Here is a 108,882-nt window from a genome sequence, read left to right as displayed (position 1 = left end):
GCCGGTATCGTCCGAACAGAGACAACAACAATGAAAACTCAGGTTGCAATTATTGGTGCAGGTCCGTCTGGCCTGCTGCTGGGCCAACTGCTGCACAAGGCGGGTATCGATAACGTCATCGTCGAACGCCAGACGCCCGAGTATGTGCTCGGCCGCATTCGCGCCGGGGTGCTGGAACAAGGCACGGTCGACCTGCTGCGCGAAGCGGGTGTGGCCGAGCGCATGGACCGTGAAGGCCTGGTGCACGAGGGTGTCGAATTGCTGGTTGGCGGGCGCCGCCAGCGTCTGGATCTCAAAGCCCTGACCGGCGGCAAGACGGTGATGGTCTACGGCCAGACCGAAGTCACCCGGGACCTGATGCAGGCCCGCGAAGCCAGTGGTGCGCCGATCATTTATTCAGCCGCCAATGTTCAGCCGCATGAACTCAAAGGCCAGAAGCCCTATTTGACCTTCGAAAAAGATGGCCGGGTGCAGCGGGTTGACTGCGACTATATCGCCGGCTGCGACGGCTTCCACGGCATCTCGCGGCAGAGCATCCCGGAGGGCGTGCTGAAGCAGTATGAGCGGGTTTACCCGTTTGGTTGGCTGGGTCTACTGTCGGATACACCCCCGGTCAATCACGAGCTGATCTACGCTCACCATGAGCGCGGTTTCGCGTTGTGTAGCCAACGCTCGCAAACACGCAGCCGCTACTACCTGCAGGTACCTTTGCAGGACCGGGTCGAGGAATGGTCTGACGAGCGTTTCTGGAACGAACTGAAAGCCCGTTTGCCCGCCGACGTAGCGGCGGACCTGGTCACAGGCCCCGCGTTGGAAAAAAGCATTGCGCCACTTCGTAGCCTGGTGGTCGAACCCATGCAGTATGGTCACCTGTTCCTCGTGGGGGACGCTGCGCACATTGTCCCCCCTACCGGTGCCAAAGGCCTGAACCTGGCGGCCTCGGACGTCAACTACCTGTACCGCATTCTGGTGAAGGTGTACCACGAAGGGCGCGTCGACCTGCTTGCGCAATACTCGCCGCTGGCACTGCGCCGCGTGTGGAAGGGCGAGCGCTTCAGCTGGTTCATGACCCAACTGCTGCATGACTTCGGTAGCCACAAGGATGCCTGGGACCAGAAGATGCAGGAAGCTGACCGCGAGTACTTCCTGACCTCGCCGGCGGGGCTGGCGAACATTGCCGAGAACTATGTGGGGCTGCCGTTCGAAGCAGTGAGCTGATCGGTCATTGCGCAAACCTGGCACTCACGCAGCGCAAAGGCTTATGGGCCAGCGAATGGCTTGTCGGTAGTTACACAAGGCTTGAAGTCGAGGCTTCCAATGACCGACAGTGCTTCGCTGAATAGGTGATGGCAGGATGCATGACGATGAAATATCCCACCCCGCTGATCGGCGCTCTGTGCCTGCTGGTTACCAGTAACTGGGCCGGTGCCGACCAGGTATTGCCCGCACCACCGGAACTGGCCTCTGGTTACCGCAGCGGTTTGCAGCCGGTGCAGGCCAGCCGGCACATGGTCGCCGCAGCCAACCCGCTGGCCAGTGAAGCGGGGCGGGCGATGTTGCGTGCCGGCGGCAGTGCGATTGACGCCGCCATCGCCATGCAGATGGTGCTGACACTGGTCGAGCCACAGTCCAGTGGGATCGGCGGCGGGGCGTTCATCCTGTACTGGGATGGCAAGCGCGTGCAGGCCTTCGACGGGCGTGAGGCAGCACCTGCGGCGGTGACGGAAAAGCTGTTCCTGCAAGCCGATGGCACCCCCATGCCGTTCCGGGTGGCGCAGATCGGTGGGCGCTCGGTGGGCGTGCCCGGGGTTCTGCGTGCCTTGAAACTGGCCCACGAGCAGCACGGCAAGTTGCCCTGGCACGCCCTGTTCGCCCCGGCCATCGCCTTGGCACGCAACGGCTTCGCGGTTTCCGAGCGCCTGCACACGCTACTGGCCGAGGACCCCCATATTGCCCGCTCACCGGCAATGGCCCGCTACTTCCTGGATGAGCAGGGCAGGCCGCTGGCAGTGGGTACGACCCTGCGCAACCCTGAGTTGGCCCATACCTTCGAGCAGATCGCCGCACAGGGGCCCGAGGTGTTCTACAGCGGTGAAATTGCCGAAGCCATCGTCGCCAAGGTGCATGGCCATGCCAATGCCGGGTATCTGTCGTTGCAGGACCTGCAGCAGTACCAGGCCAAGGAGCGCGAGCCGCTGTGCGGCCCCTACAAGGCCTGGCAAATATGCGGCATGCCACCACCCTCATCGGGTGGGGTGACCGTGCTACAGACCTTGGGCCTGCTCGAAGCTGTGCAGCGCACCGCGCCGCAACGCGACCTGGCAGCGCTGCGACCGCTGGCCACCTCATCCCCGGCCCGCCTGGAAGCCTCGCCCTTGGCCGTGCACCTGATCGCCGAGGCCGAGCGCCTGGCCTACGCCGACCGCGCTCAGTACCTGGCCGACAGCGACTACGTGCCCGTCCCGGTCAAGGCCCTGACCGATTCTACTTATCTGGAAAGCCGAGCGGCGCTGATCGGCGAGCACAGCATGAAGCGCGCCCGCCCAGGCCAGCCGCAAGGCGCGGACCTGGCGCTTGCGCCCGACCGCTCGCCACTGCGCATCTCCACCTCTCACCTCAGTGTGGTGGATGACAGCGGCCAGGCACTGGCCATGACCACCTCGGTGGAGGCCGCATTTGGCTCGCACCTGATGGTCAAGGGCTTCCTGCTCAACAATCAGCTGACCGACTTCTCGTTCATCCCCAACGAGCACGGCAAGCCTGTGGCCAACCGGGTGCAGCCGGGCAAACGGCCACTGTCGGCCATGGCGCCGACATTGGTGTTCTCGCGTGCCACTGGCGAGTTTGTCGCGAGCCTCGGTTCGCCGGGTGGTTCGCAGATCATCGGTTATGTGAACAAGGCACTGGTCGGCCTGCTGGATTGGCAACTCGACCCGCAGCAGGCCGCCGGCCTGCCCAATTTCGGCAGCCGCAATGCCGGCACCGAAGTGGAAGCGGGGCTGAGCAGCCCGGCGCTGATCCGCCAGTTGGCAGCCTGGGGTCATGAGGTGACACCAATGACCATGACCAGCGGCATGCAGATCATCCAGCGCAGTGGCGAGGGTTGGTCGGGTGGTGCCGATCCTCGGCGCGAAGGGGTGGCCCTCGGTGACTAGCCGTGATAGAACGCAGACTCGCCATTCAGTAGTTGAATACCCAAATGTCTATCAGCGTGAAATCGAATAGGGCTCTGTTCGACCTCGACCTGCTGCGCGCGATTGTCGTGGTGGCAGACTGCGGCAGCTTCACCACCGCTGCCGCGCGACTGCATTCGACCCAGTCGACGATCAGCCAGAAGGTGCGCCGCCTGGAAGACATGGTCGGCCACCGCCTGTTGGTGCGGGGCAACCGTGACGTACTGCCGACCGACGCCGGGCAGACCTTGCTCGGCTATGCCCGGCACATGCTAGCCCTGAACGATCAGATGCTTGAAGCCCTGGCCGGAGCGATGGTGGGCACCACGGTACGGCTTGGCGTGCCCGAGGATTTCGTTGGCGGGCGTACCACCAATGCGCTGTCGGCATTCAGCAGGCTGCACCCGCAGGTGAAGCTCGAGGTGACCAGTGGCTTGTGCCGTGACCTGAGCCAGGCCTACGACAATGGCGAACTTGACCTGGTGCTGCTCAAGCAGCGGCGCAACAGCCGTGAGGGCGTGGCCTGCTGGCCAGAGCGTCTGCAGTGGATCGACAGTGCGCGCACGCCCGCCTTCGAGCTGGACCCGATCCCGTTGGTCACCTTTCCGCCACGCGGCCTGTACCGCGAGGACATGATCAACGCCATTGAAGGCATGGGCCGGCGCTGGCGCATCAGCTTTACCAGTTCCAGCCTCAGTGGTATCCAGGCTGCGGTCGCCGATGGCATGGGTATCAGCCTGCTGCCACCCAGGGCGGCCACAGGCGAGCACAGCGTGCTGGGGGCCGGGCAAGGGCTGCCGGAGGTCGACAGCTATGAGATCGTCATCGTGCACCGGCCGACAGCGGATGTGATGGTCAAGGCGTTGGCTGAGGTGATGACGCAGTTGCTGGCGGGCGGTGGGATCTGACGATCTGTGGGCGATGCGCTTGCACAGGACCCAAAGCCCACACACACGTTCGACCAACCCGATTCAATGTCAGGCAACCCGTCGGATGCGACGTTTGCCAGCGCGGCCTCGGGTGTGGCTGAACAGGTCTTTCGGGTCGTCCTCAACCCACGGCACCAGGTCGATCTTGGTGCCCATCCCGCGCTTCTCCGCTTGCTGTAGTACGTACCGTAGTACGGTGTAGTCTTCGAGGGCGAAGCCCACTGAATCGAACACCGTGACCTGGCTGTCGCTTTGGCGGCCCTCGGCTTCACCGCGCAGCACGCGCCACAGGTCGACCACCGGAAAGTCCGCCGGCAGCTGCTGGATCTCACCCTCGATACGGGTTTGCGGTTCGTACTCGACGAACACCCGCGCGTTGCGCAGCACATCGGCGTGCAGCTCGGTTTTGCCTGGGCAGTCACCCCCCACGGCGTTCAGGTGCATACCGGGCTCCAGCATGTCGGGGGTAATGATGGTGGCGTAGGCCTTGTCGGCCGTCACCGTGGTGATGATGTCCACGCCTTTCACCGCCTCGGCGACCGAGCTGGCCCGGCTGACGGTCAGGCCGCTGTATTCCTTGAGGTTGGCGATAAGCTTGGCGGTGGCCCGCGGGTCGGTGTCGTAGGCGACGATTTCTTCGATGCCCAGGTGCTTATGGAAGGCCACGGCCTGGAATTCGCTTTGCGCGCCGTTGCCGATCAGCGCCATCTTGCGCGCGTTCGGGCGGGCCAGTGCCTGGGCTGCCATCAGTGAAGTCGCTGCGGTACGCAGGGCGGTGGCGATGGTCAGTTCGGACAGCAGCACCGGGTAACCGGAGTCGACATCGGCCAGCACACCGAAGGCCATCACTGTATGCAGGTTGCGTGCAGTATTGGCCGGGTGGCCGTTGACGTATTTGAAGGCATAGCGGCTCTTGTCGGCGACCGGCATCAGTTCGATCACACCCACTTCCGAGTGGCTGGCAACGCGCGCAGACTTGTCAAACGCCTGCCAGCGTTTGAAATCGTCCCGCAGGGCAGCAGCAAGCTCGCCAATAAACGGCGCTACGCCAATGTCATGCACCAAGTCCGACATGGTTGGAACATCAATGAAATACGTCATGCTCTTGCACCTTGTTATTGTGCGCTTGCCCAGCAGTGCGGGGGTCAGCGCTTGAGATTATCGAAGTGAAGCCGCATGAACATTTTGATGACAGGTTGCGTCAATCGGAAGCATGCAGGTTGTCAGTTTCATCAGGCTTCTGGACAATCTGCCAACTCAACGTAGCAATCTGATTATTTGGCAGGCTTATGGATACGATCGATCGGGAATTGATTGCACTGTTGCGGGACAACGCACGTACCCCTGTGCTGACCCTGGCGAAGAAGCTGAAGGTGGCCAGGGCAACGGTGCATAACCGCATCACCCGGCTTGAAGAGCAGGGAGTGATCATCGGTTACACGGTACGTTTGCGCTCCGATGCGCTGGACCAGGGGGTGCGGGCAATCACCAGCATCGGCATCAGCGGCCACCATGCCGCAGAGGTCAAGCACGCGCTGCGTGGGCATCCCAATGTAGTGGCCATCCACACCACCAATGGCCGCTGGGACCTGATGGCAGAGCTGCGCGCCGACACCCTCGAAGCGTTCGACCGGGCGCTGAACGCTATCCGCTCGATCCCGCATATCGAAAACACCGAGACCAGCATTCTGCTTTCCACTTACAAGATGTGACCCCTGAGCCAGGTCTTTTGCCAGGTGTATTGCACAAGAAGCTGCCGGCCCTGCTGCAGTCGGACTGCGCCTGCCGGTACTTCAAGGTTGGCGCTCAGCCACCGCTCGCAACGTACGCAACGTCACCACCGGCGTATCCACCACAAACCGGTTGGCCAGCCAGCCCGGTACATCCCCGGCAGGGGCAGCCTGCAACTGGTAGGTCACCTCGGTCACCCGGTCACCCAGCGGTTTCATCTGCCACACACCACTCAGATGCTCTACCCGGACCAGTCCGTCAACCCTGGGGATCCTGTCGGGATCGGCGCTCAGGTGGCGCACCAGGGTACCGTCGACCAGGCGTTCGCTGGTCACTTTCAGCACGATGTCGCGCGGCCTCGCCGGCCAGGGCAGCTGGGTGGTCAGGTACACCCAGGTGTTGTCACCTTCCACATCCAGCAACCGCATCTGGTCACAGGCGTACAGCCACTTGCAGGCCACCCGCAGGTTATCCTGCAGGTCAGTGAGCGTGCGCACGCTGGCTTTCATGGTGCTGACACCACGAAACTGCTGGTAGGACGAGTCGCCTGGGTCTTTGAGGTACACGCGAATGCCTTCGCGGTCGTAGGCCAGGTTCCAGTCATCGGCGGCCGGGGCAGAGGCGCACAGCAGCAAGGCCGCGAGCAGCAGGCAGCGGTTCATGGCCGGTACCCTGCAGGGGTGGGTATTTCAGTATGCGCGGCAAACAGAAAGCCCGCCAGGTTGGCGGGCTTGCGGGCATCAGCCTGGGCTTAGCGCTTAGGGTTCAGCGTCAGGTGGACGTGACGGTTCACGTCCTTGTACAGCAGGTAGCTGAAGTTGCCGGGGCCGCCGGCATAGCAGGCTTGCGGGCAGAAGGCGCGCAGCCACATGAAATCGCCAGCTTCCACTTCGACCCAGTCCTGGTTCAGGCGGTACACCGCCTTGCCTTCCAGCACGTACAGGCCGTGTTCCATCACGTGGGTTTCTGCGAACGGAATCACACCGCCCGGCTGGAAGGTGACGATGTTCACGTGCATGTCGTGGCGCATGTCGGCCATGTCGACAAAGCGGGTGGTTTTCCAGCGGCCTTCGGTGCCCGGCATCTCGATGACGGTGGCATTGTCGCGGTGGGTGACGAAGGATTCCGGAACGTCCAGGCCTTCAACCTTCTGATAGTGCTTGCGCAGCCAGTGGAAGGTGACGTTGGACTTGCTGTTGTTGCGCAGGCTCCACTCGGCGCCCGGGGCCAGGAAGGCGTAGCCGCCAGGTACCAGGGTGTGGTGTTTGCCTTCGACGGTGATGTCCAGTTCGCCTTCGACGATGAACACCACGGCTTCCGCATCGGCGTCCAGCTCAGGGCGCTCGCTGCCGCCCTCCGGCGCCAGTTCGACGATGTACTGGGAGAACGTTTCGGCGAAACCGGTCAGCGGGCGGGCGATGACCCACATGCGCATCTTGTCCCAAAAGGGCAGGTGGCTGGTGACGATGTCACGCATCACGCCTTTAGGGATGACGGCATAAGCTTCGGTGAACATGGCACGGTCAGTCAGCAGCTCGGTTTGAGCCGGGTGCCCACCGTGGGGGGCGAAGTACGAATGGTTCGACATGGACGATCTCGACTTGTTGTTCTCTCCCCATGCCTTGAACCGCACCGGCCGGTGCGGCGCAGGGGATGTGGCCACAGAATAGGGTCGAGTGCGTGCCATCCACAAATTAAATGTTGGAATACCCGGTATTTGGTCTCTGAATGTTTACCTGGCGCCCGGCATGCTGTTCCGACAGCTTGTCGCCTAGGCCGAACAGTTTGTGGCGCAGGGTGCCTTCGGTGTAGCTCGACGGGTAGCGGCCACGGCGTTGCAGCTCGGGCACCAGCAACTCGACCACGTTGGCCAGGTCGTCCGGCTGCACGGCGTAGGTCAGGTTGAAACCGTCGATGCCGGTCTGGTCCAGCCAGCTTTCCAGCTGGTCGGCCACCTCGTTGACAGCGCCGATCAGCACCGGGCCGCGACCGCCCAGGCCCACGAACTCGGCAGCTTCGCGTACGGTCCAGCGGCGAGTTGGGTCGGCGGCGGTAAAGGCTGCCAGGGCGGTACGGCCAGCATCGTTCTCGACGTACTCGATCGGTGCATGGGGGTCGAGGCCGGCAAAGTCGATACCGGTCCAGCCTGACAGCAGCGCCAGGGCAGCGTCCAGGTCGACATAGCGGCGATATTCGTTAAAGCGGGCCTCGGCCTCTTCCCGCGTGGGGGCGACGATCAACAAGGCCTGGGCGTAGATCAGCACTGCGTCACGGCCACGCCCGGCCGCTTCGCAGGCCTGGCGGATGCCGTCGGCGTAACGGCGCAGCACCGTCGGCGTCGGCCCGCTGATGAACACGCATTCGGCATGCCGTGCGGCAAACTGCTGGCCGCGTGCCGAAGCACCGGCCTGGAACAACACCGGGGTGCGTTGCGGCGACGGCTGGCACAGGTGCATACCGGGCACCTGGAAATGCTCGCCCACATGGTTGATCGGGTGTACCCGAGAGGGCTCTATATAGCGCCCGCTTTCACGCTCCAGCAGCACGGCGTCGTCGTCCCAGCTTTTCTCCCACAGTTTGTACAGCACCTGCAGGTATTCCTCGGCCAGGTCGTAGCGTTGGTCGTGGCCCAGTTGACGCTCCAGGCCGAGGTTGCGCGCAGCGCTGTCCAGATACCCGGTGACGATGTTCCAGCCGACCCGGCCATTGCTCAGGTGGTCGAGTGTGGACATGCGCCGGGCGAAGGGATAGGGGTGTTCGTAGGTCAGCGAAAAGGTGACACCGAAACCCAGGTGCTCGGTGACCCCGGCCATCGCCGGCACCAGCAGCAGCGGGTCATTGACCGGCACCTGCACGCCACCGCGCAGGGCGGCTTGTGGCCCGCCCTGGTAGACATCGTAGATACCCAGCACATCAGCGATGAACAGGGCGTCGAACAGGCCGCGTTCGAGCAGGCGGGCCAGGTCGGTCCAATAGCTCAGGCGGTTGAACGCCACACTAGTGTTGCGTGGATGGCGCCACAGCCCAGGGGACTGGTGGCTGGCAGCGTTCATGCTGAAGGCGTTGAAGCGGATCGGGCGAGGCATGGTCAGCGCGCTCCGTTCAAGGCAATACGGAAGCCGGGTAGACCGCTTCGGCCACCTGGAGCTTGCGTGGAATCAGGCCCAGGCCCTGGAAGGTGTCGGCCAGTTTCTGTTGTTCGGCGACGATCTGCGGGGTGATGGCTACGGCGTTGTAGTTACGGCGCTCGCTGGCCACTTCAAGCACGTTGGCGTTGATGCCCAGCTGCGGGGCCAGCAATGCGGCGACCTCTGCAGGCTTGGCGTTGGCCCACTGGCTGACTTTGCCCAGTTCGGTAAAGAAGGTTTTCAGCAGCGCACGGTGCTGGTCGGCATAGCTGGCGGTGGACAGGTAGAAGGTGCGGTTGTTGGACAGGCCGCTGCCGTCGCGCAGGTTCTTCAGCCCTGGCTGGCTTTCTGCGGCGGCGAGGAACGGGTCCCAAAGGGTCACGGCCTGCACACTGCCCGATTGCAGGGCGGCCACGGCATCGGCGGCATTGTTGACATAGGCGGGGGTAATGTCCTTGTAACTGAGGCCGGCCTGCTGCAGGGCTACGGCCAGCAGGTACTGGGCATTCCAGCCGCGGCCGGTGGCCACGCGCTTGCCTTTCAGGTCCTGCACCCCGGTCAGATGGTCCTGCTCGCGCACCACCAGGCCGATGCCGCGAGGGTAGGGTTGTTCGGCGGCCAGATAGACCACAGGCTTGCCTGCGGCCTGGGCGAACACTGAGGGGGCGTCGGCTGCGTGGCCGAGGTCGATGGCGCCGGTGCTCAGTGCCTCCAGTAGCTGTGGGCCTGCGGCGAACTCATGCCAGCTGACCTTCACGCCTTGCGGTGCCAGGGCTTTTTCCAGGGCGCCGCTGCCTTTGAGGATGTTGATGCTGTTGAATTTCTGGTAGCCGATGCGCAGTGTCTTCGCGTCGTCGGCAATGGCTTCGGACCAGGGCAGCAGGGCGCTGGCGACGCTGGCCAGCAAACCGCCGATCAGCAGGCGGCGTAGCGGAGAAAAGGCAAGTTTGGGCATGGGCGTTGCTCCTTGAGTCGGACGAGAGGCGATTGGCCCAGACTAAGGAGGTGGCGCTTGGCTTTCAATTTGTATATTCCGTCTCGTTAGATTGTTTAGTTATTTTTATATCATTTTGTTTTATGTGCGTGACGTCTATCGATGCGGGAGCGGTTGCGAAAGCCTTGTCGATGGCCAAGGCATCCTGGCTACCCGACCAACAGCGCGCTTCCCTGCATAGCTGCGCTAACGGATAATCCCCCGTATTCCAATAAACAGCTTGTGAGTGGGTATGAGTGATTCCGTAGTCGGCCTCGGCCAGCCTGAAACCGAAGGGGTGCGCAAAACGCGCAAGAACAACCCTGAGAAAACACGCGAGGACATCCTCCAGGCCGCCATCAACGAGTTCGTTCAGCAAGGGCTGGCCGGCGCCCGCGTCGACGCCATCGCCGAACGCACCGCCACTTCCAAGCGCATGATCTACTACTACTTCGGCAGCAAGGAGCAGCTTTATTGCGAGTGCCTGGTGAAGTTGTACGGGGATATCCGCAAGACCGAACAGAGCCTGGACCTGGAGTCGTTACCGGCTGAGCAGGCGATCCGCCGGCTGGTGGAGTTCACCTTCGATCACCATGACCGCAACGTCGATTTCGTGCGCATCATCTGCACCGAAAACATCCATTACGGCGAGTACGTCAAGCAGTCGCCGGCCATTCGCGAAATGAGCAGCCTGGTGCTGGAGGCCTTGGGCAACACCCTGCGCCGCGGCGTTCAGGAAGGCGTGTTCCGCGCCGGCATCGAGGTCATCGACCTGCACATGCTGATGAGCGCGTTCTGCTTCTACCGGGTGTCGAACCGCCATACCTTTGGCGAAATCTTCCAGATTGACCTGTCTGACGAGCAAATAAAACTGCGCCACAAAGCCATGATCTGTGATGCGGTGTTGCGGTATATCCAGCTCGAGCCGCGTGCCTGAGATTGCTCGAGCGCCTGGGCTGATTCGAAGCCCGGGTCACTCGCCCAGCCGTTGCTCGCGCGACGGCGGGTAGCCGAAATACGCCGCATAGCACTTGCTGAAGTGCGAGACCGAGACAAACCCGCAGGCCACTGCCACTTCCATCACCGAAAGGTCGGAATACTGCAATAGCCGGCGGCTCTTGGTGATGCGCAGCTCCATGTAATAGCGCCGGGGCGACGTGCCCAGCTGGGCCTGGAACAGGCGGTCGATCTGCCGCCGCGAGCGCCCGCTGTAGGCGGCCAGCTGGTCGAGGCTGAGGGTTTCCTCCAAATTGTTCTCCATCAGCTCGACAATGGTGCGCAGGTGCAGGCTCATGGACTTTTTCGCCCCAGGACCCACCTGGCGGTAGCGCGCACCGGAGAATGACAGGATTTCCTCGACGCCTTCGGCCAGGCCATCACCATACAGCCGGCGCACCAGGCCCAGCATCAGCTCCATGGCGCCATTGGGGCTGGCGGCGCTGAGGCGGTCACGGTCGAGGGTAAAGCTGGCCGGGGTGATGCGTGTTTGCGGGCTGCGCTCCGACAGGCTGGCACGTTGCTCAGGGTGGATGCTGCAACCGTAGTCGTCCAGCACCCCGGCACGGCCAAGGAACCAGGCGCCGTTCCACAAGCCGCCCAAGGCCATGCCGTGGGCAGCGCAATCGTCCAGCAGGCGATCGAGTTCCGGGTACTTCAGTGGTGTGCGCAAGCCGCCACAGACCACCAACAGGTCCAGCTCCTTCAGCGCCGCGGCGGACAGCTCGGTGGCCACCAGTTCCAGCCCCAGGTCGCTGAGCACCCGGTCGCCGCCCAGCGACAGCGGGGTGAACTGGAAGCTGTCGGCACGTAGCAGGTTGGCCGTGACCAGTACGTCCATGGCCACCGTGAAACTGGCCATCGAGAAGTGTTCGAGCAGGATAAAGTCGACCCGATAGGGCGCCTGGGCATTGGCGCTGCTTGTTTTGAGCCGTAGCATGTTGCTGGTGCTGGTCTTTTGGCTGAACTGGCGTGGCGTGGGCACTCTGGACTCCGCTTCCTGGCTGGCCCGCAGAGTGTGGACGGTGCCCGGAGGAAAGACAATCTCCCTGGTGGCCGTGTCGTATTACAGGTCGTGTTCAGGCAAACCTGCCTGTTCTGGTGCTTTACCGCTATGCTGGCCACCCGTCATTGAGGATGCCCTGATGAGATATGCCGCTGTCCTGTTGCTCAGCCTGTTGCCGTTGCTGGCCAACGCCCTGGCGCAGGGCGACAAGCTCGCCCCGTTCACGCTGCTCGACCAGTACGACCAGGCCTACAGCCTTGGTGCCGACACGCAGATACTGCTGGTGGCGCGCGATATGGACGGTGCCAAGCTGGTCAAGGCGGCCCTGGCCGATCAGCCCAAGGGCTACCTGGAAGCCCGCGCGGCTGTATTTGTGGCCGACATTCAGCGCATGCCTGCGCTGATCAGCAAACTGTTCGCTGTCCCGGCCATGCGCGATTACAGCTACCGGGTGCTGCTCGACCGTGATGGGCGAGTGGCCAGCCGTTACCCAGGGCAGGAGGGCCAAGTGCAGTGGTTGCAACTGCAGCAGGGCGTGCTGGTCAGCCAACGGGCGTTCACCGATGCAGCGGCGTTGAAGGCTGCACTGGAGAACGCACCACGGCAATGAGGCCATTTCGCCGCGCCTGCAAAGCGGCGCGGTGAGTCAAATCAATCTGAACCCTCAGCGCTTGCAGCAACCCAACCCAATACATGCCATTGGGAGAGCGCTCATGGAAATCGGTACGATCTGGATCATCATCGCGGCCTTGGTCATTATGCTGGAGATCTGGGCCATCTGGCACATCATCGGCAGTGAACGGCGCGCCGAGCGCAAAATGCTGTGGATCGTCTTCGTGGTCTACGCACCCTTCCCCGGTTTGCTGTTCTGGGCCTGGCGCGGGCCGCGGGCGGTGAAGGGCAGGGCGGTGTTGCAGGAAAAATGACGGTTTGCGGCCTCGGGCGCGGGGGCGCCTGAGACCGTCGAGGTTCACTTGGGCAGGATGTCGAAGTGCATGGCAGGGCCCAGCCCGTCCACCATCAGGCAGCCGTAGAACTTCACGGTAGACAGTACGCGCAGTTCCTTGAGCGCGTCATGGATGAAATCGCGCACCAGCTTTTCAGCTTCCCGCTTGCGGTCAGCGAGGGTGGCGCTGTTGAGCGTGATCATGCCAAGCAGCGTGGTTTCAATGTGCTCGACAGTGTCCAGGCCGAGCTTTTCCCGCAGGTGCAGACGCGCCTGTGCCGCATCGGTTTCATCGTATGCAGGGTTGTGCGGCTTGATGGTGTAGGCCAGCTGAAAATCAAATTTGCTCATCGGTTTTCCTTCTTGGTTAAAGGCCTCCATGCCGGGCTTTGCAATCTAAGGCCTGACAGCCGCTGCGCAAACACACGCGTGGTTCCAACATGACGATGCCTTGTACGAAATGTCCTACTTCAGGCTTGACCTCGAGTTAACTTAAGGTCCGATACTCCGACGCTCTTCCAACCGAGCGAGGGCTTGTCGTGACCCCATCAAACGCATTCCAGCTAAGCAACCCCGAAGGCCTCTACGACCCCAGTGGCAATGCCTACTCCCATGTCGCCGAAGTGCGTGTGGACAGCCGTCTGCTGTTCATCGCCGGTCAGGGCGGGGAGGATAGCAATGGCCAGTTGTCACCCGTGTTCGCCGAACAGGCCCGCCAGGCGCTGGCCAACCTGGAACGGGCGCTGGCGTCGAAAGGTGCCAGTCTGGCCCAGGTATTCAAGCTGACCCTGCTGATTGTCGATCACTCCGAAGCGCGGCTGCACCAATGGGTGGCCGAGGCCGACAGGGCCTGGGGGGCGCACATGAAACCGACCTGCACGCTGATACCGGTGCCCCGGCTGGCGCTGGACGGCATGCTGGTGGAGATCGAAGCAGTAGCCGCTGTCTTGCCCAAAACCTGAAAACCCCTCGCGGTGGCCCGTAGGAGCGGGTTCACCTGCGAACACCGGCGTAGCCGGTGCCGTCCTCCACGGTGGATTCTTCCTTGTATATCGGTGCCGGTCCTGACTAAATGCCGCTATAACAACAATCCCACTCAGAGGTGACCACACCATGAGTACAGGCACGACCACGCTTACTGACCGCAAGACCAGCGCCTGGCTTTGGCCAGCCCTTTTCAGTCTGGTGGCGTTTGCCGCCAACTCGGTGCTCTGCCGGCTGGCGCTGAAGGACGGGGCCATCGACCCGGTATCCTTCACCATGGTACGCCTGGCCAGTGGTGCGCTGTTTCTGCTGTTGCTGATTCGCCTGCGCAACCCGGTGCATACCATGGGCGGCAGTTGGTGGGGCGGCTTGGCCCTGTTCCTGTACGCGTTCCTGTTTTCTACGGCGTACCTGCAACTGGGTGCAGGGGTGGGGGCGTTGTTGCTGTTCGGTGCCGTGCAGATAACCATGTTCGGTTTTGCCTGGTACAGGGGCGAACACATCACTGTACGCATGCTTGTGGGCATGTTGATCGCCTTTGCCGGCCTGTTGGTGCTGCTGTTGCCCGGCGTTTCGGCGCCGCCGTTGGCCAGTGCCTTGCTGATGGCCCTGTCCGGTGTGGCCTGGGCGGTATACACGCTACTGGGCAAAGGCTCGCCCAGGCCGCTGGCCGACACTGCCGGCAACTTTGCCCGCAGCTTGCCTTGCCTGGTGCTGCTGCTACCGATGCTGTTGCTGGGTGCCGGCCCGCACCTCACACCGCTTGGCTTGTTGTATGCCCTGGGTTCTGGTGTGCTGGCTTCTGGCGCAGGCTATGCCGTTTGGTATGGCGTGGTCAGGCAGGTCAGTGCGCAACAGGCGGCGACCCTGCAGCTTAGCGTGCCGGTGATTGCCGCACTGGGCGGGGTTGCCCTTATCGGCGAACCGGTGTCGTTGCGTTTGTTGATCGCCTGTGTGGTGGTGTTGGGCGGTATTGCCCTGGCGCTGGCGCCGCGCCGTTAAAAAAAGCTGCGCTGGGCCTTGAGTGTGACCACGCTGTCGCAATAGGTATTGATGCCCGAATAGGCATCGCAGCTCGCGCCACTCAAGCTGGAGTTGCTGTAGATCAGGTTCAGGTCGATGCCCAGCCAGGGCCGCGACAACTCCAGCGACCAATCGGAAAAGGTATTCACCTGGCTGCCATCACCAATGGTGAACGGCGTGCCCAGGCGGTGATGGGCAAGCTTGACAGTGAAGTCGACGTCGAACATCGGCAGATGGCCGAAGTCGGCGAACAGCGTGCCCGTACGGTTGTCGGGGTTGTCGCGCAGCGCCCCGCCGAAGCGGCTGCCCAGCACCGAAATCCCCCCATACAGGGCGTAGCTGTCGGGGCCTGCGATGTTTGGCTGACTGTAATGGATCAGCCCTACCTCGTAGCCCAGGCTGCTGTCGAAATGGTGCTTGTAGCCCAGGTAGCTGTCCAGGCGCAGGGTCGAGTTGGGGGTGACGCCCATGCTTGGGGCGTACTGGCCCAGGTACCAGCCCTTGGGGTGGCTGAGGTCGAGCCCGCCATGGAATGCGCCAACGGCGCTGGGTGAGATAAGCCCTTGCGCCATGCTGCGTGAGGGTGTGGTGCCGAGTGTGAAGTCGAAATCGCCCAGTTGGCGTTTCATCTGCTGGGCGAGCGACGCGGGGCTGAAAAGCAGTGCAGCACTCAGCAACAGAAGGGGCCTGATCATGGTCTCCGTCCTGGAAGGCTTGCGGTTGAGCGGTAGAGGATACCTGTGCACGTGGAGGGAGGGAACCGCCGGCTGGCCCGTTCAGCCTTTGGTCGAACGTTCCGCGTCGGCGGCCTCGGTCACGACAGGCAGGTTACCGGCACGCAGGATTACCCGCCGTTGCTGCTCGTAATTGTCCAGTGACAGGCCGCGGCGCTGTAAGGCTTCCAGTTGCAACTGGCGGGTTTCCTCGGCGGTGTACGGGCGCAGTTCCGGGTGGCTGGCACAGCCGCTGATCACGGCGATGGCAAAAACGACAAGGGTGGCGGACAGCTGGCGGGCCAGGGCATTCATCGGTTAGCTCCAGGGCGGTCTAGTAGGCAGCGTGGGGATGACGCTAGGTTATGCGGCCACAGCGTTCGGTAGAAATTGCCCTGCTCGATAGTGACTATCGACGATTCCGGCGAAGCTCACCTATAGACTCGAACGCATCAACGCTCCCGCCTTTGAAGCGCGAAAAGTTTGCCTTCCCTCGTCTGGTCAAAAGCACTGCCATTGCTACCCTTAACCCACGCGGTCTGACCTCATGGGAATAAGCGATGCGCATGCCATTGTTTGCTGTCCTGTCGGCACTGCTTTGCCTGAGCGCTGCCCCTGGCCTGGTGCTGGCCGAAGACGTGTCCGCGCCGGACCCGGCGCCTTCCGCTGCCACGCCCGTAGCCAAGGACCCGGTGTTCTCCCAGGCGCAACTGGACCAGATGCTTGCCCCCATTGCCCTGTACCCTGATCAGTTGCTGGCTCAGGTGCTGATGGCGTCAACCTACCCGGGGCAGGTCAATGAGGCTGTGACCTGGTCCAAGGCCAACCCCAAGGCCACCGGCGACGATGCAGTCAGGCAAGTGGCTAAGCAGCCCTGGGACCCTAGCGTACAGGCACTGGTGGCCTTCCCGCAGGTGCTGGCAACGCTTGGCCAGGACCCAGTCTGGGTGCAGCGCCTTGGCGATGCTTTCCTCGCTCAGCCCGATGATGTCATGGGCAGCGTGCAGCGTTTGCGCCACCAGGCGCAGGCTGCCGGCAATCTGCAGAGCAGCCAGTACCAGCATGTAACCGTGCAGGCCGCATCTGCACCGGCGCCAGCCGCAAGCGGCAGCAGCCCGCCCACCACCATCGTCATCGAGCCGGCTGACCCGCAGGTGGTGTATGTGCCCAGCTATAACCCGACCACCACCTATGGCACCTGGGCCTACCCGGCCTCGCCGCCGGTGTATTACCCGCCACCACCCATGTATTACCCTGGTTCCGCGCTGGTGGCTGGCCTGGCCTTCGGTACCGGCGTGGCGATCGTCGCCTCGTTGTGGGGCGATTGCGACTGGGACAACAATGACATCGACATTGACGTCGACCGCTACAACAACATCAACGTCAACAACCGCATTACCAACAACCAGAACAAATGGCAGCACAATGCCGCCAACCGCGACGGTGTGCCATACCGCGATTCTCGCAGCCGTCAGCAGTACGGCCGCCAGTTGGACGGCGCCACTCAGCGCACCGCGTTCCGCGGCGACGACGCCCAACGGGCCCAGGCCCGTGACAACGCCAGGGCATCGATGGACCGCGCAGGCATCGAACGGCCGGCTACCAGTAACCGTCAGGCCCGCGAGCAAATGCGCGAGGACAAGGCAGGCAATCCTGATGGCAACCGCATGCCGTCCCGTGATGATGGCGCGCGGGCGACTGACCGTCGGCAGGAAACCCGCAATAACCAAGGCCGCCAGCAGAACGGCAACCTGGTCAATCAACGCCGGCAGGGCGACGGCCAGGCGCGGCAGGCGGCGCAGAACCGTCCTGCCAATACGGTAGGCCGTGCCCGCAACAATGCCTTTGACGGCGTGCGCTCACCGTCGCGTACCAGCGCGCAGGCCAGCCGAGGCCGTACCAGCCATTCGTTCGCTCAGCGGCCTGGTGCGTCTCGAGCCGCCGGGCACCCGATCTCCCGGCCCAGTGCGCCTGCGCGGCGCGGCGCAGGAGGCCGTCGATGAAGCGCCCAACACTCGCTGCATTGCTGCTGACGGCAGGTCTGGCCTGGTCGTTCATGGCCGCTGCCCAGCAAGCCTTCCCAACGCCGGAGAAGGCCGTGCAAGCCTTTGTCGCGGCGCTGGGCCAGGAAAAACCTGATGAAGCCCGCCTGGCCCAGTTGCTGGGTGATGACTGGCGCACCTACATCCCGCGCGGCGGTGTGCAACGCAGCGATGTGGATACCTTTCTTGAGCAGTATCGCGCACAGCACAGTATCGACATATCAGGCCAGAGCAAGGCCATCCTGGCGGTCGGCACCGGTCACTGGACATTGCCCATACCGCTGACCAGAAGCAGCCAGGGCTGGCGTTTCGACCTCAAGGCAGGCAGTGCCGAAATTCGCGCCCGTCGAATCGGGCGCAACGAGCTGGGTGTTCTGCAGTCGCTGCTGGCCTATCACGATGCGCAAATGGACTACGCCACCCAGGACCACAACGGCAATGGTGCACTGGAGTACGCACAGAAGATTTTCAGCGAGCCGGGCAAGCATGACGGGCTGTATTGGGACGACGATGGCGACGGTGACGTCAGCCCGTTGGGCCCGCTGTTCGGCCAGGATGTGGTTGGTGACGCCTGGTATGGTTACCACTTCCGCATCCTGGACGCACAGGGCCCCTCCGCCCCGGGCGGTGCCTACAGCTACCTGATCGGCAACCAGATGAGCCGTGGCTTCGCCATGGTCGCCTGGCCGGCCAGGTACGACGACACCGGGGTGATGAGCTTCATGATCAGCCATGACGGCCAAGTGTTCGAGAAAGACCTCGGGCCGCATGGCGACAGGCTGGCGAAGGAGATGAAACGCTTCGACCCGGACGACAGCTGGAAAGTGGTGGATGTGGTGGCGGGAGATTGAGACCGCCAAGCCAACGCGACCGTGCCCCTTGTGGAAGCGGGCACTTTTCCGTTGTAGTGATCAGTGCGCACGCGCAGCCCGCACCTCGCTTGCCGTGCACCCGTACTGTTGGCGAAACGCCCGGGTGAACTGCGCCTGATCGGCAAAGCCCCAGCGAAACGCCAGTTCGCCGATGGCCAAGTGGCAATGCGGATCGCGCAGTTGCCGGTGCACGGCCTCCAGGCGTTGAAGGCGTACCCACTCATTAAGGGTGTAGGGCGTGATCGCGAACAGCTTGTGCAGATAACGCAGCGACAGCCCACAGGCGCTGGCGATGGTTTGTGGCGACAGCTCGGGGTCACCCAGGTTTTGCTGCACGTACTGCTCGACCCGCGTCAGGTGCAGGGTGCTAAGGTTGCTGCCTTCGCTGCCCAGCACGCGCTCATCCTGTTGCAAGGCCAGCAGCAGAGTGGCGGAGGCCTGTTCCAGCAGTAGATGCCGGGCTGCCGCGGGACTGGTGTCGAAATGGCGGGCACACAGGTCGAGTTGCTCGACGAAGATGCGTCCCAGGCCGTGGCGGGCATCGAAGCAATGCCGGGTATAGCGCTTGTGCCCCAGCAGGTTGGCTTTGAGCGCACGCTCGGGCAGCTTGAGTACCCACAAGTCGTTCTGTGTGCCGTAGTGAAAGCGGTAGGGGGCATCGCCGCGCTCGACGATGAAACCGCCTGGGCTGCAACTGATCTGGTGGCCGTCCTGTTCAAAGTGCACCTCGCTGCCATGCGGCACGGTCACCAGGTAGAACGCTTCATGGTCCTGGCCGATATGCGCGTTGCTGCGCGAGTAACCCAGTTGGCTGGACCGCAGGCGCGACAGGCTTAGTGGCGTGCTCGGCGTACTCCAGCGCTGCAGGTGGCCATCGAACGGCTGTCCGGCAGCAAATTCAAGGCTCAATGGGAAATAGGTGTCACTGATGGCTTCGGCCCAACGTGCCTGGCGTTCAGGTTGTGGCCAGCCGTGGGTCGAGAGTTCTGTGGGCATGGTGGGTCCTTTTTCAAAGAGGGCGGCATTGAAAAAAGGAACTGCAGGCAAGCTACTCAAGCAGCTCTTGTTATTGTACAAACCGCCCGACAGTGCAAACTGCCGGGCGGTTGTCAGGCCCATGATCGGCGCGCGCCTACCGCAAGATCAACCCCCGCGTGTCACCCGGTAGGTGGCCGAAGGCTCCAGCCGAGCCTGCCAGCCGGGTGGCAGGACAATGTTGGTGGTGTCTTCCTCGATCACGCAGGGGCCATGCACGGTCTGCCCAGGCAACAGGTGGTTGCCGTTGAACACCGGTGTGGGCTGCCATTCACCGTCGGCACTGAACAGCATCGGGCGGACGGCTTGCGCGGTGGGGGCGGGGGGCTTGGCCGGCCCCTGCAGCGCGGGTTGCGGTGGGCGTGGCAGGTGGCCGATCACCGAGCACTCCAGGTTCACCAGCTCCACCGGGCTGTCGGGTTCGCTGTACGAGTACAAGGTCTGGTGGCGGCTGTGGAAGCGGCTGATCAGCGCGGCAAGGCCTGCCTTGTCCAGGCTGTGCTGCTGCAGGTCCACGCTGCACTCATGAATTTGCCCCAGGTAGCGCATCTCCAGGGTGTAGTGGCAGCTGCTGGCCTGGTCGCCAAAACCGTCTTCACGCAGGTTGGCCAGGCCTTGCTGACGCAGTTCGGCGAGGGTCTGGTTGAGTTGCGCCAAGTCGACGTGCCCGGCGTCCAGGCGCATCGACAGGCTGGTGAGCTGGTCGTAGCGCACGTCGGACAGGATCTGGCCGAACGCACACAAACCCGAGGCCACCTTGGGGATCAGCACGGTGTGCATGCCGATTTCTTCGGCCAGGCGCACCACGTGCATGCCCGCCGCACCGCCTGCGCCGATCAGGGCGAAGTCACGCGGGTCGTGACCGCGCTCGATCGATACGCGGCGGATGCCGTTGACCATGTTCAGGTTAACCAGGGTGGTGATGCCGAATGCCGCGCGTTCCACGCTGATGCCCAACGGTTCGGCGATATTGCTCCGGATGGCGTCCAGCGCGGCCTGGCGGTTCAGGCGGATACTGCCGCCCAGCAGTGCGCCGTCGGGCAGGTAGCCAAGTGCCAGGTTGGCGTCGGTGACCGTGGGTTCGCGGCCACCCTTGCCGTAGCACACCGGCCCAGGCATGGCGCCGGCGCTGCGCGGTCCGACCTGGAGCATGCCAAACTCGTCCAGGTGGGCGATGGAGCCGCCGCCGGCACCCAGGGTCTCCACCTGTATCATCGGCACGCCGATGCGCTGGCGCAGGAAGTCCACGTCCTTGCTGAAGTTGGTGCGTCCGTTGTTGGTCAGGGTGATATCGAACGAGGTGCCGCCCATGTCCACGGTAATGACGTTGTCGATACCGAACGGCTTGGCCACAGCCAGCCCGGCTTGTGGCGCAGAGGCCGGACCAGAGTTGATCGCGTTGACGGCGCGCTCACGCATCAGGTGCCCGGGCGCCAGCCCGCCATTGGACTGGAAGTAGCGTACTGGCTGCTGCGCGCCAAGTTCCTGGAACAGGCTGTCGATACGCGCCACGTAACGTGCCATGACCGGGCTGAGGTAGGCGTTGACCACGGTGGTGGAGGTGCGGGTGTATTCGCGAATCTGCGGGAACACCTCGCAGCCGGTGCAGACGAACACCTCCGGCAGGGCAGCCCGTACCAGTTCGGCGGCCCGCTGTTCGTGGCTTGGGTTGCGCACCGACCACAGGAAGGAAATGGCCACGGCCTGCACGCCTTCGGCACGGAAGTAGTCGATGGCGGCATGGATGGCGGCTTCGTCCAGCGGGCTGTGCTCACGACCATCGCCAAGGATTCGGCCACCGATCGGGCGGCGCAGGTGGCGTGGAGCAAGCATGTGTGCCGGCGGGTAGTGGGCGTCGTAGCGGTGGCCTTCTTCCTTGTGGCCCAGGCGGATTTCCAGGCTGTCCTGGTGCCCCTCGGTGCACAGCAGGCCCACCTTGACCCCGGTGCGCTCGATCAGCGCGTTGAGGGCCACGGTGGTGCCGTTGATGCACAGGTCACAGTTGGCGATCAGTTCGGCCGGGCTGCGCCCGGTGGCGTCGGCGATCTGTGCCAGGCCGGCGCGAATGGCCAGGGTGCCGTCCTGCGGCGTGGAAGGGGCCTTGAACAGCTGCACGCCGCCGTCGCGATCGGCCAGGATGAAATCGGTGAAAGTGCCGCCGGCGTCTACGCCCAGGCGATATTGGTTACGCATGCGTGTTCTCCGGTTGGCGCGGGGCGCGGGCAAGGCGGGTGGCTGTTTCGTCCAGGTGGCCATCGGCATCGAGGACCACGCCATATTCCAGGGCTGCTGCTTGTGGCGAGACCAGGCCGTTGCGCACGTCCTCCAGGACTGCTGCGACCCGACGGCGCAGCGGGTCGCCGTAGCCGCCACCCCCGGGGTTTATGTTGATGATGCGTTCGCCGGGGTGCAGGGTGAGCATGGGGTTCTGCGTGTAGTGGTCTTCGCGACCATCGGCGTGGCGATGGATCAGCCGGCCCAGTTTGGGCTCGAGCAGGGCATTGCGTGCCCCGGCGGCGCCCGCGGTGGGCAACTGGCGGCCCTCGCCGAAGCCGACCACGGTCATGGCGTGGTCCAGCGGTTCGATCTCCAGGCGGGTGCCCGAACCACCGCGCAACTCACCGGCGCCACCACTGTCGGCCATCAGGCTGTAGCGGTGGATCAGCACCGGATAAGCGTGTTCGAGCAGTTCGATGTCACCGCTCATCAGCGCCCCGAAGCAACACAGCGGGCCGCAGGCGTGCCAGCCATCCATCACCTTGTTGGCACCGGCACCGGAAATGATCGAGGCCAGCACCATCGTCACATACTCGCTATTGCCGTTGCGCGGGTCGCGGCCGGCAATGTTGATGCCGCTGGTATGCCCCCAGGAGGCCGTTACCCGCTGTGGCGAGGCCTGTTCCAGTGCAGTGCGCACAGCGTCGGCAAGGGTTTCCATCGGCGTGGTGGTGCAATTGACGTGGGGCGCGGGTTCCTCGGCATTGCACAGCGTGCCCCTGGGGCCGACATCGACCGTCACGCAGCGATACAGGCCCTCGTTGTAAGGCGGCGCCACCTGGGCGAACATCATCAGCCCCAGGTAAACCCCGGATACCGAGTTGCCCTCATAGGAGTTGATGAAATACGGCACCTGCGGCGGGCTTTCGATGCGCACATGGGCCTGGTCGCCACGGATCTGCACATGGGCGGTGATGGCCAGTTCACCCAGGCCGTGGCCAGCATCTTCGAGCACGGCGGTGCCGCTGTAGTCACCATCCGGCACATCGCGCAACAGCGCCCGCATGTGTCGGTCGGCCATGTTCTTCAGTTCGGCGATGCAGGCACGCACCTGTGCCACGCCGTATTTGTCGAGCAGCTCCAGCAAGTGCCGCTCGCCGACCTTGCAGGCGCCATACTGGGCATTGAGGTCGCCTTCCTGATAGGGGCGGGCGCGCATGTTGGTAAGCATGAAGTTGATCACGTCCTCACGACGCTTGCCCTTTTCCCACAGCTTGACCGGTGGAATGCGCAGGCCCTCGGCATAGATCTCCTTGGCATCGGGGTTGTAGCCAGCCGGCACCGGGCCGCCGATGTCGGTCAGGTGGCCCTTGCAAACGGTCCAGAACACCAGTTCGCCCTGGTAATACACCGGTTTGTACATGCAGCAGTCGAGAATATGGCTGCCCTTGTAGGCGGGGTCGTTGTGGTAGATCACGTCGCCTTCGGCGATGTCGTCGCCGAAGAACTCGGCCACGCATTTCATGGCCGGGATCAGCGAGCCCAGGTGGATGGGAATGTCCTGGCCCTGCAGGATCATTTCCGGCAAGTGGTCGAACAGCGAGTTGGAATAGTCGTGTGCCAGGTTGAACACACTGGAGCGCCCGGTCTTTTCTAGGGTCAGGGTCATTTCGCGTTGCGCTGTCTCCAGCGCACCCCGGACAACCGCAAGGGTGATCGGATCTACTGTCTGCATAGGTCACCGTCGTTTGTTCTTGTGCTTTGGGTGCGTGCCGCAGCGGGGCGGCGCGTGGTGACAGGCTACGGGGCAGGGTGGCGGGAAGGCTTGTCGCTGGGTGTACCGGTTGTTGTGTCTGGGCGCACTTCACGTTCAGGCAGGCGACCCAATTATTGCCCTAACATCTGTCGCACCAGCCATTGCCCGGCCGGCCCCAGGGCACGCCGGCTCGACCAGGCCACATCCATATCCATCCGCCGGGGGTAACCCGCTATCTGCAACTCGACCAGCTCGTTGCCAAACCGTTTTACCAGCGCCCTGGGCAGTTCAGCCCAGCCAAACCCGCGGACGGCGAACTCCAGCAGGGTGAGATAGTCTGGTGCCGACCATGCTTGGCCACGGCCATGGTGCAGGCTGGGGGCGTAGGTTTTGATATACAGTTGTCGAGCGTTCTCCAGATGCTGCGCCTGGACCTGCGCCAGGCTCGCCAGCGGATGCTCGCTGGAGACATACACGCCGAACTCCGCCTGCTCCGGCAAGCGCGCCACGGCCACGTCGGCGGGGTAGGCGGGCTGTGTGGCAAGAATGCCGACCTGGGCCAGGCCCTGCTGAATCATCTCGATCACGTCAGCGTCCTCTGCTGGGCCGCAGCGTAGTTCGGTATGTGGGTAGTGCTGGGCGAAGCGGGCCATCACCGCGCCCTGGAACGTCACGCTGTAGCTGTCCGACATCACCACCGATACCAGCGCCTCGACATTCTGCGCCAGGCGCACCGCCAGCGCATCGAGCTGGGCGCTGGCATCGAGAATTGCTTCGACATGGCTCAGCACCTGCCTGCCCGCCTCATTGAGCGTGGGGTGGCGGCCATTGCGATCAAACAGCGGGCAGCCGATATCGGCCTCGAAGTTGGCAATGGCGATGCTGATGGTGGACTGGCTTTTGCGCAATTTGCGCGCCGCAGCAGAGAACGAACCCAGTGACGCGGCTTCGACAAAGGCGACCAGAGCTTCGGGCGAGTAGCGCATGGTATTGATAAAACCGATGGTAGCTATGTCGCGAGTATCAGTTCTATCAAAGAGAATGGGAAGCACGACTCACGCAATGGATGGAGTTTGCAATGAAAAACGTGTCTTTTACCGAACGCCTGGTCCACGCCGTTGGCTATGAAGTTTTCGCGGTACTGCTGTGTGCGCCGCTGCTGTCCTGGATCATGGGCAAGTCGCTGGCAACGGCGGGCGCGCTAGCGGTAACCCTGTCGGTGATCGCCATGCTGTGGAACATGGTCTATAACGCACTGGTCGATCGCTGGGTGCAAACCGAACGCATCAACTGGAAGGCCAGTACGCGTTTCGTGCACGGTCTTGGCTTTGAAGCCGGCCTGGTGGTGTGGTGCCTGCCGGTGGCGGCATGGATGCTGGATATTTCGCTGCTGCAGGCGTTCATGGTGGAGCTGGGCTTCTTCGTGATCATCCTGCCCTACACCGTTTTGTACAACTGGGCGTTCGACAAAGCCCGACACCTGCTGGTGCAGCGGCGTGTGGCATGATTCTTCAAGCCTGCGCGGGCTTGCCCGCTAATGCGGCTGCACCGACGACGGTGATCTCGCAGGCATTATTGGCTGGCGGGTCTGGCCTGTTCGCGGGTAAACCCGCTCCTACAAGGGGGCCGGTCAAGCCCATGAAAAACGGGGCATGCCATCGCTGGCATGCCCCGTTTTCATAGCGCTGATACGCCTCAGGCGACCTTGACGATCCAGCCTGCCGGTGCCTCTACATCACCGCTCTGGATACCGGTCAGTTCGTTGTAGAGCTTCTGGGTAACCGGGCCGACCTTTTCCAGATCGTGGAACACATGCAGCTTGCCATTGTACTCGATGCCGCCGATCGGGGTGATCACTGCTGCGGTACCGCAGGCACCGGCTTCGACGAAGCGGTCCAGCTTGCTGATCTCGACATCGCCTTCGATCACGGTCAGGCCCAGGCGCGATTGCGCCAGTTCCATCAGCGAGAGGCGGGTGATGCCTGGCAGTACCGAGGCTGATTTCGGGGTGACGAACTCGTTGTTGGCGGTGATGCCGAAGAAGTTGGCCGAACCGACTTCCTCGATCTTGGTGTGGGTCAGCGGGTCGAGATAGATGGCGTCGGCGAAGTTGGCCTTCTTCGCTTCAGCGCCCGGCTGCAGGCTGGCAGCGTAGTTGCCACCGACCTTGGCCGCGCCGGTGCCCTGCGGGGCAGCACGGTCGAAGCTGGAAATCTGGAAGTTGTGCGGCTTCATACCGCCCTTGAAGTACGAACCAACCGGGATGGCGAACACCGAGAAGATGAACTCGGGGGCGGTGCGCACGCCAATGTTGTCGCCGGTACCGATCACGAACGGGCGCAGGTACAGGGCGCCTTTGCCGTGCGGTGGCACGAACCTTTCATTGGCCTTGACCACTTGCTTGCACGCTTCGATGAACACATCGGTCGGCACGTGCGGCATCAGCAAGCGTGCGCAGCTGCGCTGCATGCGGGCGGCGTTCTGGTCCGGGCGGAACAGGTTGATCGAGCCGTCCTTGCAACGGTAGGCCTTCAGGCCTTCGAAGCACTGCTGGCCATAGTGCAAGGCCGTGGAGCCTTCACTGATGTGCAGTACGTTGTCTTCAGTCAGGGTGCCCTTGTCCCACTCGCCATTGCGCCATACGGACAGGTAGCGTTTGTCAGTCTTGATATAGTCGAAACCCAGCTTGTCCCAATTAATGCTTTCGTTGCTCATGACACCCTCATTGTCTTGCAAGTGCCCGATCGCTCGGGCTGCTGTTATATGCGCACCATGCCACCTTAATACATCCTTGGCGGATCGGGAACGGCCAGTCACGAATTGATAGGTTGCGAAGCAAAACTATCGTCAAGCCGCAGGGTTAATGCACCTGCAATCGTTTTCCCCAGTTCCCGCCATGCGCCCGTGCACACGCCTCTTCGCTGTCAAAGCGTACATGCCAAGCCGGATGGTCCAGCTGTATCCCGGCCCGGTCCAATGCCTGGCGGGTCAGTGTCAGCATGCGTGCCTTTGCGTCGCCCGCCAGTGCAGCGGCCTTATCGGCCTCTTGCTCAAACACCCAGGTAATACGCAGGCTGACCGGAAAGTTCTCGGGTTCGAGGCGATGGGTAAGCCAACTGAAGCCGACGATTTCCGCCTTGGCGGTTTCGCAGGCATCGGTCAGGCATGCCACCAGCTCCCGCTCCAGGCGGCCCATTTCGCGTTTGCCCAATGCCTTCACAGGTTGGCCTCGTCATCGATGTCCGTTGAAAAGGTGCCACTGTAGCGCAGTTGCTCCCCTTATGGCCGACCAGCCGGCAGCAATGGTTGACCACCCGCCAGCCACTGCGTAGCCTTGCCACTTCGAGGTTCTTCGGCCAGGCCGAAGCTAAGACGGGAACGCGGTACAAGCCGCGGCTGCCCCCGCAACTGTAAGCACCGACAACGGATCGACACAGCCACTGCGCCAGCGCGCGGGAAGGCGTCATCCCGCCAGCCCGCTGTTCGACTGAACGGGGACCTGGAACGGTGCAAGCCAGGAGACCTGCCTCGTCACGTTTTCGACTTTCAACCGGGCGGGGTGATCCGGTGGCGAACAAGCCCGGCCGGCCTGGCACGCGGCTATCGTCCTGCATGCCCGCGCCACACTGCCAAGGGCAATGCGACATGAAAACACTGGCCAAGCTCCCCGTCACCATCGTCACCGGCTTCCTCGGCTCGGGCAAGACCACCTTGCTGCGCCACATGCTCGACAACGCCCAGGGGCGCCGCATTGCGGTGATCGTCAACGAGTTCGGCGAACTGGGCATCGATGGCGAAATCCTCAAGCAGTGCAGCATCGGGTGCACCGAGGAAGAAGCCAGCGGCCGCGTCTACGAACTGGCCAACGGCTGCCTGTGCTGCACCGTACAGGAAGAATTCTTCCCGGTGATGCGCGAGCTGGTGGCCCGCCGTGGCGACCTCGACCACATCCTCATCGAAACCAGCGGCCTGGCCCTGCCCAAGCCACTGGTGCAAGCGTTCCAGTGGCCGGAAATCCGCAACGCCTGTACCGTCGATGCGGTCATCACCGTGGTCGACAGCCCGGCCGTGGCCGCTGGCACCTTTGCTGCCTACCCGGATCAGGTCGATGCCCAGCGCAAGCTCGACCCTAACCTGGACCATGAGTCGCCCCTGCACGAGCTGTTCGCTGACCAACTGGCCAGCGCCGACCTGGTGGTGCTGAACAAGGCCGACCTGATCGACGCCGACGGGCTGGCCAAGGTGCGTGCCGAGGTGGCCGAAGAACTGCCGCCGGCGGTGAAAGTGATCGAGGCCAGCAGCGGCAAGCTGCCACTGGAGGTGCTGCTGGGCGTGGGTGCCGAGTCCGAAGCGCATATCGATGGCCGCCGAACCCACCACGATTCCCACCACGATGGCGACGATCATGACGATCATGACCACGACGCTTTCGATTCCATCTCCATCGACCTGCCTGAAGCCGACGAAAGCTTGCTGCTCGATGCATTGACCCAGTTGGTGGTGGAGTTCGGCATCCTGCGCGCCAAAGGCTTCGCCGCCATCCCGGGCAAGCCGATGCGCCTGCTGGTTCAGGGCGTGGGTACCCGTTTCGACAAGCACTTCGACCGCGCCTGGCGCGCTGATGAACCGCGTATCACCCGCCTGGTGCTGATCGGCCAGGACCTCGATGCTGCCCAGCTGGAAGCGCGCCTGCGCCAGGCGCTGGGCGCCTGACCCATGCACTTGCTGCGGACCCAGCCCGGTGGTTTCGTACCGGATGACAGCATTGCCGACCTCGGCCAGACACCCGCCGAGCTGGTGATTCTCTGCAGCGGCGATTCTCACCTGGCATTGCTCGCCGACACCGCCGAGCAATTGCCCGAAGATTTTCCCAGCCTGCGCCTGGCCAACCCGATGCAGGTGCAGAACCATGCCTCGGTCGACCTGTATGTCGACCAGGTGCTGCGCCACGCCAAGGTCATCCTGGTGTCGCTGCACGGTGGCGTTGGCTATTGGCGCTACGGCGTTGAACAACTGGCCGAGCTGGCCGCCCGTGGCGTGCGGCTGATTCTGGTGCCGGGCGATGACCGCCCGGACCCTGAGCTGACCCGCCTGGGCAACGTCCGCGGTGAGCAGGCCGAGCGGCTTTGGCATTACCTGCGCCAGGGCGGCAAGGCCAACGCCATCAACCTGTTCAACTGCCTGGCCAGCCAATGGCTGGGCCGCGACTATGCCTGGGACGAGCCGCAGCCTTTGCCGCGCACGGCGGTGTATCACCCCGCCAAGGGCAGCGCGACACTCGAGGACTGGTACCCACACTGGCACCCCGAGCAGCCAGTGGCGCCGCTGATGTTCTACCGTTCGCACCTGCAAGCGGCCAATACCGCGTTCATCGACGTCTTCTGCCAGCGCCTGCAGGCTGCCGGCCTGAACCCGTTGCCGATCGCCGTGGCCAGTCTCAAGGAAAGCGCCTGCCTGGAACAGGTCGAAACCTGGCTGGACGAGGTCGGCGCCGAAGTGCTGCTCAATACCACCGGATTTGCCCTGTCCAGCCCCGAACGCCCCAACCTGCGCCCGTTCCGCCGCGACATTCCGGTGCTGCAGGCCATCTGCGCGCAGGACAACCAGCCTGGCTGGGAAGCCAGTGAGCAGGGCCTGGGCGCGCGCGACCTGGCCATGCACATTGCATTGCCGGAGCTGGACGGGCGCATCATCACGCGCCCGGTCAGTTTCAAGGACATGGCCTGGCGCAGCGAGCGCAGCCAGTCCGACGTTGTCTGCTACCGCGCCCACCCCGAGCGCATGGACTTTGTCGCCGAGCTGGCCCGCCGCTGGGTCGAGCTGGCCCGCCTGCCCAACGCCCAGAAACGCGTGGCCCTGGTGCTGGCCAACTACCCGACCCGGGATGGCCGCATTGGTAATGGCGTCGGCCTGGACACGCCCGCCGCCGCACTCAACATCCTCAAGGCGCTGCAGGCTGAAGGCTATCCACTGGCTGACTTGCCGGGCAGCGGCACTCAGCTGATTCACCAGCTGCTCGGTGGCGTGACCAACGACCTCGACCACCTCGACCAGCGTCCCTGTGCGCAGAGCCTGAGCCTGGCAGACTACCAGGCCGCCTTCGAACGCCTGCCCGAGGCCAACCGCCAGGCCGTGCTGGAACGCTGGGGGGCGCCCGAACAGGACCCGATGTACCGCAGCGGCCGCCTGATGGTCGCCGGCCTGCGCTTTGGCTTGGCCTTCGTCGGCATCCAGCCGGCGCGGGGCTACCAGGTGGACCCTAGTGCGGTGTATCACGACCCTGACCTGGTGCCGCCGCACGGCTACCTGGCATTTCACTTCTGGCTGCGTCACGCATTTGCCGCTGATGCGGTGATCCACGTCGGCAAGCATGGCAACCTCGAATGGTTGCCCGGCAAAGGCGTCGGGCTGTCGGCGCAGTGCTGGCCGGACGCGCTGCTTGGTCCGCTGCCGAACATCTACCCGTTCATCGTCAATGACCCGGGCGAGGGTGCCCAGGCCAAGCGCCGCACCCAGGCGGTGATCATTGACCACCTGATGCCGCCGCTGACCCGTGCCGAAACCTATGGCCCGCTGCGCCACCTGGAACAACTGGCCGACGAGTTCTACGAAGCGCAGTTGCTCGACCCTCGGCGTGCCCGCGAGTTGCAGCGTGACATCCTCGAGCTGGTCAAGGCCAACCACATTGACCGTGAGTTGCAACTGGAAGGGCAACTGGACGATGCGGCGCTATGGCTGCCGCGGCTGGATACCTACCTGTGCGATCTGAAGGAGTCGCAAATTCGCGATGGCCTGCACGTGTTTGGTCAGTCACCTGAAGGGCGGCTACGCCTGGATACGCTGCTGGCGTTGCTGCGGGTCGAGCGTGGCGACGGCCGCGGCGGCAATGCCAGCCTGCTGCGGGCTTTGGCCAAGGCACTGATACCGGGCTGGGACCCGCTCGATTGCGACCTTGGGCAGCCGTGGCAGGGCATACGCCCCGAACAGCTGCAGGCCATGAGCAGTGACCCTTGGCGCACCTGTGGCGATACCCGCGAGCGCCTTGAGCTGTTGGCACTGCAGGTGATCGGGCAGGCGCTGGAAGGCACAGCACAGTTACCCGACCTGAGTGAGTGGCAACCGGTGCACGCTGTAGTGCAGGCCCTGTGCGAAGCGGTAGCCCCCAGTCTGGACGCCTGCGGCACGGCTGAAATGAATGGCCTGCTGGCAGCACTGGCCGGGCGCTTCGTGCCCGCCGGCCCCAGCGGTGCGCCCAGCCGGGGCCGCCTCGATGTGCTGCCTACCGGCCGCAACTTCTATACCGTGGACGTGCGCAACCTGCCCACCACCACGGCCTGGCGCCTGGGCTTCGCCTCGGCCAGCCTGATCCTCGAGCGCCATCTGCAGGACCACGGCGATCACTTGCGTCAGCTCGGCCTGTCGGTGTGGGGCACGGCGACCATGCGCACCGGCGGCGATGACATCGCGCAGGCCATGGCGCTGATGGGCGTGCGGCCTGTCTGGGCCACCGGCAGTCAGCGCGTCGACGACTTCGAAATCTTGCCGTTGAGCTTGCTCGACCGCCCGCGGGTGGATGTGACCTTGCGCGTTTCCGGCTTCTTCCGCGATGCCTTCGGTAACCTGATCCGCCTGTTCGACGCCGCCGTGCAGGCAGTGGCCGCGCTGGACGAACCGGACGACCTCAACCCCCTGGCGGCCCGCGTGCGCAGCGAGCGGGCTGCGCTGCAGGCTCAAGGTGTGGAGGCCGAGCAGGCCGCACGTCAGGCTGGCTGGCGGGTGTTCGGTGCCAAACCCGGCGCTTACGGTGCCGGGGTGCAGAACGCCATCGACGGGCGCTTGTGGCACAGCCGCGACGACCTGGCAGAGGTCTACCTCAACCACGGCGGCTATGCCTACGGCGGCAGCGACGACGGCACCCCGGCCCGCGCCCAGTTCGCCCAGCGCCTGGCCAAGGTGCAGGCGGTGCTGCAGAACCAGGACAACCACGAGCACGACCTGCTCGATTCCAACGATTACTACCAGTTCCAGGGCGGCATGCTGGCGGCCTCGGAAACCCTGTCCGGGGCGGTGGTGGCCAGCTACCATGGCGACCACAGCCAGGCCGACCGACCGCGCGTGCGTACCCTCAAGGAAGAGCTGAACCGGGTAATCCGCGCCCGTGCGCTCAACCCCAAGTGGATCGACGGGGTCAAGCGTCACGGCTACAAGGGTGCCTTCGAGATGGCCGCGACGGTCGACAACCTGTTCGCCTTCGACGCCACCACGCACCTGATCGACGACCATCATTACCAGGGGCTGGCCGATGCCTATGTACTCGACCCGGCGACCCGCGATTTCATGCGCGAGCACAACCCCGAGGCCCTGCGCGACCTTACCGAGCGCCTGTTGGAGGCCCAGCAGCGCGGCTTGTGGCAGGCGCCGGGCGACTACCGCGAAGCCCTTGAGGAACAACTGCTCGATGGCGAGGAACAGGCTTGAAATGAGTGAACCCGTACAATTTCCGCTGGCGGCCGTGGTCGGTGCAGACGACCTCAAACTGGCGCTGTGCCTGACCGCCATCGACCCCAGGATCGGTGGCGTGCTGATCGAAGGGCCGCGTGGCATGGCCAAGAGCACTCTGGCCCGTGGCCTGGCCGACCTGCTTGGCGAAGGCCCGTTCGTCACCTTGCCATTGGGCGCCAGTGAAGAGCGGTTGGTCGGCACCCTCGACCTGAATGCCGCGCTGGGGCAGGGCAAGGCGCAGTTTTCCCCGGGTGTGCTGGCCCAGGCCGACGGCGGTGTACTGTATGTCGATGAGGTCAACCTGCTGCCCGACACGCTGGTCGACCTGTTGCTCGACGTGGCTGCCAGCGGCACCAACCGCATCGAGCGCGACGGCATCTCGCACCGGCACAGCGCCCGCTTCGTACTGATCGGCACCATGAACCCGGAAGAGGGCGAGCTGCGCCCGCAGTTGCTCGACCGTTTCGGTTTGAACGTGGCGCTGGAGGGCTTGCCGGAGCCCGAGGCCCGGCAGCAGATCATTCGCCGCCGTCTGGCCTTCGACAGTGACCCTCAGGCGTTCTGCGCACACTGGGCTCAGGCTCAGGCGCAACTGCGCGAGCGCTGCCAGGCGGCGCGCCAGACCTTGGCCGACATTGCCCTGGATGACCAGGCGCTTGCCTGGATTACCGAGCGCTGCTACGCCGCCGGCGTGGACGGCCTGCGCGCCGACCTGGTGTGGCTGCGCGCTGCGCGCGCCCACTGTGCCTGGCGTGGGGCTGCAGCTATCGAAGAAGTGGATGTCGAGGCGGTGGCCGAATTCGCCTTGCGCCATCGCCGCCGCGTTGCGCCCCATGCCAACCCGCCGTCGGCGCCACAGGCGCCTGACCAGCAGCCCGGCGCCGGCAACCCTGGCGAACAGGGCGGGCAGGGCGACTGGGGGGCATTACCGGCACAGCCGGTAGCCAGCGGCGCCCGCCGCGAGGTGCCGAACTGGGCAAAAAAGCTCTGAGCATCCCCCAGCCACCAGCCAAAGGGGCGGATGCCAGAGCGGGCATAGGCAAGCAGAACGGTACCCGCCGTGGCCTTGTGCGAAATGCACCGGCCGGCCGGGTAGCCTGGCTGCCGACCTTGCTCAAAGGGCGGCCACGGCAGCGCCAGGACCTGTGCTGGCAGCAGCGCCAAGGCAGGCCGGAAGAATTGTGGCTGGTGATCGTCGATGCCTCGGCTTCAACCCGGCGCCATCAGGCGCTGGCACAGACCAAAGGGTTGCTGGCGGCATTGTTCGACCAAGCCTATCGCCAGCGCGCCCGCCTGGCCCTGCTGACAGCCAGCGGGCGCACGCCACAGTGGCAGCGTCACGGGCTAAAGGCATCCGCTGCCTTGCAACCTTGGCTGCAGGCCTTGGGGGCAGGCGGGGGCACGCCGCTTATCGCCGCACTGGAACAGGCCCGGCACTGGCTACAGGCACGGCAGCGAGCCCACCCGCAAGAGGCCTTGCGTTGCCTGGTGTTCACCGACGGTCGCCTGCAGCACAGCAATACCGTGCAGCCGATGCCGTGCGCCACATTGTTGGTCGATATGGAACTGGCGCCAGTGCGCCTGGGGCGCGCGCAGCGTCTGGCAGAACAATTGCGGGCCGATTACCAGCACTTGCAACAATTCAAGGTGGTGGATTGAAATAGCGTGTTGCGACAAGATGTCGCAATGGGGAAAGTTGCCACAACAGCAGCAGAGAAGTTGTACAAGTGCGTGACAGTGCACGCACTTGTTGTGCCGGCCGATATTACTTAGGCATCGACCACGGTTGCAGGTCGTAGCCCTTTTCACACAATTCGGCGCGCACTTCTTCAATCAGGCTGGCCCACTGGGCCGGGTCGGAGTAGATGCGCGACGACACTTGCTTGGCGCCGATGCGGGTGCTGGTCCGGTCGATCACTGCCAGGCTTAGCTCACCAGTACCATTGGGTGCATCCCAGGCAACGCACTGGAAAGGTTCGAAGGCGTGGTCGGCAATCAGCAGTGCTTCGTTGACACGGAGCGGGGCATTCATGGTTCGGTCTCTCTATGGTCCCAAACATCGAAGTGAGTCCGCGTTGCTTCAAAGTCGCCTCATTTATCGCGAAGTGCAGCGCGGGGTTATGTCTACTGATGCTCGTTGTTCGTGGGTAAGTCACACATTGGCTGTAAATTTTTTTTCAGGGTCGACGCTGTTCTTGCCTGCGCCGCCATGTGATGTCGATAAAGTGCGAAAATTCCCGTGGTGGTTTGTAAAAAAATGATTCGGCAGACAGACGGTACTGGGAACCGTCAACTTCGTTGCTACTGTTAAACGGGCGCCACAACTTGCTGTTTTACTTCAAAAAACCAAAAACTGGCGCCAAGGATCGGTCATGCAGCAGCCTGCCGCTCAACGCCGTTTGCTTATCGTCGACCCCTGCGACGATTGCCACCGCTTGTTACCTGGCCTGCGCAACGCAGGCTGGGATGTGGACAGCTGTATGCTCGGGGCTGCGCTGGACCACACGTGCGATGTCGGGCTATTGCGCTTGCAGGCTTCGCACCTGCGGCACCCGGACGCGGTCAAGGACATGATCAAGCGCAGCAACACCGAATGGATTGCCGTGCTCAGCGCCGATCAGTTGCGCATGCCGGCGTTCGGTGATTTTGTGTGTGAGTGGTTTTTCGACTTCCATACGCTGCCGTTCGACGTTTCCCGCGTGCAGGTAACCCTGGGCCGGGCATTCGGCATGGCGCGCCTGCGCGGCAAGGGGGCCGTCAAGGTCGATGAGGCGACCCATGAGTTGCTCGGCGAAAGCCGGCCTATCCGCGAGTTGCGCAAGTTGTTGGGGAAACTGGCACCCACCGAATCGCCTGTGCTGATCCGCGGTGAGAGCGGCACCGGCAAAGAGCTGGTGGCGCGCACCTTGCACCGCCAGTCGCAACGCAGCGAGCAGCCGTTCATCGCGATCAACTGCGGGGCGATCCCCGAGCATTTGATCCAGTCCGAACTGTTCGGCCATGAGAAGGGCGCCTTTACCGGTGCCCACCAGCGCAAGACCGGGCGTATCGAAGCGGCCGACGGCGGCACGTTGTTCCTTGATGAAATCGGCGACCTGCCGTTGGAATTGCAGGCCAACTTGCTGCGTTTTTTGCAGGAGAAGCACATCGAGCGGGTAGGTGGCAGCCAGCCAATCCCGGTGGATGTACGGGTACTGGCGGCTACCCATGTGGACCTCGAGCGGGCCATCGAGCAAGGGCGTTTTCGCGAAGACCTGTATTACCGCCTGAATGTCTTGCAGGTGGTGACTGCGCCGTTGCGCGACCGGCATGGTGACCTGTCGATGCTGGCCAACCATTTTGCCCATTTCTACAGCGTGGAGACCGGGCGTCGGCCACGGTCGTTCAGCGACCATGCCCTGGCGGCGATGGGGCGGCATGACTGGCCGGGCAATGTGCGCGAGCTGGCCAACCGCGTGCGCCGCGGGCTGGTGCTGGCTGAAGGGCGGCAGATCGAGGCGCAGGACCTGGGGTTGCAACTGCTCGACCCGGAACAACAGCCGCTGGGCACGCTGGAAGAATACAAGCAGCGCGCCGAGCGCCAGGCGCTGTGCGATGTGCTCAACCGGCACAGCGACAACCTGAGCGTGGCGGCCAAGGTACTGGGCATTTCACGGCCCACGTTCTATCGGTTGCTGCACAAGCACCAGATACGCTGAGCGGCGCTGAGGTACGCTTGCGCCGTTCTTTGAAGCCGCTCTTACAGGGAAACCACAACCCCCTGTAGGAGCGGGTTTACCCGCGAAAGGGCTGGGCCTGCTAGCCAATTTCCACCTGCCGTTCACCGTTGTCGCGGCTACCGTATTCGCGGCTAAAGCCGCTCCTACAGGGAAACCACAAGCCCGTGTAGCAGCGGGTTTACCCGCTAAGAGGCCCTGTCAGGCGACCTCAGTGCGGTCCGCGTGGGATGGTCTTGAGCAAGTCTTCCGGGCTGATATGCCCCACCACCTGGGCCACCGCGCTGCCCGGGGTCGGCAGGTCGATGATGTGACTCTTCATCTTGCCGATCACATGCATCTCGCACGGCTTGCAGTCGAACTTCAGGGTCAGCACTTCGTCACCCTGGATCAGCTGCATCGGTGCCACCTTGGTGCGCACGCCGGTGACGCCTTTGGCCTGCTTGGGGCACAGGTTGAAGGAGAAGCGCAGGCAGTGCTTGGTGATCATCACCGGTACTTCGCCATGTTCTTCATGGGCTTCATAGGCCGCATCGATCAGTTGCACGCCGTGGCGGTGGTAGAAGTCGCGGGCCTTCTGGTTGTATACGTTGGCCAGGAACGACAGGTGCGACTCGGGGTACACCGGCGGTGGCGTGGTCTCGGCCTTGCGCCCGCCACGCGGATGCGCCTGCACGCGTGCTGCAGTCAGTGCCTCGATGGCTTCGCGGCGCAGGGCCTTGAGCTGCGAGTTGGGAATGAAGTACGCCTGCGGGGCATCCAGTTCGATGCGGTCGGCGTGGTACAGGGTGGTGCCCAACTGGCCGAGCAGGTCGTGCAACTGCTCCAGTGCCTGCTGCGGCTTGTTGGCTACGCCGAACGGGCCGTCCAGGGCCACCTGCACGCTCACGCCTTCTTCACTGCTCAGGGTAAGCATCAAGCGCTGCTCGCGCAGTACCGCGTGCCACTCCACGCCGACCCGGCGCTCGGAGGAGGTGCGTTGCAGGGCCTGTTGCCAATTGTGGTCGAGGTTGCGCGACAGTGGGTGGTTGGGCCGCAGCTTGTGCAGGCCTTCCGGCATTTCGTTGGGTTCGACGCGATAGCGGTAGCGCTTCTGGCCGTCCTCTTCGAATTCGCCACGCAGTTCGGCGATGTTGGCACGGAAGCCCACCACTTCGCGCTTGACCAGCACATTGAGGCCGTCGCCGTTGGTCAGCGGTACCTCGGTGACAACCTGCATGTCACGTTTGCCGACCTTTTCCACGACGCCCACCGGCAGGCCGGTAAAGGTTGGCGAGTCGAAGGCGCCAATATCGACCTTGCGGTCGGTAACGAAGTAGTCGGTGCTGCCGCGGTGGAAGGTTTTATCCGGGTCGGGCAGGAAGAAGTGTTCGGTACGGCCGCTGGACGCGCGGGCGTACTGCGGGCGGTCTTCAAGGATGGCATCGAGCTCTTTGCGGTAATGGGCGGTGATGTTCTTCACATAGCCCATGTCCTTGTAGCGGCCCTCGATCTTGAACGAACGCACGCCGGCATCGACCAGGTCAGCCAGGTTGGCCGTCTGGTTGTTGTCCTTCATCGACAGCAGGTGTTTCTCGAACGCGACCACGCGGCCCTGGTCATCTTTCAACGTGTAGGGCAGGCGGCAGGCTTGCGAGCAATCACCCCGGTTGGCGCTGCGGCCGGTCTGCGCATGGGAAATGTTGCATTGGCCAGAGAACGCCACGCACAGCGCGCCGTGAATGAAGAACTCGATGGCGGCATCGGTTTCGGCGGCGATGGTACGGATTTGCTGCAGGTTAAGCTCCCGCGCCAGTACCAGTTGCGAGAATCCGGCCTGGTCGAGGAACTTGGCCCGTTCCAGGGTGCGGATGTCGGTCTGGGTGCTGGCATGCAGCTCGATCGGCGGGATGTCCAGCTCCATCACCCCAAGGTCCTGCACGATCAGTGCGTCAACGCCGGCATCGTACAGCTGGTGAATTAGCTTGCGCGCCGGTTCCAGCTCGTTGTCGTGAAGGATGGTATTGATGGTGGTGAACACGCGTGCATGGTAGCGATGGGCGAACTCGACCAGCTCGGCGATATCGCTGACTTCGTTGCAGGCGTTATGGCGTGCGCCGAAGCTCGGGCCGCCTATATAGATGGCGTCAGCGCCGTGCAGGATCGCTTCACGGGCGATGGCCACGTCACGGGCAGGGCTGAGCAGTTCCAGGTGATTCTTTGGAAGGGACATGTCGTTATATTTTCGGGCTGTCACGGTTTAGGCGGGCATTGTAGCGGTGAAACGGGCTGGCGGCATCATTGGGGTGCCGAGAGGTGCGGGATGGGTTGCGAGTAGGCGCAACTGTGGGAGCGGCCTTGGGTCGCGAAAGGGCCGCAGCGCGGCCCTGGCGATTGTGCGGTGAAGCAACGATGTTGGGGCGCTGCGCACCCCCGTCAAGCACAGCTCAGCGCTTGGCAGCCATCGCCGTCACTTCCACACGCATGCCTTCAAAGGCCAGTGAAGCCACACCCACCGCCGCACGCACCGGCCAGGGCTTGCTGAAGAAGCGCTGGTACACCTCGTTGAACGCTGCCCGGTCGGCCATGTCGGTCAGGTAGATGGTCAGGTGCAGCACGCGGTCCATACCGCTGCCGGCCTTTTCCAGGGCCACTTTCAGCGCCTGCAGGGTGCATTCGCTCTGCTCGACGATGCCGCCCAGTTCCAGGCTGCCGTCGGCGTGGGTCGGGATCTGCGTGGTGACCAGCACGCCGTTGTACTCGGCAACGTCCGAGGAAATGGACTCGGCGTCCGGGTCCGGCGTGTAGATGATGTCTGCATTTGCCATGGTGTGTCTGCCTTGCAACGGAAGGAAAACGGCAAGCCTACGCGAGCGCCTTCGCCCGGTCGAGGGTGCCTCGGCGTTTGAAATGCGCGGCGTTCGCCGTCAGAATCGCGGGTGATTGCAAAACCAGGGGTTTACGTTGAACGAACAGACTTTGTCCAGGCGCCTGGAGCGCGTGGCCGCTCATGTACCGCAGGGGGCGCGCCTGGCCGACATTGGCTCGGACCACGGCTACCTGCCGGTTGCCTTGATGCTGCGTGGCGTGCTGGAGTCCGCTGTAGCGGGTGAAGTGGCGCCGACGCCGTTCGCCTCGGCCCAGCGCAATGTGCGCAGAAACGGCTTGCAAGCGCAGGTAACCGTACGCTTGGCCGATGGGCTGGCAGCGGTCGAGCCGCAAGACCGTATCTCGGTAGTGAGCATTTGCGGGATGGGCGGCGACACCATGTGCGAGATACTCGAAGCCGGCAAGCAGCGCCTTGGCGGCGTCACGCGCCTGGTACTGCAGCCCAATGGCGGTGAGCGCGAATTGCGCCAGTGGCTGGCGGGCAATGGGTACCAGATCGTCAGCGAAGAGCTGCTACGGGAAAACCGTTTCGATTACGAGATCATCGTCGCCGAGCCGGGCAGGGCGGTGTATAGCGCTGAACAGCTGTACTTCGGCCCCGTGTTGATGCAGGAAAAAAGCGAAGCCTTTCTGGTCAAGTGGCGGCGCATGCTGCGGCAGAAGCAGCAGACCCTGGCCAATTTCCAGCGAGCCCGCGATGCGGTGCCTCAGGCGAAGATCGACGATTTCAATCAGCAGGTGGGCTGGATCACCCAGGTGCTGGCCTGACTTACTGCTGCGAGCAGTTGCCCATTTCCCGGTAGTCGATTTCGCGCTTCTGGCCCTGATGGTCGACGTACACCATGTGTGCGGTGCCCACCTGGCAGTCGGCGGCGTTGCTGGCCGGGGTGATGGAGATGACCTTGGCCACGTCCAGCGGCATGCCGTATTCATAGCTGCTGCTGACCGGCGGGTTGTTGCCGGCATCGGCAAAAGCACCGAACGAAGCGAAGGCAGCGGCAAGGGCAAGGACAGCGATCGAGCGTTTCATGACAGGCTCCTTTTTCTATGGATGACTAATCATCTATTCATTGGTCATCCACAATAAATGGGCTAAACCGTGATAGATTCCTGCCTGTAACGCAAGAATAAAACAATGTAAGGAGCACACCTTCATGGACATGCTGCATGCCATGCGTACCTTCACCCGGGTGGTGGAATGTGGCAGCTTCGCTGCAGCTGCCAATGCTCTGGATATTTCTGCAGCGCAGGTTTCGCGCATCGTTGCCGAGCTGGAGAACCAGCTGCAGACCCGCCTGCTGCACCGCACTACCCGGCGCTTGCGCATGAGCGAGGCGGGTGAGCGGTTTCTGGAACGTGCGCGGCAGATCATGTTGCTGACCGAAGAAGCCGTGGGCGAAGCGCGTGGGGCGCACCTCACACCTCGCGGCCACCTGCGTTTGCATTGCCCGCACGGCATGGGGCTGTTGCTGATGCCGCTGGTGGCCGGCTACAACACGCTATACCCGGACGTAGTGATCGAGCTGACGCTGTCGCAGCGCAATCCCGACCCGCTGGCCGAAGGGCATGACGTGGTGATCACCGTGGACGGTGCGCTGCCGGATTCGCAGTTGATCGCTGTGCCCCTGGGCAACATATTCAGCATCCCCTGCGCGGCCCCCGGTTACCTGGACACCCACGGTGTACCGGAGCGCCCCGAAGACTTGCACGGCCATCGTTGCCTGCGCATGGCTTACCCGATGTATGAAGGCGACTGGGTGTTCCCGCAAGGGGTTGATCAGTGTGTAATTGCGCCGAACGACAGCTTTTCCACTAATGTCGCCGACGCCATGCTGGTGGCCAGCGAGCTGGGTATGGGCATTGGCCTGCTGCCGTTCTACACCGCCAGCGAGGCGATTGAGCAGGGGCGCTTGCGGCGGTTGTTGGCACCGTATCGGCTGAGGGAGAGTGCGCTGTATGCAATGTATCCGTCGCGCCACTACCTGGATGCCAAGGTACGCACCTGGATTGACTACCTCAAGGAACAGCTGCCGGCGCTGTTCGAGGGACATACCAGGGTGGTGGATGATGCGCAGTATTGGCGCTGAGGTGAAAAGTTTGCCGCGGGCACATTTGTGGGAGCGGGCAAGCCCGCTCCCAAGGTCCGGGTCAGTCGGCTAAATCCTGCGCTGCATGCCGCTCTGGCACCTGGCTGGCCTCATCCCCCCAGGTACGGTTGACCCGGGTGCCGCGCTGCACGGCTGGGCGCAGGGCGATTTCCTCAGCCCAGCGCTGCACATGCGGGTATTCGTGCACCGCCAGGAATTGCGCTGCGTCATACAGGTTGCCGCGTACCAGCTGGCCATACCACGGCCACACGGCAATATCAGCAATACTGTATGCCTCGCCGCCCAGATAACGGCTCTCGGCCAGGCGCCGATCCAGTACGTCCAGCTGGCGCTTGGCCTCCATGGTGAAGCGGTTGATGGCGTACTCGAACTTTTCCGGGGCATACACGTAGAAGTGGCCAAAACCACCGCCCAGGTAAGGCGCCGCACCCATCTGCCAGAACAACCAGTTCAGGCATTCGGTGCGCGCAGCCGGCGATTTTGGCAGCAAAGCACCGAACTTTTCGGCCAGGTACAGCAGGATCGAACCTGATTCGAACACCCGCACCGGCGGCTCCACGCTGCGGTCGAGCAGCGCGGGAATCTTCGAGTTGGGGTTGACCTGGACGAAGCCACTGGAAAACTGATCACCCTCGCCGATGCGGATCAGCCAGGCGTCGTATTCGGCACCGGCGTGGCCCAGGGCAAGCAGCTCTTCAAGGGCAATGGTGACCTTGACGCCATTGGGTGTGGCCAGGGAATACAGCTGCAGCGGGTGCTTGCCCAGTGGCAGATCCTTGTCGTGAGTCGGGCCGGCTACCGGGCGGTTGATGCTGGCGAACTGGCCGCCGGACGCTGCGTCGTTGCGCCAGACTTTGGGTGGCACGTAGGCAGGCTTGCTCATGCATGAATCTCCTTCAATGGCGCGAAACGGTCACATGAATACGTGACCTGCATCTATGCCACGGGTTCGACACAATGCGCAAATGCACAGTGCGCAAGCGCAGCCTGCATGACGGCGGTTTCATCCAGTTTTCATCCGGTACAAGCCCGGCCGGTTTTATGCTGGGTTATCACTTCGTCCTGCAAGGAGCCGCTGGCGATGGCTATTGCACGCTGCGTGTTGGCGCTGGTCCTGCTCGGCGGCCTGCTGGCTCGCGCCGAGGCCGCGCCGTGGGTTGCCGGGCTGCACACTATGACCTTGACCGACCCGGTCGATAGCCGCCCGATGCAAGCGCTGGCGTTCTACCCGGCCATTGGCAAAACCCGTAGCAGGCGTATAGATGGGTATCCCGTCGAGGTGGCCGAAGAGGTGCCCGTCGCCATGGGGCGATTCCCGTTGCTGGTCCTGTCTCACGGCAATACGGGCAGCCCATTGGCCTTGCATTACCTGGCCACGTCGCTGGCGCGCCAAGGGTTCGTGGTGGTGGCGGTGGTGCACCCTGGGGACAACGTGCGCGACCACAGTCGCCTTGGCACCCTGAGCAATCTTTATGGACGGCCGCTACAAGTCAGCGCGGCGATCACCGCAGCGCGTGATGATGCAGTGCTCGGGCCGTATCTGAATGAAGGCAAGGTGGGCGTGATCGGCTACTCGGCCGGCGGAGAAACCGCGTTGATCCTGTCTGGCGCACGCCCCGACCTGGACCGTCTGCGTCAGTACTGCCTGGAACGCCCGAATGACGCAGACGCCTGCAGGACCCACGGCGTACTGATTGCCGACCGCAGCGAACTGGTGCCCGAGACCGACCCGCGAGTGGGGGCAGTCATGTTGATGGCGCCGCTGAGCCTGTTGTTCGGGCGCCATGCGCTGGCTGGGGTACAGGTTCCGGCACTGATCTACAGTGGCGACAGCGATCAGCTTGTGGCGGTAGACCGTAATGCCGAGGCCCTAGCCCGCAAACTGCCGGTCACACCGGACTACCGCCTGTTGGCCGGTGCCGGGCATTTCGTGTTCATGGCCCACTGCGATGCCGAGCAGTACGCGCGAATGCCGGCGCTGTGCAAGGACGCCGACGGCGTTGACCGCCGGCATATCCATCATTCGCTGCAGCGAGAAACGGCAGCGTTCTTCAGCCAGGCGTTGGGGGCGCCAGCGCCGGCTGAGCGTTCAGCTACGACGGGCGCGCCGCGCCAGCCACAACGTTAGGCCGACTCCGGCCAGGGCGAGCAGGGCAGCCACGCAGAAGATCGAAGCATACCCAAGGTGGACAGCCACGGCACCCATCACCGGGCCGGCAATGGCCAAGGCCATGTCGAAAAATACGGCATAGGCGCCCAGCCCGGCACCGCGGCTGCTGCTGGGGACTTGCTTGATGGCCTCCACGCCCAATGCCGGGTACACCAGCGACAGACCGAAACCGGTCAGCCCGGCGCCAACCAGCGCCCAGAGCGGCGAGGGCGCCAGCCACAGAAGGCTCAGGCCAAGCACTTCGGTGGCCATGCAGGCGACCGCTACGTTGTAGCCACCAAAGCGGTTGACCGCGTTGACGAACAGCAGCCGCGAAATGATGAAGCACACGCCGAACGCACTCAGGCACCAGGCCGCGCCGGCCCAGCCGCGCTCGAGGTAATACAGGGTGACGAAGGTGGTCAAGGTGCCGTAGCCGATCGAAGCCAGGGTCAAACCCAGGCCACACGGGGCAACCCGGCCGAACGCCGACCAGAAGGGCAGCCGCTCGCCGCGCACCACGACCACGTCGGGGCGCTTGCGAAGCACCAGCAAGGCAAGGGTTGCCAGCACCAGCAAAGCCGGCCCCAGCACGCTGAAGTCCAGCCCGTCCACGGCCAGAACGCCGATCGGCGCACCGATGGCGATCGCGCCATAGGAGGCGATGCCGTTCCACGAGATCACCCTGGCAGTGTGTTCGGCGCCCACCTGGCTGATGCCCCAGCTCAAGGTGGCCACACCGATCAGCCCTTGGGCGATGCCCAGCAGCAAACGTCCAACCAGTAGCAGTGCCAGGCTCAGCAGCGGCAAGGTGAGGGTCCAGGCTGACAGCAACGTCAACACCCCGCAACCGGCAATGCCCAGTAGGCCAAAGCGGATGGCCTGTTTCCCTCCCAAGGTGTCCGCCACCCTTCCTGCAAACGGGCGGCTCAGCAGCGTGGCCAGGTACTGCAGGCCAATGGTTACACCGGCGATCACTGCGCCAAAGCCGAGCTGGTCGTGCACATAGCTGGGCAGTACCGCAATCGGCAGGCCGATGCAGAGGAAGGCAATGAAGGTATAGAAAACGATCGACAGGATCTGCAGGGTGATGTGCAGCGTGTTACTGGCGTGGGCAGGTTGTTGCGCGGTCATGGGCTCTTTCGCGGGCGGGCGGTTGGGCGTGGACCCATCATGGCCGTTGCGCAAAGGAAAAGAAAGCAGGCTAACGAATTATTCGTCGGGTCGTGCCCGTCGGTGGGGGCTTCGCGGGCTTGCCCACGATGAGGCCCGGCCATACGAGATGGCCAGGCCGTCCCATCAATCAGACCAGCACACCTTGGCTACGCAGGTAGTCGTCGTAGGTGCCACTGAAGTCCACCACACCATCGGCCGACAGCTCGATGATGCGCGTGGCCAGCGACGACACGAACTCGCGGTCGTGGCTGACGAACAGCAGGGTGCCCGGGTAGTTTTCCAGCGCCAGGTTCAGCGCTTCGATCGATTCCATGTCCAGGTGGTTGGTCGGCTCGTCCATCACCAGCACGTTCGGCTTCTGCAAAATCAGCTTGCCGAACAGCATGCGACCTTGTTCACCACCGGAAATCACCTTCACCGACTTGAGGATTTCGTCGTTGGAGAACAGCATGCGCCCCAGGGTGCCGCGGATAACCTGCTCGCCAGAGGTCCACTGGCCCATCCAGTCGAACAGGGTCATGTCGTCTTCGAAGTCGTGGGCGTGGTCCTGGGCGTAGTAGCCCACTTCGGCGCTGTCGGTCCACTTCACCGAACCCGCATCCGGGGTCATCTCGCCGACCAGGGTGCGCAGCAGGGTGGTCTTGCCAATGCCGTTGGGGCCGATGATCGCAACGCGCTCGCCCGCTTCGACGGTGATGTCGAAGTTCTTGAACAGCACCTTGTCGTCGAAGGCTTTGGACATTTTCTCGACAACCACAGCCTGGCGGTGCAATTTCTTCGCCTGTTCGAAACGAATGAACGGGCTGACGCGACTGGACGGCTTGACCTCGGCCAGCTGGATCTTGTCGATCTGCTTGGCACGTGAAGTGGCCTGCTTGGCTTTGGAGGCGTTGGCCGAGAAGCGGCTGACGAAGGTCTGCAGCTCGGCGATCTGGGCTTTCTTCTTGGCGTTGTCCGACAGCAGCTGCTCACGCGACTGGGTGGCCGCGGTCATGTACTCGTCATAGTTACCCGGGAACAGGCGCAGCTCACCGTAGTCCAGGTCAGCCATGTGGGTGCAGACGCTGTTGAGGAAGTGCCGGTCGTGGGAAATGATGATCATGGTGCTGTTACGCGCCGTGAGGATCGTTTCCAGCCAGCGGATGGTGTTGATGTCCAGGTGGTTGGTCGGTTCGTCGAGCAGCAGCACGTCCGGGTCCGAGAACAGCGCCTGGGCCAGCAGTACACGCAGCTTCCAGCCCGGTGCCACTTCGCTCATCGGGCCGAAGTGCTGCTCCAGCGGAATACCCAGGCCCAGCAGCAGTTCACCGGCGCGGGACTCGGCGGTGTAGCCGTCCATTTCGGCGAATTCGGTTTCCAGCTCGGCGACAGCCATGCCGTCTTCTTCGGTCATTTCCGGCAGCGAGTAGATACGGTCACGCTCGGCTTTGACTTTCCACAGCTGGCCGTGGCCCATGATCACCGTGTCGATCACGGTGAATTCCTCGTAGGCGAACTGGTCCTGGCGCAGCTTGCCCAGGCGGGTGTTCGGCTCAAGCATGACCTGGCCACCGGAAGGCTCCAGGTCACCGCCGAGGATTTTCATGAAGGTCGACTTGCCGCAACCGTTGGCGCCGATCAGGCCGTAGCGGTTGCCGTTGTTGAATTTGACGGAAACGTTTTCGAACAGCGGCTTGGAGCCGAACTGCATGGTGATGTTAGCGGTGGAGATCAAAGGGCTTACCTATCAGTAACTTACGACGCTGGATTTTCAGCTGATACCGATTTGATACCAATCTTGAGTTTTTCCAGCTCGCTCCAGTCGGAGCTTGAGTTAAGCCAACGGGCATACGTCGACAGCAGCATTTGCACGCTGTGACCCAGCTGTTGGGCGATAAATGCGGGGTTGAGGCCGGACATTAAGCATATTGTCGCATAGGTGTGACGGCAGTTGTATGGGGGCCGACGCCTGATGCCCAATTCCTTGAGCACCGGCACCCACTGCTTGTGCAGGTCGGACGTCTGCCTCACGTACTCCGCGTTCTTCGATGGCGGGAACACGAACGGGCTTACGGTCACCGCTCCCTTCCCATGCTTGCGGCGCTCGGCGTACTCCCTGGCATACTGAATCGCCCGCAAAGCCCTCTCGTTCAGTAGGACGAACCGATCCCTCCCTGTCTTCGTCCTTTCCTCAACCTCGCCCAGTGCGACGGTCCTTTTGACGTGCACCGTCTTCTTCTCTTCATCGATCACATCCCATCGTACTGCCAGCGCCTCTGAGAGCCGCAAACCTGTGAAGAACATGAACTCGAAGAGTGCTGCGTAAATCCGGCTCGGCCAGTGCTTGTGCTCGTAGAGCTTGGCGATGATGGTGTTGGCCTCGTCGAGCGTGAACGGATCAATTTCCTTTTTCGACCGCTTCGGCAACTCGATCACCTCGGCCGGGTTCTTCGTCAGCAACCCTTCGCGCGCGGCGGCGGCCAAGATCGTCGACAACCTGGTGATAGCGTTGCGCTTCACGTTCGCTGAGGTCCATTCAGTTTCGGTGATGATGCGCCGGATCAGGGTGGTGGTGATAAGGTCAAGACGCACCATGGCCAGGCGCGGTACCCAATACAGGTTCAATGCGCTCTTGTAGTTGTTGTGCGTGCCTTGGGTGATCTCGCGGCTATCCAGCCAGAGCTGAGCGTACTCACCGAAGGTCGGCTTGCCGCCGACCACGGTTTGGGAGCCTGGGAACAGCTCCGCGTACTTGTCCTGGTCGAGCAGCCCGAGCCTGTTGAGGCTGGTTACCTGATCGCGAAGGACGGATGCAGCTTTGACGCCTTTTTGTGTCGCGGGGAAGGGGAGCGTTTCACATCGACGGATACCGTCCCATGTGAAACGAATGCGGAGGGAGCCACGGAAGACTTCGATCCCTCTGGGTAAATCCATTGGCTTTCCAGCCATTCGTCATACCTCTTCTTGCTGTAGATGATCCGGCCGCCGTGCTTGATCCAGACGCCTTCGGGAATGGTGCCGCGCTGGCGGCGGTGCTCCAGGGAGCGCTTGGTGCAGCCGAGCAGGTCAGCCATGCGTTGTTCGGTGACTTTGTCGACGTCACCGGTACTTTGGGTTTCCATGGGATGGTCTCCACGCCGGTAGCTGCGGAATTTGGCGAAGTCAAGGAGGAAGAGCATCTGACTTGCAATGGTCGCGAAACTTGAATGCAAAGCATGGCTAGTCTGACGACAGTTTTTGGTCTAAATTTGGATCGCTGATTGAATGGATTATTTTTTAAAAACAAGATGTTAGGGCGGTCCTATGGAAGTTGATTTGACTGGAAGTTGTGAGCAAAAAATTTACTATGAGTTGATGGAGTCTATAAAGTCTAGGATCATACTAATAAGTAAAATTTCTAGCGGAAAATTTAGCTCTGGTGATATTCGGCATGATACTGAGAGTGCGTATCTTCATTTGAGAAAGGTGCTAGAGCTTATAGCGTTCAGCTCTCTGGTTGTTAATAGGGAATTATATGTTAAGGCAAGGTCCGATTGTGAGTACGTATGGAGGGCAAATAAGCTCCTTGAGTACATTAAAGCAATAAATCCTAATTTCTATCCTGTTCCAGTGGAAGTTATGACAGCTGCTGATGACCCTAGCCTTGCAGGTATTAGGAAATTTAGTGGTGATTATTTGGCTATAGAAGATTTTGAAGAGCTATACAATCTTTGTGGGGACCTCATGCATGCTGACAACCCTTTTGGAAGGAAAAAGGATTACAATGAATACTTTGTAAAAATAAAGGGGTGGGCAAGGAAAATTCATGAGCTACTCGATATGCATGTCGTAAGATTTGTCGATAGCGACAAATTTAGGCTGATTGAAATGTCTCCTAAGCACGGTCCAATCAAAAAATTGATGTTTGTTCATCTATAGGTCTCTATGAGGGGGCAATGTTGTTGTTTGTATGTGCAGGTTCATAGGTATTTTAACTATTGATCCTGATTTGTGAAAAGTTAAACTGCGTAGAAATGCAGTTAGCGCGGTGGGCCCATAGCACCAGATGCCGCTCAGAGCAGGCCCGCCGCTATAATGAACATTGCTAGCTAATCCTGAATGGTATTGAGTGCTGCCGTTGTATTTGTCTATGAGTGGCCCGCCCAGCTCCCAGTCTTCCCACGGGTTGTAGCGCTTGATGTGCTCGATGGCCTCGCCCCGGTACCGGGCGAACACCCGCCAAGGCACGCCGTTGTACCCGGGCGGTTCCAAATACACATGCAGCCCCTCGGCCTTGCCGACAGCCCATCCCAGCGCTTCGCCGGCCAAGTCGGCCGTCTTCACTTCGATCAGGTCGGTCATGGTCGCATTACCTTTGCCGCATCACGATCCGTTACGGAAAACAGCTTGTATCCGTCCGGCGTGTTCTCTGGTGAGCACGCGGCATCCATTACAGCAAGGATGTCGGTTGACCCGATGTCATTCGAGCTGACGGTGAAAATCCGCTTGCCCGCCTTGGGGTTGGTCGAGAAAGCGTGAGCCAGCGAGTAGCCGATCACGCGGTATTCCATGATGAACGTCGTCACAGCTGATACCTCTCATCAATTCAGCGCCCATGCGCCAGTGCGGGTGTAGGTTCGGGTTGTGATTCGTGCGGGGAGAGCTGGCGCTGGTTGCCGGCCTGCACGTCGATGACGTTCTCTTGCGGTTGTGGTGCTGCGCTGGCGCCGGTGCCCAGCAGCAGGAGGCAGAGGGCGAGGCGGGTCATGGCTGCACCCTCTTGAACTCGACGACCCAAACCCAGGGGTTGCCGTTCCATGATTCGTCGCCGTTGATGCTGCTCCAGAGGCATTCGAATAACTGGGCGGCAGTCAATGTCTCGTCAGCGTCTGGTACATGGCGGAGAAAGCCAACACCTTCCGCTTCTGCCTGCACTTCGCTGATGTCCTGCAGCCGCTCAACGCGAACATCGGTGATCTCCAGCAGGATTCGGCTGGCCCAGCGGGGCATGTGAATCGATGGGCGCCCTCGGCCCTGCGAGACCATTGCGCATCCTGTCTGCCGGACGCTTCCGTCTGCCGGGTACATGATTGGCTCGCCCTGGCTCAGGTCGCGCGGCGCGATCGAATCGAGTTGAGCATCTGCTAACCAGGCCTCGCGCACCCACAGGCGGTCACCTGGCCGGCCGTATGGGCAGTCAGCAGTGATCTGGGCTCGGGCATTCGGGTAGAGCCAATGTCCGCCGCGCTTGTTCTTGAAGGTCAGCATTGGGATAGCGCCTTCGACCATGCGTACTTCGGGTTGAGGCTTAACCGGCCGCCGGGTGACCGCCTTCCGTCCTTCCAGAATGGCTCGGACCATCGGCCCGCTGAACAGGATCGGGCGTTCCTTTGCTTGAGACATAGCTTCGCCTTGGCCGCCATATCGCGGCAGTGAATAGAGGGGAGAGGGTTACAGGCGGGCGGAGTACAAATGTGCTCTTTTGCAATCAGGCGCACATGCCAATTTCTTAGCTCGGCGTGACGCCTGTCGGTATAATCAATTTCCCTTGAAAGGAGTCTGAAAATGGGCTGCTGTGCGCTTTGCAAGTCTGAAGCTGATCTGATTGATAGCCATCTCATTCCAAAGTCCGCATATAAACATTTGCGGGGATTGCCTGAAAACGGGGGAGGCTCACCGATAAGGATTGATGGCGGTCAGGGAAATGCCTCTCAATCTGACCTTCAGATTACGCAGTATCTGCTCTGCAGAGTGTGTGAAGACCTCTTCTCAAAGCATGGTGAAAAGGTGATTGGGCGGCTCTGGGGGACTCACTCAGGTTTTCCTCTGGTGAACCAGCTGCTGGCCTGCGAAGTGCGGGGATCCCATGAAGGATATAGCCTCCATGACCACTCAGTCCTTGATAGGAAAGACGTGGATGGTTTGATCTACTTTGCCTTGAGCATATTTTGGCGTGCGCATGTCTGGAACTGGACCGGTAAGACGGATCCGTACAAGAAAGCCTTAGGCTCGAAGTACGAGCAAGAAATTAGAGAGTTTTTGCTCGGGCTGCAATCACTGGGCGATATGCTGCTCATGCTAAATGTAAATACCAATGCTGAACTAAATTCCTTCGCAAGGCTGCCACAGGCCTACCGCAAAAATGGAGTTACTCACCATGTGTTTTCGCTGCTAGGTATTGAGTTCTCTTTGTTTTTAGGTGGCTCAATCAGTCCTGAGCAGCGATCTTTGATGGGGCAGGATAAAGTACTTTTTGCAACAAGTGATATCGCAAAGACAAATGTGTTTAATGGGCTGTCGCAATTTGTTCAGACTAAGATTTCTGTAAAAGGCAAATTAAAAGACAAAATGCCCATCAGGGCCAGAGGCTCATCCTCCTAGGCCTTGCGACTCTTTCTGCTCATGCTGCCCGAAGCAGGGCCTCGATAACCCGCTGACCTGCTAGCGGCGGTACTGCATTGCCGGCCATGTGCATGGTCAGCCGGTGGTTATTCGGGCGCTGGGTGTCAGCCGGGAACGACATTGCGGCCAGGGCTTCGCTGGCGCTCAGCATCCGCATCCGGTCACCGTCGACCAGGGCCCAGCGGTCCAGCGTTGTGATGGTGCCGATCGGCCGGTTGATGTCGCGGCCGGTGGTGCCGGAGCCTTTGCCGTAGTAGGGCATGATGAAGCGGTCGCCGAAGCGCTGGCGGCCGTTGCGCACCCGGTCGAGCGTGGCCTGGGCCCGGCCTGGTTTCTCGATCTGCGACCAGCGCCCGGCGTCGAAGTCGAGGAAGCTGGCGGCTGGCACATGTCGCTCCTGCGGCAGCTGCAGCATCAGCGGGGCCTTACTGCGGGTCAGGACCATGAAAAGGCGCACCCGGTGCTGCGGTACTCCGAGGTCGGCGCAGTCGACGATGTGCGGCGCTGCCTGATATCCCAGCGCCTGTACCGCTTGAAGCCAGGCGGGGTAGAGCACCCAGTCGGTGAACTCCGGCACGTTCTCGATTACTGCTGCCTGCGGCCGGTGGAACTCCAGTGCCGATACCGGCGCCCAGGCCGTCGAGCGCGAAGCGTCGTGTTCTGGGTTGCCGGACTTCTTGCCGCGGGCCTTGGCGTGTCCTTGGCAGCAGGGCGAGGCAAGCAAGATGTCGTGTGCCGGCACCTGCTCCCAGCGGGCCTGGTGCAGGTCTTGGCAGACGTGCTGCGTGTCGGGGTGGTTGGCGCTGTGCCATTCAACGGCCACCGGCCAGTGGTTTGCCGCCCAGAGAACCTGGACGCCTGCGGCGCGGGCGCCGGTGCTCCATCCGCCGAGGCCGGCGAACAGGTCGATTGCTGATGTCATAAGATCCTCGCCTATTGGCGCTATCGATCGGGCGGGTCACGCACCGTTCTACTGAGTACTCGCCTTGAGATCCTGAATAGTCACCGAGCTCTTGATGTCAAAGTGATACTCTAAAGTCTTACTCTTCCATGTCGTAGGTAGGACGATGAAGCGCTTGAGCAGATACTACGGTCATGTCAGATCGTGGATATTAAGTAGAAATTTAATGTGGTGTTGCGGGTTGGGGACCTCGTTATATGTCTCCTCAATACTGATTTTGATGGGCAATCGTTTTAGTGAGCTTTCATCTTTACCGCTTAACGAGCTTGGAGATTTCTTTGCAGGAGCCTTTGGGCCGCCGGCTTTTTTTTGGCTTGTTTTAGGACAGGTTCAACAGCGGAGAGATATAGCTAAAAATGCTGAAGCATATGAGAGATCATTAGAGCCAGCCCTTACTCTGAGATTTTCGAGAACTGAACAAACTGAAACGGGTCCAGCAGATTTTTTTGTCATTTCTAACTATGGCCCCTATTGTACAAAAGTCGCTGTTATGACAATTGGTCACAGCTTAAAAGAGGTTGTAACTTACTTAAATCCGTTGGTAAACGGAGAGGGGCAAGAATTTGGTATAGGTCAGCATTTGCCAGGTGATGGTTTCTATAAGGTGCGCTTCACGTACCAGAAGCAAAGTGGAGCTTTAGGTGTTCGTGTTTTTGGATTCTGTCGGAATACTATTGATGGTAAGTTTTATTTTGTTGTGATTGACGATGTCGAAAGTATTCCGAAAGAGTACTTTAAATGACCAATAATTACCTTGGCTTCCTCCGTGGTCGTAGCCTTGCCACCGGCAACCTCGATAGGGTCGTAGATAGACCAGCGCTCGAAGTTGTAATGGCTCCGATGCTGACGTTAAGCGCTCCCCTGACGGCCCCGGAGCCGGGGCCGTCAGGTGGGTTACTTCGCGTCGAATGTGCCCAGGGACAGCTTCGCAGCGCTACCGACCTTTTCGTCGAGCACGGCCTTGAACTCTTGAGCGATGGCCTCGCGCTGGGCTTCTTCGCCGATCCAGCGCAGCTTCAGTACTGGTTGCGAGCCTCCGGTGATGACCGACACGCGCAGGCGAATCACTTGCTCGGCCAAGCCCTCGAACGGAATGACCTTGAAGTCCAGCCAGGCAGGTAGGGTTTCTTTGCTGCTGGCTTCGATCTGGTCCATGGTGCTGCGGCTGGCGCGAGTTTCACCGACTGCGTGATCGCTCTCCGACGAGGCCTTTACGGTGATGGTGCGAACCGCGGCGATTGCTTTGGCGATGGTCATGGTCTGGCCATTCTCATCGGTGGCCGACAAGTGCTGGTTCCAGTCTTCGATCCAGTCGCTCATGGCCTTCTGCACCAGGCTTTGGCCGCTCACCGCCTGAACGGCGGCAAACGCAGCTGAGGCCTTGAGGCGCAAAACGGCGCGATCATCGGCGTGACCCGGATTGTTGGCGGTACCGATGTTGAACAGCACGATGCAGCTCATGTTGTCCTGATCGATGAAACCGCGGGCTGCTGGTGCGGCGCGCTCGACAACGTAGGCGCTGTAGTCAGCCAGCGAGTGGGTGGAGTAGGTGCCACGGAAGCGGTTGCGGCCTTCCTGGTAACGCTCCAGATCAACAACGTTGAAGTTTTGCGGAACTACGACCACCGGGCCCAAGGCCGGCAGAACGCGCCCAACTGCGGCAATGGTGTTTTCCTGGATGAGTTCGAGAGCTTCTTTACTGAGGGACATGCGCTATTCCTTGTAGATGCTGTGAGTTAGGAGCGTGGGTGTACTGGTGCTTCGTCACGGGTGAAGAGCTGGTCATGCTTTTCGGGGAAGAGGGATATGTTGCCGCCGGTGCCGACGTACATAGGCGTATCGAGGCTTGTGTTCTCGCTGCGCGTTCCGCGCTTGGTCGGCACCTTGTAGTCAAGCTTGTGCTTGATCTTTACCTGGTGGGAGTCGCCGATCTGGCTGAAGTCCAGGGTGATGGTGATCTTTCCTGCCTTACCGTGATCGACAACGCCTGCGGCTACTTCCGAAAGGGCGTGACCGATTTGGCTAGCGAAGGCGCCGCCGTTGAGCTCCTGCAGGAACTCTGTGGTGTCAGTGGGCTTGGACATTGCTGCGTCTCCTGATGGGCGATGCCGCTGGGCGGCAGAGTTATGTGCTGCTGGCGCCGGCCGTGCCGGACGCGCGCGGTGATGCGTTTCAAGCGGAAAGCTCCATGTCTCGGTCATGCCAACCAGCAAGCCACCAGCCGCAGTCTACGGTCATCCAGCCATAGGGCTGGGCATCGCGTGACTGGCTGTTGTCGCCGCAGGCGCGGCCGAGGTAGTAGGCGGTGGGGTGAACCTGCTGCCGGCGCTTCATCGCTACGCACCGGCGAGGTACGGAAGGGGCGCGAACGGTATGTCGTCGTCGAAGCTGTCGTGATCCGGTGGCGCCGCCTGTTGGTTCGGCTGCTGGCGCGCCGGCCGGCGTTGTTGCGGTTGCCGATCTGGCACCTGGCCTGGCTGCTGACCCTGCGGCCGGCTGCCGAGCAGCTGCATCGTGCCGTTGATATCGACGATGATTTCCGTGGTGTAGCGCTTGATGCCGTCTTTCTCCCACTCGCGGGTCTGAAGCTTGCCCTCGATGTAGCACTGGGAGCCTTTGCGCAGGTACCCGCCGGCGATCTCGGCGACCTTCCCGAACAGCGACACACGGTGCCACTCGGTGCGCTCGACCTTCTGGCCCGACTGCTTGTCGGTCCATTGCTCGCTGGTGGCCAGGCTGAGGTTGGTGACGGCGTTGCCGTTCGGCAGGTAGCGCACCTCCGGGTCCTGGCCGCATGTGCCGACCAGGATGACCTTGTTTACCCCGCGGCTCATGACGACGCCGCCCCTGCCAACAAGATCAACGTCAAGGCAAAGAGTGCCACCCAGCGTGTTGCGCTTTCACCGATCTGGCGGACCTTCACCACGGCCACCACCGGAAGGGTTTTGGCATCGATCGCACGCTCAAGGCTCTCCGCATAACGGACAGCCTGCGGGTAGCTGGTGTTGCGGCCGTACACGCGGTTGTTGCTGGAAGAGACGACAATCCAGCCGTTACCGCTTTGCGTGACATAGAAGCGCGATTTGGCGCGGAATGCCTCGGTGGCTGTGATCACTTCCTGGCGCAGGGCTTCGAGCTTGTCCTGGCTTTGTTGGATGGCTGCTTGCATGGGTTGGTCCTCAGTGGGTCAGGCGTGGAGCTCGAAGGCCTCTGCCTTGCGAACGATTCGAACTTGGGCGGTGCGGCGCTCCGGCGTGCGGCGATCGCGGCGCATTGGGTCGCTGTCATCGATCACCGCGTGCATTGTGATGAGGGCGGCCAAGGCGATGCAGAGCGGGCTGATGATCTGGCGGCGCATGGCTTCGGCAACTGCTGCGGCCCGGCGAGCAACGCCGAGCTTCAACATGGCGTCGCCGATACGCTTCTCGACACCGCTTTCGCTGATGCCGAAGTGCCTGGCTATCTCCTTGGTGGTGAAGCCCTGGGCGACATCTAGGATGCATTGCAATTCGCGAGGCGCCAGGCCTCGGCCAAGGTGGCCTATCCATGCGCCGATAGTGATCGTGTCCATGATTTGCTCTTGCGGGGTGGCTGCATTGGTCGTGACACTCGCTGCCGTCTACCTCCCGGACCAAGGGGAGGGCGAACGCCACGACCGATACAGCCTGGTGATGGGGAACCAGGTGGATCGGGCTGTCTCTCCAGCTGTCAGGGAATCAAATAACTGCAGTCAGCGAGCGGGTGCCATCAGCGTGCTGTGTGGTGATGTTCATGCCGATGTGGTGCGGCGCGCTTCGTTGAATCGCCACGGCGGCCTTGCTGAAGCGCTCATCGAAAGCGCCTTCACCATCAGGCAAATGAGAGGTGCAGGTCAGGCGGGAGCAGTCTTCGCCGTTCGGGCCTTCACCATCGTGGGCGATGTTGAAGCTGGCGATCATTGCAATGCCGTGCTCACGGCAAACGCCGATGATGTTCTGCATCAGCGGGCTGATTCGGCTGTCGTAGATTTCTTCTTTGTTCACGGTGATGCCCTCGGGTTGATTTCCCGTCTGACCCTGTTGCCAAGGCCAGCCAGTGAAATCGGTATTGCTCAGCAAACCTGCGGGTCGACATGTCGAGCGAGGAAGCTTGCTGCGTTGCTTACTGTCCACCAGGGCTCAACGGCCGGCTTAACTCGGCGCCTGGTGGCTCATCTGCTGGTTTTTAAAGAGCGGTGGCTGCCGGAGCTGCCAATAACCTGTGTTATGGATCGAATGATAACTCAGGTTTTCACGCTGTCAATAACTCAAGTTATAAATCCAGTCAAAAAAAAGCCCGCACATGGCGGGCAGGTGTTCATGCTTCGGTAAATCCTCGCCATCCGATCCGGACGAGGCCTGATTCCAGGGTTTCGATCGTGATGCCTGAAGTCTCCTCCAGGTCGGAAATCAAGCGCTTCCAGTCCGCAGGTGATTCATCTCCGCTCGGCTTGACTTCAACAAACTGTCTTTTCTGGACGTGAGGTGAAGCGATCGCTTGCTGGATGCGGTATCCGAGCCGCTCGTAGGACAGGGATGGGGAATGTGAGAAGGCGGGCTGAAGCATGATTGGAAACTCCCTTTTGCTGTATGTGCATACAGTTATCCGTTGCGGAAGGAAATTTCAATAGCCTTGGGCTAATTTTATTTAGCTGTCGCTTACTGCTTGCGAAAAAAAGCCCAGCATTACGCTGGGCCATCTGGAAGGGCGGGTTAGAGCTTGATGGTAGCGCGTACCACAACCCCTACGATTCTGCAGCCTTCCATGCACATTTCCATGGGGTAGGCCGGATTGAGAGGCTTCAAGAACCTTCGCCCTCCGTCTTCTACCAGTTTCTTGAACGTCGCTTCATTGCTATCAGCAAGCTTGGCAACGACAAGCTTCCCTGGAATGGCCTCGGCTTCGGTGTCGACGAGGATCAGCATTCCTTCCGGAATGCTTGTGCCGACAGGGGAGGTCATCGAGTCGCCTTTAACCTCTAGCCAGAATGCGATCCCTTTCGAATCGTAATCTGACATTTCATAGCGATCCGAGAAGCCTGGCGGAAATGGCTCGACAGCTTCTGCCCAAGCGCCCGCAGCTACCCAGCTGATCACCGGATACTTGAAAGACTCGGGCTGCTCACTCAGCTCCCTGACATTACTCGCTTCACGCTGCGCGCTCTGGCCGGATGCCAACCATTCGGCAGTAACTCCAAGAGCCCTCGCTATTTCAAGCAGCTTTTTGGAGGTCGAGTTCCGACCGCTTTCAAGGTGCTGGATCGTGACCTGGCTTACTCCCGATTTCTCCGCTAGCTGAGCCTGGCTGAGGCCAAGTGCTGTGCGTCGTTCAAGGATTCGGTCTTTGAGCATTTCGGAAGGTTTGTTCATGCCTGCAAGGGTAAAACACACGTTATTACTCATCAAATAACATGTGTTTGCCTTATCTATAACTTGAGTTATCATCGGGTATACGATCCATTGAGGCACGCAGACATGCCGAACACAGAAAGACCAATTGACGAGGTCGTGCGCTTGGCCGGAGGCCAGGCAGAGCTCGCACGAAGATGCAAAACCAGCCAGCCGCGCATTTGGCAGTGCGTACATCGTAACCAGAAGGTACCGGCAGATCTGGTGATCCCATTTGAGAAAGCGGTGGACGGGAAAGTCACTCGCCATCAGCTAAGGCCAGACCTCTATCCGACAGAGGATCAGGCCGCTTCGTGTTGAGCATTTTGCAACGACTGGCGTTGCGCCAGTAGTGGGGCCGTCCAGCTGTTCAGGCATCCAGTAGCTAAATAGCAGACGAAAAAAAACCGCCTGGCAGGGCGGCTTTCTCTACAGCTTCAAACGAGATCAAAGCATGACAAACATCGTCCCACTTGACAAGTCCAGGGGGTTCACCCGGATGGACAACCAGCTCATGGATGGCCTGCTGGCTATCGATCTCCCAGCCCGGGAGATGAAGATTGTGCTGTACGTGGCCAAGGCTACCATCAACTTCGGTGCGGGCGCCCAGCGAATCCCGGCGACCGACATCGCGAAAGCCATCCACGCTCACCCTGACACCGTGTCGAAAGCGATTTCCAGTCTGCTGCGCCGTCGCGTCTTGTTCCGCGAGGGTGGGGCACGGGGTGATATCGGCGTGAATGACCCGAAAGATTGGGTCTACGTCACTGAGCCGAAACAGACCAAAACAGCCGAATCGGCTCAAGTGGTCCGAATCGGTAAAGAGTCGAAACAGACCAAAACCGCCGACTCCCTTCTTTATTCTAAGAATCTAACCCCCTATGTATTTCTTCCTTCGGAAGAAAATACATGCCCCCCCAACGAAGCGGACGAGCCGTCGGCGAAAACTGATCGAAAGACGCCCTTCGGGAAGGCCGCCATGCTGGCTGACAACCCCCACGGGCTGGATGAGTCGCTGATCGCTGACTACCTGGTTGTCCGAAAGGCAGCCAAAGCCCCGGTGACTGCCCGTATCTGGTCCGCCCTGAACGCCAAGCTGGAGCAGTGCAAGGCATTCGGTATCCAGCCAGCCCAGGCCCTGGAAGTCGCAGTCGAGAACGGATGGCGCGGCTTCGAGGTGGATTGGGTGACCAAGCGTATCTCCGCCCAGCTGCCTGACAAAGCGAACCCCACCAGCCGCCATCACGGTTTCAGTGACCGCGACTACACCAGCGGCCTGACCGAGCGCGAGGACGGTACCTATGCGATCTGAATCGGTGATCACCATGTCCGACGTGCGAAACGCCGCCGGCTTCCGCGTCCAGCCAGCGCACTGCGAGCATCACGGTGACTTCGAGCAGCGCGTGACCATGCTCATGGGCCGCGAAATCGTTGGCCGCTGCCCTGAGTGCGAGAAGGCCGCCATTGCCGAGCGAGAGGCGAAGCAGCAGGCCGAGGAGACCCGCCTGAAGCGCGAGGCCATGACCCGCAAGCTGGGTTCTGCGCTGATTCCGAAGCGCTTCGCGGACCGCACTCTGGCCAACTATCGCGTCGAGCACGACGGCCAGCGCAAGGCCCTGGCCTACTGCACGCGCTACGTGGCGGCGTTCGAGGAGATCGAGCGCACCGGGCGTTGCCTGATGCTGCTGGGCAAGGTCGGCACCGGCAAGACCCATCTGGGTGCCGGCATGGCCAACGAGCTGATGCGCAACACCTCGGCCACCGCCGTCTACCGGACCGTCGGCGCGATCCTGCAATCCATCCGGGCGACCTACGACCGCCACAGCGAGCAGTCCGAGGCCGACATCCTGTCCAGCCTGATCGAGCCGTCATTGCTGGTGCTGGATGAGGTCGGGGTCAGTAAGGAGCAGCCGAGCGAGTTCGAGCTGACCACCCTGTTTTCGATCATCAACGGGCGCTACGAGCAGATGCGCCCCACGGTGGTGATATCCAACCTGGAGGCCGGCCAACTGCGCCACGCCATGGGCGAGCGGTGCTATGACCGCCTGCGCGAGGGCGGCGGTGTGGTGGTGCCTTTCGAGTGGGATTCTCACCGCGGCAAGGAGTTCTGATCATGCGGCAAACCAAGTTGACCAAGGCCGCGCGCGGCCGGGAGTGCCAGGTGCGCATTCCCGGCGTGTGCAACGGCAACCCCGAGACCACCGTCCTTGCGCACTACCGCCTGGCTGGCACCTGTGGCGTCGGCAAGAAACCACACGACCTACAAGGCGCCTGGTGCTGCAGCGCCTGCCACGATGCCTGTGACGGCCGTAGTCGTGACGTTGATCGCGCCACCGCTCGCCAGTATCACGCCGAGGGCGTCATGCGCACCCAAGCGCTGCTGCTCAACGAGGGGGTCTTTGTCGCATGAATTCCCCCGCCATCCGTCCGTTCAGGGCCAAGCCGGCCCGCGCCAAGCCCGTTGACCGGGAGGGGCAGGAGCAGGCCGCGCTGATGCAGGAGCTGCAGCTGCGCTACCCGCAGGTCTACAAGTTGATCTATCACGTCCCGAACGGCGGGCACCGGGTCAAAGCCGTGGCCGCCAAGCTGAAGGGGCAGGGGGTCAAGTCCGGTGTGCCTGATCTGGTGTTGCCGATGGCGCGCGGCGGGTACTTCGGCCTGTACATCGAGTTCAAGGCCATGCCGCCGTTCGATGCCCCGGTCTCTCCCAGCCAGGACGCCTACTTGCAGGCGCTCGCCGATCAGGGCTACCTGGCCATCGTGTGCCGGGGCAATATCGACGCCGTCGAGGCCATTCGCGCCTACCTACTGCTGCCTGCCACGGTGGCCGCATGAGCGCGACCCGTGAAGTGAAGCTGAGCGAAGCCGAAGTGCGCCGGCAGGCCGCCGACAAGTCAGTACGCGACCTGCGCGACCCGCGTCACCCCGGCCTGTATCTGCGCTTCTGGAGCAACCGCGAGCGTGGCACCTGGCACCTGGTGCGCGGCAAGAAGTGGGTGCCGGTCGCCCGCTGGCCTGACCTGACCGTGGCGGCGGTGATTGCCGAGCTGCCCGCGCTGCGTCAGCGCCTGCTGCGCGATCCGGCCACGGCGCCGGTGGTTTCCGGCATGGCCACCGTGGGGCAGCTGCTTGACTGGTACGGTGACCGCATGGCGCGCGACCGCTCGCTGTCGGCGAAGCGCAAGGCCGGCGCCAAGTCGGCCATTGCCCAGCACCTCAAGCCGCGCCTGGATGACTTGGCCCTGGCTGACGTGACTGCCGATGCGTTGGACAAGCACCTGATGTGGCCGTGCCAGGCCGAGGTGTCGCTGTCCTACCTGCGGCAGATGTTCGCGCTGCTGCTGACAGCCTTCCGCCAGGCCCTGCAGCTGGGGTTGATCGACCGAAACCCCATGGCCGGGATGCGCTTCAACGACTTCACCAAGGCCAAGATCCTGCCCAAGGCGGCGCGCCTGCGCGATGTGCAACTGCCGGAGCTGATGGAGCAGCTGGCCCAGGCATTCGAGCAGGATCCAGGCGCTGCCATGCTGGCCCTGATGATGCTGGCCCACGGCACCCGGATCGGTGAGACCCGCATGGCGCGCTGGAACGAGATCTCGCTGGCGGCGGCCGAGTGGTTCATTCCCGCCGCCAACGCCAAGACCCGTACCGAGCACCGCCTGCCGCTGACCGCCCAGGTGCAGGCGCTGCTGACTCGGTACCGGGCCATCCAGCACGCCGAGGGCTATGAGGGCGTCTACCTGTTCCCGAATCGCCGGGGCCTGTGCCTGAGCGAGACGCAAGCCAGCAACGTGTTCAAGCGCCTGGGGCAGGGCGAGTGGACCAGTCACGACCTGCGGAAGGTCTCCCGCAGTACTTGGACCGACCTCGGCATCGACGGCCACATCGGCGAGATGCTGCTGAACCACAAGCTGGGCAAGATCGCCAGCACCTACATCCACACCCAGGCCATGCAGCAGCGCCGCGCCGCGCTGGAGAAGTGGCACGCCTGGCTTGATCGTATCGGCTTTGCAGCCATTCACGGCCTTACCAAGGCCTTATTTGAAATTTCGCAGAATTCGCCAGAGGCCACAGCAGCCGTGGCGCCGAACGACCTTACCGCATTTGTAATTAGCGAGGATTCGAAATGACCATTGGCGAATTCGCATACCAGGCCGCGGGCCTGCTGCTGGCCTACTACATCGGCTGGGTTCGTGCCCACTACACGGTCGCCGCCGAGTGCGAGCGCCTGGGTGGTTTCTACGTGGGTAGCAAGACCTTCCGCTGCGAGAAGGTCGAGGATTCGAAGGAATGAAGAAGAGCCACGGCCCAGCCTTCAAGAAGGCCGTGATCGAGCTGGAAAAGTGCCCTTTGTGCCGTGGGAGAGCGGTCACCAAGGGGCTGTTTCACGAACTGCCATGCGACCACTGCAACGCCTCGGGCTGGGTAGCGGCTGCAACTGGCGAGGCCCTGGCCCTGGATGAACTGGTGACCCAGCTCAGCATGAGGCTACGGGCAGCGCACCGGCAGATCGAGCAGTTGAAGAACCCTCAGGCATCCGGGCCTGAGGCTACATATCAGGGAAGCAACCGGCGCGGCGCCGGCGGCACCAACTACACCGGTGATTGAGGGGGAAGGACATGAGCAACGTAGAGAAGTCGGCCGAGTATCTGTTGGAGCACTGGGGCCGCTGGGTGGTGCTGGGGTCTGGAGTTTCCTGCTGCGCATCGCGAGAAAACACCATTCTCGACCCGATGATCACGGACGATGATGCTCTATTCATCGATCGCCTGGTCGGTCGGCTGAGCAAGCGCTATCCCGAGTGTGGCCAGGTCATCATCAAGTACTACACCTCACGCGACACATCTCTAAGGGACGTGGGCAAGAAGCTTGGCTTCGGCGAAGAGAAGACCCGACAACTGTGGAAGGCTGGCGTGGCCTGGATCGACGGCGCGATTGACATTCGACGTGACGCCGCTTGACAGCCCCGGTCCTCACCCGTATATTTCGTGTTACTTTGCGGTAGGTGCGCGAGAGCAAACTCGCCACCACCAGAAACCCCCATAGAGCCTCGGCATTTGCCGGGGCTTTTTCATTTCCGGAGTGCGCATGATGAGCGTCCTGCGAGCCTACTACCGGCGCAATGTGTACCTCTTGAGCTTGATCGACGAGATGCATTACCAGCTCAATCTGGCAGAGCCATTTGAAGGGGCGCGTGTTAGAGGCGCACGCAAGAGGCATTTGCTCAAGCTCTTCAAGTACAAGCGCCGAGCGAAGGGCATCAGCCTTTCCCATAGTTGACGCTATCCATACAGCCCTGGCATTCGCCGGGGCTTTTCTTTTCGGCTCCACCACACCCATCGCCCCGAGCTGGGAGTGCTGTTGGGGCCGAACCTATTCCGCTCCCCAAAAGGGAGGAAACGAGATGCCGAACATGCCAGAAAAAGACCCGTCCTTCTGGGTGTTGGTGCTAACCGCCCTGAGGGAGAACGGCCTAGCGATGGGCCTGACATTCGCTCTGACATGGTTGCGTATTCAGTACGACGGCAAGGAGACGCGCCCGGGACGCCAGCTGATCGAGGCAGCACTTGGCGCGTTGATCGTCATGGTTGTTGGCCTAACGGTGAAGGAGTTCGGTCTCAGCATTGCTTGGTCGTTCGCTACTGCTGGCTTTGTCGGTGTTCTAGGTGTCGAGCAGGCTCGCCAGCTCGGCAAGCGCTGGGCTGAGCGCAAGGTTGAAAGCTGATGGCCAGGCTCAAGACGCTCGGCTCTCGTATCAAGGAGAGCGCAGGGTCTCGGGTAAAGGTGGTCACGCCTGGCAGTTGGCGGTCCGGCATGACCAGCTCACAGCGTGGCTACGACTACCGATGGCAGAAGGCCCGAGAGCAGTACCTGCGTGACAACCCGCTATGTGTCTACTGCGCCCGACAAGGGCGCACGGCAGCAGCCAGCGTCGTTGACCACATCGTGGCGCACCGAGGCGACAAGGATCTCTTCTGGAATCAGGCCAACTGGCAGTCGCTGTGCAAGCCCTGCCACGACTCGGTCAAGCAGGCCGAGGAGGTTGCTGGCCTGATGGCCTGACCGCCAGCGGAATGGCGCGAGGTCGGCTGAGGCGCCGTCGAGGCACGCCACTGACGTGCTGCGATGGTGGGGGGAGGTCAAAATATAGCGATTCTCACCTAGCTAGACCGCCTCCGACCCCACGTACAGATTTTTTTCCCCCACAGGATTTTTGTTAAATGGCTTTAACATCCCGCAAGCGTGCATTCATCGCTGCGCTGAGGGAAGGTGCGTCCAATCGGGACGCAGCTGTGGCGGCTGGTTATTCGGAGAAGACCGCGTCTGCGGCGGGCTCTCGGCTGGTGAAGGACAAGGACGTGGCGGCCGAGTTGGCCAAGCTGCGTGCCCTGGGTCTGATGCCGCCAGATGTTAAAGCCCATGTTAAAGCGAATGTTAAAACCAGGCATGCGCCGGAGCCGTCCGCCAACAGTGAGCCGGCGCCCGAACCTGACGCCGTGAAGGACGAGCACGTCGATCCTGAGCCAGCCAGGTTCGATCTTATGCAGGCGCTGCTGCACCGCGATCCGAAGGACTTCCTGCTGTCGGTGATGAACGACCTTGAGTCCGAGCCGAAGCTTCGCGTCGATGCAGCCAAGGCCCTGATGCCCTTCGTGCATCCGCGTAAGGGCGAGAGCGGTAAGAAGGACCAGGCTCAGGCCAAGGCTGAGCAGGCATCCACCGGCAAGTTCGGCGCGCGCCGCGGCCCGCTGAGGTCGGTCAAATGATGGAGTGGACCACTGCGTGCCCCGACTGGGAGCAGCGCATCGTCAGTCGGCAGAGCCTCATCCCCTTCAAGCCATTGTTCCCGGCCGAGGCCGAGGAAGCCCTGGAGGTGTTCGGCGCGTTGCGCATGGTCGACGCGACTGGCAGCCCGCTGATGTCCGAGACTGTGCGCGACTGGGTCAACCAGTTCGTGGCCGCCATCTTCGGGGCGTATGACCCCGATGAAGGCCGGCGACTGGTCAGCGAATTCATGTTGCTGATCAGCAAGAAGAACGGGAAGTCCACGATCGCCGCCGGCATCATGCTCACGGCATTGATCTTGAACTGGCGGCCATCGGGCGAGTTCATCATCCTGGCGCCGACCAAGGAAATTGCTGACAACTCCTACATCCCTATCCGCGACATGGTGCGGGCCGATGAAGAGCTCGACGCTCTGCTCAAGGTGCAGGATCACCTGCGCACCGTCACCCATCGGCAGACCAATGCCACCCTGAAGGTGGTAGCCGCCGACAGTGAGACGGTGTCGGGCAAGAAAGCTATCGGTGTGTTCGTCGATGAACTGTGGGTGTTCGGCAAGCGCGCCAACGCCGAGGCAATGCTTCGGGAGGCGACCGGTGGCCTGGCTTCTCGGCCTGAAGGCTTCATCATTTGGGCCACGACCCAGTCCGATGCGCCGCCCGCCGGTGTGTTCCGGCAGAAGCTGATGTATGCCCGCAAGGTGCGCGACGGCGAGATCGTCGACAAGTCGTTCTTGCCTGTTCTGTACGAGTTCCCGAAAGCGATGCTTGATGCAGGCGCGCACCGAGATTTCTCCAATGCCTACATCACTAATCCAAATCTTGGGCTATCGGTCGATGAACCATTCATTGAACGAGGCTACGCCCAGGCACAGATGGATGGGGAAGAGTCGTTCCGTGGATTTCTCGCCAAGCACTTGAACGTCGAAATTGGCCTGGCGCTGCTCTCTGACCGCTGGGCCGGCGCCGAATTCTGGGAGAAGCAAGTCTCCAAGAGCTGCCGGACGCTGGAAGATCTGATTGAGCGATGCGAGGTTATCGACATCGGCATTGATGGCGGTGGCCTGGATGACTTGCTCGGGTTCGCTGCGGTAGGTCGTGAGCGTGCGAGTCGCCGCTGGCTGGTCTGGACCCATGCGTGGGCACACCCATCCGTGCTGGAGCGCCGCAAGGCAGAGGCGCCGCGTATTCGGGACTTCGCCAATGACGGTCACCTCACTCTGGTTGAACGCATCGGCGACGACGTTGACCAGATCGCGGAACTGGTGGCTCAGGTGGAAGAAGCTGGCCTGCTCGACCAGGTGGGGCTCGACCCAGTAGGGATCGGGGCGATCCTTGACGCCTTGGAGGCCAAGGGCATTCCCCGCGAAAAGATAGGCGGCGTGAAACAGGGCTACACCCTCGGCGGCGCAATCAAGACTGCCGAGCGAAAACTGGCCGAAGGCGGACTGTGGCATGGCGGGCAACCCATGATGGCCTGGTGCTGCGGGAACGCCCGCGTCGAGCCCAGAGGTAACGCAATCCTCATCACAAAACAGGCCAGCGGCTCGGCAAAGATCGACCCGTTGATGGCCCTGTTCAATGCCGTGACACTCATCGCCCTGAATCCAGAGGCGCAGGGGGGAATGGCCGACTACCTAGAAAACGGGTTCTTTGACCTCATAGGCTGACCATGGCATTCAAATGGTACAACCCCGCGACCTGGGGATTCTTCGGCTACACCGATCCGAACACGGGCGATTATGTCGAGGTTGACCTGGAGGTCGGCGGCAAACGCACCAAGGCGGGGGTGCGGGTATCCGCTAAAACAGCCCTGTCGATCAGCATGGTCTGGTCCTGCGTCAAGATCCTTTCCGAGTCCCTGAGTGGTCTACCGCTCAAGATGTACGAGGACAAGGGAGGGAATCGAGCGCTGGTCACCGGCAATGACCGAATGCTCAAGCTGCTCCGCAAGCCAAACCCTTACATGACCATGCTGAACTTTCTCAAGTTCGTGGTGGTGAACATGGCGCTGCGGGGTAACGCGTTCGCCCTGATCGAGCGGAACGTCCACGGCGATCCAATCGGCCTAGTGCCCTTGGATTGGCGGACTGTAAAGATCGACACTGATGACGACCTTGTCTACGTGGTGACACCCAGCGAGGGCGATCCATATCCGGTGTCCCCTGAGAACATGCTCCACTTCAAGCTGTTCAGCTTGGACGGTGTTGTTGGGCTATCGCCGATAGAGCACCAGGCGGAAACCATGGGGTTGGCGAAGGCTGGGCAGCAATGGTCGGCGCGATTCATGCGCAAGGGCGGATTTACTGGCGGCTATGTCATTTACGAGCAATTCCTGACCGAAGCTCAGCAAGCACAGATCATGGCGAAGTTTCCGGATGTTCGGAAAGCAGACGCCGATGACATCGGCAAGATGGCGATCTTGCAGGGCAACCCAAAAATCGTCCCCGCCGGCATCAGCCAGAAGGATGCGCAGTTTATCGAGTCGCAGCAGTTCCAAGAGGAAGCGCTGGCCGGCATTTACGGCGTGCCGCTATGGCTGGCCAACCGTGCTGGCAAGACCTCAATCATGGGTTCGAACCTTGAGCAGCAGCTCACAGGGTTCATCACCTTCGGCCTAAAGCCCTACATCGATACCGTCGAGGACGAGCTGAACGACAAGCTGTTTGGCTCAGGCCCACGCTTCGCTGAGTTCGTGGTCGAGGGGCTGCTGCGCGCTGACAGCGCCGGGCGAGCCGCCTACTTCCAGGCTGCCTTGGGTGGCTCGGGCGGCTCGGGCTGGCTGTCGATCGATGAGGTTCGCGAAAAAGAAAACTATGCGCCGCTGGGCGGCGACTACGCCCGGGTTACCCGGTGGGAGATGCAAAAAAATGGCGAACCTTGAAGTCCCGTTCGAGCTCAAGGCCGTAGACGATGCCGGCAACTTCGAGGGCTACGCCGCGGTGTTCAACAACGTCGACTTGGGCGACGACGTAATACTGCCTGGCGCCTTCACCCGGGTGAAGGCCACTCGCAGCGGCAAACTGAAGCTGGCCCTTTATCACGACCTGACGCGCCTGGTGGGAGCTGCAGATTACAGGCAGGACGACCACGGCCTGCTGCTCAAGGGTCAGGTAAACCTCAACGTCAGCTACGCCCGTGACGCCTACGAGCTGATGAAGGCCGAAGTGCTCGACAGCATGTCGATCGGCTTCAACACCATCAAGGCAGATTTCGAGGACCGTGCCGGCCGGCGCGTGCGCCTCATCAAAGAGGCCGAACTCTGGGAGGCGTCCTTCGTACCTTTCGGCATGAATCCCGAGGCGCAAGTCCTCAGCGTCAAATCGGACATCAGACTTTTCGAGAAGGCCCTGCGCGAACGCATGGGCCTCTCGCAGAAGGAAGCGGCGGCAGTCGCTTCGCTCGGCTACACCGCGCTACGCCGTGACGGCGGGAGCGAGGCCACGGCGATCGTGGATGAGCTGAAAGACATTTCCAACCTGTTCACCCACCATTTCGGAGTAGCATGATGAGCGAAGTAAAAGAACTGAAGGATTCCCTGGAGCTGCAACTGAAGAGTGGCTTCGAGGGGCTGCAAAAGAAATACGATGCGGCCATGGACGAGGTCCAGAAGGGCAACAAGGTTGCTGGCGACCTGAAGAAGCAAATCGAAGACCAGAAGGGAGAGCTGCAGAAGGTCATCGACCAGGTGGTTGATCTGGAGCAGAAAGGCGTCAAGCTGCGCGGCCTGCCGAGCGAAGGCAAAAGCTTCATCGACATGATCAAGGGCGATGACAGCTATAAGGCCCTGTCTTCGAATTCGGCTAGCCGTGCCGAGATCGAGGTCACCAAGTCTGATCTGGCCACCATGAAGGAAGTGAAGGTCACCAGCGCCGGTGTTGTCGCGCCAGTTTATGACACCACCATCCAGCCAGGCATTCGCCAAGAGCTGAGAATCCGCGACCTGCTCACCGCTATCCCGGTCACCGGGCAGAACTACACCTACTTCCGTGAGAAGCTGCATACTCGCGGCGCCGGCATGGTAGCAGAGGGTGGCTCCAAGCCAACCAGCGACGTGACTTTCGAAGCGGCAACCGATCGCGTCAAAAAGATCGCGGTCTGGATGCCAGTGACCGAAGAAGCGTTGGCCGACGTTCCCCAAATGCAGGGGTATATTCAGGAACTGCTGCGCTACGACCTGAAGCTCGAAGAAGAAACCCAGATCCTCAAGGGTGATGGTACTGGCGAAAACCTGAACGGTCTTATGACCCAGGCCACAATCTACGACGCCAACTTGACCAAGGCAGGCGATACCTCGATCGACATCGTGCGCCGCGGCATCTATCAGGTTCGTAAGCAATCGAAGCTGTCCGCTGATGGCGTTGTGATGAGCGAGCTCGATTGGATGAACATCGAGCTGCAAAAGGATGGAGAAAACCGCTACCTGTTCGCCAACCTGCAGGGCCTGGTCACTCCGATCCTCTGGGGTCGTCCGGTCATTACCTCGGACAGCATGGACGAGGGTGATGCAGACGATGGCGGCGAGTTCCTGATCGCCAACTTCGCCCGCGCGGCAATCCTCTTCGACCGCATGAGCTATCTGTTCAAGATGGGTCTGATCAACGATATGTTCATCAAGAACATGATCGCGCTGCTGGCTGAAGAGCGTCTGGGCCTCGGCGTGCGCCGCAAGGAAGCCCTGGTCAAGGGCAACTTCCCGGTCGCTGCCTAACCCATCCTTCAAGGCCGGCGTATCGCCGGCCTCTTTGTTTCAGGAGGCAGTATGCACATCAAAGCTCTGTGGGGGTTCGTCGGTAACGCCGATCTGCTGGGCTCCGAGTCGGCCAAGGTCAAGCGCGGCCAGGAGTTCGAGAAGGCTGACGATGAATACGCCCATGCACTGTTGGGCAAAGGCCTCGCCGTTGAGCTCGACGCCAACGGCAAGCCCAAGGTGGCCAAGCCCAAGGAATCCAAGCCTTCGGCCCCGAAAGAGGCCAAGTAAATGCTCGACCTTGCCACCGTGAAGATGCATCTGCGGGTCGATGGCGACGAAGAAGACGCCTTGATCGGCGGCTACGTCGCAGCGGCCAAGGCCCATGTCGAGCAGCACTGCGACCGCAAGCTGGTAGAAAACGACCCGGTGGAGCCCGAGGAAATGGGGTTGACCGGAGATGTCGAGCAGGCGGTCTTGCTGCTGGTCGGCCACTGGTACGCCAACCGCGAGGCTGTTGCTGTCGGCACTATCGCCACGGCCATGCCGCTCGCCGTCGAAAGGCTGCTCTGGTACAGGAAGCGATTCTGATGAGAGCCGGACCCATGCGACACCGCGGCCTGCTGAGCAAGCCGGAGCGCGTGCAAAACAAGACGGGTGGCTTCGACCAGGTGTGGGCGGATGTCGGGAGGGTATGGGCCGAGATCACCATGCCCACGGGCAGAGTGTCACCAGTGGCGGAGCAGATCGAGGCGGTTATCAGCGCTGAGATTCGTATCCGTCCAAGATCTGACGTGGTCGCTGGCTGGCGATTTACTGATCTTCGCTCCCGGGCGACCTACACCATCGAGGCTCCACTCCTTAACAACGAACGGGACATGCTGCGGTTGCTGTGCTCCAGCGTCCCCAACCCCTGAGGTGAATCATGAAAATTCGAGCACTGGGCCCGCTGACGGGCGCATCTGGTGAGCGTGAAAAGGGCGAAGAGTTCGAGGTCGAAAAGGCCTATGGCGAAGGCCTCATTGCCCGCGGCTATGCCGAAGAGGTCACCGAAAAGACCGAGAAGCCAGCGAAGGCTGCTCAGACCAAGGAGTAGGCCATGGCTCGCCGGTCCAGTATTCGTGGTGATATCCGGCTGCGCCGGACGTTGCGCAATATCCACAAGACCATGGACAACGAGCTCAAACCAGAGATGGAAAAGGCCGCGAACAGGATTTTGGAGACACAGCGACAGCTGATGCCCAAAGACACCGGGGCGGCAGCTGCAGCGCTGACCGTCTACGTTTCACCGAGCGGCCTGGATGCTCAGATCGGTATCCGGGGTAAGCGCGCCAATGGCAGGTTTTTCTATCTGCGCTTCATCGAGTACGGGACCAAGGGCTACATCGGCGGGAAGCGGGCGGGGGAGCGCAATCGGCGCGTAACCAACAAGAGCGACGGCACCCACTTTTTCGGCAAGTACCCGGACATTCCGGCCAGGCCGGCGCACCCATGGCTGCGCCCGTCGATGCAGGTCAATCGGGAGTATGTGATGGCCGACATTGAGGCCGCTGTACGCCGTACGCTGCGCAAAGCAAGCCAAGGAGTAGGCAATGGCTAATCCGTCACTGGCCCTGCAGGAAGCGATATTCGCCCGGCTACGAGCTGAGGTCAGTTGCCCGATCTACGACGGGGCGGACATCAACACCCCGATGCCCTACGTGTCGATCGACCGGGAAATCTCGGTGAATGCCAGCCCGATCTCCGGGCGCAAGCGCGAGACGCGCCTGATCTATCTGTCAGTCTGGTCTGATGCCGTTGGCCAGGCTGAGGTGAAGCGCATCAACGGCGAGGTTATCGCCGCCCTGGACGAGCGCCGCCTGCCGCTGGAAGTCGGCCGTGCCGTCTCCGTTCGGGTCGAACAGGCCGACGCCCAGCGCGATGCCGACGGCATCACCTACCAGGGCTCGATCACCGTCCGTGTGATCACCACCCACTGAATCACCCACTGGCCGCTCTGCGGCTTCTATCCAACGTGGCTTTGGAGGATCACCCATGCCCGCAGAAGACAACCTCAACACAGCCGCTGGCTGCCGCCTGTTCATTGGCAGCAAGACCGGCGCAACCACCAAAACCGAGTTCGAGGCCGACACCTATGTGCGTGTTGGTGAAATCGAAGACCTCGGCGAGTTCGGCGACACCTTCAGCAGCGTGACCTTCACGTCGCTCGAGGATGGCCGGGTGCGCAAGTACAAGGGCACGGCTGATGCCGGCGACATGACCATGACCGTGGGCCTGGATAACGGTGATGCTGGCCAGAACGCCGTCAAGACCGCCCACAAGGATCGCAGCAAGGGCGATTACAACATCAAGGTCACCCTCAACGACGGCGACCCTGATGCATCCCCGGCAATCAGCCCGACCACCTTCTACTACCGCGCGAAGGTGATGAACAACACCGTTGCGGCCGGCGCCGCTGACAACGTGGTGCGCCGCAAAATCACCCTGGGCATCAACTCGGAAATCCTCGAGCTGCTGCCGGCCCCTGTTACCCCATAAGCGACCCGGGGCTTCGGCCCCGGCCTCACAGGACCTGATCCATGAACAACACGCTGCACGGTACCGTTATCGTCAAGCTGGGTGATGAAGAGTTCACCCTTACCCCGACCCTGAAGGCTGTGCGGGCGATCGAGAGCCGCTTTGGCGGCCTGCGCGGTGCTTCCCAGGCGATCAACTCGCTCAGCGTCGACGGTTGCGCCGCCATCCTGGTGGCCGGTGCCGGCCTCGACGACAAGGCCGCCAAGGCAGTGCCAGAGAAAGTCTGGCAGCACGGCGTTCTTGATGTGTCGACGCAGCTGAACTCCTACTTGGTCGCGCTGTACAACCCGCGCGGCAAAGACCCGGGAAACGACCAAGCCGGGACGGCGTAAGCGTCATCGAAGACGGAAGTTACGTTGACCGGCTGTACTCGATCGCAACGGGCTGGCTTGGCTGGCAACCCGATGTGGCTTGGCGAACGCCGCTACCCGAGTTGTTCATGGCGTTGGATGCCAGGCTGGAGTGGTCGCAGATGACCAACCCCTTCGGCAAAGGAAAGGCGCAAGGGGCCAAGCCGAAACCCAGCGCCTCGGCCGTGGCCGACAAGCTGCGCCAGGCGCTGACGGGCCGAAACGCATAGCTCAACACCCGCTCCGGCGGGTTTTTTCGTTCTGGAGAATTACATGGCCGACCAACAGGTCCAGGGGATGCTGGTCCAGATTGAGGCGACCACGGCTCAGCTTCGTCGAGAGTTGGCCAATGCCGATCAGTTGGTCGCTCGGTCATCCCAGGCGATTGATCAGAGTTTGGCGAAGGTCGACTCTGCTTTTGATCGGGCAGGCGCCGCAGCGCAGCAAGCCGGTACTCTCGTTCGTGGTGCTTTCGCGGCCGTGGCCGGAGCCGGCCTGATCGGCGGAATCATTCAACAAGTCGACGCCTACGGTCAGATGTCTGACCGGATGAAGGCTGCAGCCGGAAGTGCAGGCGAGTACCAGCTGGTCCAGGAACACCTCCTGCAAACTTCCCAAGAAACCTATCGGCCTCTGGCTGAAGCCCAAGAGCTTTACATCCGCACTGCGGACGTAATGCGCAGCCTGGGCTTCAACACTCAGCAGACGCTCGACATCACCGACAGCTTCAGCTTCCTGCTGGTGACCAACGCCGCCGCTGCCGACAAAGCCGGCTCCGCGCTGGATGCGTACTCGAAGGCGCTGCAGACCGGCAAGGTCGAGGCGGATGGGTGGGTGTCCATTCAGGACGCCATGCCTACCATCGTCACTGCGATTGCCTCCGCAACCGGCAAGAGCGCCGAGGAGGTCAGGAAGCTCGGTGTCCAGGGCAAGCTTTCGCTCGATGACATCAACACCGGCCTGCTGCGCACCGTGGAGGTCAACCGCAAGGCTGCGGCCGACATGTCCACCAGCGTGCAGGACGCGATGGTGAACATCAGCAACTCCATTCAGGCATTCCTGGGTGGTATGGAAGAGCAAACCGGCATAGTCGCTGGCTTTGCGAGCGTGCTGATTGCCCTGGCTGACAACGTGGACCTGGTGGCCGTGGCCATGGGCGGCGTTGGAGCTGCTGCGCTGACCAACTACGTTGCGAAGGCCGGACTTGCCGTGCAGGCCGCGCGGGCTGACCGTGCTGCGCGCATTGCCCAGGCTGAGGCAACACTGCAGGCGGCGATTGCGGATCAACGGAAAGCTCAGACTGCCACCATTCTTGCTGAGCGGGAGGCTATTGCGGCGCGCGGTACCGCAGTTCAGACCCAAATGTCCCTTCAGCTCGCAACGGCGCGGACAAAGGAGGCCGCTGCAACTGCCGCAGTAGCAACAGCTCAGTCTGGGTTGAAGGCAGCTTCGGCCGGTCTCCTTGCTGGCCTGGGCGGACCCATGGGGTTGGCGATTCTCGCCGGCACCGCCGCGGCAAGTTTCCTCCTGCTTCGCGACAATGCGGACAAGGTCGGGGTCAGCCTGGAGGACATGCAAAAGCCCGTATCCCAACTGCGGGAGGAGTTCCAGAAACTCAACCGGGACCAGCGGGAAGCCGCTCTGGTGAAATGGCAACAGGAGCAGATCAACGCCGCGGACAAGGTCAAGGATGCCTATGGCGACCTTGCCCAGTCCATACGCTCTGCGACAGTAACAGCACCTGTTCGGGACTCGGGTGGTCAGTACAACAAGCAGTTGGCCGACTACCAAGGAATCATCGACCGGCTGAATGAGGCTCGGTCTTCAGGTGCAGACCTTGCCCCAATCCTCAAGGAGGTGGGTGCGCGCTTCCAGCTGCCAGCGGCTACGTTGCAGGGCTGGATCACTCAGGCGGGCGCCGTCAGTGATGCTGACCAGCGTTCAGGCCTGATTGCGGAAACCTTGCGCGTCCTCACCGGGGTTACCAAGGAAAACACGGTCGCGACCGAAGCGAACAATGCCGCGAAGACCGGTATGAGCAGCGCTGGCCAGACCTACCTGGAAACCCTGCAGAAGCAGCTTGGCGGCCTGCAAGACAACAACGACGCGATCAAGATCGCAAACCGCTACATCGCAGAGAATGCAGACCTCACCGAGACCGATCGGCAGGCGATTCTGTCGGCAGCCAACGCTATCGAGGCGCAGAAGAAGGCCAACGACAAGGCTAACAAGGCCAAGCGTGAGGGGGAGTCAAAGTCTGAACAGGCTGCCAAGCAGCAGCTGAAAGACTTCGACGCAGCTGAGGAAGGCTACAAGCGCCAGATTGAGCTGATCAACACCACTGGCGACAAGCACAAGGATGCGACTGAGGTCGCCAAGCTTTCCTTCGAGCTCCAAGAGGGGAAGCTAGGCAACCTGTCCAAAGCTCAGCAGAAGCGCCTGCTTGAGCTTGCTGCTGAGCTGGACGTGCTGAACAAGATCAAGAAGGCCAATGAAGATGACCTGAAGCTCAGCGCCTTCCGGTCCGCTCAGCAGAGTGGCACCCGAACTCAGGCTGACGGTTTCGATCAGGAGCTTGCTGGTATCGGCTTGGGCGACAAGGCGCGTGATCGCATGCGCTCTGAGCTTGCCCTGCGGCAGAAGTATGTCGCGGATCTCAAAGCGCTGAACGAGCAGCGTAACACTGGGCAGATCAGTCCAGAGCTGTACGCCGGCGAAACCGAGATCCTGAAGCAGGAGTTAGATAAGCAGCTCGAGAACCAGAAGAACTACTACGCAGCGGTAGACGAACAGCAGTCCAACTGGATGAACGGAGTGCGTGAGGCTTGGGCAAATTATGCCGACGAGGCAAGGAACTATTCGGCCCAGGCGGCCGATGCCACCACCAACATATTGGGAAGTGCCCGAAGCGAACTGAGCACCTTCATGACCGATGTTGCCACTGAGACTGAAAGTGCTGGTGATGCACTGGGCAACATGATCGGTGGCTTTGCTGAGTCGGTGCTCAACGCGCTGGCCGACATGGCCGCGCAGTGGCTCATTTACCAAGGGGTCCAGCTGCTCGTCGGCAAGACTACCCAGGCGAGCGCTGCGGGAATGATGGCAGCGAACGCCCAGGCGACAGCGCTGCAGGCCGGCCTGGCTGCCTTTGCTTCTACTGCAGCAATTCCAATCGTTGGTCCGGCCCTGGCACCAGGTGCAATGGCAACTGCGCTCACCATAGCCAACCCGTTGGCTTCGGCCGTGGGCATGACCGCGATGTCGGGTGTGGGCTTCATGGATGGCGGCTACACAGGACACGGCCGCAAGGATGAGGTCGCCGGCGCGGTGCACCGCGGCGAGTACGTGTTCGATGCTGAGGCTACAGCGCGCATTGGCGTGGGCACGCTGGAAGCCATCAGCGACGGTCGTGCCGCCTTCGTAGGTGGCCCAGGCAGTTCTTCGGCCCCCACTGCTGATTCAGTGGTCTCGGGCGGTCCGGCGCCGGCTCAGCCTGCGCCCCAGGTCAACTTGTATGAGGATGCCAGTCGCGCAGGGCAAGTTCAGATGTCAACGGGCCCGGATGGTCGTCAGATCCTTGATATCTGCGTGGCAAACATCCGGCAAGGCGGCGTGCTGGCCAAGGCTTATGAACAAACCTATGGGGCAAAAAGGGTAGGGCGATGACCGCGATTGCAACGTTGTACGCCTCTGGCGGCAAGGCGTGGATCATTCCGACTCTTGAGCTTCGCTGTCCAGCCTGGCCGGCGCCGATCTACCTCTGTGCTGGCTTCGACGATGTGTGGGCCACGCTCGAGACGGGGGCCAAGGTGAAGTTCACCGCCTCGGCCTTCGATGCAGCGCTGCCCAAGCGCGACGACAGTGGTAGCCAGACGCTGACCTTTGCCATCGACAACGTCACCGGCGTAGCTCAGCAACTGATCGACCAAGCGCTGGAGGCCCGGCAGAAGATCACTCTGGTGTTCCGGATCTTCCTCTCGTCCGACCTGTCCGCACCTGCAGAGAAGCCGTACCGGATGACGGTGCTCAGCGGGTTCATGGAAGGGGCCAGCGTGCAACTGCAGGCTGGCTACTCCGACTACATCAATTTGGCCTGGCCAAGGCGCAAGTACACCTTGAGTTTCGCCCCCTGCCTTAGGTACGTGTGATGTTTGACAGCTACTTGGCCGCCACCTACGAGGATGGCGGACGCGGCCCTGCGCGGTTCGATTGCTGGGGGATGGCCAGGGCAGTGCGTCATGAGGTGTACGGTCTGAGGCTGCTCCCGAGCTGGGGTTATGTCCGAAACACCATGCCGATTGAGTTCACCCGAGCGGTCAACCATGAAGCCGCTGGCATGGAGCGCTGCGAGCCGGAGGTCGGCGCTATCGCCTGCGTTTGGCGGGGCGATATCTGCATCCACGTTGCACTGATCGTTGAGGCCGAAGGCCGGCTGCATGGCCTGGAGATGAAGCCCAGCGGGGTGACCATCAAGCCGCTTCGGCGATTTCAAGACCAGTACCTGAAAGTGAGTTATCACCGTGATCGAATTCTACCCGAGCAAGCTTGAGGGCTCCCCCCTGGAGCGCCACAGAACCGACAAGGTGATGACGATCGAGGGGTGGCTGCAGCGCAACGTTCCAGGGTATGCGCCGCGATCGGCACCGCCCATCAGCATCGAGGTGAACGGGGTCTTCATTGCGCCTGCCCACTGGGGCAAGGTCGAGTTTTCCCCTATGGACAACGTCCGAATCTACCCGGAGCCCAAGGGCACCGGCCTTGAGGTGGCTGTGTGGGCCGTGGTGGCCGCCGTGGTGGCGGTCGGCGTCATCATGCTCACGCAGAAACCGCTGACCACCCCGACGAACAAGTCGCAAAAGGGACAGAGCCTTAACCTGGCGAAGACCACCGGCAACCAGGTAAAGGTGGGGGACATAATCCGGGAGGTCGCCGGCCGCACGCGAATCTTCCCCGACTTCCTGGTGCCCCCTCGGCATTACTTCGTCAACGAAACGGAGCAGTGGGTGGAGATGCTGCTGTGCGTTGGCGTGGGTGAGTTTGAGATCAACCCGACCGACGTGAAGATCGGCGACACCCCGATCGCATCGCTCGGTAGCACCGCGCGATACCGGATCTACGGCCCAGGCGAGTCGTTAGCTGATGAGCCGGCTCGGCTCTGGTGGCACAACTCCACCGAGGTTGGGTCAACCAGCACTGGCGGGGCAGGGCTCACGCTCACGACCACCACCACCGTGGCCCAGCAGTTTACGGGCGAATCGGTGCTGGTTGCCGACCATGTGCTGACCGTTCCAGAGGGTGCTGGCTGGTTCCCGCTCGGTTGGGACAGCGGAATGATTGCTCGCATCGAGGTGCCGTACCCGTACACATACACCGGTCCGGTTGATGGGAGCGCAACCGTGGTCAGCGGCCCGCATCTGCCCATGCTAAAGCCGTTTGTTGGAATGCGTATCGAGATATCGGGAGCCAATGCTGGCGAGTACGTGGTGGCCAGCTATACACCAGAGGTGCCAGGCACGCCGGCAGTGCCAGGTAGCGCCTCGATGGTAACCGGCAGCGCGGCGCCTACGCGCTTCGACTTCAATGTGACGCCGCTAAGCTTTACGGTTTCTCGGGGAGCCAGCGATTTCCCCGTTTCTCTGATCACTGCCACCACCGACCTCGCCGGCCTGGTATCTGCAGTGAACGCCGCTTTGGCAGGCACGCCGTTAGTGGCCAGTGCATCGAGCGGGCGCTTGCGGATTGCTGAGCAGGCCGCGCCGTTCACCGGTATCGACCTGACCATCACCGGTGTAGTCGTCGACATCCTGGGTGCGAGCCCCGTGTTTGCGACGGGCGTGAAGTCTGAGGCGGCAACGGATGGTCAAGATGCCTCGATGACCATGGCGTATGACGGCGGCGCTCCAGCTGTAGGCCTGCAGACCGGTGAATTGCTTTCATCGATAGGCTATCGCGACATGCGTTACCGGATCACGGAAGTTTCTGATGATTCCGTGGACGATGACAGCGAGACCCCGGAAGACGAGAGCCATGGGCCTTCAGCGATCACAGTCGTCCGCCTGACTGACACCGGTTCGGTTGACGATGAGTGGGATGGGTTCGACGCGATCCAGAGCAATGGCGTGAGCGCCGTGCTGGACGGGTCAACCACTGAAGGCGACTGGGCGGGGTCGTTCGTGGTCTGCCCGGAAGGCGAGACTGTACGCCGGGTGGAACTGGACTTCTTCTTACCGAACGGCCTGATCCGCTACACCGAGAAGAACGGCAACCAGCGTCAGGTCAGCGTGAAGGTCGAGGCGCAATACCGCGATACCAACACGGCAGGTGACTGGACCTCCGTTTTCTGGACCTTCACTGCAACCCGCCGAGATCAGATCGCTTTCACCCGAGCGGTAACCTTCCCGACCTACATGCGCGGGGAAATGCGGGTCCGCCGAATCGGTGAAGAGTCTACTGCCAACACCAAGCAGGACCGTGTGCAGTGGTATGGCATGCGCGCCAGAATCGACAAGGCGCCGTTGCGCTATCCCGGCGTGACGGTGATCGCTGTGTATGCCCGGGGCGGTACCAAGCTGTCAGCGCAGTCCGAGAGTCAGGTATCAGTGATTGGCACGCGGAAGCTGCCGGTGCTGGTCGATGGCACCTGGTCGGCGCCGACAGCTACCAGGGACATCGCACCCTGGGTTCACTACGTCGCGGAGGATGCGGGCGCCACTGACGACGATCTGGATATCGAAGAGTTCGTGCGCCACGGCGCTACTTGGCAAAGTCGGGGGGACTACTTCGACTTCGCCGTAGAAGAGGCAGGCACGGTCAAGGACGCCCTGAACGATGCGTTGAAGGCCGGGTTTGCGAAGTTCACGCTTGAGCGTGGACGGATCACGCCCGTGCGCGATGAGCTGCGCACCCAGATCGGCAAGATGTACACGCCGCAGAACATGACCAGCCCCCTCAAGCGCGCTTTCACACTGCCGGCACCGGATGACTACGACGGCGTGCTTATCAAGTACCGGGATGGGAACACCTGGGCGGAAGAAACGGTGAAGTGCAAGCTGGACGGTGATGCATTCATCAGGGTCGAGGAAATAACGCTCGATGGCGTCACTGACCGCGATCGTGCCTGGCGGTATGGCATGCGGCAGCGCCGGGCGCAGGTCTACCAGACCAAAAGCTACAGCTGGAGCACCGAGCTATCGGCGCTCAATAGCGGTTACCTCAGCTATGACGCTGTGGCAGATGACATTCCGGGGTACGCCCAGTCCGCGGTAATGGCTGATTGTTCCCATGGAGAGGGCCCGGTGATCGTAGAAAGCAGCGAGCCGTTCACTTGGGAGGCTGGGAAGACCCATGTGCTTGCAGTTCGCAGGCCTGATGGTTCTGTCAGCGGGCCATGGGCTGCAGCGCGCCTGGACGACTACAGAGTAATCATCCCGACGATTGATTTCGAACCGGATCTTTCCTTGGAGATTGAGCCGCCGCACTTGCTGTTCGGCGTCTCGAACAGGTGGTGCTACCCGGTCCTCATCACATCCATCGAGCCGGGTGACTACTCGGCGGATATGGAGGCGGTCAACTACGACGCGCGTGTCTACGCGGATGACGACAACTTTGCACCTGAGGATGCTTGAGGATGCTGACCTTTCCGGATGATCTCCCGCTGCCAGTGGGGGATGGGTACGGCTTCAAGCCCGTAAGCCCGATAATCAGGACGACGATGTCGAGTGGTCGGGCCATGCAGCGGCGGCGGTTCGGCAGCGTTCCTACGCTGCTGCCCGTCAGCTGGTTGCTCTCGGCAGCAGAGGCCAAGCTGTTTGAGGGGTGGTGCAAGTGGGGGATCGGGTGGGCCGACTGGTTCCTCTGCCCGCTTCGGACGCCGCTGGGGCTGAAGCCGCATCGCGCCAGGTTCACCGACATCTACACCGGTCCCGAGTTTGTGAGCGATGACCTGTGGCGCTACACGGCCACGCTTGAGTTGTTCGAATTGCCTATCGTCGACGAGGCGGAGTTCACCTCTCTGCTTGCCGGTATGCCGATCACGGTAATGACCGCCCAGCTCCGCGCCTTGCTGGAGCGCTGGTACACCAAGTCTTGGCCAGGCGCCACGGCTACCTAATTCTCTGCCCACTTCGGTGGGCTTTTTTTCGCCTGGAGTAAACATGAGCGGAGCAGAAGATCTCGCGCGCTTGACACAAACGATCGACAAGACCGACGAGCTGCTACTGTCGCCGGAAGTGAAAATGGTGGAGGTGTCGCCTGGGGTATGGCGACCGACCAATGCGATGGTAATGACTAACCTGTCGACCTTGCTTGGCGGGGCAATGCCCTACACCTCGGTGGCGCTGGGGCTGGTTGGCACCGTGGATGGCACAAACTTCAGCGTTCTTTCGAGCGCTGATGACGAATATGTGAACGTGTACCGCAATACAGCAGGTGCTGCGGTTTTCGTGGATACCTACCCGAACGCCAAGAAGGTCAAGCAGGTGCAGGACAGTACCCAGTTCGCTGTCGAGACAGCTCCACCCCGCAACATGTCGGAAACTCACCCATGGGCCCTAACTGATGAGCTGCTTCGCGTAATCCTCGGGGTGAGAACCGACGGTGTCGTCGATGCGATCCTCGACCGGCTGCCCGGCCTGTCGCTGGTCGGTGACTTCGCGTGGGCGCTCTGTGACCAGAACGACATCGTTATCCTGGGTATCAAGTGGAGCGGTGAGGTTGTGTTCTATCAGCCGCCGGCCAGCGCCGCGACTTCCTTGGCGTGGGTGGAGGGCGCCCATGGCCAGCGAGATGTGTGGGTGCTTTCCAATGGCATTCCCTACCAGCTCACATCTGATGGGGACAACAGCGAGCCGCTGCTCAGTTCTGGTGTCGTTAACTACTTGCGCCGCTACAACACTGTGACAGCCCAGTCTGCTCAGGTTCCCGCCGCCGGCAGCGTTGCCGGGTACGTGACCAAGCTTCTGCACATCCTGTTCAACGGCCAGTCGCTTATGAGGGGTATTGGCTCTGGCGCGCCGATCACCACTCAGCCGCCCGCCGCAAACAGGCTGCTCACCCTCAATGATGGGGTGCAGCTAGCGGACGAGACCGGGACCCTGACTTCCGGCATGGTTGCACCGTTTAAGCCGCTCACTGCCCGCTCGCTTGAGTCGCCTGCACTGCAGACGGCCGCCAACATCAACCGCAATCGCGGCTTGCCGGCGAACTGCGGCCTGCTCACCAGCGACCACTCGCGGGGCGCGCAGGGCATCACGTCACTGAACAAGGGCACCGTCCCGTACGGCAATAGCATCACCGCAGCCACGGCCGCGAAGGCTGAGGCCGATCGCTTGGGCTATGCCTACGAGATTCCGTTTGTTGGCTGGAACCAGGGGCAGCATGACGGCGGCATGGCCGCCGGGGTGTACATCGGCCACCTGCTGCAGCTGCAAACCGACTACGACGCCGACCTGCGAGCGGTGTCCGGGCAGATCAACACCATCCCGATGCTGCTGACCCAGATGAGCAACTGGACGGCGCCGGCCTACAACCGATCCTTCAGCAATATCCCTCATGAGCAACTGCAGGCGGCGCTGGAGAACCCCGAAAAGTTTGTGATGGCCGGCCCTCAGTACTCTCTGCCGAGCAATACCGACGGCATCCATCTTCCTGCCGCGTCGTATGCCCGCGATGGCGTGATGGTTGCCCGCGCGGCGCGCGCGATCATAAACAAGCGTATCTGGCTGCCTCTGCACTGCCTGTCGGCCAAGCGCACTGGTGTAACGGTCGACCTGCGGTTCCACGTGCCGACCGGACCACTGGTTATCGACATCGTGAACGTGCTGGACCCTGGCTTCTACGGCCTGCGCTGGATCGACAGCACGTCCAGCGCGACCCTTACCAAGGTCGAGAAGACCGGCTTCGATACCCTGCGCCTCACCCTGAGCAATGAGCCTACAGGCACCGAACAAATGATAGGCATCGCCGACATCGGTGTAGCAGGCAGTCGTGCGGGTCCGACTACCGGTCCAAGAACGTGCATTCGGGACAGCGCCCCTGATCTCGATGCTAGCGGCACACCGGTATACAACTGGGCCTGCCACCAACGAATTCAAGTCACCAACTGATGGAGTGCACCTCATGGCTTTGCGAGGCCAACTGATTGTCCTGCCTGGCGTCCAGGCACCTGCAGCACCTGGTGCGGTGAAACTCAACGTTTCCGCCGCCGACCGCATCGCATCGTCGATGCCCTACATTCACCGGGCGATGGCGCCAAAAAGTCTGGTGGCCCTGGCTGAGGGTGGCGTCTCGGGCAATTGCCGGGTTACCGGCGAAAAGCTGCTCCAGAAGGGTTCGTCGCCCTCGGTCCTGCGCCTGAGCACCGTTGGTGGCAAGCCGGCGCTGGGGTTCTCTGCCGACAACAGCCTGGGTGCGCTGGCGTTTCAGCCGGGAAGCCTGCCGGCTTCCTACACGGTGGTCATGCTGATCGCCATCACCGAGCCCACTGATCGCCTGAACTTCATGATGGCCTACACCGGTGATGCAGCGATCGCTACGGTACTTCGCTACGACACCACCACCGCCTCCTCGGAAGTCAAGCGTCTGGTCGCCTACGGCAGCACCAACAGCGCGCCATATGCGGAAGCGATACGGCCGGCCGGTACCTGGGCTGTCGCGATTGTTGATTACGACGACACGACGAAGAAGGTATCGATCGCGGTGAACCAGGTTGAGTCGTTCGCTGAGAACACCAAGACCACCGGCAGTGCGGCCGGCACCGAAAGCTACCTCGAGATCGGCTATCACGGCAGTGGAAACAGCCTGCGCACTGCCAAGGTAGGGGACACCTTCGTGTTCAACCGGTCGCTTCGCACTAGTCCAACCAACCTGGCACAGCTTGCGCAACTGGTCGCCGCGCTGAAAACCGAATACGGCATCGCCTGATCTGCAAGCTGTGAACGTGGCCGCCTTGAGCGGTTTTTTTGCACCTGTAAATCATGTAGCCCGCCATGCGCGGGCTTTTATTGACTGGAGAAATCATGTCACTGGACACCGATATCCGAGAGGGCCTGGCCCTGCTGCCGCCGCAGATGGGCACGCGGCCAGCGAGGGTCATCCTTCACGCCATCAACCTGCAGGAAAACCCGACGCGGCTGGAGCAGCAGGTCAAGGGGCCGGCCCGGGGCGACTACCAGTTCGAGAAGGGCGGCGGCGTCGTTGGCGTAATGACCCATGGCGCGGCCAAGGCCAAGGCCCAAGAGGTCTGCCGCGCCCGCGGGGTGGCGTTCAATGCCGACTCGATCTATCAGGCCATTGGCCGGGACCCTGTTCTGGCCGCAGCACTTGCCCGGCTACTTCTTTGGACTGATCCGAAGCCTTTGCCGGAGGCCGGGGATGAGCAGGGAGCCTGGGCGCTTTATCTGCGGGTTTGGCGACCTGGTGCGTACGATCGACAGCCAGAGGAGCTGCGAGCGAAGTTCAAGCGCAACTATGCCGATGCCATGAAGGCAGTTCCCGCATGAATTGGTTGGCCGCTGTGCCAGCTTGGTGCTGGTGGCTGATTGCGCTGATTGTCGTGGGCGGCGGTCAGCAGTACCGGGTGGTTGTTGCCCGGGGCGAGACCGCCGAGGCCCGAACCGAACTGTCCGACTACCGACTGCAGGTAGCCGAGCGGGATCGGCGCTCCGCAGTCCAGGCCAGAACCGAAGAACAGCGCCGCCAGGCTGTGGCGGACAAGGAGGGTGAGAGTGCACGACAGCAACTGGAACTGGCCCAGGGCCGCGCCGCTGCTGCTGAGTCTGCTGCTGGCGGGCTGCGGGGTGAAATCGATCGACTGCGCGCCGGCCGAGCAGCAACCTGCAACACCATCGCTACCCAGCAGCGCCAGGCAGGAACCTCTGCCGTCGTGGTGCTCGGGGGATTGCTTGAAGAGTCTGACCGAATGGCGGGAGACCTCGCGGCAGCGCTTGAGCGAAGCCGAATAGCCGGCCTGGCTTGCGAAGCTATGAGCGACGCAATGCGGAAAAATTAAAAGATGGGAGAGGGGGACGGGGCGACGCTTTGCTGAATGGCCCCTACATTAAGGAGTATGCCAGGGCCATAAGCGTAGTTTGTCAGCCAATCAAGCGGAGCGTGAACGACTTGTGCGGGATAGTACCCTTGTGGGTCTTCGGCCCCTGGCCGAATTTGATAGCGTAACGTGACGAATCCTCATCAAGTTTCATACTCTTGATTCGGTAGACGCCTGGTTCAAGCTTCGAAATCTTGTCGTTGAATTGCTTCGATCTGTCGATCTTGATGATCTCGACATGCCGGGCCGTTTGAGAGAGCTCTTCGGTGATGTCGTTAGCCGAAATGAACAATGTGCCCGAACTGCTGGAGTGGGAGTTTTCGATAGCCCTGCTCTTCGATCCATGCTTTGGAGCAGCACCTTTTTGTGCCAGGCCGTTGACCAGATCAATCCACTCCTTGCCAATTCGCTTGGAAGAGTACTTGGCGGCAGTTGCCAGGGCGCCCTTCGAAAGCGCCTCGAATGCATTGTTGTCTTCGGCGATTTCAAGAATGCGTTCGGCTAGCTCTTTTTCGGACTCCACCAAGTAGCCGTTAGCGTAGTCATCGATGATCTCGATAGGGCCGTAATTGGTGTTGAACGAAATTACCGGCGTGCCCATCGACATCGACTCGATGATGCTCAGGCCGAAACCTTCAGACAGCGAAGTGGATAAGGTGCAGCGAGCCCGGGAATAGACGGCATGTGGAACTCGGGTGTAGCCGTTGAGAGACACGTTGTCTTCAAGATCTAGCTCAGAAATAAGCTCAGAAAGTTCATCGGCCAAAGCACCGCGACCCCAGATCTCCAGCTGGAGTTTTGGGTTTTGCTCTACGACGATCTTGAAGGCGCGAATGGCGCGGTCGAGGCGCTTGCCACCTTCAAGTCGCGAGACGATTGCGAAGACGTTCTGGTCTCTGGAAACGTCTTGCTTAATAGCAAACTCAGTGACCGAGTTAGGAATAACAACGGCGTTGGAGCTTTCGCCGAACTGCTGCTCGATGTCCCTTTTTTGGCTTTCGGTAAGCAGCACAAGAGCATCGCAGCTGTTGGCGTTATCAATGATCAGCTGACTGCGAGGCTTAATCGGGCTGCCAAAGGTGAACGGCTCCATGAAGTGGTTCCCATGGAGGGTCAGAACCTTGGAGATCTTGCCGCCGAGAACATTGGTCACAACGTCGCTCGTTGAAGAGGCGTCGGAGATTATGACCGTGTGCGCGCCGTAGTCGGCAAGCTCTTCGAGCCATGCTGAGCATGCTTCGTCACGTGTTTTGTACTGTTTCGATCTTTCGCTATCAATTACCAATTCAAAAGATACAGAGTTACCTTCGGCGTCCAGGATCTCCCGGGCAAATACATCGCCAAAGCTGTTCATGTATTCGCGACTCTGGAACTCGGTCAGGCCGATGAATCGAGATCTTCGCTTTGGAAGGTTGGATGCAAACTTGACTGAGAGCTGCTCAAGATCGGTGATCTTGGTGCCGGAGCGACGCATTACGGAGGCTTGGCAATAGTAGTAGAAGAAGTTCAGCGCAAGGACTGGCTTTGCCAGCTGCCCGCTGATGCGCAGGGACTGTACAGAACCTTGCAGCCCAAGGTCCCAGTCGATTGAAACGATGCACGACCTGAAGCCGTTATCCGCCAGAATGGCAGATCGGTTGAGCGACACCCGTGTCACCCCTCCGGCAGAGGCAGACAATCGGTTTAGGACAGAGACCACCTGAGTTACAGCCGGTGGAGCAGCCCGTTTTCTTCCCATCAATGCGCCAAGCATCCGTACACATCCTGATCCGTTACAAACCCGGCATTATGCCAGCAACCCTTGCTAACTGCAGCTTTTAGAAGCGCTCAGAAAGCTAGCTGGAAATTTCTTGCAAAAGTACCATTCTCTTCATCGACCAAACAGGCCCGTAGAGAACATTGCAGTGGACAAGCGCACCTTCATAGGGATGGTTGAAGCCGGCGAGCCGCTGATTCAGCAGGCTATCGACGCCCTGCGGGAATATCACCAGGCCCAGCATCGCGGCGCGCCGGCGGAGGAGATCGAGCGCCTGCGTCTGCTGGCTGAGTCACTGTTCCAGGTGGTGTCCGATTACCAGCTACGCGTCATCGCCAAGGTCAGAGGTAAGGATTTGCCACCTCTTCACTGATCCGCTGATCGGCAATTGCCCGCGACCTATCCCGCCTATACGATACTGTTCATATATACAGTATTGGTGCCCTATGTACTTCCTCCTCGTTCGCCGCCGCGTGAATGGCGTGGCCATCCCTACGAATCAGCTCGGCAAGATCACACCCATCCGGGCCGACATCCACATCGGCGACCACCACAGTGAGCCGCTGGGCCGGGTATCGACCCAGGCCTGGGTGTTCAACCCGTCGCCTGGGCCGGACATCATCCCGCGGCTGCACGATGCCAAGGTCAACGGCATGGCCCAACTCGGGATCAACATCAACGGGGTGGAGGAGGTCGACGGCGTGCTCTACGCGCAGTCCTGGTGGTGCAGGGCAGAATGATGGAGGGGATACCGAAAGCTTGGCTGGATGAGCTGGACGACAGATTTGCCTTGGTCACCGATCCAGACGGACGTGCCGCTGTTCTCGATGAGATGGCCTATGCCGCTCACCGCCGGTGTGAAGTCAGCTCGGAGAACCTGGTCGATATGCTGGAACTGTCCGAGGCGGCGCGGCTTTGGGCGCTGACAGAGCATGAAGAGGCCTATCACATCGGCCTGTTCAAGTACGAATCGTGGGAGGGGATGGGGAGTGATGAGCTTGGCCGGATCATCGTTAGCAGAATGCCAGGGTGGGGGTGCTGATGCTGTCTAGAACTGCTCGAAAGCTTTTCGGTTTTACTGAGTGAAAGTCGCTGATACTGGCCGAACTGTATTAGACAGGGGCGGTGCACAGGCCGCTTATGGCGCGGCCTGAGGCCAGAATCTCACGCTACTGCTGCAGTACTGGAGTCTCTATTTAAGGTAGGGCTGGAGCGAGCACGAGAGCCGCTCGCCCCAGGTAAGTCCAGGCCGCGATTGCGAATGCAATCATCCCCACCGAAAAGGCAGTCAAGCCGACAAGACCAACCGTCCACGCCCAGATGTCCCACCATTTCGAAAAGCTCCATTCCTTGTCTTTTTCAATTGCCGCTCGCCAACGTTCGCCTATTGCATAGTCCCTAGCCAGCACCACGACGAGTGTGAAGGAGAACAGCAGCATCGAGACCGTCAAGCTGACCCAAGCCCACCTTGCAGAATGCAAAACTGTCGAGGGAAGGCCAATCTTGTCCGAAAAGAAGACAGAGCAGGTGGCCAAAGCACCTCCGCTCAACACAAATAGAAGCTTGATGATCTCGAGCGCGTATTTGAGTGTGGCCTTCTGATGGTCGTCATGCCGCGCCACTTCTTTTTCATCCCATGCCAAGTTGCTTTACTCCATTCTGGGGGCGGTATCCGATCCGAGTTTAGCGCCTGGCAGCCTGCCTTCAACCCTGCAAATCGGTTCCAAAACTGAAACGGCGACCCTTGCAGTATGCGGCCTGTAGCCGTGCCGTTTCGTCTTTGTTTTGGAATCGATTCTAGCGCTGGCGCCGCATGGATTGGGCGCTTGTACCACGGTCTTGAAATCCGGTGATAGGACGCCGACCAGGGGTGTACTAGCTATCAGCGCGACCTGGCGCGTGATACCAATTTTGATACCAATGGTGGGGTTTTGAGGGGGAGCGTAGGGGTGTTTAGCCCAATGAAATCAACCCTTTACCACCGGCAAACACCCCTAAAAAACTGCATGGTGATGTTAGCGGTGGAGATCAAGGAGCTTACCTATCAATAACTTACGTGGCTTCTTCGCAGCTACGGACCAATTTCGGACCAATTTGGAGCTTTTCCAGCTCCTGCCAGTCGTTGGACGAGTTAATCCAGCGCGCATAAGTCGATAAGAGCATCTGCACGCTATGCCCGAGCTGTTGGGCGATAAATGCGGGGTTGAGACCAGACATTAAGCGTATTGTCGCATAGGTGTGGCGGCAGTTATACGGGGGGCGGTATCTGATCCCCAAGCCTTTAAGGATCGGGCGCCACTGATGGTGCAGGTCCGACGTCTGCTTGACGTGCTCCCCATTCTTCCCAGGCGGGAAGACGAACGGCGATTCGGTGAATTGCCCTTTGCCCAGCCTGCGGCGCTCTGCGTACTGCTTGGCGAACTCCAAGGCGTGCAAGGCCCTGTCGTTGAGCAACACAAACCTATCCTTCCCTGTCTTCGTCCTTTCCTCAACTACCCCGAGCGCGATCGTTCGCCGCACGTGGCCGTCTTCCTGGTCGTATCGACCGCATCCCATCTCAATGCCAGGCCTTCGGACAAGCGTAGGCCAGTGAAGAATATGAACTCGAAGAACGCTGCATGGATCTGGCTCGGCCAATGAGGGTGCTTGTAAAGCTCGGTACCAGCTGCGATCTCACGACTGTCCAGCCACAACTGGGCGTATTCACCGAATGTTGGAACGCCGCCCACAACCGCGGCGGAACTGGGGAACAACTCCGCGTACTTGTCGTGGTCGAGGAGGTTGAGCTTGATCAGGCTGTTTACTTTATCGCGAAGCTGGGATGCAGCCTTGATGCCTTTTTGTGTCGGGGGGTAGGGAAGGGTCTCACTTCGGCGAGTACCTTCCCACATGAACCTGAGCCGGAGCGAGTCATAGTGGACGTCGATTCCAGGGGGTAAATCCATTGGCTTTCCAGCCATTCGTCATACCTCTTTTTGCTGTAGATGATGCGTCCGCCGTGTTTCATCCAGACGCCCTCGGGGATCGCCCCTCGTAAGCGCCGGCCTTCCAAGGCGCGTTTGGTGCAGCCGAGCAAGTCGGCCATTCGCTGTCCGGTGACTTTGTCGACGTCACCGGTGCTTTCGGTTTCCATGGGATGGTCTCCACGCCGCCGGTGGCGGCAGGTTGGTGGTCAGCCGCGGTGCAGCCGGATCATTTCGCGGGCATGCTTGAGGGATGCCAGGTGTTCTTCCCTCGGCGCCGATCTGGCCATTGGCGTCAGGGGTGGTCACTGCAACCAGGTGCTCAAGAGCCGCCACCAGTTCATCGCGCTGCTGGCCCTCGGCCCGGCCGATGTCCCAGAACTGCTGCCCCCAGTGGCCGACTGGCGGCGGGTTGCTGTTTTGCTTGCCGCAAGCCATGGACCCGATAATCGCGTCGCAGAGCAGGCGCTTATAGATGTTCTCCCCATCCAGGCCCAGGCCACCCCGACGGCGGAGGGTGCTCACGACCTCGTCGACGTTCAGGCCGCTGTCCTTGAGCACGATGTCGAGCTCAGACTTCTCAGGGGTGTATATGACTAGAGCCAGCTTGGCTTCAGGTCAGAGATCGGCCGCCAGGCGGCTCCGTTGATGGATGCCCAGAGCTCGCGCCAGGCGTCGAACGGGTCGGCCCAGTTTCCAGGCCCTGGCTCGCTCTTGAATGGGTGGTAGTAGTGCTCACCGTCGCCGTGGTGAATGCGGTTTATGCCCTCGGCGACGTATCGGCTTTCGAAATCCGTCTCACCCTCGCCATCCTGAAGCCGCTCGACGCGCACGTCGGTGATCTCCAGCAGGATGCGACTGGCTGTGCGGGGCATGTGAATGCTCGGATTCCAGGCAGAGCGATCATACCCGCCGCCGTCATCGTCGCCGGCCCATACCGCCTCGCCGTCAGCGCGGTAGATCACGTGGCCTGAGTAGTAGTCCCGGCTGAAGGGCATTTCCCGTATTGGTGGCTGGGCGATCAGGCGTCCAATCGATCATGTTTCCGTGGTCATCGAAGTCATGACTGATCACTCCCCACGTCTCGCGAACCCACAGTCGATCGCCTGGGCGGCCATAAGGGCATTCAGGGTTGCGCTTGGTCGGGTCTGGGTGGCGGATGAACGGCTGGCCAAGGCCGTAGCTGCCGATATCACCCGTTGACCGGGGCTGAACCTTCACCTCCCGGCGGGTGACAGTCTTCCGGCCGTCCAGAATGGCGCGGTCCATAGGCCCGCTGAACGGAATCGGGCGTTCCTTTGCTTGAGACATAGCTTCGCCTTGGCCGCCATATCGCGGCAGTGAGTTGTACAAGTGGTTGATTTTGGTACAAGAAAATCGGCCGATGGTCCGATTCAGTTCTCAAATTGGGAAACCGCGATTGCGTCTCGCCTCGCTTTCGCTAAGGTGAAGGTTCGCCGTCACATACAACCAAAGTCGTAGGAGGTCGACATGAGAATTCGCGGTGATGTTTTTTGGTCTTGGGCTGACCCGACGCTTCACCATAGGACTCATGACGAAACGCTCGTTGATGGAACACTTATAGACGTACAGGTGCGACTGTCGCGGACAGGTAACACGCAGATGTTCATTGGGGTATATGCCGCAAGCGGTATGGCTCTGCATGAAGAGGCGTTCGACTCCCGCCCCGGTGAATCCATGACCAGGGCTTTGGCCTGGGGTGTTGGTCGGGCTCGCCGGATCGCCACTGATCCTCAACCAAAATTTGATCAGGTCGCCTGCTCGAACTAGTGGGAAGAGAGGTCAATGCCTGGCGGAGTACAAATGTGCTCCGCCGAGCATTCAGCGCGCATAATAGCTGCCATGTGGCCCATCTGCTCAACGAGGAAGCGCTCTTCGGCCGCTGCAGCTGCGATGATTTTCGCTTTGTGTTTCTGGCAGAGCATGCAATCGACTTTGCTCCAGTCGCCTGATAACTCAGAGGTTTCCCCTAGCCAGGTGCCGCAGGGCGCTTGCTCAATGTCATCCAGGTCGGTGAATGGTGCGAAGTGCGTTTTCGCGGCGCTGGCTCCGGCCCTGCGCTGGCGGGCTTGAACGACAGACGAATACGCTCGTACAGGTCAGGCAGCATCCATTTGTCAGTTTTAATCAGCACTTCTTTCAGCAGCGCATCCCGCTCGGCCAGCTGGGCGCGCTGATTCGATATGCGCATGCTCTGTCGCAAGATCTGCGCGTCAGAGTGCTTGATGACCTCACGCAGTTGCTCAACATCGCGGGGATCAGTCATCGGCCCTAGGCCAACAATCGGCAGTCCAGTCGCCGCCGCATCCCGCTCTGCCTCTTCTTTGGTCCACCAGAAGGCAGTACCAACCATCCAGGCTATAGGCTCGGGGTGGGGCTGCGGGGCTTTCTGAGCCCGGGCATTCCATTTTTGCCATCGGGATCGGTCAACAAGGCAGGCTGGTCATTCAGCTCGGCCAACCAAGCCGCGCTGGCAGGCTCAACATTTGACCGTCGCAGAGTGCTTCGCGACACCGGTCTTCTGCTCGGCCATGGCCGATCCCTCCCAAGCCGCTGGTGGAGTGCTGTTAACTGCTGCGAATACTAAGTGGCGTTTTGCGGCTGCAACTGCTCCCACAGGAACTCGTGTCGAGTCCGTGGAAGCGGGTTTCTCTGCGATGCGATCAGCGCTGGTAGATCTGCTTGCCGGCGAACCAGGTCTGCAGCACCTGGGTGTCACGCATCGCTTCGGGATCGACGTTGAGCACGTCTCGGTCGAGGACGATCATGTCGGCCTGCTTGCCCACCTTCAGTGAGCCGACCTGCTCCTCCAGGCGCATGGCGCGTGCGGCATTGAGGGTGTAGGCCTGGAACATGGTTTCGCGGTCGATGGCTTCGTCGGCATTGAGCACGCCTTTGGCGCCCTTGCGGCTGACGGCCTGGTAGATCGCCTTCCACGGCTCCGGGGTCGTGATCGGCCAGTCGCTTGCGCCGGCGATGGTCGCACCCGCCTTGTAAAGCGAGTGGGCCGGGTAGCTGTGGGCGAAGGCATGCTCATCGACATACGGCTTGACCAGGTCGACGTTAGTTTCGTCGGCACTGGCCCAGTACAATTGCATGGAAGCAATTACATCGAGCTGTTTGAAGCGTGGATAGTCCTGGGCGCTGACCATCTGTAAGTGTGTGATCGAGTGCGGGACACCACTGTGTCGCGCGCGTCGGGCCTGTTCTACGCCGTTGAGTGCCTCGCGCACGGCGCGATCGCCGATGGCATGCACATGAACCAGCCAGCCACGGGCATCGGCGGCATCGACCAGTTCACCGAAGTGCTTCGGGTCCAGCAGCAGTTCACCGCGTTGGCCGGAGTTTTTGTAGGGCTCAAGCATCGCCGCGCTTTGCGCTGGCATTTCGGCAACGCCGTCGGCGAACACTTTGATGCCGGGCAGGGTGAGATTGCGTACACCAAGGAACTGCTGGCGTACCTTGTCCAGCTCATCCAGGACGGCTGGGCGGGCCTTGGAGTCGGTCATCAGCAGTGCGGCGATGTGCGCTGTCAGTTCACCTCGTTCGGAAAGGTCCTTGTAGACCGGCAGCACGCCCAGCGAGTCGTTCTTCACATCCGCGCCGGGCAGCTCGTTGGCCAGCGGGTCCATCCAGCCGGTGATGCCCAGCTGCTTGGAGTAGGCCAGGGCCATGCGCCCGGCGGTCATCAGGGTGTCGTGGGACAGCGGCGGCAGCAGGTCGGTCACCGGGTAGTAGCTGGCGTCGGCCAGAAAGCCGTTGGGCGTGCCGTCCTGATGCTGGCCAATGGTGCTGCGTGCTTCGGTGGGCAACGCCGCGATGGTCTTGGCGTCGATCTTGGCACGCTTGAGCAGGGCCTGGTTGGCCCATCCGGTGTGCATGTCGTTGGCGGCCAGCAGGATCGGCTGGTCGGCCCATTCACCATGGTTGAAACGCTGCTCCAGGGCCGGGATGTCATCCCAGTAGGTGCCCGGTATGCCGCCGACGGTCAGGAACTCGCCACGCACGGCCTTGCTATCTTTTTGCCACCCACGCAGGCGTTGCTCCAGTTCATCGAGGGGGATCTGCTCGCCCATCAGGTTGGCCAGCTCCAGTTGCAGGCCACCTTTGATGGCATGGGAGTGGGAGTCGAGCATGCCTGGCATCAGCACCTTGCCGCCCAGGTCGATGACCTGAGTGCCCTCGGCCTTCAGGCCCAGCACGGCCTGGTCGGATCCCACGGCAACGATCTTCTCGCCCTCGACCGCCACCGCTTGCTGCAGCGGTTGGCCTGGCTCGGCGGTGTAGACCTTGGCGTTGTGAAAGATCACGTCCACTGCCGCGAAGCTGTGCAGGGAAGTGCAGGCCAGGCCCGCGCTGATCGCCATCTTCAGGAGGTGCTTCATTCGGTGCCTCGTTCTTGTTGTGATTGCGCCGCAGCCTAGCCAACGCGCAAGGCTGGTTAAATGCGGCGATAGGCACAACTTTTTTCGCGATCGGGAAACAATCCCTTGCCTATCATTGCCATGGTGCAAGGCACACGCCGCTCGACGCCTATTCAAATCCGCGCTGTTTGCGGGCTTGATGGAAAGGCGTGGATATTCGCGCGCTCTCTTCAATGCCTCGCTTGTGCCGAACAGGAAGAAACCATGGACAAAATGACGGCCCTGACCATCTTCGTCGCCGCCGCCGAACACGGCAGCTTCAGTCGTGCGGCCGAGCAATTGGGCAAGACGCCTTCGGCCATCACCAAGGCCGTCGCCCACTTGGAGGCCGAGCTTGGGGTGCGCCTGTTCGAGCGCACCACCCGGCGCATGGCGCTCACCGAGGCCGGCAGCCTGTACCTGGAAGGAGCGCGCCAGGCCTTGATGCACCTGCAACTGGTGACCGAGGAAGTGGAGCAGTTGCAGCACGAACTACGTGGCACCTTGCGCATCACCGCGCCGCCGTCGTTCGGCCCGGCGTTTCTCAACCAGGTGTGCTTTCGCTTCATGCGCGAACACCCGCAGGTGCGCCTGGAGGTGAACCTCAACGACGCCAACGAAGACCTGATCGACGGCGGTTACGACCTGTCGCTGCGCGACGGCCCCACAGACCAGCCCGAGCTGATCGCCCAGCCGCTGATCGAAAACCGCGTGATCCTTTGCGCCAGCCCCGACTACCTGGCCCGGCGTGGCAAGGCCATCACCTTGGAGAATTACGCCCAGCACGACTGGTTGCTGCTGCGCCATCCTCTGCTCAATCGCAGCTTCTGGTGGGTCGAGCACGAGGGCCAGACCTTGCGCGTGCGCCAGCCCACGCCTCGACTGGTGAGCGACAATTTCGACTTCCTGCTTGCCTGCCTGCTCGATGGTCATGGCCTGCAGTTCGTGCCCACCTGGTGCGCCGCGCCCTATTTGGCCAAGGGGCAACTGGTGGAAGTGCTGCCCGACTACTGGCGGGCGTTGAGTGCCTTCGGGCCCTGGGTGCACGTGCTGTACCTGCCCCATCGGCGCAACACGCGCAAGGTGCAGGCCTTCATCGCCTTGCTGCACGAGCAACTGCGCAGCCAGGGGCTGTAACCAGGCCGCGGGATTCAATTGTTCCACTCAGGCACAAAAGTTGTGCGGGTTGTGGCGATGATCGGCCGGGACTGGCTCGTTAGGCTAGCGGTGGTTGCTTGAACACAGCTGCCGCTTCGTGCCCTGTCCATTGCCCTGTCACTCTCACGCAGGTACATGCAACAGGGGGGAGAGGCTGCCTCACTCTTTCCAGAACAGCAACGATGCCTCGAGCCTGCTGTACCAGGAGTTCCCCGCAGTGAAGATCCACACCCTAGTCACCGATATCCGCACGCCCGCCGAACGTGGTCGTCAGATCGGCGAGCGCTTCGCCGAGCAGATCCGCCATACCACCCAGCTGTACCTGGACTTCTTCCCGCGGGTGGGCGTGTCCATGCGTGAGGCGCAGCGCATCGGTGAAAACAGCCTGGCCGCCCTGGAAGCCTGGAGCCCGAACCTGGCGGCCGAGGTGATCGGTCTGGCCAGCGGCGCCGACCTGCCATTGTGGCAGCTGGCAAGCCTGAACGCCCGTACCGAGGTGCTGGCGGCGCGCACCCGTCACAGCGAATGTTCCACCACTGTGCATGCGCCGCGCGGCCCGCGTGCGCCGCAGACCCTGCAGACCTGGGACTGGCACGACAGCCTCTGCCCTCACGGCCTGATGCTGGCGCTGCACACCGAGCGTGGCATGAACGTCAAGCTGTTCTGCGAATTCGGCATGCTCGCCAAGCTGGGGGTGAACAGCTCAGGTCTGGGCCTGCATTTCAATATCCTCCATCACACTAGCGACAACGACAGCGGGGGTGTGCCAGTGCACGCGATTGCCCGCCGTCTGCTCGAAGACGCCAGCAGTGTCGAGGAAGCCATCGAACTGGCCCGTTCGGCGCGGGTCAGCGCCTCCACCGTGCTCACCGTGTTCTCCCGCGAGGACAGCAGCCCGCGCGCCGTCAGCATCGAGCTAAGCCCTGAGTGCACGGCGCTGGTGCTGCCGCGTGAAGACGGCTGGTTGCTGCACACCAACCACTTCCTCGACCCGCAGCTGAGCCTGGGCGAACAGGTCGCCGACCGCGCCGACACCCAGTGTCGTCTGGGGCACCTGGAGCAGGTGATCGGCCAGATGGGCAGCGCCGATCTGCGCGCCCGTGCCGAAGCCATGTGCGGCGCGCAAGGCGACAGCGCACCGATCTGCTTCCACCCGGACATGGCCATGCCCGATACCGAACGTTGGGAAACCCTGCTGAGCGTCGGGATCGATACCGAGCGCTGCGCGCTGGAATACGTAGCGGGCACGCCGCTGCAACTGGCCAAGGCTGGCTTTGAGCGTTTCTGAGCCCACCCGGTGCCGCTTGAATAGGGCGGCACCCGCTGACAAAGAGAACAACAACAATGCATGCGGAACATTCCAACCCTGCGTCGTCCCGGTCTGCGCTGCGGACCTTCTGCGTCTCCGGCATGGGCACTGCGCTGGAGTTCTATGACTTCATCATCTACGGCACTGCGGCTGCGCTGGTATTTCCCCAAGTGTTCTTCCCGCAAATGGACCACCTGACCGCGACCTTGGTGGCCTTCAGCGCCTTTGGCGCCGGCTTCTTCGCCCGTCCACTGGGCGGTTTGGTGTTCGGCCACTACGGTGACCGCATCGGCCGCCAAAAGGTGCTGGTCGCGACCTTGCTGCTCATGGGCCTGAGCACCTTCCTCATCGGTTGCTTGCCAAGCCATGCCAGTATCGGCGTCGCTGCCCCGAGCCTTCTTGTGCTGTTGCGCCTGATCCAAGGCTTCGCCGCCGGTGGCGAATGGGGCGGTGCCGCGCTGTTCGGCATCGAGTCGGCGCCGCCGGGCAGGCGAGGGTTGTGGGGCAGCTTCACGAGCATGGGCATCGGCGTCGGTGGCATCCTTGGCGCTGCGGTGTTCGCCATCGTCAGTGCCGCCTTCAACGACAACCTGGTGGACTTTGCCTGGCGCATCCCGTTCTGGCTCGGTGGCACGCTGGTGCTGATCGGCCTGTATGCGCGCCTGAAAGCTGCGGTACCGGTCGCCGCCCCCACGCTGAAGGCGGTCCGCGCACCGATGGCCGATGCCTTGCGGCAGCGTCCACGCCAGCTGCTGCTGTGCACCGGGATCGCCTTTGGCTACTGCACCATCGCCTATATCGGCAGCACCTTCTTCCTGACCTACGCTACCCAGGTGGGCTTCGGCAGCACCCAGGCGTTGATGTTCGACCTTACCTTGTCGATCGCCATCGTGTTCTCCGCGCCGCTGTTCGGCTACCTGTCTGACCGTCTGGGGCGGCGCACGGTGATGGTGTTCGGTGCTGTGGTTATGGCGCTCGGGCTGTTCATCTTCTTCGAACTGGTAGGCATGATGAGCTTCGGTTTTGCCCTGTTCGCCTACAGCTTGACCGGTCTGCTGATGGGCGCAACCCAAGGTCCCATACCATCGTTTCTGGGGGAGCAGTTCCCGCGCAATATGCGGTACTCGGGAATCTCGGCCAGCTATCAGATCGGTGCAGCACTGGGCGGCGGCACGGCATCTAGCATCGCCACTGCAATCCTTATCTTTACTGACCACAATCCGCTAGGCGTGGCGTTGTATGGAGCTGGCGCGCTGGCATTAGTCGCGTTGTGCTCGTTGTTGTTGCCCGAAACATCGCGACTGAGCATGGCGGAAATCGACGATGAACCTGATAGTGTTGCAGGGGAAGCGAGCTGGTGTGGAACCAGTACGCGTTGGCGAAAAAATAGTTGAATGTGTATTTCTGGATAAGAGGCGTCCGAGTCGAAGTTGATCGTGAGCTACAGAAGCTGCCTTCGCCCTTTACCCGCGTAATGCTTAAGGCAGCCCTCCCGACATACGTGCCGGCCAGGTGTAAGCTTGGTCTACCCATCGTCTTGGCTCTGCGAATGTCCGCAATGGGTCGAAAGCGGACTGTGAGAGCAGGGGGTAAGAGACGATGGAGGACGGATCGCGGTTGGCAGAACGCCTAGGGGGGGAGGCTGTAGCTGCCCGAAAGCTTCTCGGTTTTACAGAGCAAGAATCGTTGAAACTGGCAGAGCTGTATTAGACAGGGGCGAGGGACAGGCCGCTTGTGGCGCGGCCTGAGGTTCGAATCTCACACTACTGCTGCAGTACTGGAAGCTGGTGCTTGTAGTGGTCAACTCATCCCGGACACGGTTTTGAGTTTTTCTTCAGCTTTCGCCGGAGCCAGTCCATCGTTGAAGTGATGGGGTCGGATCCAGTTGTAGTGGCCCATCAGGTACTAGCTAATGTCTCGTTGAGCTTGCTGCCCGGTCAGGTAGCCCGTGGTCGGTATCCACTCTGATTTCAAGCTGCGAAATACTCGCTCCATCGGCGCATTATCCCAGCAGTTGCCTCGGCGGCTCATGCTCTGGCGCATGCGGTAGCGCCACAGTCTCTGGCGGAATTGACGACTGCCATATTGCGATCCCTGGTCGGAGTGAAACAGTAGCCCTTGAGGCTTTCCGCGTTGTTCGTAAGCCACGTCCAGCGCTTTGACCACGAGGTCTGCGTTCGGCTTTTCTGATAAGGCCCAGCCCACCACTCTGCGTGCATAGAGATCCAGGACAACTGCCAGATAGTGCCATTTGCCCTGTGCCCAAACGTAAGTGATGTCGCCACACCAGACCTGATTTGGCGCTTCGACATCAAATGCTCGGTTCAAGATGTTCGGAATATCTGGCCGCTCCACTGTGGCCTTTTTGTACACATGTGATCCTGGCTGCTTGCTGACCAACGCCAGCTCACGCATCAGGCTGCGCACCTTGAACCGTCCGATTTGCTCACCTTCTTCTTGCATCATTGCCTTGATGCTGCGGCTGCCGGGTGCACTTCGCCCTCGCGTGAACAACTCATTCACTCGACTGCGCAACCGCAGACGTTCAACGTTCGGAGTTCGCCTTCTATGACGATGTGCGTAGTAACTCGAGCGAGTGACTACAAACACTTCGCACAAACAATCAACGGGCTCATGGTCGCTGAGCTGGCGGATCAGCGCGTACGCTCGAGATCTTCCGACATCAAGAGCGCGGTAGCCTTTTTTAGTATCGATTTCTCGCGTTCAAGGCGCGTGATACGGGCTTCCAACTCTTGGATGTTTTGCTGCTCTGGCGTCAGCGCTTTGCTGGCCGGCGTGATGCCGCCGCGCTCTTGCTGAAGCTGATTAACCCACCGGCGCAGGGCTGACTCGACCAAACCGAGCGAACGGGCTGCTTCGGCATGGCTGTAGCCTTGATCGAGCACCAGGCAGGCAGCCTCACGCTTGAACTCAGGGGTAAAGGTACGGCGTTGCTTGGTCATCAGACACCTCACTATGGCGAGCATTCTCGCCTAAATGGGTGTCCGGGGTTAGTAGACCACTACAAACCTCTTCTGGCCTTCCAAGATGGCGCGAACCATCGGCCCGCTGAACAGGATCGGGCGTTCCTTTGCTTGAGACAAGGCTTCGCCTTGGCCGCCATATCGCGGCAGTGAATGGAGGGGAGAGGGGTTAAAAAAATGGAGCTTTTTTCCGTGATCGGTGGTCAAGCTAGTTGGATAGGCCTAATTACAACTGAGTGGCCTGCCCGTGCTGGTTTCACCAACAAGCCACCGGCGGTGGAGGAGAGCACTATGCGGAGACGAGGCGGCGTGTACTGGGCTTGGTCAGACCCCTCACTTCATCACCAATCCCACGAAGAAACTCTGTATGGCGGAACCCTCATCGATGTCCAGGTGAGACTTTCGCGCACAGGCGGCACTCAACTTTTTCTAGGGGTCTACGCATACTCCGGCATGGCTCTACATGAGGAGGCATACGAATCTAGACCTGGCGAATCGATGTGCCGCTCGTTAGCCTGGGGTATTGGTCGAGCGCGCCGAATTGCTTACGAGTGTGTTGGCGCATAGCCTTGATGTAGTGGTTGTAGCAGGGCAGTGGACAAGTGCACCTTCATAGGGATGGTTGAGGCCGGCGAGCCGCTGATTCAGCAGGCCTTCGACGTCATGCGGGAGTACCACCAGGCCCAGAATCGCGGCGCTTCGGTGTAGGAGATCGAGCGGTTGCGGCTATTGGCCGAGTCGCTATTGCAGGTGGTGTCCGATTACCAACTCCGCGTCTTCGCCAAGGCTCGGGGAAAGGATTTGCCGCCTCTCCACTGATCCGCTGATCGGCAATTGCTCACGACCGATCTCGCCTATACGATACTGTTTATCTATACAGTGCTTGGTGTTCTATGTACTTCCTCCTTGTTCGCCGCCGAGTGAATGGCGTGGCAATCCCAGCCGATCAGCTTAGGAAGCTGCAGCCCTTGCGGGCAGACGTCCACATCGGCGATCACCACAGCGAGCCACTCGGCCGGGTATCGACACAGGCCTGGGTGTTCAACCCGTCACCTGGGCCGGACATCATCCCTAGACTGCACGACGCTAAGATCAACGGTATGGCCCAGCTCGGCATCAACATCAACGGGGTGGAGGAGGTCGACGGCGTGCTGTACGCGCAGTCCTGGTGGTGCTGGACAGAATGATGAATGGGATACCGAAAGCTTGGCTGGATGAGCTGGATGACAGATTTTCCTTGGTAACCGATCCAGATGGGCGCGCCGCTGTGCTCGATGAAATGGCCTATGCCGCTCACCGCCGGCGTGAAGTCAGTTCGGAGAACCTGGTCGACATGCTCGAGCTGTCCGAGGCCGCTCGTTCCTGGGCGCTGATGGAGTTCGAAGAGGCCTGTCACATTGGCCTGTTCAAGTATGAATCGTGGGAGGAGATAGGGAATGATGCGCCCTAAATTCAGTAGGCATGGCGAGAGGGAGCTTGAATGCAACGGGTGATGATCATTGGTCAGCCAGGGTCTGGGAAAAGTACCCTGGCGCGCAAGCTTGGCGAGCGCACAGGCTTGCCGGTCGTGCACATCGACAAGATTCATTGGCAGTCAGGGTGGGTCGAGCGGAGCCGGGATGAGAAGACGCGTCTTTGTCATGAGATCGAGGCGCGTGAGCGCTGGATTTTCGAAGGCGGGCATTCGACCACATGGAACAACCGGCTGGCCCGCGCTGACATGTTGATATGGATTGATCGCTCGGCTGCGCTCCGATTCTGGCGCGTGCTTCTCAGAACGATATTGAATCGCGGTCGATCCCGGCCTGACTTGCCGGACAACTGCCCGGAGTTGCTGGCCAACCTGCCGGAATTTTTCAGGTTCATGTGGCGGACGAGAGCCTCGTCTCGGGAGGCGATGAAGCAAATGGTGGCGACGGCCCCGTCGGGCTGTCGCGTGGTCTGCCTTCGGTCCAATCGGGATACCGATGTTTTTCTCGCGAGTATGGGCACGCAGCCTGATCAGGTTGTGCAAGGTCATTAGAGGCTGGATCGCGCTTGATGGGCGGCAGGCGCCTGCCGTTAAGGTGCATCTCGCCTCGACCATGGTGCGCAATGGGCCTGCGGTTACACCTTGGCTGCGACGCCTAGCTCCCGAAGATACCCTGCTGTCGTTATTGTGGGCGACCGACATTGCCCGAGTTCGCGGTACGGCGAATTATGAGCGGTCATTTGTGAACGACTGCCAGCGGTAGCCCGGGTCGGTAGTAACCATTTGCCGACCGTCGACGACCATAGCGGCCAGTGGCGAATGGCAGCATGCGGGCAGAAGCGGTCCCTCGCGAATGCACGCTTTCAACCCGATGCGGACAGATTGGCCCCTACTCGGACGGGGTTGTCGCTGGCAGTTAGAAACACCAGTCCTCGGCGTGTACGACGCGACAGAAGGGTCCCGCGAGGGTCGCATTGTGATGAGCGACAATCTCTTCCGCCCTCAGGGCAGGAGTATCGGTGCAGGTATGGCCATCGGCGATCAGCACTGCATCGAACCCAAGATCTCGTGCGGCGCGGCAGGTGCTATCGACACAGTATTGGGTTTTCATTCCGGCAATGACCACACCCTGAGTTCCACAAGCCCGTAACAGATCGGCCAGGGCGGTCTTGGAGAAGGCATTGGGTCGGCTTTTCTCGAAAACTACTTCGTCACCTTGTAGCACCAACTCCTGCACCAGTTGTGTCAACGGGCTCCCAGGCTCGATCGGCGACCCAGGTGGACCAATATGGCGGGCGAGAAAAATGGGTGCGCCTGCACGCCGGGCTTTACTCAGTAGATTATTCAAGGTGTCCAGCAGCGCTTTGCCAGCCCATGGCTTATCCGGGCCATGAAACAATCCAACCTGCATATCGAGAATCAACAGGGCATACATAATGCTTTTCCTTGCATTTTGGCCTGTGACACAAGGGCAAAAGAAAAGGCCCTTTCCATCACTGGCGGGCCTTAAGTTCGTGCGTTATTGGCTCACGACACTCCTCACGACCAGCCTCTGGCGGTCGTGATCGTCGTGGTCAAGGCAATTCGTGGTTGATTCATAGAGCTGACAGTAGCTGTACTGTACCGGGTTGGCAAGTGAGCGTTGCGAGCGTGAAGGCTCACCGGCGGTTTAGAAACGCTACCATAGCGAAATAGGCCGCCACCTTATGTGCCAATTGGTGAGGTTAAGGACGGTGTTTTGGCAATCCTGTGTGGGGAACCTGATGCTTCATAAGCAGCTGATCCGGCGTTTAGACTTGATCACCTTACAGCTCTTTGTAGCTGTACACGAAGAGGGCACACTGACGCGTGCATCTGCTAGGGAGGCTATTGCGGTATCGGCCGCTAGTAAGCGGTTGATGGAGCTGGAGGAGGCATTGGGTGTTCCGCTTTACTCCCGCACAGCCAAAGGTATGGATCTTACTGCTGCTGGTGAGACGCTGTTACACCACGCTCGACGCATCCTGACTGAAGTGGAAAAAGTCGGAATTGAGGTGGGTGAGCACCTGCAAGGGCTCAGAGGCTATGTGCGGATGCTCGCGAACCTGTCGGCGATCATCCAATTCCTGCCAGAGGATCTGCATGATTTCGTGCTTAGCCACTCCCAGGTCAAGGTGGATTTGGAGGAGCGTCCGAGTGATGGAGTGGTGCAGGGGATCATCGACGGAGTCGCTGACCTGGGTATCTGCTCGATGGACAGCGAGACCCATGGTCTATACAAGGTGCCATATCGTCACGATCAACTGGTGGTAGTAACGCCTAATGATCACCCCCTCGCAGAGCGTGGTCAGGTCGCATTCGTTGAAACGCTGATGTACGACCACATAGGCCTGCACGCAGCCAGCTCGATCAATAATCGAATACATGCTGCGGCAAAGGCTTTGGGGCAACCCCTTCGTTTACGTATTCATGTGCCTGGCTTCGACGCAGTGTGTCGCATGGTTCAGGCTGACATGGGGATAGGTATTTTGCCATTCAAGGCGTTCGAGCTTTTCGGCCGAGGGTTGGGATTGACAGCCGTACAACTCAGCGACGAGTGGTCAGATCGAACGTTGGTTCTATTGGTGCGCGAGGGCGAAGCGCTATCGCCTGTCAGCCAGCTGCTGTTCGACCACCTGCAACAGCCTCGCTAGCCTCTTGCGTTCGCGAAACGCGAACGCCACTTTCCGATAAACCGTTGGAGTTTGTCTAAGGTGAAACCCTAGTCTTGGTTCAAATTCCAAGAAACAGAGGTTGCACCATGACTGCTCTCAACGGACTTCGGGTGATCGAGATCGGTACGCTGATTGCGGCACCGTTTGCTGCCCGCATGATGGCCGAATTCGGCGCCGAAGTTATCAAGATCGAATCTTTGGGACAGGGAGACCCTCTTCGTAAATGGCGAAAACTACACGAAGGGACGTCGCTGTGGTGGTACTTGCAATCCAGAAACAAAAAGTCCATCGCATTGAACCTGAAGTCAGCGTTTGGCATTGATATCGTCAAGCAGCTGGTTGAGAGCGCCGATGTTCTCATCGAGAACCTGCGCCCTGGGGCCCTGGAAAAATTGGGCCTTGGTTGGGATGTGCTTCACGCGTTGAATCCAAAACTGACTCTGGTGCGCATCTCAGGTTACGGTCAATCGGGTCCTTACCGAGATCGTCCTGGCTTCGGTGCCATCGGTGAAGCCATGGGAGGTATCCGATATACCACTGGTACGCCAGGCATTCCACCAGCCCGCGTCGGAGTAAGCCTGGGTGACTCGCTGGCCTCCATGCACGCCGTAATTGGTGCGCTCATGTCCGTATTGCGTGTCAAGACGGGCCAAGGTGACGGGCAGGTAGTTGATGTGTCCCTCGCAGAGAGCGTTTTCAACCTAATGGAGAGCTTGGTGCCTGAATACGACATGCTTGGCCATGTTCGTGAACGTAGCGGTGGTGCATTGCCAGGCATCGCCCCATCCAACACTTACCCGACGGCAGACAATGGGTATGTGGTCATCGCAGGTAACAGCGATCCGATTTACAAGCGTTTGATGACTACGATTGGTCGACCAGATCTGGCGAATGACCCAGCGCTTGAGCACAACGATGGTCGAGCCGCTCAGTGCGAGCTTCTGGATGAGGCAATCACCCAGTGGAGCTCTAAGCTGCCGATCGATGCCGTGCTTGAAGCCTTGGAAAAGGCTGAGGTGCCTGCAGGCCGCATCTACTCCGTGGCAGATATCGTGGCTGACCCGCACTACCAGGCGCGCGACATGATCTTGAATGCGGAGCTTCCTGGCGGGGTTACAGTGAAAATGCCGGGGATCGTACCGAAACTGTCCGACACGCCAGGCCGTGTCAATTGGCAGGGGCCAAGCCTTGGGCAGCACACGCAGTCCATCCTCGGTGATCTGGGGTTGCCTGATGAGATGATCAAGCGTCTGAAGGATGAGGGGGTAGTGCAATGATCACAGACTGCTCTCAACGCCTCATCGTCCAAGAGGTGTCGCCTCGTGACGGTCTGCAGATCGAACCGGTCTGGGTCGAGACGGAAGAAAAGATCAAGCTCATTAACGAGTTGTCCTTGGGCGGCTTTAGTCGGATTGAGGCCGGATCATTCGTATCGCCCAAGGCAATTCCTGCTCTGCGCGATGGCGAAGCGGTATTTCAGGGAATTGAGCGTCGGCCGGGTGTGGTTTATGTGGCGCTTGTACCGAATCTTAAAGGTGCTCAGCGGGCATTGGAGTCCAAGGCTGACGAGTTGAACTTAGTGTTGTCAGCTAGCCAAAGCCACAATAAAGCCAATATGCGTATGACCCGAGAGCAATCGCTTGTTGCATTTAACGAGGTAGTTTCGCTTGTCCGTGGCAGCCGCGTTAGCTTGAACGGCACTGTGGCGACGACGTTTGGTTGCCCTTTCGAAGGCCGCATTGATGAAGATGTCGTCATGCGCTTGATTGATGCGTATCAAGAGCTCGGAATGCAAGGTGTTACGCTGGCGGACACCACAGGGATGGCGAATCCGCGCCAAGTCTACCATCTCGTAAAACGTGTGCTGGCCCAACTTCCTGCCTCGCAGCTGACCTTGCACTTTCACAATACCCGAGGTCTCGGTCTGAGTAATGTATTGGCTGCATACGAGGCTGGAGCTCGCCGATTCGATGCTTCGCTGGGCGGCCTGGGTGGGTGTCCATTCGCACCGGGTGCCTCAGGCAACATCTGCACGGAAGACCTGGTCAACCTTTGCGAAGAGGTCGGGATCGACACAGGGATAGATCTTCCGCATTTGCTCACGTTGTCTCGCTCGCTCCCCGCCTTACTGGGGCATGAGATGCCGGGACAAGTGGCGAAAGCAGGCCGAAATTGTGACCTTCATCCGTTACCGCTAGGTAATGGCTGATACCTGACAACGCGACAAACGTCGCGAGCCAGAAAACAAAAACAATTAGAGCTTCCCTTAAGAAAGCTCACCTGGAGAACCCTAAATGTCTATTTCCATTTCCGCGCCTGGCGATGGCATTGCCGCCAGTTCCATCGATGAAAAAAAACTAATATCGAAAGTGGCATGGCGGCTGATGCCGCTGATCATGATTTGCTATCTCTTCGCGTTTTTTGACCGAATCAACATCAGCTTCGCGAAATTTCAACTGCAGGCGGATCTTAGCCTTAGTGACACAGCCTACGGGCTCGGCGCTGGCCTGTTTGTTGTGGGTTATGTCTTGTTCGAAGTACCGAGCAACATGATGTTGTACAAGGTCGGTGCCAGACGCTGGATCGCCCGTATCATGATGTCCTGGGGCCTTGCAACGGCGCTGATGGTCTTCGTGACTGCAGAGTGGCAATTTTACCTCTTGCGCTTCGTGATCGGTGCCATGGAGGCCGGCTTTGCACCAGGAGTGCTTTACTACCTCACGCTTTGGTTCCCGCAACACTACCGAGGCCGTATCACATCCATGCTGTTCTTGGCGTCCGCCTTTGCAGGCCTCATTGGAGCTCCAGTTTCCGGCTTGGTATTAGGCCATATGGATGGACTTTTCGAGATGCGTGGCTGGCACTGGTTGTTCCTGTTGGGTGGACTTCCCTGCATTGCACTGGGCCTGGTCGTTCTGTTCACATTGAAAGACCGCATCAGTGATGCTAACTGGTTGAGCTCGCATGAGAAGTCCTATCTCGCTAGCCGGATTGCGAGCCATGAAATGAACAAGCATGAAGGGTCTCTGCTGACGGCGCTGCGCCTCCCAGGATTCCTGATGCTGGCGTTTATCTACTTCCTGATCCAAGTGGCCTCTTACGGTCTGAATTTTTGGGCTCCGCAGCTCATCCGTAGTGCTGGCATCGAAAGTGCGACAACCATTGGATTGTTGACCGCTGTGCCTTACGTGTGTGGTGCTATCAGCATGGTGCTGGTTGGTCGTTTATCTGACGCGACCGGCGAACGGAGAAAGTTCGTATGTGGCTTGGTAATCATTGGGTCGATTGGCTTCTTCAGCGCGGGTATTTTTGAGGCGCACGTGCTTTACCTCACCGTATCGCTAGCACTCTTGGGCGCAGGCATTATCGCCGCCATACCAACTTTCTGGTCACTCCCACCAAAACTGCTTGCGGGGGCAGGGGCCGGAGCCGCAGCGGGGATTGCGCTCATCAACACGATGGGGCAGGTAGGTGGCATTGTTAGCCCTGTAATGGTTGGCTTCATCAAAGACGTTACCGGCAGCACGACACCGGCGCTTTATTTGATCGGTACTACCTGTCTGATTGCAGCAGCGCTATTGGTCTGGGCCTTGCCTGAGCGCTTGAGGACTTTGGATAAAAACCGATGATTTCTTAAAGTTGCGATTGCTGGGTAAGTCCAGTTTTTCGGAACGCTTGAGTTAGAGGCTCAGAACACCTTACGCGCTCTTGCTCAATCAGAGGATCTACCGTTCTGTAGCATCAAATGTGCATCAGGTACTTATTGGATACGGTGTCCCTCTAGACGCGTACGCCTATTAGTGCTCCCCGCGTCCGCGTATCCGGCTCTGTTTTGCCTCCCCCCACAATGCAGGGTTATAGGCGGAGCCGGATTCGCTGACCTTTAACAAGAGAAGTACAATGAACCCGATTACCCTCTTTGAGAAACTCTGGCGTCGTCATGCGGTTCTTGATACAGATGATGGCCAGACTCTGTTATACATTGACTTGCAACTGATCAATGAAGTTACAAGTCCGCAGGCGTTCGATGCACTGCGAATGAATGGGCTCAGTCCATGGCGTGTAGATTCTGTGTTGGCCACTGCTGATCATAATGTTCCGACCAAGGATCGGCCTAAAGGCATTACGGACGATATTGCTCGCCGTCAAGTCCATGCACTTGAGCGAAACTGCGCAGAATTCAACCTTACGCTTTTCGGTATGGACGATCATCGTCAAGGGATTCTCCATGTGATAAGCCCTGAGCAAGGGCTTACCCTTCCTGGAATGTCGATCGTATGCGGCGACTCTCACACGACGACCCATGGCGCCTTTGCTGCACTCGCTTTTGGTATTGGTACGTCGGAAATTGAGCACGTTCTGGCAACCCAATGCCTTTCGATGAAAAAGCTTAAAACCATGCATATCAGCATTGACGGCGAGCTTAATCCCTACATAACGTCGAAGGATCTCGCCCTAGCGCTGATTGGGAGAATTGGTACCGCCGGAGCGACGGGGTATGCCATTGAGTTCGCGGGTTCCACGGTCGAACGCATGACGATGGAAGCACGCATGACACTTTGCAACCTGGCAATCGAGGCAGGCGCGCGTTGTGCCATGGTGGCATTCGACGATACGACAGCTGCTTACATCCGAGATAAGCCGATGGCACCGACGGGTCAGCGGTGGAATGACGCCGAACGATATTGGCGTACCCTCTGCAGTGATGCCGGGGCGGTCTTCGACGCAGAAATCCACATGGATGCGAGCGCTATCAGACCCCACGTTACGTGGGGAACCTCTCCGGAAATGGTCGTGGACATCGACGGACGTGTGCCATCCCCGCAGGAAGAACCTGATCCTGTCAAACGACAAGGTATTGAGCGCGCCTTAAAGTACATGGGTCTGGAGCCAGCTACGGCAATCAAGGACATTGTTCTGGATAAAGTTTTCATTGGGTCGTGTACTAACTCTCGGATCGAAGATCTTCGTCTAGCGGCGTCCGTTGTCGCAGGAAAAAAGGTAGCCCCAAATATCAAGCAGGCGCTAGTAGTTCCTGGCTCTGGCTTGATCAAAAAACAGGCTGAGTCGGAAAAGCTTGATCGTATTTTCACTGATGCCGGCTTTGAGTGGCGGGACGCCGGATGCTCAATGTGCCTGGGCATGAACGAGGATAGACTGACTGCTGGCGAACGTTGTGCATCTACGTCAAACAGAAACTTTGAAGGGCGTCAGGGGCCCGGTGGCCGGACTCATCTTGTGAGTCCCGCCATGGCAGCTGCTGCAGCAATCGCCGGTCACTTTGTCGATATTGGAGAGGTATAAGCCACATGCAGCCATTTACTTTTCTAAAAAGTAAGGTTGTTCCGTTGGATCGCGCCAACGTGGACACTGACGCCATTCTACCAAAACAATTCCTGATGATTATCGAACGCACGGGTTTTGGACAGCATCTTTTTGATGAGTGGCGTTATCTTGATCATGGAGAACCCTATCAGGACTGCTCAAAGCGGCCACTCAATTTGAGTTTTCCACTGAACCAGCCCCGTTTTGAAGGCGCAGGGGTTCTTTTAACTCGGGGTAATTTTGGTTGTGGTTCTAGCCGTGAACATGCGCCTTGGGCTTTGCACGACTGGGGCATTAGGGCGATCATTGCACCGAGTTTTGCTGAGATCTTTTATGGCAACTGCTTCAAAAACGGGATTCTACCAATCGCGCTGGACGAGGTTGCTGTCGAAAATATATTCGTTGCTGTTGAGCACCTGCCAGGTTATCAACTCAGCATTGACCTTGAAAAACAGGAGATTCTGGACGACCGCGGCAACCGCGTTCCGTTTGATATCGACCCGTTCCGAAAACACTGCTTGCTCAATGGTTTGGACGAAGTCGGCATGACGTTACTCAAGGCAGGTGCTATTCGGCAATTCGAGAAGACACGACTAGCCTTGGAACCATGGCTTTACGAGAGGTTCTAGCGTTGAATCGCGCCCCTACCGCAAGAAGCTTATAGCTATCTCAATCGGGTTCAGTCCAGCCGCCGGCTTGAGCGTGCGGCTGAGCGCAATGTGGAACCGAGCAGGCATCACCCCGTTACTGCCAAGTTGGGTTTTTCGGAAACTACACGATTACGGCCTAGGGACTTGGCCCGGTACAGCAGTTGGTCTGCCTGCTCAAGGGCAGCCTTCACGGACTCACCTTTTTTCCAGAGGGCGACGCCTAGCGATATCGTAATGTGATCAACTACCTCGAATTTTGCCGAATCGACGGCCACTCGCAATCGTTCGGCAACAGCGGTTGCCACAGAGATCGAGCTATTGGGTAATAACAAGGCAAATTCCTCACCACCGATGCGACAGACCAAGTCCTCTGGACGTGAAACGTGTTTCATCAGCCTGGCCACCTCGCGTAGCGTCTCATCACCCGCCCCGTGGCCGTAGGTATCGTTTACAAGTTTAAAGTGGTCTATGTCCACCGAGATGACTGCGAACGACTTAAGGGTGTCCTGCCACACGCCGATCGCCTCATCCATTCCCCTGCGATTCGCAAGGCCGGTCAATGGGTCGCTTTGAGCCTGCAGATTAAGCCTGCCAATCTTTTCCTGTAGAAGACTGGCGCCTACTAGCAATGCACGACGAATCTGCCAGCTTTCAATATAGTCCGCTGGTATCGCACTTATGCGTTCGTAACATTCCGGTGCGTCCAGGCGTTGGGCATTCTCTGCCAGGCGGGAAAGGGGGACAGAAATTTTCCGCCCTATCCACCAGACCATCAGAAGCCCAAACAGACCGAGTGGCGCAACCCCCTTTGCGACTTTCACAGTTGTAGCCTGCAAACTTGCCTGTATGTTCGCGAGTGGCTGTTGGGAGACTACACCCCAGTGGCTACTCGGGATTAGGGCATAGCCTGCGAGTACCTCATTGCCGCTTTCATT

119 protein-coding genes, 5 pseudogenes and 1 riboswitch are annotated in these 108,882 nt (G+C 60.8%); of the genes and pseudogenes, 77 read left to right on the top strand and 47 right to left on the bottom strand.

The window, feature by feature from the left end:
• Nucleotides 1–30: 30 nt before the first annotated feature.
• The 3 genes from pobA to LVS58_RS19675 all read left to right on the top strand — a co-directional run bounded on the left by pobA (nt 31) and on the right by LVS58_RS19675 (nt 4,081).
• A complete protein-coding gene (pobA, locus tag LVS58_RS19685) occupies nt 31–1,218 on the top strand; it encodes a 4-hydroxybenzoate 3-monooxygenase (RefSeq protein WP_233692429.1) in 1,188 nt (395 codons plus the stop codon).
• A gap of 146 nt (nt 1,219–1,364) precedes the next feature.
• On the top strand, nt 1,365–3,155 hold the full coding sequence (ggt, locus tag LVS58_RS19680; RefSeq protein ID WP_233692428.1) for a gamma-glutamyltransferase: 1,791 nt from the start codon (nt 1,365–1,367) through the stop codon (nt 3,153–3,155).
• Between the two features lie 44 nt (nt 3,156–3,199).
• Nucleotides 3,200–4,081: a LysR substrate-binding domain-containing protein gene (locus tag LVS58_RS19675; RefSeq protein ID WP_233692427.1), complete on the top strand. Its 882-nt coding sequence runs from the start codon at nt 3,200–3,202 to the stop codon at nt 4,079–4,081.
• Between the two features lie 69 nt (nt 4,082–4,150).
• On the opposite strand, the gene LVS58_RS19670 is transcribed toward LVS58_RS19675, so the two are convergent.
• Nucleotides 4,151–5,203 (bottom strand): ornithine cyclodeaminase, encoded by a 1,053-nt coding sequence (locus tag LVS58_RS19670; RefSeq protein ID WP_233692426.1) that lies wholly within the window; start codon nt 5,201–5,203, stop codon nt 4,151–4,153.
• A gap of 188 nt (nt 5,204–5,391) precedes the next feature.
• On the opposite strand from LVS58_RS19670, the gene LVS58_RS19665 reads away from it, so the two are divergent.
• Nucleotides 5,392–5,814 carry an Lrp/AsnC family transcriptional regulator gene (locus tag LVS58_RS19665; protein WP_010954389.1) on the top strand — a complete coding sequence of 141 codons (423 nt, stop codon included), beginning with the start codon at nt 5,392–5,394 and terminating at the stop codon, nt 5,812–5,814.
• 81 nt (nt 5,815–5,895) lie between these two features.
• On the opposite strand, the gene LVS58_RS19660 is transcribed toward LVS58_RS19665, so the two are convergent.
• The 4 genes from LVS58_RS19660 to LVS58_RS19645 all read right to left on the bottom strand — a co-directional run bounded on the left by LVS58_RS19660 (nt 5,896) and on the right by LVS58_RS19645 (nt 9,916).
• Nucleotides 5,896–6,495: an START domain-containing protein gene (locus LVS58_RS19660; protein ID WP_233692425.1), complete on the bottom strand. Its 600-nt coding sequence runs from the start codon at nt 6,493–6,495 to the stop codon at nt 5,896–5,898.
• 89 nt (nt 6,496–6,584) lie between these two features.
• Nucleotides 6,585–7,421: a bifunctional allantoicase/(S)-ureidoglycine aminohydrolase gene (locus LVS58_RS19655; RefSeq protein WP_003247865.1), complete on the bottom strand. Its 837-nt coding sequence runs from the start codon at nt 7,419–7,421 to the stop codon at nt 6,585–6,587.
• 106 nt (nt 7,422–7,527) lie between these two features.
• Complete coding sequence (locus tag LVS58_RS19650; RefSeq protein WP_233692424.1) at nt 7,528–8,919, bottom strand: LLM class flavin-dependent oxidoreductase; 1,392 nt, start codon at nt 8,917–8,919, stop codon at nt 7,528–7,530.
• A gap of 16 nt (nt 8,920–8,935) precedes the next feature.
• On the bottom strand, nt 8,936–9,916 hold the full coding sequence (locus LVS58_RS19645) for an aliphatic sulfonate ABC transporter substrate-binding protein (protein ID WP_233692423.1): 981 nt from the start codon (nt 9,914–9,916) through the stop codon (nt 8,936–8,938).
• 271 nt (nt 9,917–10,187) lie between these two features.
• Here LVS58_RS19645 and LVS58_RS19640 point away from each other — a divergent pair, with 271 nt between their 5' ends.
• A complete protein-coding gene (locus tag LVS58_RS19640) occupies nt 10,188–10,871 on the top strand; it encodes a TetR/AcrR family transcriptional regulator (RefSeq protein WP_233692422.1) in 684 nt (227 codons plus the stop codon).
• A gap of 36 nt (nt 10,872–10,907) precedes the next feature.
• Here LVS58_RS19640 and LVS58_RS19635 read toward each other — a convergent pair whose 3' ends face one another.
• Nucleotides 10,908–11,915 carry a GlxA family transcriptional regulator gene (locus tag LVS58_RS19635; RefSeq protein WP_233692421.1) on the bottom strand — a complete coding sequence of 336 codons (1,008 nt, stop codon included), beginning with the start codon at nt 11,913–11,915 and terminating at the stop codon, nt 10,908–10,910.
• 160 nt (nt 11,916–12,075) lie between these two features.
• On the opposite strand from LVS58_RS19635, the gene LVS58_RS19630 reads away from it, so the two are divergent.
• Both LVS58_RS19630 and LVS58_RS19625 read left to right on the top strand, forming a co-directional pair.
• Nucleotides 12,076–12,546, top strand: a complete 471-nt coding sequence (locus tag LVS58_RS19630; protein ID WP_233692420.1) for an FAD/FMN-containing dehydrogenase — start codon at nt 12,076–12,078, stop codon at nt 12,544–12,546.
• A 103-nt stretch (nt 12,547–12,649) separates the two neighbouring features.
• A complete protein-coding gene (locus LVS58_RS19625) occupies nt 12,650–12,862 on the top strand; it encodes a PLDc N-terminal domain-containing protein (RefSeq protein WP_233692419.1) in 213 nt (70 codons plus the stop codon).
• Nucleotides 12,863–12,906: 44 nt separating this feature from the next.
• Here the strand turns inward: LVS58_RS19625 and LVS58_RS19620 are convergent, their stop codons facing one another.
• Entirely contained in the window at nt 12,907–13,233 is a 327-nt protein-coding gene (locus tag LVS58_RS19620; RefSeq protein WP_233692418.1) for a hypothetical protein, read from the bottom strand.
• A 188-nt stretch (nt 13,234–13,421) separates the two neighbouring features.
• Here LVS58_RS19620 and LVS58_RS19615 point away from each other — a divergent pair, with 188 nt between their 5' ends.
• The gene (locus LVS58_RS19615) at nt 13,422–13,844 is read left to right on the top strand and encodes a RidA family protein (RefSeq protein WP_233692417.1); all 423 of its coding nucleotides are present in this window, start codon (nt 13,422–13,424) and stop codon (nt 13,842–13,844) included.
• A gap of 151 nt (nt 13,845–13,995) precedes the next feature.
• Entirely contained in the window at nt 13,996–14,868 is an 873-nt protein-coding gene (locus LVS58_RS19610; protein ID WP_233692416.1) for a DMT family transporter, read from the top strand.
• Here the strand turns inward: LVS58_RS19610 and LVS58_RS19605 are convergent.
• Nucleotides 14,865–15,584 carry a TorF family putative porin gene (locus tag LVS58_RS19605; protein ID WP_233692415.1) on the bottom strand — a complete coding sequence of 240 codons (720 nt, stop codon included), beginning with the start codon at nt 15,582–15,584 and terminating at the stop codon, nt 14,865–14,867. The genes LVS58_RS19610 and LVS58_RS19605 overlap by 4 nt on opposite strands.
• Nucleotides 15,585–15,665: 81 nt before the next feature.
• Entirely contained in the window at nt 15,666–15,917 is a 252-nt protein-coding gene (locus LVS58_RS19600) for a hypothetical protein (protein ID WP_233692414.1), read from the bottom strand.
• A gap of 245 nt (nt 15,918–16,162) precedes the next feature.
• Here LVS58_RS19600 and LVS58_RS19595 point away from each other — a divergent pair, with 245 nt between their 5' ends.
• Together LVS58_RS19595 and LVS58_RS19590 are read left to right on the top strand one after the other, a co-directional pair.
• Nucleotides 16,163–17,605, top strand: coding sequence for a DUF3300 domain-containing protein (locus tag LVS58_RS19595; RefSeq protein ID WP_233692413.1), 1,443 nt, complete (start codon nt 16,163–16,165; stop codon nt 17,603–17,605).
• Nucleotides 17,602–18,495, top strand: coding sequence for a DUF2950 domain-containing protein (locus tag LVS58_RS19590; protein ID WP_233692412.1), 894 nt, complete (start codon nt 17,602–17,604; stop codon nt 18,493–18,495). The genes LVS58_RS19595 and LVS58_RS19590 overlap by 4 nt, the downstream gene beginning before the upstream one ends.
• Nucleotides 18,496–18,555: 60 nt before the next feature.
• Here LVS58_RS19590 and LVS58_RS19585 read toward each other — a convergent pair whose 3' ends face one another.
• The 4 genes from LVS58_RS19585 to LVS58_RS19570 all read right to left on the bottom strand — a co-directional run bounded on the left by LVS58_RS19585 (nt 18,556) and on the right by LVS58_RS19570 (nt 24,510).
• On the bottom strand, nt 18,556–19,512 hold the full coding sequence (locus tag LVS58_RS19585; RefSeq protein ID WP_233692411.1) for a helix-turn-helix domain-containing protein: 957 nt from the start codon (nt 19,510–19,512) through the stop codon (nt 18,556–18,558).
• A 147-nt stretch (nt 19,513–19,659) separates the two neighbouring features.
• The gene (gene capA / locus LVS58_RS19580) at nt 19,660–21,744 is read right to left on the bottom strand and encodes a caprolactamase subunit alpha (RefSeq protein WP_233692410.1); all 2,085 of its coding nucleotides are present in this window, start codon (nt 21,742–21,744) and stop codon (nt 19,660–19,662) included.
• A complete protein-coding gene (gene capB, locus LVS58_RS19575) occupies nt 21,737–23,503 on the bottom strand; it encodes a caprolactamase subunit beta (RefSeq protein WP_267954581.1) in 1,767 nt (588 codons plus the stop codon). Before capB ends, capA begins: the two co-directional genes overlap by 8 nt.
• Nucleotides 23,504–23,655: 152 nt before the next feature.
• Complete coding sequence (locus LVS58_RS19570) at nt 23,656–24,510, bottom strand: LysR family transcriptional regulator (RefSeq protein WP_233692409.1); 855 nt, start codon at nt 24,508–24,510, stop codon at nt 23,656–23,658.
• Nucleotides 24,511–24,602: 92 nt separating this feature from the next.
• Between LVS58_RS19570 and LVS58_RS19565 the strand changes: the two genes are divergently transcribed.
• Nucleotides 24,603–25,031, top strand: coding sequence for a multidrug/biocide efflux PACE transporter (locus tag LVS58_RS19565; protein WP_233692408.1), 429 nt, complete (start codon nt 24,603–24,605; stop codon nt 25,029–25,031).
• A 188-nt stretch (nt 25,032–25,219) separates the two neighbouring features.
• Here the strand turns inward: LVS58_RS19565 and LVS58_RS19560 are convergent, their stop codons facing one another.
• Both LVS58_RS19560 and LVS58_RS19555 read right to left on the bottom strand, forming a co-directional pair.
• Complete coding sequence (locus tag LVS58_RS19560) at nt 25,220–26,239, bottom strand: branched-chain amino acid aminotransferase (protein ID WP_233692407.1); 1,020 nt, start codon at nt 26,237–26,239, stop codon at nt 25,220–25,222.
• 145 nt (nt 26,240–26,384) lie between these two features.
• The gene (locus tag LVS58_RS19555) at nt 26,385–26,744 is read right to left on the bottom strand and encodes a hypothetical protein (RefSeq protein WP_233692406.1); all 360 of its coding nucleotides are present in this window, start codon (nt 26,742–26,744) and stop codon (nt 26,385–26,387) included.
• 108 nt (nt 26,745–26,852) lie between these two features.
• Nucleotides 26,853–27,069, top strand: a riboswitch (cobalamin riboswitch).
• A gap of 100 nt (nt 27,070–27,169) precedes the next feature.
• Between LVS58_RS19555 and cobW the strand changes: the two genes are divergently transcribed.
• From cobW to LVS58_RS19535, 4 genes are all read left to right on the top strand, one after another.
• Complete coding sequence (cobW, locus tag LVS58_RS19550; protein ID WP_233692405.1) at nt 27,170–28,237, top strand: cobalamin biosynthesis protein CobW; 1,068 nt, start codon at nt 27,170–27,172, stop codon at nt 28,235–28,237.
• Between the two features lie 3 nt (nt 28,238–28,240).
• On the top strand, nt 28,241–32,002 hold the full coding sequence (gene cobN / locus LVS58_RS19545; protein ID WP_233692404.1) for a cobaltochelatase subunit CobN: 3,762 nt from the start codon (nt 28,241–28,243) through the stop codon (nt 32,000–32,002).
• Between the two features lies 1 nt (nt 32,003).
• Nucleotides 32,004–33,017 (top strand): ATP-binding protein, encoded by a 1,014-nt coding sequence (locus LVS58_RS19540; RefSeq protein ID WP_233692403.1) that lies wholly within the window; start codon nt 32,004–32,006, stop codon nt 33,015–33,017.
• A 77-nt stretch (nt 33,018–33,094) separates the two neighbouring features.
• The gene (locus LVS58_RS19535) at nt 33,095–33,685 is read left to right on the top strand and encodes a vWA domain-containing protein (protein ID WP_233692402.1); all 591 of its coding nucleotides are present in this window, start codon (nt 33,095–33,097) and stop codon (nt 33,683–33,685) included.
• A gap of 106 nt (nt 33,686–33,791) precedes the next feature.
• On the opposite strand, the gene LVS58_RS19530 is transcribed toward LVS58_RS19535, so the two are convergent.
• The gene (locus LVS58_RS19530; RefSeq protein ID WP_003247923.1) at nt 33,792–34,058 is read right to left on the bottom strand and encodes a hypothetical protein; all 267 of its coding nucleotides are present in this window, start codon (nt 34,056–34,058) and stop codon (nt 33,792–33,794) included.
• 340 nt (nt 34,059–34,398) lie between these two features.
• On the opposite strand from LVS58_RS19530, the gene LVS58_RS19525 reads away from it, so the two are divergent.
• Complete coding sequence (locus LVS58_RS19525) at nt 34,399–35,724, top strand: sigma-54 dependent transcriptional regulator (protein ID WP_010954363.1); 1,326 nt, start codon at nt 34,399–34,401, stop codon at nt 35,722–35,724.
• Between the two features lie 229 nt (nt 35,725–35,953).
• Here the strand turns inward: LVS58_RS19525 and LVS58_RS19520 are convergent, their stop codons facing one another.
• Nucleotides 35,954–37,954: a peptidase U32 family protein gene (locus tag LVS58_RS19520; RefSeq protein ID WP_233692401.1), complete on the bottom strand. Its 2,001-nt coding sequence runs from the start codon at nt 37,952–37,954 to the stop codon at nt 35,954–35,956.
• A gap of 214 nt (nt 37,955–38,168) precedes the next feature.
• A complete protein-coding gene (locus LVS58_RS19515; protein ID WP_003247927.1) occupies nt 38,169–38,549 on the bottom strand; it encodes a RidA family protein in 381 nt (126 codons plus the stop codon).
• Between the two features lie 136 nt (nt 38,550–38,685).
• Here LVS58_RS19515 and LVS58_RS19510 point away from each other — a divergent pair, with 136 nt between their 5' ends.
• A complete protein-coding gene (locus tag LVS58_RS19510; RefSeq protein ID WP_233692400.1) occupies nt 38,686–39,378 on the top strand; it encodes a tRNA (adenine(22)-N(1))-methyltransferase in 693 nt (230 codons plus the stop codon).
• Between the two features lies 1 nt (nt 39,379).
• Here LVS58_RS19510 and LVS58_RS19505 read toward each other — a convergent pair whose 3' ends face one another.
• Nucleotides 39,380–39,640, bottom strand: a complete 261-nt coding sequence (locus tag LVS58_RS19505; protein ID WP_233692399.1) for a DUF2790 domain-containing protein — start codon at nt 39,638–39,640, stop codon at nt 39,380–39,382.
• A gap of 124 nt (nt 39,641–39,764) precedes the next feature.
• On the opposite strand from LVS58_RS19505, the gene LVS58_RS19500 reads away from it, so the two are divergent.
• Nucleotides 39,765–40,697, top strand: a complete 933-nt coding sequence (locus LVS58_RS19500; protein ID WP_233692398.1) for a LysR family transcriptional regulator — start codon at nt 39,765–39,767, stop codon at nt 40,695–40,697.
• 61 nt (nt 40,698–40,758) lie between these two features.
• On the opposite strand, the gene yghU is transcribed toward LVS58_RS19500, so the two are convergent.
• Complete coding sequence (gene yghU, locus LVS58_RS19495; RefSeq protein ID WP_233692397.1) at nt 40,759–41,601, bottom strand: glutathione-dependent disulfide-bond oxidoreductase; 843 nt, start codon at nt 41,599–41,601, stop codon at nt 40,759–40,761.
• 198 nt (nt 41,602–41,799) lie between these two features.
• Between yghU and LVS58_RS19490 the strand changes: the two genes are divergently transcribed.
• Nucleotides 41,800–42,846, top strand: coding sequence for an alpha/beta hydrolase family protein (locus tag LVS58_RS19490; protein WP_233692396.1), 1,047 nt, complete (start codon nt 41,800–41,802; stop codon nt 42,844–42,846).
• Here LVS58_RS19490 and LVS58_RS19485 read toward each other — a convergent pair.
• From LVS58_RS19485 to LVS58_RS19475, 3 genes are all read right to left on the bottom strand, one after another.
• Entirely contained in the window at nt 42,808–44,001 is a 1,194-nt protein-coding gene (locus tag LVS58_RS19485) for an MFS transporter (RefSeq protein ID WP_233692395.1), read from the bottom strand. The two genes, LVS58_RS19490 and LVS58_RS19485, sit on opposite strands and share 39 nt — an antisense overlap.
• Nucleotides 44,002–44,170: 169 nt before the next feature.
• Nucleotides 44,171–45,757: an ABC-F family ATPase gene (locus LVS58_RS19480; protein ID WP_233692394.1), complete on the bottom strand. Its 1,587-nt coding sequence runs from the start codon at nt 45,755–45,757 to the stop codon at nt 44,171–44,173.
• A 20-nt stretch (nt 45,758–45,777) separates the two neighbouring features.
• Nucleotides 45,778–46,971: a site-specific integrase gene (locus LVS58_RS19475; protein WP_233692393.1), complete on the bottom strand. Its 1,194-nt coding sequence runs from the start codon at nt 46,969–46,971 to the stop codon at nt 45,778–45,780.
• Here LVS58_RS19475 and LVS58_RS19470 point away from each other — a divergent pair.
• Both LVS58_RS19470 and LVS58_RS19465 read left to right on the top strand, forming a co-directional pair.
• Complete coding sequence (locus LVS58_RS19470; protein WP_233692392.1) at nt 46,956–47,228, top strand: hypothetical protein; 273 nt, start codon at nt 46,956–46,958, stop codon at nt 47,226–47,228. The genes LVS58_RS19475 and LVS58_RS19470 overlap by 16 nt on opposite strands.
• A gap of 97 nt (nt 47,229–47,325) precedes the next feature.
• Nucleotides 47,326–47,940, top strand: a complete 615-nt coding sequence (locus LVS58_RS19465) for a hypothetical protein (RefSeq protein WP_233692391.1) — start codon at nt 47,326–47,328, stop codon at nt 47,938–47,940.
• Here LVS58_RS19465 and LVS58_RS19460 read toward each other — a convergent pair.
• From LVS58_RS19460 to LVS58_RS19445, 4 genes are read right to left on the bottom strand one after another with little or no spacing between them, the layout of a single operon-like run.
• Nucleotides 47,935–48,363, bottom strand: a complete 429-nt coding sequence (locus LVS58_RS19460; RefSeq protein WP_233692390.1) for a phage protein NinX family protein — start codon at nt 48,361–48,363, stop codon at nt 47,935–47,937. The genes LVS58_RS19465 and LVS58_RS19460 overlap by 6 nt on opposite strands.
• On the bottom strand, nt 48,360–48,587 hold the full coding sequence (locus LVS58_RS19455; protein ID WP_233692389.1) for a hypothetical protein: 228 nt from the start codon (nt 48,585–48,587) through the stop codon (nt 48,360–48,362). The genes LVS58_RS19460 and LVS58_RS19455 overlap by 4 nt, the downstream gene beginning before the upstream one ends.
• A gap of 20 nt (nt 48,588–48,607) precedes the next feature.
• Complete coding sequence (locus LVS58_RS19450) at nt 48,608–48,769, bottom strand: hypothetical protein (RefSeq protein WP_233692388.1); 162 nt, start codon at nt 48,767–48,769, stop codon at nt 48,608–48,610.
• Nucleotides 48,766–49,404, bottom strand: a complete 639-nt coding sequence (locus LVS58_RS19445) for a hypothetical protein (protein ID WP_233692387.1) — start codon at nt 49,402–49,404, stop codon at nt 48,766–48,768. Before LVS58_RS19445 ends, LVS58_RS19450 begins: the two co-directional genes overlap by 4 nt.
• A 162-nt stretch (nt 49,405–49,566) precedes the next feature.
• Between LVS58_RS19445 and LVS58_RS19440 the strand changes: the two genes are divergently transcribed.
• Complete coding sequence (locus LVS58_RS19440; protein ID WP_233692386.1) at nt 49,567–50,382, top strand: hypothetical protein; 816 nt, start codon at nt 49,567–49,569, stop codon at nt 50,380–50,382.
• A gap of 19 nt (nt 50,383–50,401) precedes the next feature.
• Here the strand turns inward: LVS58_RS19440 and LVS58_RS19435 are convergent, their stop codons facing one another.
• Nucleotides 50,402–51,325, bottom strand: a complete 924-nt coding sequence (locus LVS58_RS19435; RefSeq protein ID WP_233692385.1) for a DNA cytosine methyltransferase — start codon at nt 51,323–51,325, stop codon at nt 50,402–50,404.
• A 259-nt stretch (nt 51,326–51,584) separates the two neighbouring features.
• Between LVS58_RS19435 and LVS58_RS19430 the strand changes: the two genes are divergently transcribed.
• Entirely contained in the window at nt 51,585–52,106 is a 522-nt protein-coding gene (locus LVS58_RS19430) for a hypothetical protein (RefSeq protein ID WP_233692384.1), read from the top strand.
• Nucleotides 52,107–52,258: 152 nt separating this feature from the next.
• Here the strand turns inward: LVS58_RS19430 and LVS58_RS19425 are convergent, their stop codons facing one another.
• The 9 genes from LVS58_RS19425 to LVS58_RS19385 all read right to left on the bottom strand — a co-directional run bounded on the left by LVS58_RS19425 (nt 52,259) and on the right by LVS58_RS19385 (nt 56,784).
• A complete protein-coding gene (locus LVS58_RS19425; protein WP_233692383.1) occupies nt 52,259–53,074 on the bottom strand; it encodes a DUF2303 family protein in 816 nt (271 codons plus the stop codon).
• Between the two features lie 26 nt (nt 53,075–53,100).
• Complete coding sequence (locus LVS58_RS19420; RefSeq protein WP_014756073.1) at nt 53,101–53,448, bottom strand: hypothetical protein; 348 nt, start codon at nt 53,446–53,448, stop codon at nt 53,101–53,103.
• Between the two features lie 88 nt (nt 53,449–53,536).
• A complete protein-coding gene (locus LVS58_RS19415) occupies nt 53,537–53,698 on the bottom strand; it encodes a hypothetical protein (protein ID WP_233692382.1) in 162 nt (53 codons plus the stop codon).
• Nucleotides 53,699–53,700: 2 nt separating this feature from the next.
• On the bottom strand, nt 53,701–54,198 hold the full coding sequence (locus LVS58_RS19410) for a single-stranded DNA-binding protein (protein ID WP_233692381.1): 498 nt from the start codon (nt 54,196–54,198) through the stop codon (nt 53,701–53,703).
• Nucleotides 54,195–54,533 (bottom strand): hypothetical protein, encoded by a 339-nt coding sequence (locus LVS58_RS19405; protein ID WP_012053516.1) that lies wholly within the window; start codon nt 54,531–54,533, stop codon nt 54,195–54,197. Before LVS58_RS19405 ends, LVS58_RS19410 begins: the two co-directional genes overlap by 4 nt.
• An 18-nt stretch (nt 54,534–54,551) precedes the next feature.
• Nucleotides 54,552–54,935, bottom strand: a complete 384-nt coding sequence (locus LVS58_RS19400; protein ID WP_012053515.1) for a helix-turn-helix domain-containing protein — start codon at nt 54,933–54,935, stop codon at nt 54,552–54,554.
• A gap of 145 nt (nt 54,936–55,080) precedes the next feature.
• Complete coding sequence (locus LVS58_RS19395) at nt 55,081–55,386, bottom strand: hypothetical protein (RefSeq protein ID WP_029615410.1); 306 nt, start codon at nt 55,384–55,386, stop codon at nt 55,081–55,083.
• Nucleotides 55,387–55,699: 313 nt separating this feature from the next.
• Complete coding sequence (locus tag LVS58_RS19390) at nt 55,700–55,948, bottom strand: DUF1654 domain-containing protein (protein ID WP_233692380.1); 249 nt, start codon at nt 55,946–55,948, stop codon at nt 55,700–55,702.
• 146 nt (nt 55,949–56,094) lie between these two features.
• On the bottom strand, nt 56,095–56,784 hold the full coding sequence (locus LVS58_RS19385) for a LexA family protein (RefSeq protein WP_442796487.1): 690 nt from the start codon (nt 56,782–56,784) through the stop codon (nt 56,095–56,097).
• A 72-nt stretch (nt 56,785–56,856) separates the two neighbouring features.
• On the opposite strand from LVS58_RS19385, the gene LVS58_RS19380 reads away from it, so the two are divergent.
• The 35 genes from LVS58_RS19380 (at nt 56,857) to LVS58_RS19210 (ending at nt 83,175) form a co-directional block, all read left to right on the top strand.
• Nucleotides 56,857–57,090, top strand: coding sequence for a transcriptional regulator (locus tag LVS58_RS19380; protein ID WP_108078797.1), 234 nt, complete (start codon nt 56,857–56,859; stop codon nt 57,088–57,090).
• 133 nt (nt 57,091–57,223) lie between these two features.
• Nucleotides 57,224–58,081, top strand: a complete 858-nt coding sequence (locus LVS58_RS19375) for a replication protein (protein ID WP_233692379.1) — start codon at nt 57,224–57,226, stop codon at nt 58,079–58,081.
• Nucleotides 58,071–58,880: an ATP-binding protein gene (locus tag LVS58_RS19370; RefSeq protein WP_233692378.1), complete on the top strand. Its 810-nt coding sequence runs from the start codon at nt 58,071–58,073 to the stop codon at nt 58,878–58,880. The genes LVS58_RS19375 and LVS58_RS19370 overlap by 11 nt, the downstream gene beginning before the upstream one ends.
• A gap of 2 nt (nt 58,881–58,882) precedes the next feature.
• Nucleotides 58,883–59,179 carry a DUF1364 domain-containing protein gene (locus LVS58_RS19365; protein WP_014591191.1) on the top strand — a complete coding sequence of 99 codons (297 nt, stop codon included), beginning with the start codon at nt 58,883–58,885 and terminating at the stop codon, nt 59,177–59,179.
• Nucleotides 59,176–59,604, top strand: a complete 429-nt coding sequence (locus LVS58_RS19360; protein ID WP_233692377.1) for a VRR-NUC domain-containing protein — start codon at nt 59,176–59,178, stop codon at nt 59,602–59,604. Before LVS58_RS19365 ends, LVS58_RS19360 begins: the two co-directional genes overlap by 4 nt.
• On the top strand, nt 59,601–60,899 hold the full coding sequence (locus LVS58_RS19355; RefSeq protein WP_233692376.1) for a tyrosine-type recombinase/integrase: 1,299 nt from the start codon (nt 59,601–59,603) through the stop codon (nt 60,897–60,899). Before LVS58_RS19360 ends, LVS58_RS19355 begins: the two co-directional genes overlap by 4 nt.
• Nucleotides 60,896–61,063 (top strand): hypothetical protein, encoded by a 168-nt coding sequence (locus LVS58_RS19350; protein ID WP_012053506.1) that lies wholly within the window; start codon nt 60,896–60,898, stop codon nt 61,061–61,063. Before LVS58_RS19355 ends, LVS58_RS19350 begins: the two co-directional genes overlap by 4 nt.
• Entirely contained in the window at nt 61,060–61,377 is a 318-nt protein-coding gene (locus LVS58_RS19345) for a hypothetical protein (protein ID WP_233692375.1), read from the top strand. The genes LVS58_RS19350 and LVS58_RS19345 overlap by 4 nt, the downstream gene beginning before the upstream one ends.
• 11 nt (nt 61,378–61,388) lie before the next feature.
• Complete coding sequence (locus LVS58_RS19340; RefSeq protein ID WP_233692374.1) at nt 61,389–61,730, top strand: antiterminator Q family protein; 342 nt, start codon at nt 61,389–61,391, stop codon at nt 61,728–61,730.
• A gap of 127 nt (nt 61,731–61,857) precedes the next feature.
• A complete protein-coding gene (locus tag LVS58_RS19335) occupies nt 61,858–62,049 on the top strand; it encodes a hypothetical protein (RefSeq protein WP_233692373.1) in 192 nt (63 codons plus the stop codon).
• 133 nt (nt 62,050–62,182) lie between these two features.
• Nucleotides 62,183–62,494: a phage holin, lambda family gene (locus LVS58_RS19330; RefSeq protein WP_233692372.1), complete on the top strand. Its 312-nt coding sequence runs from the start codon at nt 62,183–62,185 to the stop codon at nt 62,492–62,494.
• Complete coding sequence (locus LVS58_RS19325) at nt 62,494–62,832, top strand: HNH endonuclease (RefSeq protein ID WP_233692371.1); 339 nt, start codon at nt 62,494–62,496, stop codon at nt 62,830–62,832. The genes LVS58_RS19330 and LVS58_RS19325 overlap by 1 nt, the downstream gene beginning before the upstream one ends.
• Before the next feature lie 158 nt (nt 62,833–62,990).
• Nucleotides 62,991–63,536, top strand: a complete 546-nt coding sequence (locus tag LVS58_RS19320) for a terminase small subunit (RefSeq protein WP_233692370.1) — start codon at nt 62,991–62,993, stop codon at nt 63,534–63,536.
• Nucleotides 63,533–65,221: a terminase large subunit gene (locus LVS58_RS19315; protein WP_233692369.1), complete on the top strand. Its 1,689-nt coding sequence runs from the start codon at nt 63,533–63,535 to the stop codon at nt 65,219–65,221. The genes LVS58_RS19320 and LVS58_RS19315 overlap by 4 nt, the downstream gene beginning before the upstream one ends.
• A gap of 2 nt (nt 65,222–65,223) precedes the next feature.
• Entirely contained in the window at nt 65,224–66,435 is a 1,212-nt protein-coding gene (locus LVS58_RS19310; RefSeq protein WP_233692368.1) for a phage portal protein, read from the top strand.
• Nucleotides 66,422–67,060 carry an HK97 family phage prohead protease gene (locus LVS58_RS19305; RefSeq protein ID WP_233692367.1) on the top strand — a complete coding sequence of 213 codons (639 nt, stop codon included), beginning with the start codon at nt 66,422–66,424 and terminating at the stop codon, nt 67,058–67,060. The genes LVS58_RS19310 and LVS58_RS19305 overlap by 14 nt, the downstream gene beginning before the upstream one ends.
• Nucleotides 67,060–68,262 carry a phage major capsid protein gene (locus LVS58_RS19300; RefSeq protein WP_233692366.1) on the top strand — a complete coding sequence of 401 codons (1,203 nt, stop codon included), beginning with the start codon at nt 67,060–67,062 and terminating at the stop codon, nt 68,260–68,262. Before LVS58_RS19305 ends, LVS58_RS19300 begins: the two co-directional genes overlap by 1 nt.
• 51 nt (nt 68,263–68,313) lie before the next feature.
• A complete protein-coding gene (locus LVS58_RS19295) occupies nt 68,314–68,532 on the top strand; it encodes a hypothetical protein (protein WP_233692365.1) in 219 nt (72 codons plus the stop codon).
• On the top strand, nt 68,533–68,832 hold the full coding sequence (locus LVS58_RS19290) for a head-tail connector protein (RefSeq protein WP_233692364.1): 300 nt from the start codon (nt 68,533–68,535) through the stop codon (nt 68,830–68,832). It begins immediately after the preceding gene.
• Complete coding sequence (locus tag LVS58_RS19285) at nt 68,832–69,158, top strand: phage head closure protein (RefSeq protein ID WP_233692363.1); 327 nt, start codon at nt 68,832–68,834, stop codon at nt 69,156–69,158. The genes LVS58_RS19290 and LVS58_RS19285 overlap by 1 nt, the downstream gene beginning before the upstream one ends.
• An 8-nt stretch (nt 69,159–69,166) precedes the next feature.
• Nucleotides 69,167–69,337 carry a hypothetical protein gene (locus tag LVS58_RS19280; RefSeq protein WP_233692362.1) on the top strand — a complete coding sequence of 57 codons (171 nt, stop codon included), beginning with the start codon at nt 69,167–69,169 and terminating at the stop codon, nt 69,335–69,337.
• Between the two features lie 3 nt (nt 69,338–69,340).
• Complete coding sequence (locus LVS58_RS19275; RefSeq protein WP_233692361.1) at nt 69,341–69,841, top strand: HK97 gp10 family phage protein; 501 nt, start codon at nt 69,341–69,343, stop codon at nt 69,839–69,841.
• Nucleotides 69,834–70,220, top strand: a complete 387-nt coding sequence (locus LVS58_RS19270) for a DUF3168 domain-containing protein (protein ID WP_233692360.1) — start codon at nt 69,834–69,836, stop codon at nt 70,218–70,220. Before LVS58_RS19275 ends, LVS58_RS19270 begins: the two co-directional genes overlap by 8 nt.
• A 55-nt stretch (nt 70,221–70,275) precedes the next feature.
• Nucleotides 70,276–70,779: a phage tail protein gene (locus LVS58_RS19265; protein ID WP_233692359.1), complete on the top strand. Its 504-nt coding sequence runs from the start codon at nt 70,276–70,278 to the stop codon at nt 70,777–70,779.
• A gap of 41 nt (nt 70,780–70,820) precedes the next feature.
• A complete protein-coding gene (locus LVS58_RS19260; RefSeq protein WP_233692358.1) occupies nt 70,821–71,150 on the top strand; it encodes a hypothetical protein in 330 nt (109 codons plus the stop codon).
• A 107-nt stretch (nt 71,151–71,257) separates the two neighbouring features.
• Nucleotides 71,258–71,398 carry a hypothetical protein gene (locus tag LVS58_RS25365; RefSeq protein WP_306139469.1) on the top strand — a complete coding sequence of 47 codons (141 nt, stop codon included), beginning with the start codon at nt 71,258–71,260 and terminating at the stop codon, nt 71,396–71,398.
• A 43-nt stretch (nt 71,399–71,441) separates the two neighbouring features.
• A complete protein-coding gene (locus LVS58_RS19250) occupies nt 71,442–74,834 on the top strand; it encodes a phage tail tape measure protein (protein ID WP_233692357.1) in 3,393 nt (1,130 codons plus the stop codon).
• Nucleotides 74,831–75,316, top strand: coding sequence for a DUF1833 family protein (locus tag LVS58_RS19245; protein WP_233692356.1), 486 nt, complete (start codon nt 74,831–74,833; stop codon nt 75,314–75,316). The genes LVS58_RS19250 and LVS58_RS19245 overlap by 4 nt, the downstream gene beginning before the upstream one ends.
• A complete protein-coding gene (locus LVS58_RS19240; RefSeq protein WP_233692355.1) occupies nt 75,316–75,717 on the top strand; it encodes a hypothetical protein in 402 nt (133 codons plus the stop codon). Before LVS58_RS19245 ends, LVS58_RS19240 begins: the two co-directional genes overlap by 1 nt.
• Nucleotides 75,689–78,793 carry a host specificity factor TipJ family phage tail protein gene (locus LVS58_RS19235; RefSeq protein ID WP_233692354.1) on the top strand — a complete coding sequence of 1,035 codons (3,105 nt, stop codon included), beginning with the start codon at nt 75,689–75,691 and terminating at the stop codon, nt 78,791–78,793. Before LVS58_RS19240 ends, LVS58_RS19235 begins: the two co-directional genes overlap by 29 nt.
• Before the next feature lie 2 nt (nt 78,794–78,795).
• Entirely contained in the window at nt 78,796–79,278 is a 483-nt protein-coding gene (locus LVS58_RS19230) for a hypothetical protein (protein ID WP_233692353.1), read from the top strand.
• Nucleotides 79,279–79,321: 43 nt separating this feature from the next.
• Nucleotides 79,322–81,271 (top strand): hypothetical protein, encoded by a 1,950-nt coding sequence (locus LVS58_RS19225; protein ID WP_233692352.1) that lies wholly within the window; start codon nt 79,322–79,324, stop codon nt 81,269–81,271.
• 13 nt (nt 81,272–81,284) lie between these two features.
• Entirely contained in the window at nt 81,285–82,088 is an 804-nt protein-coding gene (locus LVS58_RS19220) for a hypothetical protein (RefSeq protein ID WP_233692351.1), read from the top strand.
• Nucleotides 82,089–82,183: 95 nt separating this feature from the next.
• Nucleotides 82,184–82,666 carry a hypothetical protein gene (locus tag LVS58_RS19215; RefSeq protein ID WP_233692350.1) on the top strand — a complete coding sequence of 161 codons (483 nt, stop codon included), beginning with the start codon at nt 82,184–82,186 and terminating at the stop codon, nt 82,664–82,666.
• The gene (locus tag LVS58_RS19210; protein ID WP_233692349.1) at nt 82,663–83,175 is read left to right on the top strand and encodes a DUF2514 family protein; all 513 of its coding nucleotides are present in this window, start codon (nt 82,663–82,665) and stop codon (nt 83,173–83,175) included. Before LVS58_RS19215 ends, LVS58_RS19210 begins: the two co-directional genes overlap by 4 nt.
• 82 nt (nt 83,176–83,257) lie before the next feature.
• Here LVS58_RS19210 and LVS58_RS19205 read toward each other — a convergent pair whose 3' ends face one another.
• The gene (locus LVS58_RS19205; RefSeq protein WP_233692348.1) at nt 83,258–84,967 is read right to left on the bottom strand and encodes a glycosyltransferase; all 1,710 of its coding nucleotides are present in this window, start codon (nt 84,965–84,967) and stop codon (nt 83,258–83,260) included.
• Nucleotides 84,968–85,118: 151 nt separating this feature from the next.
• On the opposite strand from LVS58_RS19205, the gene LVS58_RS19200 reads away from it, so the two are divergent.
• The 3 genes from LVS58_RS19200 (at nt 85,119) to LVS58_RS19190 (ending at nt 86,012) form a co-directional block, all read left to right on the top strand.
• Nucleotides 85,119–85,343, top strand: a complete 225-nt coding sequence (locus tag LVS58_RS19200; protein ID WP_233692347.1) for a hypothetical protein — start codon at nt 85,119–85,121, stop codon at nt 85,341–85,343.
• 73 nt (nt 85,344–85,416) lie between these two features.
• The gene (locus LVS58_RS19195; RefSeq protein WP_012052974.1) at nt 85,417–85,710 is read left to right on the top strand and encodes a hypothetical protein; all 294 of its coding nucleotides are present in this window, start codon (nt 85,417–85,419) and stop codon (nt 85,708–85,710) included.
• The gene (locus LVS58_RS19190; protein ID WP_233692346.1) at nt 85,707–86,012 is read left to right on the top strand and encodes a hypothetical protein; all 306 of its coding nucleotides are present in this window, start codon (nt 85,707–85,709) and stop codon (nt 86,010–86,012) included. Before LVS58_RS19195 ends, LVS58_RS19190 begins: the two co-directional genes overlap by 4 nt.
• A gap of 154 nt (nt 86,013–86,166) precedes the next feature.
• On the opposite strand, the gene LVS58_RS19185 is transcribed toward LVS58_RS19190, so the two are convergent.
• The 4 genes and pseudogenes from LVS58_RS19185 to LVS58_RS19170 form a co-directional block, all read right to left on the bottom strand.
• Nucleotides 86,167–86,613: a hypothetical protein gene (locus tag LVS58_RS19185; protein ID WP_233692345.1), complete on the bottom strand. Its 447-nt coding sequence runs from the start codon at nt 86,611–86,613 to the stop codon at nt 86,167–86,169.
• Between the two features lie 409 nt (nt 86,614–87,022).
• A pseudogene (locus tag LVS58_RS19180) lies at nt 87,023–87,930 on the bottom strand (tyrosine-type recombinase/integrase).
• 324 nt (nt 87,931–88,254) lie between these two features.
• A pseudogene (locus tag LVS58_RS19175) lies at nt 88,255–88,539 on the bottom strand (hypothetical protein); the annotation flags it as partial.
• Nucleotides 88,530–89,244 (bottom strand): annotated as a pseudogene (locus tag LVS58_RS19170) (hypothetical protein). The pseudogenes LVS58_RS19175 and LVS58_RS19170, both read right to left, overlap by 10 nt.
• Nucleotides 89,245–89,424: 180 nt before the next feature.
• On the opposite strand from LVS58_RS19170, the gene LVS58_RS19165 reads away from it, so the two are divergent.
• Nucleotides 89,425–89,724 carry a hypothetical protein gene (locus tag LVS58_RS19165; protein ID WP_019438790.1) on the top strand — a complete coding sequence of 100 codons (300 nt, stop codon included), beginning with the start codon at nt 89,425–89,427 and terminating at the stop codon, nt 89,722–89,724.
• 199 nt (nt 89,725–89,923) lie between these two features.
• Here the strand turns inward: LVS58_RS19165 and LVS58_RS19160 are convergent, their stop codons facing one another.
• A complete protein-coding gene (locus LVS58_RS19160; RefSeq protein WP_233692344.1) occupies nt 89,924–90,220 on the bottom strand; it encodes a hypothetical protein in 297 nt (98 codons plus the stop codon).
• Nucleotides 90,221–90,617: 397 nt separating this feature from the next.
• Nucleotides 90,618–92,339: an amidohydrolase gene (locus tag LVS58_RS19155; protein WP_233692343.1), complete on the bottom strand. Its 1,722-nt coding sequence runs from the start codon at nt 92,337–92,339 to the stop codon at nt 90,618–90,620.
• Nucleotides 92,340–92,582: 243 nt separating this feature from the next.
• Here LVS58_RS19155 and LVS58_RS19150 point away from each other — a divergent pair, with 243 nt between their 5' ends.
• The 3 genes from LVS58_RS19150 to LVS58_RS19140 all read left to right on the top strand — a co-directional run bounded on the left by LVS58_RS19150 (nt 92,583) and on the right by LVS58_RS19140 (nt 96,218).
• Entirely contained in the window at nt 92,583–93,494 is a 912-nt protein-coding gene (locus LVS58_RS19150; RefSeq protein WP_233692342.1) for a LysR family transcriptional regulator, read from the top strand.
• Nucleotides 93,495–93,732: 238 nt separating this feature from the next.
• Nucleotides 93,733–94,803, top strand: a complete 1,071-nt coding sequence (locus LVS58_RS19145; RefSeq protein WP_233692341.1) for a C45 family autoproteolytic acyltransferase/hydolase — start codon at nt 93,733–93,735, stop codon at nt 94,801–94,803.
• 56 nt (nt 94,804–94,859) lie between these two features.
• Nucleotides 94,860–96,218 (top strand): MFS transporter, encoded by a 1,359-nt coding sequence (locus tag LVS58_RS19140; RefSeq protein WP_233692340.1) that lies wholly within the window; start codon nt 94,860–94,862, stop codon nt 96,216–96,218.
• 406 nt (nt 96,219–96,624) lie between these two features.
• Here the strand turns inward: LVS58_RS19140 and LVS58_RS19135 are convergent.
• A pseudogene (locus tag LVS58_RS19135) lies at nt 96,625–97,787 on the bottom strand (IS3 family transposase).
• A gap of 312 nt (nt 97,788–98,099) precedes the next feature.
• On the opposite strand from LVS58_RS19135, the gene LVS58_RS19130 reads away from it, so the two are divergent.
• The 5 genes and pseudogenes from LVS58_RS19130 to LVS58_RS19110 all read left to right on the top strand — a co-directional run bounded on the left by LVS58_RS19130 (nt 98,100) and on the right by LVS58_RS19110 (nt 99,831).
• Nucleotides 98,100–98,375 carry a hypothetical protein gene (locus LVS58_RS19130; protein WP_233692440.1) on the top strand — a complete coding sequence of 92 codons (276 nt, stop codon included), beginning with the start codon at nt 98,100–98,102 and terminating at the stop codon, nt 98,373–98,375.
• Between the two features lie 27 nt (nt 98,376–98,402).
• Nucleotides 98,403–98,627 (top strand): annotated as a pseudogene (locus tag LVS58_RS19125) (hypothetical protein).
• Between the two features lie 74 nt (nt 98,628–98,701).
• Nucleotides 98,702–98,995 (top strand): hypothetical protein, encoded by a 294-nt coding sequence (locus tag LVS58_RS19120; RefSeq protein ID WP_233692339.1) that lies wholly within the window; start codon nt 98,702–98,704, stop codon nt 98,993–98,995.
• Nucleotides 98,992–99,258, top strand: coding sequence for a hypothetical protein (locus LVS58_RS19115; protein ID WP_233692338.1), 267 nt, complete (start codon nt 98,992–98,994; stop codon nt 99,256–99,258). The genes LVS58_RS19120 and LVS58_RS19115 overlap by 4 nt, the downstream gene beginning before the upstream one ends.
• Before the next feature lie 30 nt (nt 99,259–99,288).
• Complete coding sequence (locus tag LVS58_RS19110) at nt 99,289–99,831, top strand: AAA family ATPase (RefSeq protein ID WP_233692337.1); 543 nt, start codon at nt 99,289–99,291, stop codon at nt 99,829–99,831.
• Between the two features lie 364 nt (nt 99,832–100,195).
• Here LVS58_RS19110 and LVS58_RS19105 read toward each other — a convergent pair whose 3' ends face one another.
• Entirely contained in the window at nt 100,196–100,714 is a 519-nt protein-coding gene (locus LVS58_RS19105) for a cysteine hydrolase family protein (RefSeq protein ID WP_233692336.1), read from the bottom strand.
• Nucleotides 100,715–101,042: 328 nt separating this feature from the next.
• On the opposite strand from LVS58_RS19105, the gene LVS58_RS19100 reads away from it, so the two are divergent.
• From LVS58_RS19100 to leuD, 6 genes are all read left to right on the top strand, one after another.
• Nucleotides 101,043–101,951, top strand: coding sequence for a LysR family transcriptional regulator (locus LVS58_RS19100; protein WP_233692335.1), 909 nt, complete (start codon nt 101,043–101,045; stop codon nt 101,949–101,951).
• A 107-nt stretch (nt 101,952–102,058) separates the two neighbouring features.
• Nucleotides 102,059–103,249: a CaiB/BaiF CoA transferase family protein gene (locus LVS58_RS19095; RefSeq protein WP_233692334.1), complete on the top strand. Its 1,191-nt coding sequence runs from the start codon at nt 102,059–102,061 to the stop codon at nt 103,247–103,249.
• Nucleotides 103,246–104,181: a hydroxymethylglutaryl-CoA lyase gene (locus LVS58_RS19090; RefSeq protein ID WP_233692333.1), complete on the top strand. Its 936-nt coding sequence runs from the start codon at nt 103,246–103,248 to the stop codon at nt 104,179–104,181. Before LVS58_RS19095 ends, LVS58_RS19090 begins: the two co-directional genes overlap by 4 nt.
• Before the next feature lie 85 nt (nt 104,182–104,266).
• Nucleotides 104,267–105,601, top strand: coding sequence for an MFS transporter (locus LVS58_RS19085; protein WP_233692332.1), 1,335 nt, complete (start codon nt 104,267–104,269; stop codon nt 105,599–105,601).
• Nucleotides 105,602–105,872: 271 nt separating this feature from the next.
• Nucleotides 105,873–107,276, top strand: a complete 1,404-nt coding sequence (gene leuC / locus LVS58_RS19080; protein WP_233692331.1) for a 3-isopropylmalate dehydratase large subunit — start codon at nt 105,873–105,875, stop codon at nt 107,274–107,276.
• A 5-nt stretch (nt 107,277–107,281) separates the two neighbouring features.
• The gene (gene leuD, locus LVS58_RS19075) at nt 107,282–107,926 is read left to right on the top strand and encodes a 3-isopropylmalate dehydratase small subunit (protein ID WP_233692330.1); all 645 of its coding nucleotides are present in this window, start codon (nt 107,282–107,284) and stop codon (nt 107,924–107,926) included.
• Between the two features lie 107 nt (nt 107,927–108,033).
• On the opposite strand, the gene LVS58_RS19070 is transcribed toward leuD, so the two are convergent.
• Nucleotides 108,034–108,882: GGDEF domain-containing protein (locus tag LVS58_RS19070; RefSeq protein ID WP_233692329.1), on the bottom strand; the 849-nt coding region annotated here is incomplete at its 5' end.

Source organism: Pseudomonas sp. JR33AA, from assembly GCF_021378985.1.
Lineage (GTDB): Bacteria > Pseudomonadota > Gammaproteobacteria > Pseudomonadales > Pseudomonadaceae > Aquipseudomonas > Aquipseudomonas alloputida.
This window is presented reverse-complemented; position numbering and strand designations above follow the sequence as displayed.

What these genes read in the sequence shown, in the direction of transcription:
- pobA (WP_233692429.1), top strand. Translation starts at nt 31, where the DNA reads ATGAAAACTCAGGTTGCAATTATTGGTGCAGGTCCGTCTGGCCTGCTG.
- ggt (WP_233692428.1), top strand. Translation starts at nt 1,365, where the DNA reads ATGAAATATCCCACCCCGCTGATCGGCGCTCTGTGCCTGCTGGTTACC.
- LVS58_RS19675 (WP_233692427.1), top strand. Translation starts at nt 3,200, where the DNA reads ATGTCTATCAGCGTGAAATCGAATAGGGCTCTGTTCGACCTCGACCTG.
- LVS58_RS19670 (WP_233692426.1), bottom strand. Translation starts at nt 5,203, where the DNA reads ATGACGTATTTCATTGATGTTCCAACCATGTCGGACTTGGTGCATGAC.
- LVS58_RS19665 (WP_010954389.1), top strand. Translation starts at nt 5,392, where the DNA reads ATGGATACGATCGATCGGGAATTGATTGCACTGTTGCGGGACAACGCA.
- LVS58_RS19660 (WP_233692425.1), bottom strand. Translation starts at nt 6,495, where the DNA reads ATGAACCGCTGCCTGCTGCTCGCGGCCTTGCTGCTGTGCGCCTCTGCC.
- LVS58_RS19655 (WP_003247865.1), bottom strand. Translation starts at nt 7,421, where the DNA reads ATGTCGAACCATTCGTACTTCGCCCCCCACGGTGGGCACCCGGCTCAA.
- LVS58_RS19650 (WP_233692424.1), bottom strand. Translation starts at nt 8,919, where the DNA reads ATGCCTCGCCCGATCCGCTTCAACGCCTTCAGCATGAACGCTGCCAGC.
- LVS58_RS19645 (WP_233692423.1), bottom strand. Translation starts at nt 9,916, where the DNA reads ATGCCCAAACTTGCCTTTTCTCCGCTACGCCGCCTGCTGATCGGCGGT.
- LVS58_RS19640 (WP_233692422.1), top strand. Translation starts at nt 10,188, where the DNA reads ATGAGTGATTCCGTAGTCGGCCTCGGCCAGCCTGAAACCGAAGGGGTG.
- LVS58_RS19630 (WP_233692420.1), top strand. Translation starts at nt 12,076, where the DNA reads ATGAGATATGCCGCTGTCCTGTTGCTCAGCCTGTTGCCGTTGCTGGCC.
- LVS58_RS19625 (WP_233692419.1), top strand. Translation starts at nt 12,650, where the DNA reads ATGGAAATCGGTACGATCTGGATCATCATCGCGGCCTTGGTCATTATG.
- LVS58_RS19620 (WP_233692418.1), bottom strand. Translation starts at nt 13,233, where the DNA reads ATGAGCAAATTTGATTTTCAGCTGGCCTACACCATCAAGCCGCACAAC.
- LVS58_RS19610 (WP_233692416.1), top strand. Translation starts at nt 13,996, where the DNA reads ATGAGTACAGGCACGACCACGCTTACTGACCGCAAGACCAGCGCCTGG.
- LVS58_RS19605 (WP_233692415.1), bottom strand. Translation starts at nt 15,584, where the DNA reads ATGATCAGGCCCCTTCTGTTGCTGAGTGCTGCACTGCTTTTCAGCCCC.
- LVS58_RS19600 (WP_233692414.1), bottom strand. Translation starts at nt 15,917, where the DNA reads ATGAATGCCCTGGCCCGCCAGCTGTCCGCCACCCTTGTCGTTTTTGCC.
- LVS58_RS19595 (WP_233692413.1), top strand. Translation starts at nt 16,163, where the DNA reads ATGCGCATGCCATTGTTTGCTGTCCTGTCGGCACTGCTTTGCCTGAGC.
- LVS58_RS19590 (WP_233692412.1), top strand. Translation starts at nt 17,602, where the DNA reads ATGAAGCGCCCAACACTCGCTGCATTGCTGCTGACGGCAGGTCTGGCC.
- LVS58_RS19585 (WP_233692411.1), bottom strand. Translation starts at nt 19,512, where the DNA reads ATGCCCACAGAACTCTCGACCCACGGCTGGCCACAACCTGAACGCCAG.
- capA (WP_233692410.1), bottom strand. Translation starts at nt 21,744, where the DNA reads ATGCGTAACCAATATCGCCTGGGCGTAGACGCCGGCGGCACTTTCACC.
- capB (WP_267954581.1), bottom strand. Translation starts at nt 23,503, where the DNA reads ATGCAGACAGTAGATCCGATCACCCTTGCGGTTGTCCGGGGTGCGCTG.
- LVS58_RS19570 (WP_233692409.1), bottom strand. Translation starts at nt 24,510, where the DNA reads ATGCGCTACTCGCCCGAAGCTCTGGTCGCCTTTGTCGAAGCCGCGTCA.
- LVS58_RS19565 (WP_233692408.1), top strand. Translation starts at nt 24,603, where the DNA reads ATGAAAAACGTGTCTTTTACCGAACGCCTGGTCCACGCCGTTGGCTAT.
- LVS58_RS19560 (WP_233692407.1), bottom strand. Translation starts at nt 26,239, where the DNA reads ATGAGCAACGAAAGCATTAATTGGGACAAGCTGGGTTTCGACTATATC.
- cobW (WP_233692405.1), top strand. Translation starts at nt 27,170, where the DNA reads ATGAAAACACTGGCCAAGCTCCCCGTCACCATCGTCACCGGCTTCCTC.
- cobN (WP_233692404.1), top strand. Translation starts at nt 28,241, where the DNA reads ATGCACTTGCTGCGGACCCAGCCCGGTGGTTTCGTACCGGATGACAGC.
- LVS58_RS19540 (WP_233692403.1), top strand. Translation starts at nt 32,004, where the DNA reads ATGAGTGAACCCGTACAATTTCCGCTGGCGGCCGTGGTCGGTGCAGAC.
- LVS58_RS19530 (WP_003247923.1), bottom strand. Translation starts at nt 34,058, where the DNA reads ATGAATGCCCCGCTCCGTGTCAACGAAGCACTGCTGATTGCCGACCAC.
- LVS58_RS19525 (WP_010954363.1), top strand. Translation starts at nt 34,399, where the DNA reads ATGCAGCAGCCTGCCGCTCAACGCCGTTTGCTTATCGTCGACCCCTGC.
- LVS58_RS19520 (WP_233692401.1), bottom strand. Translation starts at nt 37,954, where the DNA reads ATGTCCCTTCCAAAGAATCACCTGGAACTGCTCAGCCCTGCCCGTGAC.
- LVS58_RS19515 (WP_003247927.1), bottom strand. Translation starts at nt 38,549, where the DNA reads ATGGCAAATGCAGACATCATCTACACGCCGGACCCGGACGCCGAGTCC.
- LVS58_RS19505 (WP_233692399.1), bottom strand. Translation starts at nt 39,640, where the DNA reads ATGAAACGCTCGATCGCTGTCCTTGCCCTTGCCGCTGCCTTCGCTTCG.
- LVS58_RS19500 (WP_233692398.1), top strand. Translation starts at nt 39,765, where the DNA reads ATGGACATGCTGCATGCCATGCGTACCTTCACCCGGGTGGTGGAATGT.
- yghU (WP_233692397.1), bottom strand. Translation starts at nt 41,601, where the DNA reads ATGAGCAAGCCTGCCTACGTGCCACCCAAAGTCTGGCGCAACGACGCA.
- LVS58_RS19490 (WP_233692396.1), top strand. Translation starts at nt 41,800, where the DNA reads ATGGCTATTGCACGCTGCGTGTTGGCGCTGGTCCTGCTCGGCGGCCTG.
- LVS58_RS19485 (WP_233692395.1), bottom strand. Translation starts at nt 44,001, where the DNA reads ATGACCGCGCAACAACCTGCCCACGCCAGTAACACGCTGCACATCACC.
- LVS58_RS19475 (WP_233692393.1), bottom strand. Translation starts at nt 46,971, where the DNA reads ATGGCTGGAAAGCCAATGGATTTACCCAGAGGGATCGAAGTCTTCCGT.
- LVS58_RS19465 (WP_233692391.1), top strand. Translation starts at nt 47,326, where the DNA reads ATGGAAGTTGATTTGACTGGAAGTTGTGAGCAAAAAATTTACTATGAG.
- LVS58_RS19460 (WP_233692390.1), bottom strand. Translation starts at nt 48,363, where the DNA reads ATGACCGACCTGATCGAAGTGAAGACGGCCGACTTGGCCGGCGAAGCG.
- LVS58_RS19450 (WP_233692388.1), bottom strand. Translation starts at nt 48,769, where the DNA reads ATGACCCGCCTCGCCCTCTGCCTCCTGCTGCTGGGCACCGGCGCCAGC.
- LVS58_RS19445 (WP_233692387.1), bottom strand. Translation starts at nt 49,404, where the DNA reads ATGTCTCAAGCAAAGGAACGCCCGATCCTGTTCAGCGGGCCGATGGTC.
- LVS58_RS19440 (WP_233692386.1), top strand. Translation starts at nt 49,567, where the DNA reads ATGGGCTGCTGTGCGCTTTGCAAGTCTGAAGCTGATCTGATTGATAGC.
- LVS58_RS19435 (WP_233692385.1), bottom strand. Translation starts at nt 51,325, where the DNA reads ATGACATCAGCAATCGACCTGTTCGCCGGCCTCGGCGGATGGAGCACC.
- LVS58_RS19430 (WP_233692384.1), top strand. Translation starts at nt 51,585, where the DNA reads ATGGGCAATCGTTTTAGTGAGCTTTCATCTTTACCGCTTAACGAGCTT.
- LVS58_RS19425 (WP_233692383.1), bottom strand. Translation starts at nt 53,074, where the DNA reads ATGTCCCTCAGTAAAGAAGCTCTCGAACTCATCCAGGAAAACACCATT.
- LVS58_RS19420 (WP_014756073.1), bottom strand. Translation starts at nt 53,448, where the DNA reads ATGTCCAAGCCCACTGACACCACAGAGTTCCTGCAGGAGCTCAACGGC.
- LVS58_RS19415 (WP_233692382.1), bottom strand. Translation starts at nt 53,698, where the DNA reads ATGAAGCGCCGGCAGCAGGTTCACCCCACCGCCTACTACCTCGGCCGC.
- LVS58_RS19410 (WP_233692381.1), bottom strand. Translation starts at nt 54,198, where the DNA reads ATGAGCCGCGGGGTAAACAAGGTCATCCTGGTCGGCACATGCGGCCAG.
- LVS58_RS19405 (WP_012053516.1), bottom strand. Translation starts at nt 54,533, where the DNA reads ATGCAAGCAGCCATCCAACAAAGCCAGGACAAGCTCGAAGCCCTGCGC.
- LVS58_RS19400 (WP_012053515.1), bottom strand. Translation starts at nt 54,935, where the DNA reads ATGGACACGATCACTATCGGCGCATGGATAGGCCACCTTGGCCGAGGC.
- LVS58_RS19390 (WP_233692380.1), bottom strand. Translation starts at nt 55,948, where the DNA reads ATGCTTCAGCCCGCCTTCTCACATTCCCCATCCCTGTCCTACGAGCGG.
- LVS58_RS19385 (WP_442796487.1), bottom strand. Translation starts at nt 56,784, where the DNA reads ATGAGTAATAACGTGTGTTTTACCCTTGCAGGCATGAACAAACCTTCC.
- LVS58_RS19380 (WP_108078797.1), top strand. Translation starts at nt 56,857, where the DNA reads ATGCCGAACACAGAAAGACCAATTGACGAGGTCGTGCGCTTGGCCGGA.
- LVS58_RS19375 (WP_233692379.1), top strand. Translation starts at nt 57,224, where the DNA reads ATGACAAACATCGTCCCACTTGACAAGTCCAGGGGGTTCACCCGGATG.
- LVS58_RS19370 (WP_233692378.1), top strand. Translation starts at nt 58,071, where the DNA reads ATGCGATCTGAATCGGTGATCACCATGTCCGACGTGCGAAACGCCGCC.
- LVS58_RS19365 (WP_014591191.1), top strand. Translation starts at nt 58,883, where the DNA reads ATGCGGCAAACCAAGTTGACCAAGGCCGCGCGCGGCCGGGAGTGCCAG.
- LVS58_RS19360 (WP_233692377.1), top strand. Translation starts at nt 59,176, where the DNA reads ATGAATTCCCCCGCCATCCGTCCGTTCAGGGCCAAGCCGGCCCGCGCC.
- LVS58_RS19355 (WP_233692376.1), top strand. Translation starts at nt 59,601, where the DNA reads ATGAGCGCGACCCGTGAAGTGAAGCTGAGCGAAGCCGAAGTGCGCCGG.
- LVS58_RS19350 (WP_012053506.1), top strand. Translation starts at nt 60,896, where the DNA reads ATGACCATTGGCGAATTCGCATACCAGGCCGCGGGCCTGCTGCTGGCC.
- LVS58_RS19345 (WP_233692375.1), top strand. Translation starts at nt 61,060, where the DNA reads ATGAAGAAGAGCCACGGCCCAGCCTTCAAGAAGGCCGTGATCGAGCTG.
- LVS58_RS19340 (WP_233692374.1), top strand. Translation starts at nt 61,389, where the DNA reads ATGAGCAACGTAGAGAAGTCGGCCGAGTATCTGTTGGAGCACTGGGGC.
- LVS58_RS19335 (WP_233692373.1), top strand. Translation starts at nt 61,858, where the DNA reads ATGATGAGCGTCCTGCGAGCCTACTACCGGCGCAATGTGTACCTCTTG.
- LVS58_RS19330 (WP_233692372.1), top strand. Translation starts at nt 62,183, where the DNA reads ATGCCAGAAAAAGACCCGTCCTTCTGGGTGTTGGTGCTAACCGCCCTG.
- LVS58_RS19325 (WP_233692371.1), top strand. Translation starts at nt 62,494, where the DNA reads ATGGCCAGGCTCAAGACGCTCGGCTCTCGTATCAAGGAGAGCGCAGGG.
- LVS58_RS19320 (WP_233692370.1), top strand. Translation starts at nt 62,991, where the DNA reads ATGGCTTTAACATCCCGCAAGCGTGCATTCATCGCTGCGCTGAGGGAA.
- LVS58_RS19315 (WP_233692369.1), top strand. Translation starts at nt 63,533, where the DNA reads ATGATGGAGTGGACCACTGCGTGCCCCGACTGGGAGCAGCGCATCGTC.
- LVS58_RS19310 (WP_233692368.1), top strand. Translation starts at nt 65,224, where the DNA reads ATGGCATTCAAATGGTACAACCCCGCGACCTGGGGATTCTTCGGCTAC.
- LVS58_RS19305 (WP_233692367.1), top strand. Translation starts at nt 66,422, where the DNA reads ATGGCGAACCTTGAAGTCCCGTTCGAGCTCAAGGCCGTAGACGATGCC.
- LVS58_RS19300 (WP_233692366.1), top strand. Translation starts at nt 67,060, where the DNA reads ATGAGCGAAGTAAAAGAACTGAAGGATTCCCTGGAGCTGCAACTGAAG.
- LVS58_RS19295 (WP_233692365.1), top strand. Translation starts at nt 68,314, where the DNA reads ATGCACATCAAAGCTCTGTGGGGGTTCGTCGGTAACGCCGATCTGCTG.
- LVS58_RS19290 (WP_233692364.1), top strand. Translation starts at nt 68,533, where the DNA reads ATGCTCGACCTTGCCACCGTGAAGATGCATCTGCGGGTCGATGGCGAC.
- LVS58_RS19285 (WP_233692363.1), top strand. Translation starts at nt 68,832, where the DNA reads ATGAGAGCCGGACCCATGCGACACCGCGGCCTGCTGAGCAAGCCGGAG.
- LVS58_RS19280 (WP_233692362.1), top strand. Translation starts at nt 69,167, where the DNA reads ATGAAAATTCGAGCACTGGGCCCGCTGACGGGCGCATCTGGTGAGCGT.
- LVS58_RS19275 (WP_233692361.1), top strand. Translation starts at nt 69,341, where the DNA reads ATGGCTCGCCGGTCCAGTATTCGTGGTGATATCCGGCTGCGCCGGACG.
- LVS58_RS19270 (WP_233692360.1), top strand. Translation starts at nt 69,834, where the DNA reads ATGGCTAATCCGTCACTGGCCCTGCAGGAAGCGATATTCGCCCGGCTA.
- LVS58_RS19265 (WP_233692359.1), top strand. Translation starts at nt 70,276, where the DNA reads ATGCCCGCAGAAGACAACCTCAACACAGCCGCTGGCTGCCGCCTGTTC.
- LVS58_RS19260 (WP_233692358.1), top strand. Translation starts at nt 70,821, where the DNA reads ATGAACAACACGCTGCACGGTACCGTTATCGTCAAGCTGGGTGATGAA.
- LVS58_RS25365 (WP_306139469.1), top strand. Translation starts at nt 71,258, where the DNA reads ATGGCGTTGGATGCCAGGCTGGAGTGGTCGCAGATGACCAACCCCTTC.
- LVS58_RS19250 (WP_233692357.1), top strand. Translation starts at nt 71,442, where the DNA reads ATGGCCGACCAACAGGTCCAGGGGATGCTGGTCCAGATTGAGGCGACC.
- LVS58_RS19245 (WP_233692356.1), top strand. Translation starts at nt 74,831, where the DNA reads ATGACCGCGATTGCAACGTTGTACGCCTCTGGCGGCAAGGCGTGGATC.
- LVS58_RS19240 (WP_233692355.1), top strand. Translation starts at nt 75,316, where the DNA reads ATGTTTGACAGCTACTTGGCCGCCACCTACGAGGATGGCGGACGCGGC.
- LVS58_RS19230 (WP_233692353.1), top strand. Translation starts at nt 78,796, where the DNA reads ATGCTGACCTTTCCGGATGATCTCCCGCTGCCAGTGGGGGATGGGTAC.
- LVS58_RS19225 (WP_233692352.1), top strand. Translation starts at nt 79,322, where the DNA reads ATGAGCGGAGCAGAAGATCTCGCGCGCTTGACACAAACGATCGACAAG.
- LVS58_RS19220 (WP_233692351.1), top strand. Translation starts at nt 81,285, where the DNA reads ATGGCTTTGCGAGGCCAACTGATTGTCCTGCCTGGCGTCCAGGCACCT.
- LVS58_RS19215 (WP_233692350.1), top strand. Translation starts at nt 82,184, where the DNA reads ATGTCACTGGACACCGATATCCGAGAGGGCCTGGCCCTGCTGCCGCCG.
- LVS58_RS19210 (WP_233692349.1), top strand. Translation starts at nt 82,663, where the DNA reads ATGAATTGGTTGGCCGCTGTGCCAGCTTGGTGCTGGTGGCTGATTGCG.
- LVS58_RS19205 (WP_233692348.1), bottom strand. Translation starts at nt 84,967, where the DNA reads ATGCTTGGCGCATTGATGGGAAGAAAACGGGCTGCTCCACCGGCTGTA.
- LVS58_RS19195 (WP_012052974.1), top strand. Translation starts at nt 85,417, where the DNA reads ATGTACTTCCTCCTCGTTCGCCGCCGCGTGAATGGCGTGGCCATCCCT.
- LVS58_RS19190 (WP_233692346.1), top strand. Translation starts at nt 85,707, where the DNA reads ATGATGGAGGGGATACCGAAAGCTTGGCTGGATGAGCTGGACGACAGA.
- LVS58_RS19165 (WP_019438790.1), top strand. Translation starts at nt 89,425, where the DNA reads ATGAGAATTCGCGGTGATGTTTTTTGGTCTTGGGCTGACCCGACGCTT.
- LVS58_RS19160 (WP_233692344.1), bottom strand. Translation starts at nt 90,220, where the DNA reads ATGACTGATCCCCGCGATGTTGAGCAACTGCGTGAGGTCATCAAGCAC.
- LVS58_RS19155 (WP_233692343.1), bottom strand. Translation starts at nt 92,339, where the DNA reads ATGAAGCACCTCCTGAAGATGGCGATCAGCGCGGGCCTGGCCTGCACT.
- LVS58_RS19150 (WP_233692342.1), top strand. Translation starts at nt 92,583, where the DNA reads ATGGACAAAATGACGGCCCTGACCATCTTCGTCGCCGCCGCCGAACAC.
- LVS58_RS19140 (WP_233692340.1), top strand. Translation starts at nt 94,860, where the DNA reads ATGCATGCGGAACATTCCAACCCTGCGTCGTCCCGGTCTGCGCTGCGG.
- LVS58_RS19130 (WP_233692440.1), top strand. Translation starts at nt 98,100, where the DNA reads ATGCGGAGACGAGGCGGCGTGTACTGGGCTTGGTCAGACCCCTCACTT.
- LVS58_RS19120 (WP_233692339.1), top strand. Translation starts at nt 98,702, where the DNA reads ATGTACTTCCTCCTTGTTCGCCGCCGAGTGAATGGCGTGGCAATCCCA.
- LVS58_RS19115 (WP_233692338.1), top strand. Translation starts at nt 98,992, where the DNA reads ATGATGAATGGGATACCGAAAGCTTGGCTGGATGAGCTGGATGACAGA.
- LVS58_RS19110 (WP_233692337.1), top strand. Translation starts at nt 99,289, where the DNA reads ATGCAACGGGTGATGATCATTGGTCAGCCAGGGTCTGGGAAAAGTACC.
- LVS58_RS19105 (WP_233692336.1), bottom strand. Translation starts at nt 100,714, where the DNA reads ATGTATGCCCTGTTGATTCTCGATATGCAGGTTGGATTGTTTCATGGC.
- LVS58_RS19100 (WP_233692335.1), top strand. Translation starts at nt 101,043, where the DNA reads ATGCTTCATAAGCAGCTGATCCGGCGTTTAGACTTGATCACCTTACAG.
- LVS58_RS19095 (WP_233692334.1), top strand. Translation starts at nt 102,059, where the DNA reads ATGACTGCTCTCAACGGACTTCGGGTGATCGAGATCGGTACGCTGATT.
- LVS58_RS19090 (WP_233692333.1), top strand. Translation starts at nt 103,246, where the DNA reads ATGATCACAGACTGCTCTCAACGCCTCATCGTCCAAGAGGTGTCGCCT.
- LVS58_RS19085 (WP_233692332.1), top strand. Translation starts at nt 104,267, where the DNA reads ATGTCTATTTCCATTTCCGCGCCTGGCGATGGCATTGCCGCCAGTTCC.
- leuC (WP_233692331.1), top strand. Translation starts at nt 105,873, where the DNA reads ATGAACCCGATTACCCTCTTTGAGAAACTCTGGCGTCGTCATGCGGTT.
- leuD (WP_233692330.1), top strand. Translation starts at nt 107,282, where the DNA reads ATGCAGCCATTTACTTTTCTAAAAAGTAAGGTTGTTCCGTTGGATCGC.